Source organism: Bradyrhizobium sp. AUGA SZCCT0283, assembly GCF_018130385.1.
GTDB lineage: Bacteria > Pseudomonadota > Alphaproteobacteria > Rhizobiales > Xanthobacteraceae > Bradyrhizobium.
Genome location: NZ_JAFCLU010000015.1, coordinates 1 through 108758 on the forward strand (window position 1 = coordinate 1; position 108758 = coordinate 108758).

The window sequence follows — 108758 nt, forward strand, 5'->3', positions numbered from 1 at the left end:
GACAAAGCCCGCGCCAAACTCGGCCGTGCTTATCCAGCCACCGCCAAAGACTCAAAATCACTGTGATGAACCACTAGTGCATCACAGCAGCAGTTATGGATTGCGCCAAATCATGGTTGGGAACAAGCAACAGCTTTCCTCGTAAGCGGCCGAGGACCGCGCTCGCGAGGGCCGGACCGTGGCATAGCCTTGATCCGGATCAATCAAGCCAGTCCACGGCTGAGACAGTCTTGCCAACCTGGAGGTGGCCAATGCAGCTTCGCTCAAGTGCCTTTTCCGACGGCTCAGCGGTCCCGCGCCGTTTCACCTGCGATGGAGAGGACCTCTCCCCACCCTTTGATTGGGAAGCCGCGCCTTCGACGACCCGCAGTTTCGCCTTCCTTTGTGACGATCCGGATGCCCCCGCAGGCAAATGGCACCATTGGGCCGCTTACGACATTGATGCTGACCAAACAGAGCTTGCCGAAGGTGCCGGCCGTGACAGCCGCATGGCGCGATTCAAGCAGGCCATCAACGACTTTCGCCGCGTCGGCTACGGCGGTCCCTGCCCGCCCCGCGGTCATGGACGTCACCGTTATCACTTTCGTTTGCTGGCCCTTTCCGTCGACCACCTGTCGCTCGGCGCCAAACCCTCCTGCCGCGAGGTCGAGCGAGAAGCACGCAGACATGTTGTCGCTGAAGCAACCCTCGTCGGGATCTATCAGCGATAGACTGTGGCGTTCAGCTTCTCGCGTCATCCCGGTTGAGCGAGGTGGTGAGCATCTGACCGGTGCGGAGCTCTGTTAGCACAATGAAGTAACGCAAAAAGCGAGGACAATCTGATGCGACATATCATGGTGGCCACTGACGGATCCAGCGGGGCGGATCGCGCGGTTGACGTGGCGGCGGAGATCGCCAGAGCGTCATCGGGCGATCTGTTGATCGTAACAGTTGCGGATAGCCAGGCATTTGAGGAAGCGCAGCAATTGGTGCGAACCGAGGGTAGCGTTGGCGACGTGCTGGAAGCATTGACGACACAGACGCTGAAGGCGGCCGAGGCGCGCGCCCGCCACCTTGGCGTATCCCAGACCACATTGCGGGTAGGCTGGGGTGACGTCACCCGATCATTGATCGATATCGCCAAGGACGGCCCGGTCGATATGATCGTCGTTGGCCGGCGCGGTCGCGGCCAGTTGGCGGGGCTGTTGCTTGGCAGCGTCTCCCAGAAGCTTGTCAGCCTGGCTCCCTGTGCCGTCGTCGTCGTCCCCTGAATGCAAAACCCGCAGGTTGGCGGTACCTTTCGAGCTTCCGGACCGACCCTAGCCCTTGACGCAAATCAGCGGCCGCAGGCGCGCCACACTTCGGGCGAGCCCTGCATGCTCGGCCGCGGCCACGACCGCACCGACGTCCTTATAGGCACCGGGGGCTTCCTCGGCCACGCCGCGTGTCGACGGCGACCGGATCAGGATCCCCTGTGAGGCGAGATCATCGACGATCTTGCGGCCGCTCCATTGCTTGAGCGCGGCGTGGCGGGAAAGCGCCCGGCCCGCTCCATGACACGCCGAAGAGAACGCCTTCGCCTCGCTCGTCGCTTCGCCGGCCAGAACGTATGAGCCCGTGCCCATGCTGCCACCAATAAGTACCGGCTGGCCGACCGGACGCAGGGCCGCGGGCAGGCTCTCATGTTCAGGGCCAAAGGCCCGGGTTGCGCCCTTGCGATGAACGAACAGATCACGCCGCTTTCCGTCCGCGAGATGACGCTCGACCTTGCACGTGTTGTGCGAGACATCGAACAATAGGCGCAGTTGCTTATCCGGAAAGAAATGCGCGAAGACGCGGCGGACGTAGTGGCCGAGAATCTCGCGATTGGCGAGCGCGCAATTGATCGCCGCCCGCATCGCGCCGAGGTAGCGTTGACCGACTTCCGAATTGATCGGCGCGCAGGCAAGCTCGCGGTCGGGAAGATCAATACCGGCCTCCTTCGCGGTCACGACCATCTCTTTCAGAAACTCGGTTCCGATCTGATGGCCGAGGCCGCGCGAGCCGCAGTGAACGGTCACGACAACGCCGTCCTGTACGAGCCCGAAGGTATCTGCGACCACCCTATCAAAAATCTCGGCTACCGCCTGGACCTCGAGATAGTGATTACCCGAGCCAAGCGTTCCCATTTCCCGGCGCTGGCGTTCCTTGGCGCGGTCCGACACGAAATCCGGCCGGGCGCCAGCCATCCGCCCTTGTTCCTCGATCCGTTCAAGGTCGCGCATTTCTCCCCAGCCGCGCGCAACTGCCCAATGGGCGCCCCTCGCGAGCATCGCCTCCATCTCAGCCGCCTCCAGCGTGATCGCGCTTTCGCTGCCCACGCCGGCCGGGATCTGATGAAACAGTGAATCGGCGAGCTGCTTCTGTACGGGAAGGATGTCGGCGACTGACAGCCCCGTCAGCATCGTACGTACGCCACACGATATATCGAAGCCGACGCCGCCGGCGGAGATCACGCCACCGCGATCCGGATCGAACGCCGCCACGCCGCCAATCGGGAATCCATAACCCCAATGTGCGTCCGGCATGACATAGGAGGCCTGCACGATCCCGGGCAACCTCGCGACGTTCGCCGCCTGCTCGAGAACCTTGTCATCCATGTCCTGGATCAGGTTTTCGTCGGCGTAGATGATCACCGGGACGCGCATCGTTCCCGACGGCTCGACGCGCCACGTCGTGCCATCGACACGGGTAAATCGAGCAGGGTCCATTGCAGACCTCCATCATACATCGACAATGCAGGCGGCCGACCATCTACCGTCAGTGTCCTTGGCGACCCTCAGCGCGGTATAGGTCGCGCCCTTGGGTTCACAGGCTGGAGCATGCCGTTCGACGTCGACCGGCTCGCCCCACAGTGTTCCTTCAAGGCGGTCATTCTCAATTCGGACCAGAAAGCGTCCAAACAGCATATTGCGAACGGCCATTTCGTAGATGATGGCATTGAGCCATTCGACGAACAGTAGTTCGAGGTCCGGCGCTTGGCATTTTAGCCGAACGGCAATTTTCGGATTCACTTCCGCCTGCGTGACGACCGCCATCAGGGCACAAGCTGCCTGCTCGAACGCTTCGGCAGGTGTCGCGCCCCACCCCCGCAGTCCGACGTCAGCATCATGCGGAAAATGTTCCCATTTCCTCCTCTGCTCAGTTGGCAAGGCGGAACTCATGGTCATTCAGCCAAACGCCTCTATCCCAGCCGCAAAGCGCGGCTGCAATGAAAGCAACAAATGAGCGGCATCACTTGATCTCGCGCAAACACCCCGGCCGCCTCGGGCGGAAAGATTACAAATAATTCGGGAGATACCTATGGCAGCTCTTCAGGATCTCAGCGTGGCCGTGTCTGAGACAGAGGCTTGGGTCGATGACGTCATGCGCCGTCTCGGCTGGCATGACCGCGAGCGGGTCTATATGGTTCTGCTGGCGACCCTGCATGGGTTGCGTGACAGCCTTCCGCAAGATGAGGCGATATACATCGGAGCGCAGCTGCCGCCATTGTTGCGCGGGCTCTATTACGAGGGATGGCATCCAGGCGCCCATCTGGCAGCGAAGAGCAGAAGCGCCTTCCTTGATCGGATTCACGATAGCGTCCATCGCGACCTCGCCATCGATGTGGAGGATGCCGCCCGGGCGGTGTTTGCCGCACTCGCGGCGCGTTTGCCCGCTGGCGAACTTGAGGACGCCAAGGCCGCCACGCCAAAGCCGCTTCACAATCTTTGGCCAAGCTGATCTGGCCATGAGCGCAACACCGCGATCATCAACCGATCCTCGGCCAACGCGATCCGTAAGGCTGTTCCTCTGCGGCGACGTCATGACGGGACGAGGCATTGATCAGGTGCTGCCGCATCCCTGCGACCCCACGCTGCACGAAAACTACCTCGCTTCGGCAAAGGATTATGTCGGTTTGGCCGAGCAAGCGAATGGCCCAATTCCCCGAAACGCCGAGCCTTCGTACGTTTGGGGCGCCGCGCTCGATGAACTGAGCCGGATGCAGCCGGACGCCCGTATCATCAACCTGGAAACGGCCATTACCCGTAGCGATGACTACGCCCGAAAGGGCATCAATTATCGCATGAGTCCCGAGAATGCCGACTGCCTCTCCGCCGCAGGGATTGACTGCTGTGTGCTTGCCAACAATCACGTCCTCGATTGGGGACGGAGCGGCCTGTTGCAGACGTTAACGACGCTGGAACATCTGAAGATCAAGGCTGCCGGCGCAGGTCTGAATGCCTTCGAGGCCGCGGCACCGGCGGTGCTCGACCTTGCCGGCAAGCCGCGGGTACTTGTCTTTTCCTTCGGCGATGTGACGAGCGGCATTCCCCGCAGTTGGGCCGCCGCAACGGATATTCCCGGTGTCAACCTCCTGACGCAACTCTCCGAGGCGGTCGCGCAACGCGCCGCGGAATACATTGTCAGCATCAAGCAACCGGGCGATCTGGCCGTCGTCTCCGTTCATTGGGGTTCGAACTGGGGCTACGAAATCCCCGAAGAGCAACAGCGCTTCGCACGCACGCTCATCGATCGGGCGAATGTGTCGATCATTCATGGCCATTCATCGCATCATGCCAAGGCCGTCGAGGTCTACCATAAGCGGCTCATTCTTTATGGCTGCGGCGATTTCTTCAATGATTATGAAGGAATCCGCGGATACGAAGAGTATCGCAGCGATCTGGCGCTTATGTATTTCGCGGATATCGAACCGACGACCGGAGATCTTGCCGCGTTCGAGATCATCCCTCTTCAAATCAGGAAGTTCCGGCTCGAGCCCCCATCGAGGCAGGACATCGAATGGATGCACCAGACGCTCCAGCGGGAATGCCTGCAGTTCAAAACCGGCATTGTACTCGATCCGGGCGGCCGGCTTGGCCTTTCCCATCCGATGTCCAATCGACCTAACACCTGATGTCTCTCGCGAGTTCGTCTCCTTCGATACAGTCCGTGCCTGGCACGGTGGCAGAGCAGCCTCGCTTCGCCGAAGCATTCTGCTGCGGGATGGCGTCGCCGTCGGCCAACTTGATCCAGGTCAAAGGCCTTCGTCGATTCCGGCGCTTGAATGATTTTCTGCTGTGTGGAGGCAAGATTGGCGAAATACGGCAGTGAACCGTTTACGGGCGGGGATCTGCTCATGTGATGAACCAGTCTGCTGATGAAGCATAGCGGAAGGGCCCGCAGCCATCCTGTCCGAGCACCCCGGAGGAGACTTCGGTTCGACGGATGGGAGGCGCGGGCCCTGCGCTTCGTAAAATCCGAGCGCTTGCCTGCTCGCTTCGAACCCAAGCTTTCGAACCAAGCAAACGAGCGACAACAGGGACGGAGGGTATCCGCATGGAACCTTTTTCCGTACATATCGATCCCAAGCAGATTGTTCGCTGGGTCATTGCCGAGCATCGGATCGCTCCCTCGTCTCTGAAGACCGTCGCACGCCGCACAACCGAGGAACGCCAAATCCCGGCTCGCCCAGAACTTCATCTGGGCGATGAGGAGCGCGAGGACCTCCGCGAAATCGCCACCGTTGCGACCCTGGAGATCGCTCCCGCCCATCCGTCCGATGGCTGGCTGATGACCATTGTCGTTGAAGACGAGATCGGTCCGCGCGGGCCTGGTAGAGGCACGATGGTGGAGAATGACCAGCCAATCGACCTTGAAACCTTCAACAGCCAATTCATTCGCCCGGAGCGGGGAATGGCGACAGTCGTCGCCAAGACAGACGATGCCGCGGCCACGGCCCGTCTATCCGCCCTGCTCGCTTCGATCGAGAGCGACCGGCACGGCCCCGGCGTTGTCAAGCAAGAGCAGGCAAAATGAACGAAACCTTCGTACTGGCTTCGTGGTTTGGATCTGAGTATGCGGCAGAGGCCGTCGTGAGGAATTAATCGAATGGGCGCTTCAAAAACTCTCGTGGTTTTCTATTCGCGGTCGGGAACGACGCGCAGGATCGCTCAGGCTCTGTCCGAGGCCCTCCAATGCGACCTTGAAGAAATCGCCGAGCCCAAACCCCGGACCGGTTTTCTCGGTTACATGCGGTCGATTCTGGAGGCGAGGCTGAAGCGTCCTTCCACAATCACACCGAGACAGCACGACGTCTCCTCGTATGACCTGGTTGTCGTCGGCACTCCAGTTTGGGCCTGGTCGTTAAGCTCCCCGGTTCGGGCGTACCTGATGTCGACTGCGAGGCAACTGCCAGAGGTCGCATTCTTCTGCACCCTCGGAGGCAAGGGTAGTGAAAGCGCCTTTGCGCAGATGACGGCCATTGTCGGCAAGCAGCCTCGCGCCGTTTGTGCAATTACAGAACGGGAAGCATTGTCGGGACGCCATTTCGGCCGGCTTTCGGCGTTCGTGAAGGCGATCGAGAACGATCGTCCGAGCAAAAGCACAGTAAGCCGCTAATTGACCGAAGTTGAGAGGCGACAATGTTCATCGGCGTTCCAAAGGAAATCAAGACCGACGAATACCGTGTCAGCCTCACTCCAGAGACGGTCAAGGCGCTGAGCGCCAGGGGAAATCGGGTCGCGGTCGAGACCATGGCGGGCGCTGGCGCCGGCATCACCGACGAGGAATACATTGCCGCCGGCGCCGAGATCATCGCGGATGCAGATCAGATATTTCAGCGCGCCGAACTGATCGTGAAGGTCAAGGAACCGCTGGCATCCGAACGGAAGCGCCTGCGACCCGGCCAGATCCTCTTCACCTATCTGCACCTGGCGCCAGATGCCCAACAGAGCCAAGATCTGATGGCATCCGGCGTAACAGCCCTCGCCTACGAAACCGTCACCGACGCCGCGCGAAAGCTTCCCTTGCTGGCCCCGATGTCGCGGGTTGCCGGCAGCATGGCGCCTCAGGTTGCCGCCCATTTCCTGCAACGTCCCCAAGGGGGCCGCGGCATCCTGCTCGGCCGCATCGAGGGCCTGCCAGCTGCTGAAGTCGTGATTCTCGGTGGCGGCGTTGTCGGAAGCAGCGCGGCCGAGATGGCGATCGGCATGGGCGCCAATGTGAGTGTCGCTGTGCACAGTGCCGAGACGATGCGCCACGTGTCGCAGCTCTTTGGCAAGCGTATCCGTCTGGTTACGGCCGATGCCGGCGAGGTCGAAGATCTCTGCACCGCCGCAGACGTGGTGATCGGCGCCGCCCTCGTCGCGGGTGGCACGGCGCCCAAGCTCATTTCGGGGCGCACCGTCGCGGCCATGAAGCCCGGCTCCGTCATCGTCGATGTTTCGATCGACCAGGGTGGCTGCGCCGAAACTTCGCGCCCGACGACGCACTCACAGCCGACCTTTGTGGTTGACGGCGTCGTGCATTACTGCGTGGCAAACATGCCCGGCGCGGTGCCGCGAACATCGACATTCGCGCTCGACAATGCGACGCGGCCGTTCGTTCTGGCCCTGGCGGACAAGGGATTCCCGCGAGCATTGATCGACGACCCGCATTTGCGCAATGGACTCAATGTTCACGACGGCAAGATCACTTGCCGCGCCGTGGCCGACGCCTTGCGGCTACCCTTCACCGCCGCGATCGACGTCCTGAAATGAGAACCAGCGCGCCGGTGCGCCCCGGAGCTTGATGCACGTCAAGGCCGGCGCCACCATTTAGCCTGAAATGCGCTGCGGATCAGGAGCATCACGTGGACGCCGGCATTACAAAGACCGTGGTTCGGCCGCTGACGGCCAAACAACTCTATCGTCCCACCGACCTGTCGGGCCTGACGTTCTCAACCACGGCAGAGTTACAGCCGATCGACGGGCTTGTCGGTCAGGCCCGCGCGGTCGAAGCGATCCGATTTGGAACACGGGTGGCCAAGACCGGTTTCAACCTCTTTGTGATCGGTCCCAACGGCGCCCGCATGCAGGATGCCGTCAAGACCATGCTGGCTGCGGAGGCGGCGGGAAAGCCCGGCCCTTCCGACTGGGTCTATGTCAATAATTTCGCCGATCCGGCCAAGCCGATCGCCATCGAACTGCCGGCGGGCCGCGCACGCAATTTTCACGACGCGATGAACAAGCTGATCGACGATCTTAAATCGGCTCTGCCCGCGGTGTTCCAAGGTGAGGATTATCAGCGGCGCCAAGCCGCCATCGACGAATCATTCCAGAAGCGGCAAGGTGAGGCCTTTTCCGCGCTGCACGACAAGGCCGCCGAAAAGGATATCGCCATCTTGAGGACGCCACTCGGCTTTGCGCTGGCGCCGACCAAAAATGGCGAGGTCGTCTCGCCCGATGAATTCAGCAAGTGGCCTGAAGCCAAGCGACGCGAAGTACAGGCTGCCATCAAGGAGCTGGAGAAGGAGCTTGAGCATATTGTTCGGCAAATCCCGCGGTGGGAGACAGAACGGCGCGATGAAGCGCGTCAACTCGGCCGCGACACGGCGAAATACGCGGTCGACCAGTTGATCGAGGACACCAAGGACGCCTTCAAGGACATTTCGAGGGTGGTGCAACATATCGAGACGATTCGCGCCGACCTGATTGAAAACTTCGGCATGTTCGTCATCAAGCACGAGGATGACGGCAACGAGGTGCGCGATATCAGAACTGGCGGTCCGTTGGATCGCTATGAAGTCAACGTCCTCGTCACTCAGGACATCGACAGGTCTGTTCCGATGATCGAGGAGCTACATCCTGCGCTTGGCAACCTGATCGGCCGCATCGAGTATGTCGCCTTGCACGGCGCGCTATTGACGAACTTTCGCCTTATCAAGGCCGGCGCAATTCATCGCGCCAACGGCGGGTACCTGTTGCTCGACGCCAGGAGTGTGCTGCTGGAGCCGTTCAGCTGGGCGGCGCTCAAGCGGACGCTGCGGCGGGGCGAAATCGCGATCGAAGATATTGGCCGATTTCTCGGCCTGACCAGCACGGTATCACTGGAGCCCGATCCAATCCCGCTCAAGTTGAAAGTCATCCTGTTCGGCGATCGAATGCTGTATTTTCTGCTCGCTGCTCTCGATCCCGAAATGGCAGAGCATTTCAAGGTTCTTGCCGATTTCGAAAACGACCTCCCCCGAACGCCCGAGAACGAGGCCATCCTCGCGCGGCTGCTGGCGACCCTCGTGCAGCGCGAGGGCTTGAACGCCCTGGATCGCGATGCGGTGGCCCTCGTGCTCGAACATGCCGCCCGCTCGGCTGAACATGCCAGCAAGCTCTCGTTGGCCGTCGAACAGCTGCGTGAAATTTTGATCGAGGCGGACTTTTTTGCCCGCGAAGAAAAGCGCAGCGTGATCTCGCGCGCCGATGTAGATAACACCCTGAACGCCCGCATCCGGCGCGCCGCCCGCCTCCGAGACCGGACGCAGGAAGCCATCCTCGACAAGGTGGCGCTGATCGACACCGCAGGAACGCATGTCGGACAGATCAATGGCCTGAGTGTCACCGAGCTCGGTGGATTTTCATTCGGGCGCCCCACCCGCATCACTTGTCAGGTGAGACCAGGCAGCGGCAAAGTCGTCGATATCGAGCGCGAAGTCGAACTCGGCGGCCCGCTCCACTCGAAGGGCGTCCTGATTCTTTCCGGGTTCCTGGCAGGGCAATACGCGCTCGATACTCCGATGTCGCTGTTCGCCAGTCTGGTGTTCGAACAATCCTATGGCGGCGTCGAGGGGGACAGCGCGTCGTCTGCCGAACTCTATGCGCTGCTGTCGGCGCTCGCGGACGTGCCGTTGCGGCAGGACCTCGCGGTGACCGGATCGGTGAACCAGCACGGCGAAATTCAGGCGATTGGCGGCGTCAACGAGAAGATCGAGGGCTTCTTCGACATTTGCGAGAAGCGCGGGCTGACCGGAACGCAAGGCGTGCTGATCCCGCAGGCGAACGTCCAACATCTGATGCTGCGCAAAGACGTGCTCGATGCCTGCGCAGCCGGCCGCTTTGCGGTCTACCCGATCGCCACCCTCAATGAAGGGATAGCGCTGCTGACCGGGCTTGCCGCTGGCGTGCGCGGTTCAGACAGGTCTTATCCGCTTGACAGCGTCAATCGGCGAGTTGAAGACCGGCTGCGGGCCTTCGCCAGCATCCGAAGGAATTTCGCCAACCAGAGCAACAGCGGCGGAGCACCCGCCAACTAGCCATGCCGAAGGAACCTCACAGCTTCAAGCGGCTCGTGCTGGGACTTCAACCCGGCGCACACGACCGCACAATGCGGCTGGCCGTCGAACTTGCCGATCTGCTTCATCTCGATCTGCTTGGGCTGTTCCTTCAAGACAGCGGCCTGTACGACCTCGCCAGCATCCCCTTTTCGCGTGAGTTCAGGCCGCTCGGCGGCGGTTGGCACGCGATCGATCCGGAACGGTTGTCGCGCGATTTCGAGCTTGCCGCACGCAGCATCGAACGCAAGTTCATGGATGCGGCGAAACGCCTCCCCACCGGATCCCAGTTCGAGGTCGCGCGGGGTTCGATTGCGCAAACTTTCGCATCGGTCTCGCGAATCGACGACATCGTCATGATCGCCGAGCCCGGAAGCCCCGCCGAGCGGGCCACCCAGCAATTCTCTTGGCTGGTCGAGGGCGCTTTCCGGTCGGCGGCCGCCGTCATGCTCGTGCCGCCGCATATCGCGCGAACCAAGGGCCCCGTTGTCGCGATTGCGGCATCGTCCGGCGACCCTAGCATTCTCGGGGCTGCGGCTATCGCCTTCGCGGCGAAGGAAGAGCTGATCATCATCGAAACCGACGGCCTCGATGCCGATGATCCGCGCATCCGCAGGCTTGCCGACGACACCGGCCTTGTCATCAAACGGATGGCCGCCCCCAACGTCCGACTGGCCGATCCGGCGGCCTGCGCTCAGGCCTTCCGCCAGATCGCGGAGCGGTTGGTTGTCGTGACCCGCGGCGCCCTGGCCGAAGGAACGGCCTCGGCGATTACAGCCGCGCGACGAGTCCCCGTGCTGGTCGTCGAGCCGCCGGGAATGGCGGCAGATGAATCGACGCGGCCAACGGGCCGCTAAACACCGTTCGGCCCCCTTGGAAGTTCCGGAGCCGTGCCGAACGGGAGCGACGCAAGCGGTCTGTAGCCGGCTTCGCCCGGAGCTGGCGATTGCAAAAGCTCGATCGAACCAATGCGTTGCGTCAGCGCGAGCTCCCGATCGATCGGACATTTCCGCGCGATGGTGCGGCCATTTGCGCGAAGCCTGGCTAGCGTGACATGCGGCCGAAACGGTCGCTCATCCGTTTGCTCAAATGCAACAAGCAGCGAGGCGCGCAGTTGCGCCAAGTCCGGTCCGGCCGCGCATTCCACCCACAGAAACCGCGGGCGTCTCGGGTCCGGACCATATCCGACATGACGAAATTCCAGCACGAATTCGCCGAACCTGCCGGCGACGCCGCGAAGCTTCCCGACCGCACCTGGTATCGAAACCTCGTTCCACGGCGGTACCAGCGTGAGATGAATGTCGGCGGGAGCGATCAGGCGGACTGGAAATCGCTCCAGTTCGAGCGCCATCCTCGCGAGCCCGTCGGCGATCCCGGGCGCAATCTTGAGCGCGACGAAAACGCGCGCCCGCGGCGAACTGCCTGAGCCTGCAGTCGGGTCTTCCGATTGGTCCGATCCGCTTTCCGATACCTTTGGCACGCCAGCGCAATCTCCCGCTGGTGAGGACCGATCGCCCAGTCTCACTGGCTGAATCAACAACGGTACAATTCACCGCAACGGGAGAGATTAAGCGCTACCGGGGCAGTTGCGCGATTGATCTTGATCAAAACAACTGATGCCCAGTCTGCTCACCTGGCTGGCAACGGGCAGCTCGTCCCAGTATGCGCAGACCGAGGAGGTACCGATGGTAAAGGCCGATCCTGGCGCGACAGCATCTGCCACCCCTGACGATATCAAGGGCGCCTTGGGCGATCTCGATGAGACTCAGGTTCTGGCAATCATGTCGCTGCGACCGACGATGGCGGACATCGAACAAGCATCGGTATGGCTTGACGGCGATCCGGACGTGTTCGGCGCCGGCATGGCCGTAAAAGGCGTGGCCTCGGAAATTGTCGCAATCCTTACGGAGAATGAAGACGAGGAGCCACCGCGTACGGGATGATGGTGCGCGCGAGAGCCCGTCGAAGCCCGCTTGACGCACATCAAACCGAGCCCGATCCGCCACGAGTAGACTGCGTCTCTCAGACGAGAGGCAGCAGATATAGATCGATCCTGTCATCTGAAACGAGCGGAGGGCGTTATGAACACATCAGGCGTCGCCGGACTTGATCACACCGTTCAGGAAACCAATGTTTGGCTCAAGGCAGTTGCTGAGCAGTTGCATTTTGAGGATCGCCACCACGCTTACATAGCGCTGCGGGCCGTGTTGCATGCGTTACGCGACCGGTTGCCACCCGAGGTCGCCGTGCACTTCGGCGCTCAGCTTCCGACCCTGGTGCGCGGCGTCTACTATGAAGGCTGGCATATGGCCGGAAAGCCGACCAAAGATCGTAGCGTCCAGGAATTTGCCGACCACGTTTTGCAAGCATTGCCGCCACGATTTCCGATGGATCCGTTGACTGTGGCCCGCGGCGTGTTCGAGACCCTCTGGGAGAAGCTCGATCCGGGCGAGTTTGCAAAGCTGATGGACCACCTGCCCGCTTCCCTCAGAACTTTGCGGCCCTAATCATGCAAGCAAAGCTGAGTTCAATTCCTGCGCAGCACCGAGGCAAACGGCAATGATCTTGGTCAAGCGACACCGTGGGAGCGGTGGATATGCATGGTTGCTCCATGAATAACGGGATGCACCTTGTGTCTGACAGGCAATCCCCACCCGCCACCGCCCGTGAAATGGCGAGTCGGCAGCGCGAAATCTCCGTTTCAGAATTCTTTCTCAAGAATCGACATCTACTCGGCTTCGATACCCCCGCCAAGGCATTGGTCACCGCCGTCAAAGAGGCGGTCGACAACGCTCTCGATGCCTGTGAGGAAGCGGGAATACTCCCCCACATCAGCGTAGAGGTGAGCGACCGCAACGGCAAATCGCGGGTAATCGTGGAGGATAACGGCCCGGGAATCGTCGAAGGCCAGATCTCCCGTATTTTCGGCAAGCTGCTTTACGGTTCGAAATTCCACAAGCTCAGCCAGTCGCGCGGACAACAGGGCATGGGGATCTCGGCCGCGGGCATGTACGGACAGCTCACCGTCGGCAAGCCGCTGCACATCGTCAGCCGCGTCAAGGGCGAGAAGCTTGCCTCGGAAATGTATGTCTCGATCGATACCGCCAGGAACCAGCCGGACATCCACCGGAAAAAGCGGCTGAAGTGGGACCGTCCTCACGGCACGCGCGTCGAGATGGAGATGGAGGGCCACTATCAGAAGGGGCCGCATTCAGTCGAGGTCTATCTGAAGCAAGCCGCCATAGCCAATCCGCACCTCACCATCACCTATAAGGACCCGCACGGCGAGGAGCTGCATTTCACCCGCAGCACCAGGGAGCTCCCACCCCGACCGGTCGAGATAAAGCCCCATCCCTACGGCATCGAGCTCGGCCGGCTGATCCAGATGTTGAACAACACCAAAAGCCGCACCTTGCTGCGGTTTCTGGTCGACGAGTTTTCCTGCGTCGGGACCAAGACGGCGCTCAAGGTCATTGAACTCGCCGGCGCACATTCCGACAGGAAACTAAGCGACCGCTCGCATCCGAAGCACATCGCCCACGTGCAGGCGGCGGCGCTGCACAAGGCCCTTCAAAAAACCCGCATCCAGGCACCGCGGACCGACTGCATCGTCCCGATCGGCGAGAAGCAACTGTTGGACGGGCTGCACAAGGAGCTGGAAGCCGACTTCTTCACCGTCACCACCCGGCCAGCCGCCGCCTACCGGGGCAACCCGTTCCAGGTCGAAGTTGCCATCGCCTATGGCCGCCCCGGCGGGGCCGGCGTTGAAGTCGACGCAAGCGGCCACATGCGCAAGAAGGAAACGCCTGAAACGCGTGCTGCTGAACACCTGATAGCGCAGAAGGACGAGCCCGTTCGCCTGCTGCGGTTTGCGAACCGGGTACCGCTGCTCTACCAGCAGGCCAGCTGTGCGATCACCAAGGCCGTCACCCAGACGAACTGGCGTGGCTACGGCCTGCACCAATCGAAAGGCGCCTTACCGGTCGCCTCGATGGCGATCCTGGTTCACGTCGCATCCGTCTGGGTACCCTACACTTCCGAGTCCAAGGAGGCCATCGAGCCCTATCCGGAAATCCTCAAGGAGATCAAATTGGGACTGCAAGAATGCGCACGCAAGCTCGCGCATTACCTGCGCCACGAGACGCAACTTCACCAGGAATATGACAGGCGGGCATACATTGAGAAATACCTGCCACATATCGGCGTCGCGCTGCAGGACATCCTCTCTCTCAGCGATAGTGAACGCGACTCTACCATGACGAAGCTCGACGACGTGCTCCACAAGAGCCGCACCATGCAAAGGCCCGAGCCATGAAAATGAGCAGCTCCGACGCCACGCTCAGCGATCTGGATGACAAGACCATCACGCTGATTGAATCGATTGCCGGACAGGTCCGCGCCAACATCGAAAGCGGAAAGCTGCCGGACATCAAGCTGCCGGTCCGCAGTCTTGACAATGTCACATATGATGAAGCGAAGGGCTATTTCGAACTCGGCGACGCCCGCAAGGTGCGCTCGCTGACGGTAAGCACCGCGCGGTCATTCGCGCAGACCCTGCGCTTGATGGCAACCTCACGGGCGATGGTCGAGCATGACGACTTCGCCACCAAGCGTGAAGTCTATTACATCAGCAAGAACTGGGGAGATTGCCGCTTCGACGAACAGGCCGAATCGGACGCCATCATGGACGACATAGAGGCTATGGCGTCGATGCAGGGGCTGTCACGAGAGCAGCTGCGCTTCTACCCGGAATCCCACGGCGGCTCGGTCGCGGGTCGACTGACCATCGTCGACAGAAATCCCGCGACGGGAGAAGCCATCGAGATCGACTGCACCAACCTAGGGAGTGGTGCCTACAGCATCCCGCGCTCGGTCGAACATCTGACCTTCCGCACCGACGCACGGTTCATCCTCGCGATTGAAACCGGCGGCATGTTTCAGCGCCTCAATAATCACCGGTTCTGGGAGACGGCGCGATGCATCATCGTCGAAATGGGCGGGGTCCCGACCCGCGCCACACGGCGCTTCGTTCGCCTGCTTTCCGACAAGCAGAACCTGCCGGTCTACTGCTTTGTCGATTGCGACCCTTACGGATTTACCAATATTTACCGCACGCTCAAGGTCGGCTCCGGCAATGCGGCTCACATAAACCGTTTCCTGTGCGTGCCGCAGGCACGCTTCCTCGGCGTCACACCCCAAGACATTGTCGACTTTGGACTTGAGGACGCGACCCACAAGCTTGAAGCGACTGATATCAAGCGCGCTCAAGACGCACTCCAGAATGATCCATTCATCAAGGCTCATCCCCAGTGGATCGCCGCGATCAAGCAATTGCTCCAAATGGGCGTTCGCGCCGAGCAGCAGGCGCTGGCCAAATGGGGCCTCAATTACGTTATCGACGATTATCTGCCAAGGAAGCTTGCCAACGTGAACGGCTTCCTGCCATAGCCTCGTTCTACTGGTACAGGGATCTGATCAGGGCGGCAGGACAGGGATGAAAGCGGACTTCTCAGAACAAGCCTTTCAGTGCGTGCTGCTTGCGGACATCGGCGGGACCAACGCGCGCTTTGCGGTTCTGGCCGATGGAATGGTGCGCGAGATCGCCCGTATGGCTGTCAGCGACTACCACAGCTTTCCCGCAGTTCTCAGCGCGTATCTGGGAAAACTGCCGGCAGCGGGCTCGATCCGGTCCGCGATCCTTGCAGTTCCCGGCGCGATACGAAACGGCCGCTGTGAGCTCACCAACAATCCCTGGGTGATCGATGCCGCAGATTTGCGCGCTGCCTACGGATTTTCCACTGTGCGTCTGCTTAATGATTTCGAAGCGGTGGCATGGTCCCTGCCCCGTCTGTCCGGCGACAAGCTCCTGCAGATTGGCGGGCAACAAGCCGTCGAAGGAGCGCCTCTCGTAGCGCTCGGCCCCGGCACTGGTCTCGGAATGGCGACCAATATACCGCATGGACACGACCACCTCGTGCTTTCAAGCGAAGGCGGCCATTCGACCATGGCTGGCAACTCGGAGCGGGAGGACGCCGTCATCGCCTACTTGCGGCAACGATTCGGACATGTTTCGTCAGAGCGCGTTCTTTCCGGGAGTGGGCTGGAGAACCTTCACGAGGCTCTTGCGGTCCTGGACGGCATTGTCTTGCCAAAGCGCCGCGCCGCCGAGATCACCCGGGATGGCGTTGAAGGCACTTGCGCGACGAGCCGCGCCGCGATCGAAATGTTTTGCGCGATGCTCGGGACTGTCGCCGGCAATCTCGCACTGACGCTCGGGGCGAAGGGCGGCATATATATCGCCGGCGGCATTCTTCGCCACATGCCCGATTATTTTGCCAGATCGCAGTTCCGCGCGCGCTTTGAAGACAAGGGGCGGAGTCGCAAGTATCTCGAGCCAATACCGGCCTACCTTGTTCTGGACGAAGACGTCGCATTCATAGGCCTCCGCCACCTGGCGGAGGTCGAAGGCATTGGCTGAAACCCCACCGGCACCGATCGCTCGCAAACAACAGCCCCCCGGCTTCCCCCGAACGAGCAGCGGCCAGGTTCGTAATTAATTGATCTCGCTCAACTTGGAAGCGGCAGCGAGGCTCATAAAGAGCCACATTCTGGGATTCCGGAGGCGCAAGATGGCCAAATCCCCATCTCTCCCCAACCTGTCGATCTCGCCGGAAAAAGCGTATTTCATCGTCGCCAAAGCTCGCCAATTCGACGCCAAGGACGGCGTCACCGACCCGGAATCTGGCTCCAATGCGAGCGATGACGGCATGCGTTCAGTGCTGGAGGACCGACAGGATGATCCGGTTCGCGCCGAACTGACAAGCTTTATCCATGATTTGAACGAGGACGAGCAGATCGATCTTGTCGCCCTCACTTGGCTCGGCCGCGGCGACGGAGATATCGAGAATTGGGACGAACTTCGCGCTGAAGCCGCACGTGCACATAACAAGCGAACGGCCGCCTATCTGCTGGGAATGCCCTTGCTGGCCGATCATCTGGAAGAAGCGCTCTCGAAATTCGGCCACTCATCGGAAGACGTCGAATCCGACCTATTCTGACAGGCAAACCCTCCGTTGCTTGGTTGGGGAAACCATGCCCTATCGCACTAATGCCGACCTTCCCGCATCGGTCCGCGACCACCTTCCGGCGCATGCGCAGGACATTTATCGTGCGGCGTTCAACCATGCCTTCGCAGCCCATGCTGGAGACATCAGGCAGGAAGAGATCGCCCACCGCACCGCCTGGGCAGCTGTCAAGCGATCCTACATCAAGGATGGCGATCGCTGGGTGCCGATAGAATGAGAATGGATGCTCCCCTTGCAGCCGTTCACGGGATCAATATCAGGCAATCGAGGCCGATTTCCTGGCCGGAAAGCGCTTGAGAGTAGCTATGACTTCCTCATCGCTAACCTGCCGGAAATCACGGTAAAAATAACCGATGGCTCCAAATAGTTCCGGCGTCTCCAGGCAGATCAAGTCATCGACTTCCCGGCGCAATTTCGCGACCGTGTCGGGTGGGGCGACGGGAACGGCGAGCACCAATTCCTTCGGCTTCCGGTTGCGGATCGCCTGCAAAGCTGCTCTTGTCGTCGCACCGGTTGCGATGCCGTCGTCAATGACGATGACTATCCGACCCGTGATCTCTGCCCGGGGACGCTTTCCTATATACAGTTTGCGCCGTCGTTCGATCTCCGCAAGCTCGCTTGCACACGCTGTCTCGAATTCATCGGCTGTTGTGCCTGAAAGCTCAATCACCTCTTCATTGCGGACAATGATCGGCGCGGCGCCATCCACCACCGCTCCCATCGCCAGTTCCGGCTGGGTCGGCACTCCGATCTTGCGAACAAGGATCAAGTCGAGGGGCGCGTCGAGCGCCGCTGCAACTTCCGCCGCGACCGGAACCCCGCCGCGCGGCAACGCGAGAACGATAGCGCTGCGTCCTTTATATTCTGCGAGTGCTTTGGCCAACCTGCGGCCAGCGTCCGATCTATCCTGAAACGTCATCATTGTCGTGAATCCCGATTGGCGTTTGCGGGTTGATTTCTCCCGGTGACAAGGTGCCGTTTGAACCATCCGGCGGCGAGTTCAATGACAGCTTCCAGTGCGCCGGGTTCCGGGAATAGATGGGTAGCGCCGGGCACTATTTCGATGCTCTTTTCACCTCCGAGACGTTCCAGGGCCCATTGGTTGAGTTCGATCACCCCGAAATCGGCCCCGCCCACGATCAACAGCGTTGGCGCTTTGACTTGCGGCACGATGTCGCCGGCAAGATCCGGGCGTCCACCACGCGAGACCACAGCGCCGATGCGGTCACCGTGCGAACTTGCCGCAACAAGTGCGGCGGCCGCGCCTGTGCTCGCTCCAAACAGTCCGAGCGGTAAACTGCCAACATCGGGTTGCTCGACGATCCAACTCACCGCATGAATCAGGCGGCGGCCAAGAAGCTTGATGTCGAAGACATTCCTCGGGTCGTTCTCCTCTTCGGGCATCAAGAGATCAAACAGCAGAGTTGCGATCCTTCGATCGTTGAGGGCTTCCGCGACCCGGATATTCCTTGGGCTTAATCGGCTAGAGCCACTGCCATGCGCGAAAATAACCAGTGCTCGGGCTCCACCCGGACGTCTCAACGTGCCGGCTAGGCCAAGCGGAGGGATCACCACTTCCCGTGAGACGATGGCGGAGCTGCCCTCGTCCCTACCGACACGGCCAAGCGCGAGATCATCCTGTTGTTTCATGACCGCTTACTCCACTGCCCGCAAATCATTACCCCTTGACCAACGCGGACCTTGATCAGCATCAAACATGACCGGAGGAACTCGGCCATTCTTCATCAATGGCGCCTCAATCTCTGCCGCAGGCTGACGGATCTGTTTGTGACCCAGGTGCACTTACTCTCGGCGAAAAGGTCCGGTTCCTCAGCCATTCAGCGACGCATTCATGCGCCCCCGAACGGGTGGTCGCGCGTGAAACCCATATGTCCTGGGTCTTCATGGCAGGCGAACGCGTTTACAAGCTGAAGAAACCTGTTCGCTTTGCCTATCTCGATTTTTCAACGCTGGATCGGCGCGCCGCTGCCTGTCGGGCAGAGTATCTGCTGAACCGGCGTCTTGCTCCGGATGTCTATCTGGGCGTGGTTCCACTTACGCTTTCGACGTCCGGCCTCGCGATCTCGGGCGACGGCCCTGTCGTCGATTGGCTTGTGGTCATGCGGCGGCTTGAAGAGAACGAGACGCTTGAAGCTGCTTTGCACGGAGGCTGGCTGCAGCCCTTGCAGATTGATCGGCTCTCGGCGACGCTCGGTGCGTTCTACGCGCACGCGCCTCGCGTCCCCCTTAGTCCCGAGCACTATGTTATCGGATGGCAAAGGGCCTTGGCTGACAATTGCCGCGTCCTGTTCAACCGTCGCCTCGGCCTTCCTCATGGTACTGTGGAGCGGATCGCACAGGTGCAGCGCCAATTTGCCGCCAGGCGCTCCGCCCTGTTGCTTGGGAGGATTCGCGCGCGGCGTTTTGTCGACGCACATGGGGACCTGCGCCCCGAACATATTTGGCTCCGCAAATCCGTCACGATCATCGACTGTCTGGAATTCGATCCAAAGCTGCGGGCGCTCGACCCTCTCGATGAAATCGCCTTCCTGCATCTGGAATGCGAACGCCTCGGCGGCCTCTGGGCGGCCGAGCGGATCAGGCGGCATCTGGCGCACGCCTTGGATGACGACCCCTCCAGCGGGCTTTTCCTGTTCTATCGGAGCCATCGTGCGATGCTGCGCGCGCGCTTGGCGATCGCTCATCTACTCGATGTAAATCCTCGCACGCCCGAGAAATGGCCCCGCCTGGCCCGCGTCTATCTCGTCCTCGCCGCAGCCGATGCGGCGCGTCTCGAACGAGTTCTCGGGAGCCGCTGGAAGCTCGGGCAAGCCACCAGAAAGAGCGGCAAGTACTGAACTCGCAGTACCCGCTCTCAACGCACTTCAAAAAACCAGGAGATCGGTAAGCGCCTTGTCTTCATGCAGCCGACGGATGGTCTCCGCCAGTAACGGCGCGGCCGGTACGATATCGAGCTTGTCGCGCACCGGACCAGCCGGCAGTCGAAATGCCGGAACGGAGTCGGTGGCAATGACGCGGTCGATGGCCGGATCAGCAAGTGCCGTCTCGGCCCCTGGCATGAATAATCCGTGTGCAACGCAGGCCAGAACGCGTCGGGCGCCACGGGCTCGCGCAGCCCGCGCCGCCCGCACCAGCGTGCCGCCTGTGCTAATCAGATCGTCGACGATAATGCAGGTGGCCCCGCCAACTTCGCCTACGAACAGGTCGCCCGAAACAACCCCGGCACTACGGTGCTTTTCGGCAAAAGCCTTGCCGATCCGACGGCCCATGACCTTTTCCAATGCTTCCCGCAGCAGGTCCGCTCGCTTGCCACCTCCCAAATCCGGCGAGATGACGCAAAGAGGTTCGTCACCGGTTGCCTTGATCTGACCGATCAGCAATGGCGCAGCTGTCAGCGCCACGGCACGGCAGCGAAATGCGTTCTCAAAGGCGGCCTCGTTGTGTACCTCGAGCGTAACCACGGCGTCGCAGCCAGACGCTTCGAAAAGTGCGGCGACGTAACGCGTCGTCACCGGATCGTTCGGCTTGGTACGGCGGTCTTTACGCGCATAACAGAGATACGGCGCAACAGCGGTGACACGCCGGGCGCCGGCGTCTTTCAGAGCACCGATAAAGAACAGCAACCGGCAAAGCTTGTCGTTAGCGCTTTGGTCGGGGCCGCCATGAAGGCTATGGATCACGTAGACGTCGGCGCCGCCGACGGGATCAAGTGGCCTCGCCTTGTGCTCGCCATCTTCGAAATCCCGCTCTTCATGGGCGCTGAGAGGGTGCGCAAGCAGTCTGCTGACGTCACGGCCGAGACTGTCGGTGCCCTTCAACGCAAAGAGCCGGAGACGGCTGCTCACGACTGGTCCGACAGCGGTAGGCAACCATATATGATTTTCTGTCACGGCGCGCCCTTCCTAAAATGATAAGCGCGATCAAATTATCGCCCGAAGGCCGCTTTTCGCGGGGGCAGTGCGTACTAGACCATCAAAACGGATGCAATTTTTGACTTGGGTCAACAAACCGGACTGCGCATGCTGCGACTCGGCGAGCGGGTACCCGGCGCAACCACCGTCGTGAATTTTGCCTCAATGTGACGTGGGCAGGCCGCAAATTTTGAATTCTTTTGTTTGATAGAGATCAAAGAGGCCGCCTGCATGGGGAATAGCTTCTAACGTCGGCAATCTCAAAGGAGTATTTGTCATGGCGGAACCTGCCATCAAGTTACCCATCAAGACCGAAACGACTTCGGCGCCGCAACTCACCAAAGCCTCGGACTGGCAACCCTTCGAAGCGTTGCGCAATCAGGTCGACCGGCTGTTTCATGACTTCCAGACCGGATTCCTGCGGGCCCCCTCGTACCGTTCGCTCCTGGATATCGAGCCGTTCTGGCGCCGTGACTTCGGCCTCGACGTCACACCGGCCATCGATATCGTCGAGAAAGACAAAGCTTTCGAAGTGACGGCCGAGCTGCCGGGTCTCGATGTCAAGAACATCGACCTTCAGCTGTCCGACAATGTGCTGACGATCAAGGGCGAAAAGCAGGAAGAAAAGGAAGAGAAGGCCAAGGACCGCTACGTATCCGAACGTCGCTATGGTTCCTTCCGCCGCTCGCTGCAGGTACCTGCCAGTGTCGACGCCGACAGGATCGAAGCCAGCTTCAAGAGCGGCATTCTGACCGTGACCCTGCCGAAATCGCCAGAAGCGCAGAAAAAGCAGAAAACGATCCCCGTAAGCGTGAAGTAACCGAACTGCTGGCTTCGCGGCTTCACGCTCTATCGGTGGGACCGCGTTGCCGGATTTGCACGCTCAATTTATAGGACGGCTCCTGGGAGAAGCGGCGAATGGCACATAAGCAGATTCTGTTTCATTCAGCCGCCCGCGAAAAAATTCTGCGGGGGGCAACGCTTCTTGCCGATGCGGTGCGCGTCACGCTGGGACCGAAGTCGAAATCAGTCCTGATTCAAAAGAGCTGGGGCGCGCCGATCGTCTGTAATGACGGGGTGACGATCGCCAAGGAGTTCGATCTCAAGGATCCCGAAGAAAACCTCGGTGCCCAGGTGCTTCGCCAGGCCGCAGAAAGAACCGGGGACGTTGTCGGCGACGGCACCAGCACCTCAACCATCCTCGCCCATGCAATCCTCGCCGACGGCGTGCGTAACGTCGTGGCCGGCGCCAGCGCGATTGATCTCAAGCGCGGGCTGGACCGGGCGGCGCGGGTTGCGATCGCGGCGCTGCATACCATGTCCCGCCCGGTAAAGACCAAAGCGGAGAAGGCGCAGGTCGCAACTATTTCGGCTCACAATGATGCTTCGATAGGCGCCCTGGTCGCCGACGCGATCGAAAAGGTCGGCGGCGACGGCGTGATTTCGGTCGAAGAATCCAAGACCACGGAGACCACGCTGGACGTCGTCGAGGGCATGAAATTCGACCGTGGCTTCATATCGCCCTACTTCGTCACCGACGCAGAGCGCATGGAATCCGTGCTGGAAGATCCATTTGTGCTGCTTTGTGACCACAAAATCGGGGCGTTGCGCGACCTGATCCCGGTGCTCGAGCAAGTCGCCAAGTCGGGCCGTTCATTACTGATCATTGCGGAGGATATCGAAGGGGAAGCACTTGCGACCCTCATCGTCAACCAGCTTCGGGGAGTCCTGAAGGGCTGCGCGGTCAAGGCCCCCGGCTTCGGAGATCGGCGCAAGGCAATGCTGGAAGACATTGCGATATTGACCGGCGCACAGGTGATCTCTGAAGAAGTCGGATTGAAGCTCGAGAGCGTCACGTTGCAGCAGCTCGGGCGTGCCGCCCGCGTGGTCGCGGACAAGGAGAATACGACGCTGATAGGCAGCGGCGGCGATCGCGCGCGTATCGACGGCCGGATACAGCAAATCCGGCGCGAAATTGAAAAGACGACCAGCGATTATGATCGTGAGAAACTGGAGGAGCGGCTGGCAAAGCTCGCTGGCGGTGTTGCGGTGATCCGCGTCGGAGCTCCAACCGAGGCAGAGATGAAGGCAAAGAAGGAGGCGCTGGATGACGCCATCAGTTCCACCAAGGCCGCGGTGGCCGAGGGAATTGTGCCGGGCGGTGGACTTGCGCTGCTGAGATGTATCGAAGCAGTCGTTCGTGAGGAAAACGTCTGCGAAGGTGACGAGAAGACCGGCATTCAGATACTGAAGCGAGCACTCGAGGCGCCGGCGCGGCAGATCGCGGAGAATTCCGCCGTAGACGGCGGCGTGGTCGTTGCGCGAATGCTTGCGAGCCAGGGCAATTTTGGGTTCGATGCCGCGCGCAAGGAATATGTCGATCTGGTCGAGGCCGGCATCGTCGATCCTGCGAAGGTGGTCCGTACCGCATTGGAAAACGCGGTCTCGGTTGCCAGCGTGCTGCTGCTCACCGAAGCAACGATGACGGAAATTCCGGAGACGAAGCGAGAACGGCCGGCCGAGCCGGAGATGGCAATGTGACCTGCGTAAGCACGCAGGTCCAGAGCGGTCGTCGTCATCAGGCAGCAGCGTTAAGAGCACTGCTCGTTCCGCAGCTCGGAATCTCTCAGTCTTCGAACAGCGGCGGGTCCGGCCTGTCACTGCGCTCGATTTGTTCGATCGACTCGTCGTGCTCTGCGGGGATCTCGCGTTCGACGTCGACCTGTTCCTTTTCGATCAGGCCCGTGGCTTCGTCGGTCTGTTCAGAGGGAGGGGTGCGCCTTTTCCGTGGAGGCGATGCTGATTCCGAGATATTCCGTCGATCTGAGTATAGCATGTGCCCTCGCAACTCGTTGCCTCAGTGGGACATCAGGCAACAGATCGGGCTCGAGGTCAGCAGATCGCGGGTCATCCCGCCAAAGACCCATTCGTTGAGCCGGCTATGACCGTAAGCGCCTGTGACCAGCAGATCGGCCCCTTCGTCTTCGGCCAGCCCGATGATCTGATCCGCACCAGAGCCGTGCGCCTGGATCTCGACCCGAGATTCGGCCTTTATCCTGTGCTGCGCCAGATAGCGGACGACGTCAGCGAGATGATGGCGCGCGATATCCATCTCATCCTTCCCACAAATTTCCATGACGGTGACGCGCTTCGCCTCGTGGAGAAACGGCAACGCGTCCTGGACAGCACGTCGCGCCTCCCGCGTATCTTTCCATCCAATCAAGACGTGGTCGGCGGCAAGGGATTTCACTGCCGCCGGCACTACCAGAAACGGACGTCCCGCTCCCAGAATAGCGGCTCCGGCATCGACGTTTCGGTAAATATCGCCTCCGGCTTTGCTTTTTTCGACCAGGATCAAATCGGCACAGCGCGCTTCGCTGATCAGAGTCTGGGTCGGAAACTCGATTGCCGATCGCCACTCGGTTTTCCGACCGGCACCGGCGGCAGCTCCGAATTTGCTTCCAGCCTCCGCAAGTGCGGCCTTCATCTTCGCGATATCGAATTCCGTCGCGTTGTCGACGATCACGACACCTTCGGCGACGAAGGGCGGGATAATCGCAAGGGCGGACAAGCCGATCAGCTTGGCTGAGAATTTATCAGCCAGACCCGCCGCGACGCCAATCAGTTGCTTGGAAACGTGGTCGGCGTTGACGTAGACCAGCAGCGTTGCATAGGACATGGCGGCTCCTCATTTCATAGTATGCCGCTATTACGACCACGCCTTGGCGCAGGTCCTTTTGACCCAAATCAAACCTTATGTCGCCTTGAATTGCGGTGGCGCGCCGAAAGGCGCACGCAACCACCCTTCAGATATCTCCCACAAGGTGATTTTCAATTTCTCCGACTGGAAGTTTCGTCAGGTCCTTGTTTATCTCGGCAACAAGGCATGCCTTCACATCGGAATGGAATGCGTTCCGCAGATCAGCAAGCGTTCTTGGTGGAGCCACCACGATGAGAGCCTTCGCCTTGGTTGTCCGAACCATATGTTCCATGGCCGCGGCGACCCTTTGCGCGAAGCGGTGCTCTTCGATGTCATGCCAATCGGTCGGTTCGACAGCGCTTCGGCGGCCTCCTGGTCCGGCCTCGCTCAGGTGCCCTGGCCGGTCGCTGCCCTGCTCATGAGTCGGCGGATTTTCCTCCTCAAAGACCTTCTCGATCCTGAGATTCGGAGATATCGCGTCGCCATCATTTCGCAGGAACAAGGCCTTCCGGCCATCGCCGACAAACACCAATGCATTGTGCGGAATTTTGAGGTTGTTCTTCATGTCGTCCTCCTGGCAGTTTTGCTACATCGCATCTGCCTACTCGCCTCCAGCCCACACGTCGAACGGATATGTGATACCCACACCATTGCAGCACAACCGAAACGAGGGCGGCGGCCGTGATGGCGACTGCGATCTTTTGTCTTCGCGATGGTTGATCAGGCGTGATGTCCTTCTCTCCGGTAGGCCGAGGTCTACACTTGGAGTGACCCGGTAGGCGCAGAGGCAAACGTCACAATCTTCTAATCGGCTTCAGACGCCTTAACTTGCTCTGGATCAATTTGCATTTTCTGACCATCGTCTATGCATGGGCGTCGTAGCGCGTTCCTTGAATTGTGGATCACGGAGGTTCTCCTGAGCCAATCTGTTCCACTCCGACTACCCAGTTTACGGTTGAAGCCAACATCGGTAACTTCCTGTCGGATCGATGTGACGGAGAAACGCAATGCCGCCGAAGGATCCCATCAACTGGATGCTTTCCGATGCCATCGATACGCTCGCCCGGGCGGAGCGCTTGCACCAGCAATTCCTGAATCTTCAGCCGTTGGCCGGAACCCGCGAGCCATGCTGGGAGCCTCCCATCGACGTGCTGGAGACGGAGCGGGAGATACTCATCTTCATCGCCCTGCCGGGGGTCGACCCCAACGAGGTCGAAGCGATACTCGACAAGGGAGTGCTCGTGGTGAGGGGTCGCCGCGCGTTGCCTGCGGAACTCCGGGACGCGCGCATCCTCCGCCTCGAACTGCCGCAAGGCCGGTTCGAGCGTCGCATTGCCCTACCGTCGGGACGCTACGCCATAAGCCGCTTCGCCGCGAACGGTTGCGTCGGCTTGCGGCTCGCCAAGTCCAGCTGAGGAGACGGCCATGTCACCGGACAATGAAGCACCCGCATCGGGTCCCGCTCCTGCCTCGTCGCCTGATCTATCGATTCAGATTCCGGGCGACGCTCTCATTATTGTGCCGGTGCGCAATACTGTCCTGTTTCCAGGCGTGGTCATCCCCATCACCATAGGGCGGCCGAAATCGATCGCTGCGGCGCAACAGGCAGTGCGCGAACAGCGGCAGATCGGCATTCTGCTCCAACGCGATGCCGAGTTGAGTGAACCCGGACCTGACGATTTGTACCGCGTCGGCACCATCGCCAATATCGTGCGCTACATCACCGGGCCCGATGACAGTCATCATGTCATCTGTCAGGGCGTGCAGCGCATGCGGGTGCTCGACTACCTTCCAGGCGCTCCGTTTCTGGCAGCGCGCGTTCTTCACATACCCGAGCCCTCGACCAGTTCGCCGGAGATAGAGGCCCGCTTTTTGAACTTGCAGCGGCAGGCGATTGAAGCTGCAGAACTGCTTCCGCAGGCTCCGCAGGAATTGATCTCCGTACTACAAGGCACCACTTCTCCCTCAAACCTGGCCGACCTTGCAACGTCCTACATGGACATCAAGCCGCAGGAGAAGCAGGAAATCCTGGAGACGATCGATCTCGCGCTCCGCATGGATAAAGTTTCGCGCCATCTGGCCGAGCGTATCGAGGTGCTTCGGCTCAGCCATGAGATCGGACAGCAGACAAAGGCGACTTTCGACGAGCGCCAGCGGGAAGCGATCCTTCGCGAGCAGATGGCGACTATTCAGCGCCAACTTGGGGAGGGCGACGGCAAGGCGCAGGAGGTGGCCGAGCTGAACGAGGCCATCGCCAAGGCCGGCATGCCGCCCGAAGCGGAAAGCCAGGCGCGAAAGGAAGTCCGCCGCTATGAGCGCATGCCGGAGGCGGCTGCCGAGGCTGGCATGGTCCGAAGCTATCTCGACTGGCTGATTGAGCTGCCCTGGAGCCTGCCGGAGGAGAAACCGATCGACATTGCCGAGGCAAGGCGAATCCTCGATGAGGATCATTATGGTCTTGAGAAGATCAAGAGCCGGATCATCGAATATCTGGCCGTCCGAAAGCTGGCGCCGCAGGGCAAGGCGCCTATTCTCTGTTTCGTCGGTCCGCCCGGTGTCGGCAAGACGTCGTTGGGACAATCCATTGCGCGCGCGATGGGGCGACCGTTCGTGCGGGTCAGCCTGGGTGGCGTCCATGACGAGGCGGAAATCCGCGGCCACCGGCGCACTTACATCGGCGCCCTGCCCGGCAATATCATACAAGCGATCAAGAAGGCGGGCTCGCGCAATTGCGTGATGATGCTCGACGAGATCGACAAGATGGGGCGCGGAATTCAGGGCGATCCCTCTGCCGCGATGCTTGAGGTGCTCGATCCCGAGCAGAACGCGACCTTCCGCGACAATTATCTCGGCGTCCCCTTCGATCTCTCGCGCGTCGTGTTCGTGGCCACCGCCAATATGCTCGATACCGTCCCCGGCCCGCTATTGGATCGGATGGAGATCATCAGTCTCGCCGGATATACCGAAGATGAGAAGCTGGAAATCGCCCGGCGCTATTTGGTCCGGCGCCAGCTCGAAGCCAATGGACTGAAGGCGGAACAGGCTGAGATAGATGCGGATGCCCTGCGGCTCATCATCAGGAGCTATACCCGCGAGGCAGGCGTGCGTAACCTGGAGCGAGAGATTGGCAAGGCGTTCCGCAACGTGGCCGTCCAGATCGCGGAAGGCAGCACAAAGCGGGTTTGTCTCGCCGCGAAAGATATCGCATCTCTTCTTGGCCAACCCCGGTTCGAAAACGAGATCGCCATGCGCACCAGTATCCCCGGCGTGGCGACGGGGCTCGCCTGGACGCCAGTCGGCGGCGATATCCTCTTTATCGAAGCCTCCCGCACGCCCGGAAAGGGAGCGCTGATCCTGACCGGTCAGCTCGGCGAGGTGATGCGCGAGAGCGCGCAGGCTGCCCTGACCCTGGTGAAGAGCCGCGCATCTCAACTCGGTATCGATCCCTCGGTGTTCGAGAAGAGCGACATCCACGTCCATGTCCCGGCCGGCGCCACGCCGAAAGACGGGCCGAGCGCGGGTGTCGCGATGTTTACCGCCCTCGCCTCGCTGCTTACGGATCGCACCGTGAGAAGCGACACTGCCATGACCGGCGAGATTTCGCTGCGGGGCCTGGTGCTGCCGGTCGGCGGCATCAAGGAAAAGGTCGTCGCCGCCGCTGCTGCGGGTTTGACCCGCGTCATGCTGCCGGCACGCAATCGGCGGGACTTTGACGAGATACCGCAGGGAGCCCGCGACAGACTGGACTTCGTCTGGCTGGAGCGGGTGGATGACGCGATCGCCGCGGTCCTGGAGGGAACATCCAGCACCGCTACCGCCGCCGCGGAATGAGACGCACCTCAAGCACGATCCGACGGTTGAACCAGGGCTATCGGAGCGACGGTGGAGCGTTTCCTCTCTGCCGCAAAGCTCATCGACATGTACGTCGTGAAGCAAAACCCGGAAAGAACGGCGAAGATCTCGATCGCGAAGTCACTCGATACAACGGAATTCCTCACGTACTTTCGCTAGGAAGGAAATTGTCTTGTCCAACCCAAAAGACTTTCACACTCCGCAATCGTCCTACACAAGACAAGATCTGCTCAAATCGAGCGAAGGCGGCTATTTCGGCCCGGGCAATGCCCAGTTGCCGGCCCCGCCCATGCTGATGATCGACCGTATCACCGAGATCAGCCTGGACGGCGGCGAATTCGGCAAGGGCCGTGTAGTTGCTGAGCTGGATATCGCGCCGAGCCTGTGGTTTTTCGACTGTCACTTTCTCGGCGATCCCGTGATGCCGGGATGTCTGGGTCTGGACGCCATGTGGCAAATCATCGGCTATTGGCTTGGCTGGTCGGGCTCACCGGGCAAGGGCCGCGCCGTTGGCGTCGGCGAGGTCAAGTTCCGGGGAGACATAAAACCAGACATCAAGGGCGTGCGCTACGAGGTCAATATGCGCCAGGTCAGGCGCGGCAAACTGGCTGTTGGAATTGCTGACGGCAGCGTGTTTGCCGACGGCGCATGCGTATATCTCGCCAAGGATATGAGGGTCGGAATGATAGCGTCCGCGATCTGAGATGCGGTAGCCTGCCCCGCGCAGTGCTGCGTCAACATGGGAACGCTGCGAACGAACAGCGCCGATCTTCATCGACCGTGACCCGACCCTCGCAAACGAGCGCCGTCGGAAGACAAGCGGCATACCGATCAGGAACAAATCCAGATGATCGCAACCGCAATCGGAACACCCAAACCAAGTGCGCCGAAGATCGCCGGGACGAACTCGGAAAGCAGACTCGTGTGGTGTCGTGCGCCAGATGACGACATGACGTTACTCCTTGGAGCCCCGCGAGCCTCTGCCCGCCCCCAAGATGAACGATCAATCGCGCCTTCGGACTAACGCCCGTGGCGACTCTATAGAGGAGCAATGCTGGGGCGTTATGGTTAACAAGTGGTTAATCGGCATAAAGAGAAGTTTGCAGACCGCGCCTTGAATACGCGCCGCTTGATTGTGAATCGCGCGCCGGCGGTGCACACGTTGTTTCGGCCAAAGTTCCGGAAGAGCGCCCCGCCGGCATCGTCGACCGCTCCCCCGTCTCGCCCGGCCGCCCGTCAAGGAATGGCGCCTACCTCCGGTGCCAGTCCTTTTCAGCGGCGCGCGCCGATCAGAACGAGCAGCCATACGCCGTGAGTGAGGCCTTCGTCGCATCCAAGGTCTGCTTGCAGGTTGCTTCCATGGTCGCCTTCGCCGACGGATTCTTGGCCAGGTCGACCCACGCCTTGCGCGTCTGGTCGATCTGCGTCTTGTACATCGCGCGCTGTGCCTCGGGGACCTTGGAGACGACGCAGGCATCGTATTTGGTCAGGAAGTCGTCACAGGCGGCGATACCCGTGCTCTGCGCGTGAGCCGTGGTGACGCCCGCGAGCAAGGCGATGCCCGCCGCGAGTGACAGCACCTGTCGGCGGTTCGCGCTCGAACCTGCCGCGGCCTTCGATGTTGCTTGACGCATGACTCTCATTCCTCTGTAACAACTGAATAATTCGGATCGCCGGCAAGCGCCCGGCGTCGCCCGTATCTCCCCGATCGAGTCGCAAAGCGTCGCGCGCCGACAACCGGTCGGCGTTGCGGACGTTGAGCAGTTCGAGCGTTGAGCAGTTCGAGGCGAGACCGGGCACCATCGTGCCGGCAACGAATAAGTGTTCCGTCAATTTGGCGAGATTATGGGTGACGGCGTGGTGACATTGCGACGGCCGCCGCTGGATCGGCGACAGGCTGTTGCTGATCCTGATCTCGTCCAGCGATAACTGATGCACACAGCTCGGGCTGGACTGCCCCGATCCGGGATCGTCCAGCGCCGCCGCTTTACGCGGCTGAGGTATCGATCGAACGGCGTATCACCCGCCGCACCTCCGCATTGGACAGGAACAAATCGTGGTTGATGACGCCCCAGCCTGCGTCGGACGCGTCGATGACGCGCACTCCGAGCCGCTCGATGGCGGCCTTCTCGGCGGCGCCGACCCGTGTCATCCCGCCGGCTATTCGCGCCGACAGCGCCAGCGCGCGGTCGTTCGTCGCGGCGACGACGGTGATCTTGCGGCCGAGCGGACCGATGCGGACAACCGCCGACGAGAACACGTCCATGTCGATATCAGGCGAGGCGAACACCACTGCCCCGATCTTGTCCGCAGTGCTGTCACCGGATCGCGCGTAGAGTTGGCGCAGGCTTTCGAGCGTCAGCATGGTGCCCATGCTGTGCGCAACGATGTGAACCCGGCCGGCGCCGGGAGTAGTGACGACGGATTGGAGCACGCGTTCGAAGTCATCGCGGGACCACATCGCGCTCTCGCGATCGTAGGCGTAATCGAACAGCCCCGCCTTGGACGGCCAGGAGAAGACCATCGTCTGGCCGCGGAATTTGATGCCATCGGCGAGATGCGCGGCATCGAGCACCGCCGTCTCGAATGTCTGTTTGAAACCGTGGACGTAGATCAGGACGTCGCCTCCGCCGCCACCCTGCGCGAGAAGATCGCTGACCTCTCCCGACACCGGCTCGACCGCATCGAGACGCCAGTCGCCAATACCGGCTGCAGCGAGCGAGAAGCGGCTCTCGTCGGGCGGCACCAGCTTCGCCCGGGCGACGGTCATCCTTGTCGCGCGCTCCGGCCCGAACCAGGGTTTCGTTCGCCCGCCGTTCACCGGCTTGCGCGTGGTTGTGACGAGCAATGTCGGTTCTGCGGTAAGCGACGAAGCATCGTAACGCGCGCCCGTCGCGCCCAGACTGGCGCAACCGCCGAGCGCAAGCACGCTGGCGGAAGACACAATCCCGCGCAGCAACGCGCGGCGGGACGCAAGAGTCTCATTTTGCAGTAGATGTTGGACGATCACACCGGACCTTTGGGAATACGGCCTTCGCAGAGCGCGCGCCCGCAGGTCTCCTGAACTAGCATGGCGAGAAGAGGGCAGACGATGACAATCGATTGTTCCAGTTCCGTCGCGATTCCGTGATCCCGGGCTGGCGCTACGAAACCATTTTTGCCTGCCGCGAAGCGCTCCGGAAACAAACAGCGGCTACGGTGGCGCCAATCGGAACAAACGGGGTGAGATCATGTTGATATCAGTGCTCAACCTCTTCTACCACGAGTTTCTCAAGCGTGCCCTTTCCGGCATGATAATACAGGGAGGAAAGCTATGACCGAGGTCGTGACGGCATTCCTCGTCTTCGTCAGCATCGGCGTGTTCCTGGCTCACGCATTTGACGCGTATCGCCTGCGTTAGATCGGCGCCACAACACAGACACGATTACGCCGCGAGATCAGTCGGCGTCTTGATGCCCACTTGGCGGCCCTCTCCAATCGGGCCGCATCCTTGCCGGCGATGAATACGTCGCGATCCGGGAATTTTCCAAACACGTCCGCAGGCTGACCGAAATTCGTGGCGAGCACATCCTTGGGATTTGCCGCGATTCATTGCGACAGGTCGATGGTCTCGCAAATGCCGGCATTGTACCCGATCAGGATGCGCGCAGTTCCACCTTGCCCTCGACGACGTACTGCCACTCGTCGGCGTTCGGATGCCAGTGCAGTTCGCGCATCGCGCCGGGCTCAAGCCGCATCGAGACGCCGGCGATCCCCTTGGAGATCGGCAGTTGTGCGACGGTTGCCTCCTTGCCGTAACTGTTGCCGATGACCTTGCCGTCCGATTTCTCCAGCGCGAATTTGAAGGTCGGCAGATCCTTGCCCGCGAGCGTTGGGTTTGTTCATGAAACTCGGATCGCCACCGGCGGCCGGCTGGGCTCCGCCCAGCGCTGCCAGCGAGGCAATGCCTGCGGCGGCCAGAAACTCCCGGCGTTGCGGATCGGACATGATGCTCTGGCGGATGGGGTGTGCCGGCTATGAGCCGCCGCGTCCCGAGGCAACCGGGACGCCAAGCAAGGTCCGGCCACCCCCCGGGCCGTCGCGGGCTCAATTGAATGGCCATTAAATCAACAGGTTAGACAGACACTCGGGGATGGTGCTAGAGAACGCAGGCGCGCAGCGGGATTTCGATTCCGAGGATCGGGAGTTCTGGTCTCTCCGGGCGCGCTCGTTCGGCTCACGGCTATTCGGACATTTCGACATGAGAAAGATCATCCTGACGCTGGCGATCCTGTATCCGGCGGCGACGCTGGCTCAGGGGGCAGCCCCTGCCAATCCTCCGACCATCGGCGGCAAACCGCTGGTTGTGGTCGGGTCGAAGAAGCCGGCGGCGGGCAAGAAGGAAAAAGAAAAACCGTTGTCGGTCGCTCAGAAGTTGCATGCCTGCCAGGACATCGACGATGCGACCAAGGAACGCCTGAATTGCTACGACGCCATTTATGCGCCGCAGCCCAAGCCAAAGGCGCCGGCGGCGAAGGGCGTCAATGACTGCCGCTTCCTCAAGGAGGAAGACGAACGGCTGACCTGCTACAACGGTTTTGCGGATAAGGTTCCGAAGCTGCCGCGCTAACTAGATCAGGCGGCGCACCTTACCAGGTGCTGTTCCAGTTCGGGCCGCCGAAAAATCCGAAATGCGACTGCTGCGCGACCCGCATTTGCGGCTGGGCGATCTGCATCGGCGGCGCCGGGCGGCTCTTGGCGATCTTGCGCTTGCGCTGAACCTGAGGCTCGGGCTTCTTCGCCTCGGCCGGGACGTACTGGGCAAAGGTCTCCCGCACACGGGCCTGGGCGGCGGCATCGACCGAGGCCACGGCAGGCGCGGATGGCGCAACGACCGGGGCCGTCACTTGGGCCGTCATGGCCGCCGGCGGAACAATGGTCGGAAGGCTGGTGTCGTAAACCACCCGCTCCGGCAGCTTCTGGTCGGAGCGAATGCGCACCACCGTCTTGTTGACCGAAGGAGCGGCCTGGCTGGCCACGATGGTCTGTTGCGGGACGAGCGCATCGATCGCCAACAACAGCGCGAGCAGCACTCCGCCGACAAAAAGGAAATAACGCGCTACGGGCATCGGTCTCGCTCCCCCCGCGCGAGCATCGCACGGTTCAATCACCCAACGGGCGATATAGCAATTAGTTCCTGGTCAACCGGCAAGGTTCAAAGACGCAGGTCACATTTTCGGGGGCGGAACGCGAGTTCGGCCGCACAAGGTTAAATTCGGCTGGCCGTCACTACTGAACATTTCGCCTTATTTGCGTTGACGTTGACGAACCCGACCAGCATGCCGGCGTAGCGCTTCCGGCTCTTCATGTTCACGGTATCGGGAATGATACGCCTGCGGTCGGTCAGATGGCTGCCGTCCCGGCGGGCAAAGGTGCAGGCGATTTCGATATCCCTCACCGCGTAGTCATTGGCGTTGCGGAGCGTGAAGGTGACCACCGCTTTCGAGCCGAGCCCGCCCCTTCGCCACGACTGCGAGACAATTTTCAGGCCGTCGAGCGGCGACTGGGCGGGCGCTACCGTTTCCGGCGGCGCGATGTCGAGAGGCGCGGCAGCGGCCGATGCCGGATTGGCGTCGGGGGAAACAGCTGATGGCGCCGGGCTCGACAGGGTCGCCTGGACCCCGGCCGTGTCGTCGTTGCGGGATGCATCTTGCGTGACGCGGGTAGCTTCAGGCGACGTCGCGGTGGAATGGCTCTCGGCGTCGCTTGCTTGCGGGAGCATCAACCATATGGCGCAGCCGGCGATGGCGATGGCCGGAAGCACGGCGCGCCGTGCTTTGGACTTTCCGAACGACCACCCGGCGATTCTCATAGCCGCGCCCTCACCCGGCAGCGCCGGCGTTTGCCGTGCCGCGCATGAAAAAAGCCCTACGAGCGTTTCCCGTACGGCTTCTGTCACGACCGCCGCTCTACGGATCTCGCCGCTCCTCAACAATCACCCAGAGCAGAAATGGTTTCATGCCACCTCGACAATATTGCGGCGGCGGCGCGACCGGGATGGAATTGCGGATGCGCGGCGGCTACATTGGCCGCGCCGCAACCGGCCTTGAGCGCCGCAACAACAATAATGGGGAGACCAAAATGCCGACCGTCAATTGGGCAGTTACTTGGGATCACGTCCATCTGCGCAGCCCCGATCCCGAAGCAACCGCGGCCTGGCTGGAAGACATTCTGGGCGGCGAGATCGTCCGTGGCCCGGGGCGGATCGACGTCAAGCTCGGCGGCGCCAATGTGTTCATTGCGCCGGTCACCGCCGGCGACGGCGTCAACAGCCCGCCCGTGACGCCCTATCAGGGTCTCGACCATTTCGGCCTGACCGTGAAAGACATCGATGCGGTCGCCGCCGAGATCAAGGCCAAGGGCGTCGAGTTCACGAAGGAGCCGACCACCATCCGGCCCGGCGTTCGCATCTGCTTCATCCGCGGGCCGCAGGGCATTTCGATCGAGCTTCTGGAGCGCGACAAGAAATACGCCTGACTCCACTTTCGCGGAGTATGGCGATCGATCTGGTGCGGTGCTCGCGCGCTAGGTCATGCTGCCCGGCATGAAGCAGCGGATGCTCAATCCTTGATAACCACGGATCGGCCAGACCATGGTTCGGCCGACGCGATTCGGTTCGGTGATCACGGCGTCGTCGGGCACGTCATGCCACTCGCCGTCGATGCGAACGCGGTAATGCCCGTTGCCGGACTCCCAATCAACATCGCTCAGCGCATATCCGTCCGCGTCGGAACAGCACGGTCCCTTCCCGCTTCTGAGACTGTCGAACCACTGCTTCATCGGCGAGTTGGCATAGCGGCCGTCGGGATCGCGGGCCACGCCGGGAGCGGAGGCCAGCGGCAACATCAACAGCAGCCCGCCAACGATCAGCGGCTTTTTCCAGCGGCGCGCGCGATGACGGCCGGTGGTTTCATGGTTGCTGTTTTCAGCGTGTGGGCGCGGCGCGTGGCCGCCGGAATTCATCCAGTTGGTCACCTGTTTCTCTTGCTCCAGCACCCGCCGGCCGGTGCCAAACCAAGCCATGCATTTCACGGGCCAACTTGGTTCGGTCCACCGTCCGTTATCCTCGTGTCACCCCGGGGTGGTACGATTCGCATTTGCTTCCTGTGCGGGAATAGGCAGGCAACCTGACGCGTTGACGGTGCGTGCCACGCTTTGGCATAAATCCTTGACCGGCTTCCGTGGGCGCGGCGGCCGGCATCTGGGACGTCATGAAGAACGGGCTCTATTCGATCCACGTCACCCTGCTGGATGGGCGCATCGGCAAGGGCAGCGGCGTCATTCTGTTCCGGGATGGCCAGATTCTCGGCGGCGACGCCTATCTGTTTTATACCGGCAGCTACACCGTGAAGGGCGATACCTTCAAAGGCGAGGTCCTGGTGCAGCGCCACACCACCCCGCGCGACAATGACAATCCGCTGTTCGGCGGACCCAATCCGGTCGGCATCGGCGTATCCGGAACCTTCACCGACACCCGCGGCAGCATGAATGGAACCGCGCTCGTCGGCAAAGCCAGCCAAATCTTCGGCGCCACGCTGCACAAACTGGCGGACGTGAACTAGCCGACGGCGCGGAAGCAAGCCGCCACGCAGAATCACTTCGCCTCGTCATCAGGCGGTTCTGCGCGGGGCAGCCGTTGCGACGTCACCGGTGTTGGGCGTGCCGGTTGGCTCGATCAGCAAGAGATGGACTTCGTCTCTCGCGACGGGGCGATGTTCGACGCCTTTCGGCACCACGTACATCTGTCCCGGCCCGAGCGTGACCGTTCGATCGCGAAGCTGAATGTCCAGCTTGCCCTTCAGGACCAGAAAGAAATCGTCCGTGTCATCATGATGGTGCCAGACAAATTCGCCTTTCACCTTCACCACCATGACATCGCAACCGTTGAATTGCGTCACGGTGCGGGGCGACCAGTGCTCGGAGAACGTCGACAGTTTCTCCGTCAGATCGATACCGTCGGTCATCGATGGCTCCACTATTCCGCCGCCTGTTCCAGCGGCGCGATGCGCGGCAGGATCATCTGGATTCGCGTGCCGCCGCCCGGCTGCGAATCGAGATCAAGCCGGCCGCCGAGCCGTGTCGTCACGATGCTGTAGACGATGTGCAGCCCGAGCCCGGTGCCGCCCTGGTCGCGACGCGTGGTGAAGAACGGATCGAAGGCGCGGCGGCGGACGTCGAGGCTCATGCCGATGCCGTTATCCGAAAAGATGATCTCGACATTGTCCTTGCCGGACTCCCGCACCTGGATATCGACCGTGCCGGGCTTGCCGTCCGGGAACGCATGCGCCACCGAATTGAGGAACAGGTTGGTGAGCACCTGTCCGTAGGGACCGGGGTAGCTGTTCATCATCAGATTGGGCTGGCACTCGACATTGAGAGTCAGATTGTGTTTGCGCAGGCCGGGCCGCAGGCTCATCACCACCTGCTCGGTGAGATCGCCGAGGTCGAAAGATCGCTGGTCGGAATAGTTGCGGTCGGCGGCGACCTGCTTGAACGACTGGATCAGCTCGGCGGCGCGGTTGAGGTTGGCCACCAGCTGCGACGACGCATCGCGGCTGGTCTCGAGGAAATCATTCAGGCTGGAGCGCCGCAGTTCGCCGCGGGCGACCTCGGCTGCAAAGTTCGACGTCTTGCGCTCCAGCGCCGACGCAACCGTCAGGCTGATGCCGACGGGGTTGTTAACCTCGTGGGCCACGCCCGCCACCAGCCGTCCCAGGGCGGCGAGCTTTTCAGCTTCGATCAGCGAATTCTGCGTCTCCCGCAGATTGCGCAACGCGCCCTCCGCCGCGTCCTTGGCCTTGCGCATCTCGGATTCGACGCGCTTGCGCTCGCCGATGTCGAGCGCAACGGTCACGATGTTCTCGATCTCGCCGGCCGTATCCAGAATCGGCAGCTTGTTGACCAGCCATTGCCGCATATGGCCGGACGCATCCTTGTATTCCTCCTCGTAGAAGCCGAGTTCCTTGCCGACCGCCAGCACCCGCTTGTCGGGTTCGTCGGTCTTTTCGGCGCCGTAGCGCGACATCAGCTCGGCGGTGGTGCGGCCAATCGCATCCCCCGGCTCGACCCCGAAAATGCCGGCCATATAGCGGTTCATCAAGACGTAGCGGAGCTCCTTGTCCTTGACGTTGATGACCGCGGGCACGGTGTCGATCACCATTTGCAGCAAGCGGCGGCCTTCGGCGATCGCATCTTCGGCGCGCTTCTGGTCGGTAATGTCGCGCACCGTTCCCTCGTAGCGGACGATGACGCCGGCCTCGTTGTGCACGGCGCTCGCGCTGTCGGAGAGCCACAGCACCGAGCCGCTGCGCGTGCGAACCTGGTACTCATACTCACGGATCATGCCGTCGCGCTGCATCAGCCGCTCGTATTCCGCCCGCGCCTCGGGATGGACATAGACCGTATCCGCGATGTCGCCGATGCCGTTGATCAGGTCCTGCGGCGTGGCATAGCCCATCATCCGCGCCAGCGCCGGGTTGGCGTTGAGCAGCGCGCCGCCGGGCGTCGTGACGTAAATTCCGTCGACCGAGGACTCGAACAGCTTGCGGTAACTTTCCTCGGCAAGCCGCTGTTCGGCGAGCGCGCGCACCGCCGCCTCGCGCGCCGTGTCGGCGTCGACCAGCGTTTGGCGAAACACCTCGGCCGCGCGGGCAATGTCGCCGATCTCGTTATCCACGTCGGTCGCCGGGATCGAGGCGCTCTTTTCACCACGGGCCACCGCGCGAATCGAGTTTGCGATCGCGGCAAGCGGACGCACGGTGCGGCGAACCACCAGCAGCGAAGCAAAGAGCCCGATCAGGACACCGGCGGTGCCAAGCACGATGCTCTGCCACTTGGCTTCGGTCAGCGTACGGGCGAAATCGCGGGAGAGAACGCGCCCCCGCCGCTCGCTGACGTCACGCAACAATTCCGTCACGCGCTGGATCAGGCGGCCCTCCGCGCCCAGCACTTCCCTGTCTATGTCGGAGATCTGCCGTTCGCGGATCGATATGTTGACGATCGCCAGCGCATAATCGTCGACGACGGCGCGCAGATTCGGATCCGCGATCGTCATCGAGCGCATGCTTTCCGCGGCTTGTTCTGCAGCCGAGGGGTTATGCGCCAGCAGTGCCGAGGCGATGCGGCTCTGGGTCTGCAACAGGGCCATCGCCATCTGGGGATCGGACGCTTCGGCGATCGCAGTATCGAATTTTTCGCGCAAAGGCGGCAACGTGACGATCATTTCGGCGCGGCGGTTGATCAGCGCGGAAATGCGCTCGATTCCGCTGCGGTAGGTCGACAGGCGCTCGGATACGCCGTCGATCATATCCTGCTGCTCGGGAGCGAGTTCCAGCCGCGTCTTCTTCAGGACCTCGCTGAGCGTAGTCGCGGCTTCGCCGACCTGGAGCGACTGGCTGCCAGGGTCCGTGACGAAATCCCGCGCTGCGAGCCGCAATTCGTTCATCCGGCGGTCGATGTCCTCGGCCAGATCGCCGACGCTCTGCAGCCGTTGCAGCTCGGCAAAGGTCGAATCGATGTGGCGGATGGCGATGACGCTGGCGGTCGAGGTGATGATGATCACCGCCAGCACCAGCATGAAACTGCCGAATGTCAGTTGGCCGATCGAAAGCGAGAACGATCGCGGCGGCGGCGAATTCGGCGGCGTTTCAGCGGTCATGTTGGTCGGGGCCGGGCTCCTGTCGGGCGCAATATACGATGTATTTCGGGCCATGGGGAACATGCCGGCCGGTGGTTAATGGCGGTATATAAGCCGGATTCCTCGGCCCCGAACGGATCGCCGGCGGCGTGGGCCGCTTCCGTCAGGGAGGCGCCCTCACCGCTGGCGCAAATCGCCGCGCCCATCCGGTTCCAGATGCGGTAACGCCGCAACGGCACCCCCGTCTCCGCCAGCGACAGGCCAGCCCGCGCCGCCAAGGCCGTCAGCCGGTGGGCCCGCCGGCATCCTCGCCGAGGTCACAAGGCGCACCAATCGCCGGCTGCTCACCATCGTCGATATCATGGCCGGAACCGAGCGCGGTGCGCTGCTGGTCCGCGAGCGTTTCGAGCGCGACGGCAGATCAGCCGAACTGGAGCGCTTGCTGGTGTACACCGTGCACGACGGACTGCTTTCCGAATGCTGGGTCTACGACCAGGACCAGACGCTGGTCGATGCCTTCCGGACGTGAAGCCGGTTCAGACAGCCTCCCCGATCGGCCTCGCCTTCCGCGCCGGAATCGTCATCGCGGCGACACCGACGACGACACAGGCGAGCCCGATCCAGGCGGTAGAACTCAACTGCTCGCCGAGGAAAACCACGCCCACCGCGACGCCGATCGGCACGCGCAGATAGGCCTGCGCCGTGGTGCCGACCGATCCCAAGGTCCGGATCAGGCGGAAATAGATCACGAAGGCGAGCGCTGTGGAGAACACCGCGAGCGCGAGCAGCGCCAGCATCGAACCGGTCGACGGCAGCAGCGTCCACGGCCGCTCCAGTACCAGGCTCACGGGAACCAGGAGCGCCGCGCCGCACAGCAACGACCCCGCCGCGGGCACCATCGGATCGAGATCCCTAAAACCCCGGCCGAGGATGGCCGCACCTGCGTAGCAGATGGCGGCAAGCACCATCGCGATCTGAGCCGTCAGTTCCTCGCCAAAACCGGACAGCGCCTGCACCCCGACGATCAGGCAGATGCCGGCCATCCCGGCGACGACGCCGAGCAACTTCCGTGACATCACCGCCTCATGGCGCGTGATGGCGAGCGTCAGGAAAAACGTGAATATCGGCGCCGTGGAGTTGAGGATGGTTGCCACCCCCGCATCCAGCGCCTGCGCGCCCCAGGCGACCATCGTCCACGGGATGACGCTGTTGAGGCAGGCCTGGAACAGGAAGCGTCGCCAGGTCGCGGCATCAACGGGCATTGTCACGCCGCGCCAGCGCATGATGGCCAGCAGCAGCAATCCGGCAATCAGCGTGCGGCACGCGATCAGGGTGATCGGCGGGATGGTCGCGACCCCGACCCGGATGAAGGTGTAGGACGCCCCCCAGAACGTCGCGAGCGCGAGCAGCAGCGCCAGTTCGGTCGCCATGCTGATACGCTGAGGATGAGTATCGCCCATGTCCGTATTTCCCGGTCTCGATCAATGCCGGGACGGACATTACAGCCGGATGCCCCTCGATACTTCGTTGTGCGCCGAAGTGTGGATGCAACTTTCGCCCCGGCCGGGCCTTCCGGCGACCGACGCGTCAGCCGACCGAGCCGACCTCGAACACCTCACCGTCATAGCCGGCCTCGAGGGGAATCCGGAGCTGGCGGCCGCCATTGTTTTTGGTCATCACCGGCGTCACGGTGACGACGGATTTGCCTCTGGAGTCGTCGAGCGCCGCGTTCACGCTCGCCTGCTTGCCGAGCTTGATCAGGTTGCGCGTGGTCGGGAATGGCAGCTTGAAGCGACCGGTCTCGCCGCCTTCGAGCGCCTCGCGCGGCGACACCCAGATCGAATCGGTGGATTCCTTGCCGTCATGGGCGCCGACCTGTTCGGGCGGCGCGGCGGCGAGGAAGAACCAGGTGTCGAACCGCTTGGGCATGCCCTCCGGCGTGATCCAGTGCGCATAGGGCACGAGTTCGTCGAGCGCCAGCACCATGCCGTTATCGATCAGCACCTTGAGGAAGCTGATCTTGCTGTCGCAGAGGTCGGCGCGATGCGCCGCCTCGATCTCGCTGGCGCGCTTGGCATCGACCAGCGTTTTCGATCCCTTCGGCCGCGCCAGCAGGATACCGCTCTCCTCGAAGGTTTCGCGGATCGCAGCGATACGGAAACTGAGCGTGGCCTCGTCCAGCCCCTCACCGCCCGAATAGAGTTCGGGCATCGCGATGATCTCCTTGTCGCCCTTGTCGACACTGCCGCCGGGAAACACCAGCGCGCCGGAATTGAAGTCGATCTCATAATGGCGAACCATCATGAAGACCTCGATCTCCTTAGCGTCAGGGCTGTCGCGCAGCAGCAGGATGGTGGATGCGGGACGCGGGGCGACGGCTTCGGCCATAACAGTTTACTCCTCGGGACCTCATCCTGAGGAGCGGCCCTTGGGCCGCGTCTCGAAGGATGATTGGAATAAGCGGGGCCTCATGGTTCGAGACGGCGCTTCGCGCCTCCTCACCATGAGGGACTTCTAGCCTGCCGCGCTGGATTGCGGTTGCAGATTGGCGCGGCGGTCGACGCGCGCCACCCGCGACAGCAAATACTCGACTTCGGCCTTTGCGGTTGCCGTGATCGTCGCGCCGGGCTTGCGCTGCGCGCTGGACGAAATGATGCCGCGCTTCTGCAGCACGTATTTGCGCACCGACAGGCCCGCGCCGGGCTGCTGCTCGTAGCGGATCAGCGGCAGATGCGCGTCGAACAGATCGTGCGCAGCGTCGCGCTTGCCGGCCTTCGACAGTTTGACGACGTCGATCAATAGTTCAGGGAATGCGTAGCCGGTCATGGCACCGTCAGCGCCGCGCTCCATTTCGAAATCGAGGAACAGCCCGCCATTGCCCACGAGAATGGACAGCGGCTGCAGCGAGCCGTCCTTCTGGAAGTTGCGCAGCGTGGTGATCTTTTCCAGGCCCGGCCAGTCCTCATGCTTGAGCATCACGCAGGACGGCGAGTCCATCACGATCTTGCGGATCACGGCGGGCGTAAAGATCACGTTGAGCGTCAACGGATAATCCTGCAGCACCCAGGGAATCTCGTCGCCGATCGCTTCCTGCGCCTGCTTGAAATAGCCCGTGATCTGGTCGTCGGTGCGCAGATGCGGCGGCGGCGCGATCATCACGCCGGCGGCGCCTGCATCCATCGACGCCTTCGCCAGCGACCGCATCGAGGCAAAACCCGGCGCCGAGACGCCGACAATAATCTGCATGTTCTTGGCGCGCTTGACGAAGCGGATCGCGACCTGCTCGGCCTCGGCGGCGTCGAGCTTCGGCGCCTCGCCCAAAATGCCGAGCACAGTGACGCCATCACAGCCGACTTCGGCGTAGAAATCGGTCAGCCGGTCGATTGATTTCTCGTCGATGCGGCCGTCATCGTGAAACGGGGTCGGCGCGATCGCAAAAGTGCCTGCGGCCTGGGCGGTGAGATTTGTCATCGAGTGCCTCTATCCCTTTCGTCATTCCACAATGCGCAATTGCGCATTGGGGTTCGATGCTACGCATCGCTCCTGCGATGACATTTACTTGAATCGCCGCGCCGACTTCTTGATATCCTCCTCGGAGAAGAAGATTTCCTTGGCGTGGGTAACGATATCCTCAGCCTTCCACCCCGTAAACGGCGGCGTCCAGCCTTCCATTTCCATCATCCGCATCTCCCGCACGCCGCGCGGGCCAGAGACGCCGAGCACCTTGCCGGTCTGGTCGCCCGACAAGTCGCTCACCATGTATAGCACGGCCGGCGCGATGCCGTCCGGCCCCAGCGCCGCGCCGGGGTTTTCCTTATAGCGCGGCAGGTCAGCGGTCATGCGGGTCAGCGCGCCCGGCGCCAGCGTCCATATCCGGATATTGTACTTGCGGCCCTCGATCGCCAGCACGTTCGACAGTCCCCAGATACCACCCTTGGCGGCGCCATAATTGGTCTGGCCGAAATTGCCGATCAGGCCCGAGGTCGAGGACGTGTTGACGATGACGCCGCCGCCGTTTTCGCGCATCCATTTGAACACCGGCTGGGTGCAGCAGAAGGTGCCTTTGAGATGCACCCTGATCACCTTGTCCCAGTTGGCTTCCTTGGCCTTGGCAAACGTCTCGTCGAGCAGGATGCCGGCATTGTTGACCAGGATATCGGCGCGGCCGAAATTCCTGATGGCGTCCTCGAACACCGACTGACCGCCGGCCATGGTCGAGATGTCGGAGCCATTGGCGACCGCGCGGCCGCCCTCTTCCTTGATCGCATTGACCACCTTCTGCGCCATCGACACGTCGGCGCCTGAACCGTCGCGCGGCCCGCCGAGGTCGTTGACCACGACCGCCGCGCCCTCGCGCGCGAACAGCTTTGCGTAGGCCTCACCGAGCCCGCCGCCCGCACCGGTAATGATCGCGACCTTGCCGTCGAGTAATCCCATGGTGTTTTTCTCCCTCTTATTAGTTGCCGTCATTCCGGGACTCGAAGCGAACCCGGAATCTCGAGATTCTCAGGTGCGCAATTGCGCACCATAGTTCGATACTCCGCATCGCCCCGGAATGACGGTGGTATTAACCCAGCACCGTCTTGCCGCTCTTGATGACCGTGACGCCCCTCGCCTTCACCTTGGCTTCGAACGAGACGACGTTGCCGTCCTTCCACAATTCCATCGTCACGGTCTCACCGGGGAAGACCGGCGATGAAAACCGCGCGACGTGCTGTCTGAAGGCGGACGGATCGTAGTCGGCGTAGGTCTGCAGCACGCCGCGGCAGGTGATGCCGTAGGTGCACATGCCGTGCAGGATCGGCCGCGGAAAGCCGGCCTTCCTGGCGAACTCGGGATCGGAGTGCAGCGGATTGCGATCGCCACAGAGGCGATAGACCAGCGCCTGGTCCGGCCGCGTGGTGATGTCGATGATCTTGTCGGGCGTCCGGCTCGGCACCTTGTGCGGCTCGGGCTGGCCTTCGGACGGTCCGCCAAAGCCGCCATCGCCGCGCGCAAAACGCGAGGCCACCAGCGTGGCGAGCTTCTCGCCGTTCTCGTCCTTCAGCACGGTCTGGTGCCGGATAACCGCGCCCTTGTCCTTGCCCTTGTCGAAGACGTCGAGCACGGTCGAGTCGGCGGTGATCTTGGCCGCACTCGGCAGCGGCTTGTGGAAGGTGATGTCGCGCTCGCCGTCGACCACCATCACGCGGTTCAGATTCATCTCGCCGGGGCCTGCACCCCACGCGGCCACCGAGGCGAAGGTCGGTACGACCTTGAGGGGACGCGGGATCAAGGTGCCCTCGTTGACGTAGGCCAGTTCGTTCTCGTCCATCGGATCGGCGCCCATGCCGATCCCGTAGGCGTAGAGCATCACTTCGCGGTCGGTATAGGCGTATTTCTGGCCGAGATTTTTCAGGGCCATGAGCTGTTCGTAATTGATCGGCATGTACTAGTTCCTCTCCCGAACTTTCTTCTTCAGCGGCGCCAATTGCAGCGCCCTCTCCACTTGTGGGAGAGGGCTACGCTGGCAGCGCCTCAAACTCGTTTGGGTGAGGGGTTGGCCCTCCAGACACATCTCTCTCGTGGAGAGAACCCCTCATCCGGCGCTTCGCGCCACCTTCTCCCAGACGGGGAGAAGGGAAAGACTCTAGGCCGCCGTGAAAAACGGCAATGGTGCGCCGTCGGTCGGCTTGAACACCACCTTCACCTTCTGGCCGATCTTCAGGCTCGTTAGATCGCAATCGACGATGTTGGTCTGCAGCGACGGGCCTTCCTTCAGCGTGACATAGGCGATCGCGTATGGCCCGGTCGGCGATTTGCGCATCAGGCTGTAGGTGTAGATCGTGGCCTCGCCGGAAGCCTCCTCCCACTCCGTCTTGTCGGAGAAGCAGAACGGGCAGATCGAGCGCGGGAAGTAGTGCGGCTCGCCGCAGGCGGTGCAGCGCTTGATCATGAACTTGCCGGCCTTGGCCGCTTCCCAGAACTGCGCGGTCTCGGGATTGGTCACCGGCGCCGGATATTTTTTCGATTCAGCCATCACACGCGCTCCAGAATGCAGGTTGAGGCGGCGTGACGCACGCCGAGAAGTCCGCCGGTGCCGTGGGCGATCGCGAGATCGCAGTTCGGCACCTGCACCTTCGGATGGGCTTCGCCGCGCAATTGGCGGACCGCCTCGAGGATTTTGGTCATGCCGCCGCGATTGACGGGGTGGTTGCTGCAAAGACCGCCGCCATCGGTGTTGAACGGCAGCTTGCCGACGCCCGAGATGAGATTGCCGTCGGAGACGAACTTGCCGCCCTCGCCCTTCTTGCAGAAGCCGAGGTCTTCGAGCTGCATCAGCACGGTGATGGTGAAGCTGTCATAGATCGAGGCGTACTTGATATCTTTCGGGGTAATACCCGCCTCCTCGAAGGCGCGCGGGCCGGACCAGACGCCGGCGGAATAAGTGAGGTCGATATCCTTGCCGCCGCGCGGGCCCTTCATCGCCTCGCCATGGCCGATCAGCCGCACCAGCGGCTTCTTCAGGCTTTTGGCGATTTCCGCCGTGGTCACGATCATCGCGCCGCCGCCGTCGGTGACGACGCAGCAATCCATCCGGTGCAGCGGGTCCGAGATCATCGGCGAGTTGATGACATCCTCGACGGTAACGACATCCTTCAGCATCGCGTGCGGGTTGTACTGGGCGTGATGGGAGGCCGCGACCTTGATCCAGGCGAGTTGTTCGCTGGTGGTGCCATAGTCGTGCATATGGCGCATGGCACACATGCCGTAGGCATTGTGGGTGGTCGCCCCATAGGCCGCCTCGAAATCGGCTTCCGCACCGGCGGCGCGCGCTGGCATCGGCCCGGTGCGCGGCTTGCCGGCCAGCGTGACCAGCGCGATCGAGCATTTGCCCGCCGCGATCGCCTCCGCCGCGTGGCCGAGATGGATCAAATAGGAACAGCCGCCGGTCTCGGTGGAATCCATATGGCGAACCTTCAACCCGAGGTAATCGACCATCGGCCAGAGGCCGCCGGGGGCGTCACCGGCGCAGAAATAGCCGTCGATGTCGGCTTTGGTGAGCCCGGCATCTTCGATCGCGCCCTTGGCGACCTCGGCGTGCAACTGCGCGGTTGATTTGTCGGGTGCGTGCCGGGTGGGATGCTCGTAGATCCCGGCAATGTAGGCTTTGCCCTTGATGGTCAAATGGTTCTCCGTTGGCGTTTCTTCTTCCAGGTTTTTTTCTGGCCTGTCGCCGCCCCCTTGGCAAGCGCCGAAATATTCCGCAGGGCGAGACGGTAGCGACTGGACTCAACTCGGGATGATTATCGGCGGAAATCGTATCAGGCCGGGGATGCGGATATGCCAGCGCGTTCTCGCGGCGCGGCGCGCCCGAGTTGTACTGACCGCTTGCCCCCTCCAGAATGAGAGGGCGCAGGGAAGACCGGGTGCGCGCTGCACCCGCGGTCTCGTGTGCAATGTGCACAAAGAAGTGCGCACACGAGCATACAGGTCCAGCGGAGAGCATCCGGCCTTCCCTGCGCAATGGTTTGACGGCTTATGGCGCGCTCTCCCCGGAGACGAATTCCTCTTGCCTCCGTCGCTGCCGGATTGACGGCTCAACGAACCCGGTTGGATTCGAACAGCCTCCGCCAGCTTGACACCAGCCACGGGTGCCAGAACCACACGCTTTTGCCGTACGCAATAACGCCGCTCGTCCTGCGCGGATCAATCGCTCACAGCCCCAAGACAAAGCTTAAGGCCGCCCTGCAATGCCTCGCGCGCGCGGGCGCCTCGCGTCCACCGCTCCCCGCACTCCACGTATCGTGACGACGCGTACGCCCCTCTTCGATGAGGCGGGATGGCGCGAAGATGGAGCTGATTTGGGGGAAATGAGAAGCGATATATTTTTACCGCGCAATCTGGACGACCCAAATCACGTTGAAATGTCTGGCGAAATTCGTTTCTGGACGCAAAGTATTTTCACCGCTTCTTGGTCTGCTGTCAGCGCAGTCACGCACCCAAACGCTCGTTGATTTGCCCGATGGGCGACAGGCGAGAGCAAGGCAGATACCTTTTCATGGCAAACCCGAACAAAAGCATTTCCCGAAAAGGGAGATGAAGAGCAGAAAGTCAGCGAGTGAGACGCGGGGCGAGCGTATAATTCCAGCGTGGACAGATGTCATCCTCGGACAGTGCGAGTCCCCTCAATTGTGCTTCCGTTACCTTGCGACCATTTCGGTAAATTTGCTCGTCGCGATAGGCTTCAACCTTTAGACCGGCGGTTGTTGTCGTCCCCCTGATGAAAGCGAGCATCACATCGAGATTGCGAAGAGGCTGGCCTGCCCAGTTCAGGCTGATATGGCTGAACAGCCGGTATTCGATGGGGTTCCATTTGGAACAAGCTGGCGGGTAATGACACAGGGTTACACTCAACCCGAATGCGTCACATATCTTCTCTTGTAGATCCATTTTCCAGGTTCGAAGGTTGTATCCGTTGCCTCCGCCTCCGTCGGCAAGAATTAGCAACCGGTCGGCAGGTGTATAGGCAGACCGGCCATGATGCTTCCACCAGTTCACTAAACAGTTCACGGCGAACTCGGCTGTGTTTCCAGACGTTCCAACAGTTACGTACCCAACATTCTTAGCGACATCGTAAATCCCAAACGGTACCGCTATGCATTTCGCATAACTGGCGAAGAAAGAGTCTTCGACCTCAATAGGCTGCCTGCGCCAGCTTTTCCCCTCTGGCCGGTAGTTTCCGATTAGCTCTTTCTTTTTTGTGTCGATGCTTATGACGGGAAGCCCTTCGCCAAGGAACTTGGCTTTAAGCAAAGCGATGTGTTTGAACTGCCTATCGCGGTCGGGGTGCTCTGCTCCTGCTTGCCTTCTCTTGGCAGCTTGCAAAGAATATCCCATTTTGTGAAGCAACCGCGCGACGGTACGATAGCAAACTGGATGGCCTTGCTCTGCGAGACGCTTACTGAGATTTCGGGTGCTGCTACGCACCCATCTTTGAAGGTTCATTGGATCACCGGCGGTTTCCTCTGAAAGCATTTGCTGAAGAACGCGCTCTATGTCAGGATCGCTTACTTCAGTCAGTTTTCTGCCGGAGCCAAGGGCTCTGCTCCGTATCAGACTTCCAGCCTGCGCAGCTTCGGTGAGTCTCATTTGGCATCTCTGCGCCGATATCGTCGAGGCCGCGATACCGGTTACACTGGCCAGCAGGAGACAGCCGCCAGGACCGATCACCAAGGTCTCTGCCGCGGCCCAACAAGCCTGCTGCCGTCGGTCTAAGTAGGGACTGAGTACTCGCCATCTTTTGAGAATGTCGGAGTGATTTGTCACGATCGCTCCTCCCCTTTCCAGTTGGCGGATTGCTGCTGTCTGGCTGGCGGGAAATTCCACGTGCATTGTTCACCGCCTGAGCGTCGTAGAGCGGGCAAAGCGACTTGTCCGCCGTAACTCAACGAGCGAAGGCAGAAGCGCGCCCAACATTCCGGACAGCGACCGTCGAGAGATGGTGCGCACGGCGCTTTGCGCCTTTGCCCACCCTACGGTGCCCTACTCCGCCGCGATCTGCCGCGGCGCGGGTGGCGGGTTGGCTAGATCGGCGGTGAGTTGGGCGTGGCGGGCCTTGGCGTCCTGCACCGCCTTTTCCTTCACCGGGCCGTAGCCGCGGATGCGGTCGGGCAGTGACAGGATTTCGACGGCGATGTCGTGCGTGACCGGCGACAGCAGGCCGAGCACGGTGGCGACGTCCTTTTCGTAAGCCACGATCAGATCGCGTTCGAGCTTGCGGTCGGCGCTGCGGCCGAAGATGTCGAACGGCGTGCCGCGCAGGAAGCGCAGTTTCGCCAAGGTCCGGAACACCGGCATCATCCAGGCGCCGAACGCGCGCTTCTTCGGCCGTCCGAGTGCATCCTTGCCGCCGCCGAGGATCGGAGGTGCCAGGTTGAAGTTGAACTTGAAGTCGCCTTCGAACTGATCGCGGAGCTGCTTTTCGAAACGGCCGTCGGTGAACAGCCGCGCGACTTCGTATTCGTCCTTATACGCAAGCAGCTTTGCGTAGTTGATCGCAACCGCCCGCGGCAACGCGTCGCCATAGCCGCCATCGGTAGCCGCATCGCGCACGCGCTTCACGAGGCCCCGATAGCGCTCGGCGAGCGCGGCATTTTGGTAGTCGGTGAGGTGCGCGCTGCGATGGGCGATGATCTCGTCCAGCGACATCGCATCCAAGGTCTTCGGCGCAACAACCTCGTCCTGGCCCTTCATCATCGCCTCGAGCCGCGCCGGATCGGCGGCGGCGAGACGGCCGAGCTGGAAGGCCTGCGTGTTCATCTTGATCGAAACGCCGTTGACCTCGATCGCCTGCAGTATGGCCTTCGCCGACAGCGGCAGCAGGCCCTTCTGATAGGCGTAGCCCAGCATCATGATGTTGGTGGCAATGGAATCGCCGAGCAACGCTTCGGCCGGCTTGGTGAAATCGAAGAAGGAAGAATCCTTGCGCAGCTCGGTCTCCAGCACCGAGTTAAGCTTTCGGCTCTGGAAATTGAAGTCGCGGTTGAGGATGAAATCCGCGGTCGGGATGACGTGGCTGTTGATGATGCCCACCGTGCGGGTGGACTCGCACAGCGTCACCATATCCTTCGATACCGCCACGACTTCATCGGCTGCGAGCACAAGGTCCGCCGTGCCGGTGACGATGCGCGAACAGGTGACGTCGGCGGTGTGCTCGGAGAGCCGGACATGGCTGAGCACCGCACCACCTTTTTGCGCGAGGCCGGACATGTCGAGGATCATGCTGGCCTTGCCTTCGATGTGCGCGGCCATGCCGAGCAGCGCACCGATCGTGAGCACGCCGGTGCCGCCGACGCCGCCGACCGCGATGTTGTAGGGCCGCGCCAGCGAGGGGAATGAGGCCGGCTCCGGCAGATCGCCGATATCGCCGAGGCTTGTGTCACCAAGGCTGGCCGGCGCGCGGCGGCGCGGCTTGCCGCCATCGATGGTGACGAAGGACGGGCAAAAACCCTTGATGCAGGAATAGTCCTTGTTGCAGGTCGACTGGTTGATGGTGCGCTTGCGGCCCATCTCGGTTTCCAAGGGCTCGACCGAAATGCAGTTCGACTGCACCGAGCAATCGCCGCAGCCTTCGCACACCGCCGGATTGATCATGACGCGGCGCGCCGGGTCTTCCATCAGGCCACGCTTGCGGCGGCGGCGCTTTTCGGCGGCGCAGGTCTGCACGAACACGATCGCCGAGGTGCCCTTCAGCGTGCGGCAGGTCCTCTGGACCGCGTCGAGGTCGTCGCGATGCGCGGTCTTGACACCGGGCGCAATCTCGGACGCCGGATAGGCGCCGGGATTTTCAGAGACGAGATAGATATTGCGGATGCCTTCGGCGTGAAGCTGGAAGGTGATCTGTTGCGGCGACAATTCGCCGTCGACATGCTGGCCGCCGGTCATCGCGGTCGCGTCGTTGTAGAGGATCTTGTAGGTGATGTTGGCGCCGGAGGCGATCGCCTGGCGGATCGCGAGGCTGCCGGAGTGGAAGTAGGTGCCGTCGCCGAGATTGGCGAATACGTGCTCTTCCTTGGTGAAGGGGGCGACGCCGACCCACGGCACACCCTCGCCTCCCATGTGGGTGTAGGTCTCGGTCGAGCGGTCCATCCACAGCGCCATGAAGTGACAGCCGATGCCGGCAAAGGCGCGGCTGCCCTCGGGCACCTTGGTCGAGGTGTTGTGCGGACAGCCGGAGCAGAAATACGGGGTGCGGGTGACGGGTGCGACCGCCTGCATCTGGGTCGCCTGCCGGCCATTGAACCAGTCGGCCTTGGCGCGCAGCATCGCGGCGATTTCGGGATTGAGATTAAGTCGAAGCAGCCGCTCGGTCAGCGAGCTTGCCAGCGAGGCGACGGAAAGCTCGGCGGCAAAGGTCAGGAAGCGCTTGTCGTGATCGTCCATCTTGCCGACGATGCGCGGGCGGACGTCGTCGCGCCAGTTGAACAACTCCTGCTTGACTTGATTTTCGACGATCTCGCGGCGCTCCTCGACGATGAAGATCTCTTCGAGGCCGACGGCGAAGTTGCGCACGCCTTCCGGCTCCAGCGGCCAGGGCATGCCGATCTTGTAAAGCCGCAAGCCGATCTTGGCGGCGACCTCCTCGGTAATCCCGAGCTCGCGCAGCGCCTGGCGGATGTCCTCATAGCTCTTGCCTGACGCCATGATGCCATAGCGGGCGTTCGGCGAATCCATGGTGACGCGGTTGATCTTGTTGGCGCGGGCAAAGGCGATCGCCGCATAGCCCTTGTAGTCCTGCAGGCGCAAATCCTGCGCATAGCGATCGTCGGGCCAGCGCAGGTTGAGGCCGCCCGGAGGCATCTCGAAATCGGTCGGGATCGCGAACGGCGTCATCTCGTCGGTGAGATCGATCTCGGCGGTTGTCTCCACCGTCTCGGTGATCACCTTCATGCCGACCCAGCAGCCGGAATAGCGCGACATCGCGATACCCAGCAGGCCCATCTCGATCATTTCATGGATGCTGGAGGGATAGAGGTAAGGCATCAACGCGGAGATGAAGGCGTGGTCCGACTGATGCGGGACGGTCGAAGACTTTGCGCCGTGGTCGTCGCCTGCAAGGACGAGCACGCCGCCATTTTTGGCTGAGCCCGCGGTATTGCCGTGCCTGAAGACGTCGCCGCAGCGGTCGACGCCGGGACCCTTGCCGTACCAGATGCCGACCACGCCATCATATTTGGCGCCGGGCGAGAGGTTGAGCTGCTGCGAGCCCCAGATCGCGGTCGCCGCGAGGTCCTCGTTCACGCCGGGCTGGAACTTGATGTTGTATTGTTCGAGGTGTTTTCGCGCTGCGAAGAGCTGCTGGTCATAACCGCCCAAGGGAGACCCGCGATAGCCGGAAATGAAGCCTGCGGTGTTCAGCCCTGCAGCGCGGTCGCGGCGGATCTGCGCCATCGGCAGGCGGACCAGCGCCTGGATGCCGGTCAGGAAGATGTGCCCCGTACCCTGGGTGTATTTCTGATCGAGACTGATCGGACCCTGGTTGATTCCCATTGCACCCTCTTGAGCCTTGACCGGGATGACTGTTTTTTAGCTAGTCATCTGAGCTTGTTAGAACCAGTCTATGTCGGATTTTCTTGCCCACGCACTACAAATCTCGCCCCCGAAGCCGCGCTTTCAAAGATCGCAACTTCGTGCCGGGAATAACGGCGCCGCTTTTCGGTTTGTGTCGTCCGGGAGCCTCGGCGCGAAACGGCATGACATCCCTCCTCTGTCCGCTTTCGCGCTATAACGCCCCAGGAGGCCAGATGGTGCAGGGACCACGCCGGACAAAGCGGACGATTCTCGCTCGCGTGCTTTTGTGCACTGCGTTCGCGGTCGGCGAAGTCTTCGCGGTCAGCGAAGTCTTCGCGGTCAGCGAAGGCCATGCCCAGTCCAAGGTCGAGCCGACCGTCCAACCGACCGCCGAAGACATCGCGCGCGGCAAGGCGCTGGCCGACGCCGGCGACTGCGCAAGCTGCCATACCGCCGATCCCGCAAAACCGTTCGCCGGGGGCAAGCGGATCGATACCCCGTTCGGCGGCATCTATTCGCCCAATCTGACGCCGGACCGCGAGACCGGCTTGGGTGCGTGGAGCGATGACGAGTTCTACCGCGCGTTACGGTTCGGCGTTGCCCGCGACGGCTCGCGCTATTACCCGGCCTTCCCCTATCCGAACTTCACCAGGCTGACGCGCCAGGACATTTTTGCCATTCGCGCCTATCTGGCGACGCTGACACCGATGAGCCATGCGCCGCGTGCGCCCGAACTGCGCTGGCCGTTCAATTATCGTGTCGTGATGCGCGGCTGGAACTGGCTGTTCTTCAAGCCCGGCATTCTGATGCCGGACCAGCAGAAGAGCGCGGAGTGGAATCGCGGCCGCTATCTGGTCGAGGGCGTCGCGCATTGCGGCGCCTGCCATACGCCGAAGAACATGTTTGGCGCCGACAGACGGGGCCAGGCTTACGGTGGCGGGCGGGTCGCGGGCATGTTCGCGCCGCGGCTGGACGGCGCTGAGCGCGGCGGCCTGAAATCCTGGAGCGTGGAAGACATCACCGAATATCTGCAGAGCGGCCGCAACGCCAGGAGCCATGCCGGCGAATTGATGTCGGAGGTCGTGGTCAATTCGACCTCTGTCATGAGCGATGGGGATGTCAGAGCCATCGCGGTTTATTTGAAAGACCTGCCGGCCGGCGCGCCGGAGCCGAAGGTCACCCCGCCACAACCTTCGCAAATGGCCGCGGGCGAAAAGCTCTACAATGGCGCCTGCATCGCCTGCCACGAAGCCGACGGCTCAGGCGCGCCGCGGATCTACCCGCCGCTGCCCGGCAACGCCAACCTGCAATCCGCCGACGCCTCGAGCACGCTGCGCATCATCCTCGACGGTGCGCAGACCTTAACGACGCCGCGCGCGCCCAACAAGGGATCGATGCCGGCCTACGCCGCGAAGATGACCGACCAGGAGATTGCCGACGTGACGAACTACATCCGCAATGCCTGGGGCAATGCGGCGCCGCTGGTGACGGCAGATCAGGTCGCAAAGGCGCGGCGAGCGAAGTAGCAAACCCTCATGGTGCGGAGCGCGGACGCACGTCTCCGGACGATGCTTCGTATCGCCGGGAGAACCATGAGGCCACAGGCGGGCCTACATCTTTCGAGACGCGCTGCGCGCTCCTCAGGATGAGGATTAGTGGTACTGCGCGCAGCTTACCGCTCGCCGTTGAACACGAATTTCGGCATTTCCCATTTGTAGCGGATCGCCAGCAGGCGCAGCGTGAGACCCAGCGCAAATGTCAGCGCGGTCCATAGCTGGTCATTGAGGTTGAGCCCGAACGCGGTGGCATAGAACAGTCCGGTCACGACGGAGACGCTGGCGTAGAGTTCGGCGCGAAACAGCAGCGGCACATCGTTGCAGAGAATGTCGCGCAGCACGCCACCGGCGCAGCCGGTGATCATGCCCGCCACGATCACGATCGGCAGCGAGGCGTTCATCTGCCAGGCGACATCGCAGCCGGCCATGGTGAAGACCACGAGCCCGATCGCATCCAGCACCAGAAACGCCGTGTTGAGCCGGTGCACATGCCGCGCGACCAGGATGGTGACGAAGGCCGCGACCGCCGTCAGCGCGAGATAGGACGGGTTCTGCACCCAGACCAGCGGATAGTGCCCGAGCAACACGTCACGGATGGTGCCGCCGCCGAGCGCCGTAATACAGCCGAGCATGCATACGCCGGCCCAGTCCATGCTGCGGCGGCCCGCCGCGAGCGCGGCGGTCATCGCCTGCGCGGTCAGCGCCACATAGGACAGCAAATGCAGCACGGTATCGCTCGGTGGCAGGCTCCACATGGGCAACCTCACATTGGGAACCCGGGGAATCACCGGTTCCAACATCACGGGGTTGCAACATTGGCGCGGAACATCCGCTCACGCCAACCATTGTCTTGCCGGTTAACCGCGGGATGCTAACGGAGGAACCTATTCATGGCATACCAACCCAATCCGAACGATCCCTACCGCGCCGGCCTGAGCGATGAAGAAATCCGCCACCAGGCCCGCCTCAACAGTCTGGACAATGAGTTGCAGGCCGATTCCCCGCTCGCCGAAGGCTCTCCCAGCGGCGCCAAGGTCGCCATGTTCGCCGTTGCCATCGCGGTGGTGCTGGGCGCCCTGTTCTATGGCCTCAACAATACGACCGTGAACCAGGCAGGCACCTCGCCGGCCAACCAGACCGCACAGACGCAGCCGGCCAACCCCGCGGCGCCTCCGGGCATGCGTGACGTAACGCCCCGCAGCAACAACCAGCCGGGCACGACCACGGGTGCGGCACGGCCGCCGGCCACATCTCCGGCTCCGAGCACGGACATGAACAAGGCGACCACGCCGCCGGCCGACAACGCGCCGGCCAGCAAGCAGTAACAATCATCATCTGAAACGACGCGCAGCGGGCCGATCGGCCCGCTGCTTTTTTGTGGCCGAATAATTTGTGGCTAGCCAAACATCTTGTTGAGTTCGCCGCCGGGATAGCCGTTGGCGAATTCGGTGAACGTGCCCTGCTCCGCCATCTCCTTCGATGCCCTCATGAAGCCGGCCCACGCCATCCGAGCCAGCGCGCCGCCGACGCTGACGCGGCGGACGCCGAGATCGCCTGCAATCTTCAGCGACGGGCCGGATGCGCCGACCAGCAGATTGACGGGTTTTGGCGCGACCGCCTTCACGACCGCCGAAATCTCTTCAGGCGCAGCGATGCCGGGCGCATAGAGGCAATCGGCGCCGGCTTCGGCATAGGCGGTGAGCCGGTCGATCACGAGCTTCAGATCCTTCTGCCCGCGCAGGAACGCCTCGCAGCGGCCGGTGAGCATGACGCCGCTATTGTCGGCATCGATCGCCTTGCGCGCCGCCCTGATGCGGTCGATGGCGAGCGCGCGATCGAACAGCGGATTTGCGTTGTCGCCGGTAAAATCCTCGATCGAAAGGCCGGCAACGCCGGTCTTCACGGCGCGCGCGACATTGACGCCGACCTTGTCCGGCTCGTGGGCAAAGCCGTCCTCGAAGTCGGCATTGACGGGGATGTCGACCGCCGCGCAGATCGCGGCCAGATGATCGCAGACGTCGTCGACGGTAACGCGGTTGTCGGCCTTGCCAAGCGTCCAGGCAAAGCCCGCGCTGGTGGAAGCCAGCGCCTTGAAGCCGAGATGCTGCAAGGCTACCGCGCTGCCGACATCGAAGGGATTGGGGATGATGAAGCATCCGCTCTCGTGCAATTTCCTGAATGCGGCGCGCTTGTCAGCAGGTGTCAGCATGGGTCGCTCCCCTCAATATTTGTTGGCGCCGCGTAGATAGGAATGCAACGCCCGTTCTGCCAGACGCCTCACGCCACGACCTTGCGCAGGAACGTCCGCTCCTCGGCGAGGATGAACCTGTTCTCCTCGGCGAAATTGAAATTGGCCATGCCTTCGCTGTCCGCCCGCAGCCGCTCCCGGTAGCTTTCATAGTCCGCCAGACTCTCGAACGAGATCAGCGCAAAGGCGATGTTGTTGGTGCCCTCATGCGGCATCCAGTAACCGAGCAGGTCGCCGCCGCATTTCGGGATGATGGTGAGCCAGTTCTTGGAATATTGCTCGAACAGAGCGCGCTTGAACGGATCGAGCTGGTAGCGGATGAAAACGGTGATGGTCATGGCGGGGCTCCGGTCGTTGTAACCATCATTGCGAGGAGCGAAGCGACGAAGCAATCCATTCCTCCGCTTGTGGCGGGATGGATTGCTTCGCTTCGCTCGCAATGACGGAGCTGATTTCTGAGAGCAGAGCATACCCGCTTGATCGACGTCGATGCTTCGGCTATCATCGAACTATGAAAGCAGGCCCCGACATCGCCATGGTCGCCTCACTCGTCGGCGATCCCGCGCGCTCCAACATGCTGACCGCGCTGATGACCGGCCGCGCGCTGACCGCGAGCGAGCTGGCGCACCAGGCCGGCATCACGCCGCAGACCGCGAGTTCGCATCTGGCGAAACTCGAAGCCGGCGGCCTGATCGAGCCGGAAAAACAGGGCCGTCACCGCTACTACCGTCTCACCGGCCCCGACGTCGCCCATGTGCTCGAAGGCCTTGCGGGCCTGGCGGAGCGCGCCGGCCACACCCGCGTGCGCACGGGACCGAAGGAGCCGGCGCTGCGCCGGGCGCGGATCTGCTACGACCATCTGGCCGGCGATCTCGGCGTGCAGATGCTCGACAGCCTACGCACGCAGCGGCTGGTCCGGCAAACAAAACAGGCGATCGAACTCACCGGCGAAGGCAAGCGCTTCATGGCTGAGGCGCTGCAGATCGACACGGAGGCGCTGGCGCATCCGCGAAGGCCGGTCTGCAAGGCCTGCCTCGACTGGAGCGAACGGCGGCACCACCTCGCCGGCACACTCGGCGCCGCGGTGATGAGCCGCTTCACCGAATTGAACTGGGCGGCGCGCGATCCCGCGCCGGGCAGCCGCGTTGTCAACTTCACCCGCACCGGCGAAAAACGCTTCGCGGCGCTGTTCGGCAACGTGCCGGAGTAACGCCCGCGTTTTGAACTTTTCAGGCGCGCGCGCAGACCAAGCGACATCTGCGCTTCGCCGGGAAATCCGTGAGCCGTCCGCTTCAAATCATTGCCGCCGCGCTGCTGTTCGCGTGCTACGCCCTGCCCGTCCGCGCAGAAGCTCCGCCAAAATTCGGCGACCACACGGTGAAGGTCTACACCGGCAAGCGCGCAAAACCGCGCCTCGACCACGAGTTCTGGCGCGATCGCAGCGAAACCTACCGTGGGGCGATGGAAGACAACAAGGTGAACGCCGGCGGGCGCTACATCGTCGTCATCCTGCCCTGTGGTTCGGAATGCCAGGCACCGACATTCCTCGACGTCCGCTCGGGACGGATCACCCAGTTCTTCACCGTCTCCAGCTGGGGCGAAGTGCCTGATGATTTCGAGCCCGTGATCAGCCGGGCCGACAGCCGCCTCATCATGTTTCGCGGCAAGCGCAACGAGCAAGGCATCAACGGCAACCATTATTACCTGATCGACGACCGCGGCCAGTTGAAGCATCTCCACACGACGGACACCGGCGGCGATTTCAAAGCCGCGCTGAAGGCCGAATGATACGGCCCGATCTCTGCAACAAATGAAGCTGCGCGGCCTTCACGACGCCTGGCGTCGGCATCATTACGCCCCTGCCATCTCGTCTTTCTGGAAGTACCGGCCAGGGACAGCGAACTGGTGCTCGGATTTTGGCCCTGGCTAGGCCCACGACAAATCACGACATTCATGTTCCATTCAGCTGTTCGTGACTAGGTTCCGAACCGTGCCGCCTTGCGGCCGAGAACGGGAGAAAGCATGAAGTACCTTTTCGCAGCAGTTTTGGCCCTGGGCACCGTTGCCAGCTTCAGCGCGGCGGAAGCCGCGGGCGGATGCGGCCCCGGCTGGCATCGTGGCCCCTATGGTGGTTGCCAGCCCAATCGCCGGGCCGTTGTGGTTCGTCCAGCCCCTATCGTCGTGGCCCCTCCGGTCGTCGTGGTGCGGCCCGGCCGCGTGTGTCCTTACGGCACCGTGTGGCGCTATGGACGCTGCCGCGCTTACTGATATTTCCAATGCACGACAAATATTTCCAATGCACGACAAAGCCCCGCTCGCGCGGGGCTTTTTTTATTCCAAACAATCTCTGGCGACGCCTCACCAGTAACGACGGCGCCAGTAGCGGCGGCGCCAACGACGGCGGCGATGCCAGCCCCAATGCCTGCGACGCCAACGGTGGCGGCGCCAACCCCAGTGCCGGCGACGCCAGCCCCAGTGCCGGCGGCCCCAGCCGCGATGACGGCCGCGGCCCCAGCGCACTTCTTCCGGCGTGAGGCGATCGACCTCCTCGCCCGAAGTGACGGCGGGTTGGGCATCAGGATTGACGGGCAGTTTGGCGTCGTCGGCGAGCGGCGCCGGCATCAGCGGCGCGGCCTGCGCGCTCGCTGCAAGCGCGATACCGCCCGCGGCAAATCCAAAGGCGAGTTTCAGAAAGTGGCGGCGTTCCATCACATCTCCTCCTCCGTCTGCTGGGTGCGAGAAAGAGAGTTTCGAGGTGCCGAGATGAACGCGCGGTGAATTGAGCGTTCAGGTTTGCTGCCAATCGAGTCGATCCAGAATTTTTTCGCGTGCTGTTGCGCGCAGCGGAACATTTATCGCTGCTGCGGTATTTTTGCATCGCGCGTGCGTGACGGGCGGCGCGGCCTGCATCTCAAGCCGTGACCAACTCCTCGGCAAGCACCAGCACATCCCGCGTCCGCGTCACATCCGGCCAGTCGCGGTTGAAATCGGCGACCAGGCGCTTCAGCTCCGGTCCCTCGATCGCGCGATCGAGCGCGGTTTTGTCAGGGAATTGATACATCGCCTGGTGCAGCGAGGGTTCGGTGACGCTCCAATAGCGCCATGCCTTCACGGCCCCGAACGATTTCATGGCATCCGGCAGATGTTCGCGCGAATACCAGGTGTCGAACGCCTGACGTTTGGCGGGATCGGACACGGTGGCGCGGACGACGAAGACGGCTGCGGGCATCGGATTTCCTCCTGAGCATTGTTTTTGTTCGGCGCATGGTACCGGTTGCCTGCCACACGCAACTGTCACATGCTCCGTGATATCAAGACCGCGCGCAACGCGTTATCCGAGGTGCCACCCATGCCCATCCGCCATCGCTCCGCCCTTGCCGCAGCCCTCTGGCTGTTGGCAACGGCCGTTCCCGCCCTTGCCGACGACATCATGTTGCCGCGCGAGCCGCAGATCGGGCCGCGGCCGTTTTATCTGGTCGACAAGATGAAGGACGGGCCGCTGAAGCAACAGCTCAGCCAATGCACCGGGCCGTTTCGCAAGACCGACTTTTCCATTGGCCATCGCGGCGCGGCACTCGAATTCCCCGAACATACCCGCGAATCCTATGTGGCGGCCGCCCGCATGGGCGCCGGCATCATCGAATGCGACGTGACCTTTACCAAAGACCGCGAACTGGTCTGCCGGCACTCGCAATGCGACCTGCACACCACGACCAACATTTTGACGGTGCCGGAGCTTGCCGCAAAATGCTCGCAGGCCTTCAGCCCCGCCGACCCGGCAACCGGCAAGAAGGCGTCGGCAAAATGCTGCACCAGCGATATTACGCTCGCCGAATTCCGGCGGCTTTCCGCCAAGATGGATGGCTTCAATGCCGATGCGAAGACGCCGGAAGAATACCAGAACGGCACGCCGCGCTGGCGCACCGATCTCTATGCCAATTCCGGCACGCTGATGACGCATGACGAGAGCATCGCGCTGATCAAGAGCCTGGGCGCCAAATTCACGCCGGAGCTGAAGGCGCCCGAAGTCGCGATGCCGTTCGGCGGCGACTACAGCCAGGAGAAATACGCTTCGCAAATGCTGGACGCCTACAAGAAAGCCGGCATTCCCCCGGGCGATGTGTTCGCCCAGAGTTTCAATCTCGCCGACGTCCTCTATTGGGTGAAGACCGAGCCGGAGTTTGCCAGGCAGGCGGTCTATCTCGAAGAGCGCTACGAGAAGCAGGGTCTCGATCCCGGCAAGCCCGAAACCTGGAAACCTTCGATGGCAGAATTGAAGGCGCAAGGCATAGCCATCCTCGGACCGCCGATCTGGACCATGCTGACGCTGAACGACAAGCGCGAGATCGTGCCGTCCGAATACGCCAAGGCCGCGAAGGCCGCCGGCCTCGACCTGATCGGCTGGTCGCTGGAGCGCGACGGCCCGCTGCACAAGGGCGGCGGCTTCTATCACAAATCGATCAAATCAGCGGTTGATCGCGACGGCGATACGCTGACGGTGCTGGACGTGCTCGCCAAACAGGTTGGCGTGCGCGGCATGTTCTCGGACTGGCCGGCGACGACGACGTTTTATGCGAGCTGCACGGGGATGAAGTGAGGGGCTTCGCAGGCAGACGGAAGCAGGATCTCAGTTCTCACGCAGTTTGCGTGCGGCTTGGGCTGCAGGTCTGCTGACGCTCGAAGCCAGCCAAACGTCCAATTTTGGGTAGGCCGTCAAGTCCAGCTTCAACCGCGTGAGAACATAGAGCACACACGCAACCATAAAGTCGGCCATGTCCCACTGTTCGCCGCCGAAGAACGCGGTTTTCACGAGTTGCTGCTCAAGAATGGCAAGCTTGGTCCGCAGCGTGCGTTCAGCCTCATCAGCCAGGCTCGCGCTCCGCTGCTCCGGCGGAAAGTAGACCCGGTTCCGAAACAGCGTGATCATGGCCGGTTCAATGTCGTTCGCGACAAAGAACGTCCATTGGAGAACTCGGCCCCGGCCTTGCGGGGTCGATGGGTAGAGCGAGTTCTTATACTTCTCCGCGAGGTAGAGGTTGATCGCTGCCGATTCCCACATCACGAATCCATCGTCGTCAATACTCGGCACGCGCCCATTTGGATTGAGCGCGATGTACCAGGATTCCTTGCATTGAGCATTCGGCGGATCGAACGTTACCGGAATATGTTCGTAAGGAATTCCGAGCTCGTTTGCCAGCCAGATCACTCGAAACGCGCGGGAGTGAGGCGCTCCATAGATCCTGAGCATAACTTCCCCCTGTGGCCGCTGTGTTCTGGGCTTCAAGCCAACGATGGACATTGCCGCGCCCCGTCAAACGCAACCGCACGCTCCCCTCACTCCGCACCCGAAGTCCAAATTTCCAGGTTTGCCTGGCACGTCGCGCGGCGTCGGCTGAGTGTATCAGTTGGTTCTTGCCAGCTTGTACGTGCCCTTCTTGTGGCCAACGACCTGACTAATCCCTTCGAAATTGCTCTTTAGCGGCTCGACGGTAATGACGAGTTCGGCCTGGAGGCCTTCGAATTTTCCGGTCCCGCCAATTATCTTGCACTTGTTGGGTTGCCCCGGCAGGAAATCGCATTGCTCGAATGTTTGATCGCCATCCTTATCGACATAAGTACAGAACCCGTGGAGTTCGGCGGTCTTCGCCGACGCATCTCTGAGCCGGCTAAACTGGCAGCGCCCACCCATGTTATTGAGCACTGGATTTCCCTCGTCGTTCGTTGCCGTCATGGCCTGGTTCAGCAGGTCGAACTCTCTACCGCCGCCAACCGGCATCGGCTTGGGAGGCGGGATTGGCGTCGCAGTAAATGTGACGGAGACCGGTCCTTCCGGCGGCACGCTCTGAGCCTGAACACTGGTAGCCGTCAGAAGGAAAACGATCGAAGACAATCCGACAAGTGTGTGAGAAATTGCCATCGCTCTCTCCTTTGATTGCGCAGAGAACCAATTGCAACCGAGCAAGCTATGCCTCGCGGAACACGTGAGCAAGGACAAAGACTTTCAGCATTGATCAACAAGTGTTGCAGCGCGGCTGCCCAGCTCAAGAAGCGCCAGAAGAGCTAGCCATTTCGTCAGCCGGCCCGAAATTCTCCGGCGAACATAGCTTCGGCTTTGGCCGCGCGTGCCTACACGAGGCGCGCATGTCAAATCAATTTCATTGGTGCATCACCAACCACCCGGAGATCGATCCTGCTGATCAGATCCGAACGGAGCGCCTCGGCGGCGCTGATGGCGTCCGTCGTCTGCCGCAACGTACTGACGTTCGATCCGAGCGACACGATGCCGCCCAGCACCGCGGCGATCGACCCGAGGGCGGCGACCTGACTGGAGCCGAACAGGCCGAGCAGCATGACCAGCAGCAATGCGACGCCGCCGACGATGGCCGCCTTGGAAACCAGAATGACCTTCCGGCATCGCTCCGAGACTTCGGCAAGCTCCTCGAGCCGCTCCTCGATGAGTGAAATCTCGTCGCTCGGGTCGTCTTCAGCCGTCAGATTCAAGATCGAGCACCAATGGGTCAGTTTCGCAAGATGGGTTAGCGCAGTGTAACCCACCGGAGTCTCGACCCGCGAGGGCCTGGCGGTGGGTTATGCGGAGTTTATCATCGGGCGCGCATTCGCGCGACCCGTTGGCTAACGCACTCTGTACTGCGCAACGCCAGTCATCTGGGCGTTTCCACCTCTCCTCAAGCAGGCTGGCTCCTAATTTCGTGAACGCGTGAAGGGCACAAAGCGCACGAGAGCGACGGCGCGCGTCGTCGTCTTGTCAGGGGCGATTTTTTCCACGACCGTGAGCTGCTGCGTGGTGTAAGCGGACCCCACCGGCATGACGAGCCGGCCACCCACTTTGAGCTGCTCAATCAGCGGCGGCGGTACCTCCCCGAGCGCGGCGGTCACGACGATGGCGTCAAAAGGACCGCATTCGGGCCAGCCAGCATAGCCGTCGCCCAGCCTGACGCTCACATTGTCATACGCGAGGTCTCTGAGTGCTTTCGCGGCAGTCTCGGCCAAGGCCGGAATAATCTCGATGGTGCAGACCTTCCGCGCCAGGTGCGCAAGGATGGCGGCCTGATAGCCCGAACCCGTGCCGACTTCGAGCACGACATGATCGGGCGCGACCCCGGCCAACTCTGTCATCAAGGCCACGATGAACGGCTGCGATATGGTCTGGCCGCGGCCGATCGAAACCGGCATGTCCGCATATGCGATGGAGCAAGACCGCTCAGGGATGAACAGATGGCGTTTCGTTCGCCCCATGGCCTCAAGAACTCTCTCCGAGATGCCCTGCTGTCCCACAACACCGGCGCCGGAACGGGCGTAGGCCCTGATGGTTTCGACCATGGCGGCGCGCTCGCCGGCGCATTCAGCATCCTGTGCGGCGGCTTCCCGCGCGAAGGTAACCATGGACAGCACGAGTGGCAGCAAGATCTTCATGACCATGCGCTCGGCTATAAAAAATCGAAAGCATCGTCCGCTATGCCGGATGGAAGTATACGATGCTATCACCTCGATGGAACAGGTTGTCTAGTTAACTTGGGCAGAGTGGACATGCTCTGCCCTCTTCCAAGTGCCGGTTTGTCCCCTCTCCCCGCAAGAAAGTGAACACAGCCATCGGGGGACGGCGGTGCTTATGAAAACTACTGTTGTCGGGGCTGCAACTGCACTGGCGCACGCGCTTGCGCCCTGGCTTGCGTCGGCGGAAGCGTTGACACGGGCTTACGTGCAGGATTGGCAACCGGCCGCGGCGGATTGGCTGATGTCGCCCTTGATGCCGCCGTTGATGTCGCCGCAGATGTCGCCGCAGATGTCCTGGGCCGCAGGTTCTGCTCGGAGGCGCTGGAGATCACGCGCGCGATTTGTTCCTGGCTCGCCCTGAGCTGCTCGGCGGTCCTGGCATTTTCGCGGGCCAGTTCATCCCGGCTGGCCTTTAGCTGCTCGATCTCCTGCTGCACGTTTGCGAGATCGCGCGCCATCGTTTGGAGCGACTGTGTCACCTCGGGTGGGATCGCGACGGCTACCGCCTCTTGCGGCACGGTCTGAGCCGGAGATGATAATTGCGAAACTGCTGCATCCGCCGCGGCCACTTGCACGGCAGGCAGGCTCTGCTGGGCGGCGAGTTCCGGTGTTGCCGACGGCGTCGACGAAGCCAGTTGCGGTGCCCACCGGGAGATCATCGGCCTGACCGTCTCGCCATAGGACTGCCAGGCGAAAGCAGCGGTACAGATGCCCGCTGTCAGCAGCAGGCCGATCAAGCCGCGTAGTGCCGGCCTGCCTCGCGATGGCCGACGAAGCCTGTTCGCGGGCTTCTTCTCCAGCCTGGAAATCTGTTCATTGAACCGTGCGAGTTCTTCATCCGCGCGAACGATCTGCTCATAAGCATGCGCGAGCCGCTCATCGGCGCGCGCGACCAGCTCGATCTCTTGCGTGGACAGTGCGGGATTAACGTGTGGATCAGTTTGCCTGGTGTTCGCCGGGGAATCCATGGGTGCCCTCCTCCCAGTTTGCCGTCAACTGAACGGGCGATCGTCGGATTGTAGACACTCCCTACCGCCGTTTTGACCAAAGCAAGGCTGGAGGATGGAAAGTATAGGGCTGATTTTGGGCATAGCGCTTCCGGCATCGCCTGGGAGAAGACTGGACCCGCAACACCTGGAAGCGAGTCGCCCTGGTTCTGACGACGGCTCAGTTGGCCTTGCGGCTCAGGAAGACCGGGATGTCTAAAACCTTTTCCTCGACCGGGTTGCGTACGGGAGCGGCGCGGCCGAACGGATCGAGGCGCTGCGGCGCCGCCGGCCGCGCATGTTCCGCGATCGGCCTTGCCGGTCGCGCCGTCGGGAGGAGCGATGGCGGACGCGCGAATTGCGGCGGCGCTACACTATGCTCGATCCGCTCAGTGATGCGGCGCCTGTCGTTGCTGAGCCGGCCGGCGAGGTCCGTCAGTGAGCTTTCCGCCGGCGGCCTCTCGCGCGTCGAGCCGAGATTATCGATGCCGGTCGCCACGACCGAGACGCGGACGACGCCTTCGAGGCTTGCATCGAAGGTCGCGCCGACGATGATGTTGGCGTCCGGATCGGCCTCGTCGCGGATGCGGGTCGCAGCCTCGTCGACCTCGAACAGCGTCAGGTCCCTGCCGCCGGTGATGGAGACGATCAGGCCGCTGGCGCGCTTGATCGAGGGATCCTCGATCAATGGATTGGAAATCGCAGCAATGGCGGCGTTGAGCACACGCTTGTCGCCGGAAGCCTCGCCCCTGCCCATCATGGCCTTGCCCTTCTCGCGCATGACCGAGAGAACGTCGGCAAAATCGAGATTGATCAAACCTTCCTTGACGATGAGGTCGCTGATGCAGGCCACGCCCGAATAAAGCACCTGATCGGCCATGGCGAAGGCATCGGCGAAGGTGGTCTTCTCGTTGGCGACCCGGAACAGGTTCTGGTTCGGGATGATCAAGAGGGTGTCCACCTCCTTCAGCAGTTCCGCGATGCCGGCTTCGGCATAGCGCATGCGGCGCTGGCCCTCGAACTGGAACGGCTTGGTGACGACACCGATGGTGAGAATGCCGAGTTCACGCGCGGTCCTGGCGATAATGGGTGCTGCGCCCGTGCCGGTGCCGCCGCCCATGCCGGCGGTAACGAACACCATGTGCGCGCCGGCCAGTTGATCGCGGACCGCCTCGATGGCCTCTTCCGCTGCCGCGCGCCCAACGTCCGGCTGCGCGCCGGCGCCAAGGCCGCCGGTCACCTGCCTGCCCATCTGGATGACGCGTTTGGCCTTCGAACTGGTGAGCGCCTGTGCATCGGTATTGGCGACGATGAAGTCGACGCCTTCGAGCCCCGCCTCGATCATGTTGTTGACGGCATTGCCGCCGGCGCCGCCGACCCCGCACACAATAATGCGCGCCTTCAACTCGTGGATATCGGTCATGCCAGTCATCGTTGCCCCACGATTGCTCCGCCAGGCGGCGGAAAGAGAAGACAGAGATAGCTACCCACGTGCAGCCTTGCGGTCTGATTCCACCAGGGTCGCGGCGAGCTGTCCCAGCCGGCGTTCCGTCTGGTCGATCGAGCTATCAGTGCGGGCACGGATCCGCAGGACTGCCACCTCCCCCTCAAGCCGCGCCGCCGCCTCCCTGGCGGCCGTGGCCTCGGCAGTCGCCTGCAGCAGTTCGGCCATCAGGCGATCGGCGCGCTCGCGTTCGTGCTCGAAATCGGCGCGGTGGCCGGCTACGCTTGCTTCAAGCTGCGCGATCTCCACGTGCAATGCCGCGACCATTGTCGTCCACTGAGCGACGTCGCCTGCCTGGCGACGCGCCGACGGCTGGGGCGTATGCCTTATTTCAGCGAGATCGACGCTCACCAGGGCCTTGCCATCCTCCGACAGCGAGCGCGGCAAGCGGAGCCGCCTGGCAAGCGAACGGGCGGCCACTGGCGAAATGTTCAGGCGGGCGCCGAGGGCGTGATAGGTCAGAATTTCAACGGACATCGGCTGTTCTCCTCGAACGAACCGGCGGTAATCCGCTAGTGATCACAGGCAATGATCAGAGGCTAGGCCGGCATGGTTAACAGATGGTTAACGGGCGGGCCGAAGGCCGCCGATTGGACCGCGCCGCGGCAGCGTTGACCGTCTGGCTCCGCTCTCCGGGAAGGCGATTAAGCGCGTCGAAAGCTGGCGCGGGATCAACAGGTTGCGGTATATTTTTTAAGATTGCGGCTGAGGGCGCGATGGCCATGGACGACGAACAGCTCGCTGACCTGCACAGATTCCTTGCCGAGTATCATCGAAGGCTTGCCAAGGACGCCGTGCTCGACGTCGTGCAACAATATCACTCCGACCTCGCGCAGCGGCTCGCGGATGAAGCCGCGCTGATCCCAAGGCGAACGGCAATCGCGCAGCGCCTGCGCGACGGCGAGCAACGCATAAGGGACGATGAGGAGTGAACGGCATCGGCGGTCGCAGGCGGAAGCCGTTAGCCTCGTAGGATGGGTGGAGCGAAGCGATACCCATCAGCTAGATGCATGAACCGGAAAAGTGGGCACCGGTTTTCCCTCGCGACAAACGCGGAACGCGTTTGCGCGGAGATCACGCTCAAACAAGAAGATGACCGCCGACCATGATTCAACTTAGTTGAAGCATGCTCTAGGCATGCGGGCAATGATGGGTATCGCTTCGCTCCACCCATCCTACACGCTACTGCGGTGACAAGAAACTTGTCACTGATGTCGGAACGCGCGCCCTTCATCCGTCCTTTGCTTTGAACCAGGACATGGAGATGCCGAATGGCCGACTTGACGCTGACCACCTTCGATTGGGTTCCCGAGACGCCGCGGGGCTATGTGCGCGACCTGCGTGTGCGTTGGGCGCTGGCAGACGGTAAGGCGGGTCAGGCGCAGCCGTAACCCATCACAAGAAGATGGCAGGGTACGCTTTGCTCACTCGGCCTGCGCGCTGCGATGCGGACAAACCGGACATGAGGAGTCTCACGATGACCATCACCATTACTGCCTTTGAGCGGTCACCCGATGGCGGCAGGGGACTGGCGCGTGATACGCGCGTTCGCTGGGCGCTCGAAGAAGCGGGCCAGCCCTACGAGGTTCGCCTTGTTTCGTTTCGTGCGATGAAGGAGCCTGCGCATCTGGCGCTTCATCCTTTCGGCCAGATTCCGACCTACGAGGAAGGCGATCTCGCCCTGTTCGAGACAGGGTCGATCGTGTTCCACATCGCCGAGCGCCATGCGGGCCTGCTGCCTGATGATGCCGATGCGCGGGCGCGCGCGATCACATGGATGTTTGCCGCGCTCAACACGGTGGAGCCGCCGATCCTTGAACTCGCAACCGCCAGGGTTCTGGAGGGCGACAAGCCCTGGAGCAAGGAGCGCCTGCCTCTGGTCGAGGATCGTGTCCGCGACCGGTTGAAGCAACTTTCCGCTCGCCTTGCCGGCGCCGACTGGCTCGATGGCGGGTTCAGCGCGGGCGACCTGATGATGGTGTCGGTGCTGCTCAGGTTGAAACCATCGGGCATCCTGGACGGATATCCGAACCTTGCCGCCTATGTCGCCCGCGGCGAAGCGCGGCCCGCCTACAAGCGGGCTTTCGACGCTCAATTGGCGGTTAACACCGGCAAGCCACCGACCGGCTGATTGAGGTCCGTCCCGGACCCGAAGTCGTCATCCGAGTTTTTCGTTCAGCCCGTAGGGCGGGCCATTAGTGTCCGAATTTAATGCGTGTCGGCGTGCAGACACATGCGGGAACCCTTGCCGCAGATCGTCGGCCCAGAGCCATCACATTTTCGCGCGGCTCATTTTGCGCCCGGCTGCGGCAAACCGATTTGGCCGCTCCGCGTTATTTTCGGTTCGTTCAACGCCACAGGAGAACGCCATGGCTGCGAAAGTAAAACCGATCCCGAAAGGGTTTCACACCGTGACACCTTACCTCATCGTCGAGGGCGCGAAAAAGACGATCAGCTTTATGGAACAGGCGCTGGGCGCCCAGCATGACCATGAGCCGACCTTGCGGCCGGACGGCACGGTAATGCACGCGACGCTTAGAATCGGAGATTCGATGGTGATGATCTCCGACGCCTCCGAGCACGCCAAGGCCATGCCCGTCATGCTGTATCTCTACGTGCCCGACGTCGATGCCGCCTATCAGCGGGCGCTCAAGGCCGGCGCCACCTCGGTCATGGAGCCAGCGGATCAATTCTATGGCGATCGCAGCGGCGGCGTGAAGGATGCCGCCGGCAACAGCTGGTTCTTCGGCACCCACATCGAAGACGTGTCACCGGCGGAACTGAAGAAGCGCGCGGAGGAAGCCTTTAAGAAGCAGAAGGCAGCTTAGCGCACCGAGTTACGGCAGAGTGAGGCTCAGATTCGTAGGGTGGGTTAGCGCAGCGTAACCCACCGAAGTCTCGACATGCGGTCGGTTCGGCCGGTGGGTTACGCCTTCGGCTAACCCACCCTACGAAGCTTACAACGGCAAATTGTCGTGCTTCTTCGCCGGCATCTCGACCTTCTTGTCTTTCAGCATCGCCAATGCCCGCGCGATCCGCTTCCTTGTCGAATGCGGCATGATGACGTCGTCGATGTAGCCGCGCTCCGCGGCTATGAACGGCGATAAAAACCGGTCTTCGTATTCCTTGGTGCGCTTGGCGATCGCATCGGGATCGTTCATGTCGCTGCGGAAGATGATTTCCACCGCGCCCTTGGCGCCCATCACCGCGATCTGCGCGGTCGGCCAAGCGTAGTTCATGTCGGCACCGATTTCCTTGGACGCCATGACGTCGAAGGCGCCGCCATAGGCTTTGCGGGTGATGACGGTGACGAGCGGCACCGTGCATTGCGAGTAGGCGAACAGCAGTTTCGCGCCGTGCTTGATCAGGCCGCCATATTCCTGGGCGGTGCCCGGCAGGAAACCCGGCACGTCGACAAAGGTCACGATCGGGATGTTGAAGGCGTCGCAGAAGCGGACGAAGCGCGCGGCTTTCCGGGAAGCATCGGAGTCGAGCACGCCCGCCAGCACCATCGGCTGGTTGGCGACGAAGCCAACCGTGCGGCCGGCGATGCGGCCGAAGCCGGTGACGATGTTTCGGGCAAAGGTTTCCGAGATTTCGAAGAAGTCGCCCTCGTCCACGACCTTGCTGATCAGCTCCTTCATGTCATAGGGCTTGTTCGGATTGTCGGGAATCAGCGTATCGAGCGACATGTCCACGCGCTCGATGTCGTCAAAGCTCGGCCATTCCGGCACGCCGTCGGTGTTGTTGGACGGCAGGAAGTCGATCAGCCGGCGCATCTGCAAGAGCGTCTCGACGTCGTTCTCGAAGGCGCCATCCGCGATCGAGGAGCGCGTCGCGTGCACCGAGGCGCCGCCGAGTTCTTCGGCCGTGACCACCTCGTTGGTGACGGTCTTCACCACGTCGGGGCCGGTGACGAACATGTAAGAGGTGTTCTTCACCATGAAGATGAAGTCGGTCATGGCGGGCGAATAGACGTCGCCGCCGGCGCACGGGCCCATGATGACGGAGATCTGCGGGATCACGCCCGAGGCGATGACGTTGCGGCGGAACACGTAGGAATAGCCCGCGAGCGCCGCCACGCCCTCCTGGATGCGCGCGCCGCCGGCGTCATAGAGGCCGATGATCGGCGCCCTCGCCTTCATCGCCATGTCCTGCAGTTTGGTGATCTTCAGCGCATGGGTCTCGGACAGCGAGCCGCCGAACACGGTGAAATCCTTGGCGAAGACAAACGTCTTGCGGCCGTTGACCGTGCCCCAGCCGGTGACGACGCCGTCGCCCGGCACTTTTGACTTCTCCATGCCGAATTCGGTCGAACGGTGCTCGACGAACATGTCGAATTCCTCGAACGAGCCCTTGTCGAGCAGCAGCTCGATGCGCTCCCGCGCGGTCAATTTTCCGCGGGCGTGCTGCGCCTCGATGCGCTTTTCGCCGCCGCCGAGCTTGGCGCCGGCGCGCCGTTCTTCGAGGGTGTCCAGGATATCCTTCATGCTGCTTCCGCCCGTCTGTAGGTCGATTTAAGGGCCTTCTAACACGGCATTTTCCGATCCGGAAACGCCCCTTCCGGCCTCTGGTACCGCCATCCGGCACGCCCTATATGCCCTTCCTGATCAGGGGAACGGAATGACCGATACTACAAGCGCCGAGGCGTCGGGCGCCGTTACCGGAGGCCCGCGAATGGTGCTCCGGCTGGAAGGATTAGCGCTCTTTATCGGTATGACGCTGCTTTATTATATCTGGGACGGCGACTGGCGGGTTTACGCCCTGCTGTTCTTCGTGCCCGACCTCAGCTTTGCGGCCTACCTGTCGGGACCGCGTTTCGGCGCGCTCGTCTACAACGCCGTGCACAGCTATCTGGCGCCCGTCGCGATGATGACCGGCGGATTCGCCACCGCCTCGCCGCTTATTCTCTCGATCGCCATGATCTGGCTGGCCCATATCGGCTTCGACCGCGCACTCGGCTACGGCCTGAAATACGCCAGCGGTTTTGGCTTCACCCATCTGGGGCGGATCGGGAAGCCGTCGACCAAGGGTTAGGCCGGCGGTACGCTTGGGGTGAGCTGAACGCAGCGTCGCGCGATCGTCTACCGCTTCTCCTGTAACGTTCGCGCCAATTGCGCGTGCGGGCGGTCGACGTTGAAAAAGAGCGTTACGGTTTGGTCTGAATCTGGCAACTTGACCTCGAACCGGTCGAAGGCGGATCCCCCATGGTTCACCCGTGCCTGCTTGACCGGCGTCAGCGACGCGGTCTCCAACACACTGTACTCTTCGTCGACTGCGATGACGACCAAGGCGGTATCCGGGCTCTTTCCGTCGCCCGACTTGAGCACGGAACTGAACAGCCCCAGGAACATCGCATACTCCCGCCGCGCCTCCTCCTCGTTACCCGCCTTCTTCAGGCAGAAGGCCGCAATCTTGTGGGCTTCCATGTGGACGAAGTTGACCTCAAACACCTCCTTCGCGTGCGCCATCGCTGATGGGCAATCGCCGGCGTCGTAGGCCTTCTTCAGCTTGCTCAGGATCTCGACGACGCCGTAAGGCGCGTATTTTGAGCTGGCGGCATAAGCAAGACGAAACGCCGTGTAGTCGATCTCGATCTTGCCCGCGACGTAGTCGTCGTAGGACGGCTCGGCCGCGCGCGCGTTACCCGACGGCAGGGCCAGTCCGACCAGGAGCAAGACGACGCCTGCGGCCCGTGAAATGATGGCCATGCGTTTCCTCCAAGCTGTATCGATACTCCCCGGTTTCCGGGGCTCCCGCAAGGCGTGACGCACCGGCGCATTGCCGGCGCAAATTGACAGCCTACCCCCTGCTTGATCTAGTTGCGGCCATAAATAAAACACTGGGGGAAACGGATGCTGACGAATTGGCGCGTGGCGGCTGCGGCCGCGGTTTTCTGCACGGGATTGTTGGTCACCTGCATCGAAACATCAGCGCAATCGATGCCGAAAGACGTCGCCGCGCGCACCGAAATCTACGCGATCCCGTCGCTGACGATTTCCGACCAGCAATTCCTCACCGGCGACGCCAACGGCAAGCAGGTCACCGTCGCCGGCGAATTCCGCATCGCGCAAGGAAGCGGAAAACTTCCCGTCGTGGTGCTGATGCATGGGTCGAGCGGCGTCGGAGCCGGCATGGATCCGTGGGTGCGCCATTTCAATGCGATGGGGATTTCGACCTTCGTCATCGACGGCTTCAGCGGCCGCGGGCTGACGGCGGTCGGCCCCAACCAGGCCCTGCTCGGCCGGCTCAATTTCATCGTCGACATCTACCGCTCGCTGGAAATCCTCGCCAAGCACCCGCGCGTCGACCCTGATCGCATCGTGCTGATGGGATTTTCGCGCGGCGGACAGGCCACGCTCTACGCCAGCCTCGAACGCTTCCACAAGCTGTGGAACAAGTCCGGCGCGCAGTTCGCCGCCTACATTCCGTTCTATCCGGATTGCTCGACCAGCTATGCCAGCGACGCCGAGACCGTGGCGCGTCCGATCCGGATCTTTCATGGCACGCCCGACGACTACAACCCCGTCGCAACTTGCAAGGCCTATCTCGCCCGCCTGCAGGAAGCCAGGCGCGATGCGGTGCTGACGGAATATCCGGATTCCGCACATGGCTTCGATGCCGGCCTGCTCGGCCTCAGCACGGTCAACGTTTCGACCAATGCCCAGTCGGCGCGGAATTGCCGCCTTAGGGAAGGCGAAGCCGGCGTGTTGATGAACGACGATACGAAGGCCCCCTTCACCTACAAGGACGCCTGCATCGCGCTCAATCCGCATGTCGGCGGCAATCCGGCGACCGCGCAGGAAGCGCGCAAGGCGGTGAGCGAATTCCTGCAGGCGTTGCTCAAGCTGGGGTAGCGGCGGCAACGGAACCCGCCGCACGAGCCGGGCGGCGGTGGAACCGATGAACCCGCAGGCGATTCCGGCGTTGATGGCCATACCGAAATGGAGGCCATCAAGATGCCTGGATCCAATCTCACACGGACGGCGCTGCTGCTCGCATCGCTATCGCTGGCCGGCGGCGCGGCGCTGGCCGCACCTGCCTCGCCTTTCATCGCCATGGCGGGCACATGGTCGGGTGGCGGCGTGCTCAGCACCACCGACGGCCAGCAGGAGCAATTGCGCTGCCGCGCGGCGTACGACGTCGACGGCGCCGGCGACCAGCTTCGGCTCAATCTGACATGCGCGAGCGCGAGCTACAAATTCGATCTCGCAAGCGAGGTTGAATACCGCGGCGGCGCGATCAGGGGTTCATGGACCGAAGCAAGCCGCAACGCTTCCGGTACCCTTTCCGGGCGCGCCGCCGGCGATCACGTCGAGGCCGCAGCAAGAGGCGACAGCTTCTCGGCCAACCTGTCGCTAACGACGCGCGGCGGCCGCCAGATGGTGTCCATCCAGCCTCAGGGCACCAACGTTACGTCCGTTTCGTTGGCGCTGAACCGGCGTTAGCGGGATCGGCAAGGCGACGCTGCGCCACGATCCGGCGCACGGCGATCCAGTCTACGGCAGCCGTTTGCCCGGCATATGCTTGCCGTTCTGATGCAGCGTCAGCGACGGCGCCACGCCGCCTTCGGGCCGGTCGAAGCTGACCTGGGCGTTGACCACGCGATAGAAAAACTCGGTCTCGCTCTCGGCATAGACTTCGAACTCAGCCTGCGCCGTCGCCTGAATGTACAGGCGCCCGCCATCGGGGCGTACCGTCAGGATAAAGGTCGGCGATATTTCGTAGCGGCCGGCATAGGTTGCGAGCACCGCCGGATCGACCGCCACCTCGCGGCGAAGTTTTGGGGGCGGGTATGCCGCGTTCACCAGATGTGTTCCCAGCAAGGTATTGGGGCCATAGTCGGCGGCATTGGAGAGGAGAATGCAGTTTCGCCGCGTCTTTGTCGAATAGCCGATGAACGTGGCATAGCCGGCGGTGCCGCCATCCTTCCAGACCAGTTCGTCGCCGAACCGCGAAGCGACAAACCAGCCCGAAGCCACATCGCGCTGATCGGCCCTTGGACGGCGCTCGGCAAGCGCCAACTTCTGCGCGGCGGCCACAGGCCCATCCTTGGGCTCCAGGCACATCTGGAGAAACTTGAGCAGGTCGTTCGCCGTCGAACGAAGCGCGCCGGCGCCGGCGAGCACCGAAAAATCCCAGTTCGCGACGGGGGCAAGACCCATGTTGTGGCCGCGCGCCAGACGCTGCTGCATCGAACTGGAAAGCGTGATGCGCGTGTCGTCCATTCCGAGCGGCGCGCAAATCCGCGAGACGACGAGTTCCTCATAGCTCCTGCCGGCGCGCAGCTCGAGGATATGACCGAGCAGGCCGAAGCCCAGATTGGCATATTCGTAATGCTTGCCCGGCTTGAAGCCGAGCTTGTGGTTCGACAGGTAGTCGTAGAGCCGCTCGGCCGTGTAATCCACGTAGGGATTCTTCGGATCCTTCGGCGCGAAATTGGACGGCATCCGCGGCAGGCCCGATGTGTAGGTCGCAAGATCAAGCAGGGTAATCGGCGCGCCTTCGAACTCGGGCATCCTGACGCTGCCAGGCAAGAACTTGGCCGCGGGATCGTCCGGCGCCACCTCGCCCCGCAGCACCATGTCGGCAAACAACAGCGCCGTGAACACCTTGGTGATCGAGCCGATCTCGAAAACCGTGTCACCATCGAGCGGGCGATTGTTCGCCGAATCGGCTTGCCCATAGGCCGTGACGCTGCGCCTGTCACTGTCGAGGAAAGCCGCAACGACGCCCAGCGTTTCACGCCCGACATCCACCCTCTCCTTGAGGATGGCGGCAACATCCTGCTCCGGTGAGGTCTGGGCCCAGCCCCAGGCTGGCCGAAGCGAAAGCGCCAAGCCTCCCAGCAATACCGAGCGACGATGCGGCATGCACAGCCCCGTGGTGGTCAGGGCATGCTAGTGCAACTCGCTCCCGCGCACCAGCCAGCCCGGCGCGGATCCGTCGATCAAATCGCCACGATGTCGGCGAGGCACTGCTGCACCACCGTCATGCGTGCGGCGATGTGGCTTTGCTCCTTGCAGTCCATGTTCATGGCGAACACCGTCTGCTGGCTGCCCTTCTCGGCCCAGCCGACCATCCAGCCCAGTGACGGCTTGCCCGCTTCCGCGCCCAGAAGGCCGCTCTTGGTGCGGATGGTGGCGTCGCCGACCTTCGTCACGGTGAGGATGTCGCGGGTCAATTCCTGGCTGCGCTTGGAGACCGGCAGCACGCCGCGGCGCAGCCGGTCGAGGAAATCGATCTGCTGGATGGGATCGATCCGCAGGTTTCCGGTCAGCCAGAACTGGTCGATGCCGCCGCCGATGTCGCGGTTGCCGTAGTCGAACAGGTCGACATATTTCTGCATCCGCTCCTGCCCGATGCGCCGGGCGATTTCCTGATAGACCGGCACCGCGGACACCGCGATCGCCGAGCGCAGCGTGTGGTCCTTGTTCCAGGGCTCGATGCTGCGCGTCACCCCGTCCCACTTGAAGACGTCCTTGTCGGGGTCCTCGACCACGCCGGTCTCCAGCGCAATGACCGAATTCGGAATCTTGAAGGTCGAGGCCGGCAGCCTGCCCTCGCCCGAGCGCACCTTGTCGCTGGCGATGATGAGGTAGTCGTCCACCTTGTAGCCAACGAAGGTGCCTGTCGTGCCGAGGTCGAAAAACCGCTTGGCCAGATCGTCGCGAAACTCGCTGCGCTGATAGGAGACATTGGCGAAACTGCGGTTGGGAAGAATGCTCGCGGCTGTGAGAAGACCGAGCGCATGGCGGCGATTGATCACGGTGGTATCCGAACTGGTTGAGGGAATGCCGAGACGATGCAGATGGCATCGTGGTAAAACAATGACAAGGGGAAGAGTGACTACCGAATCCGGCCCGACAGCCGCAGCACGAAGATCAGCACTTCGGCGACCGCCTTGTAGAGTTCCGGCGGAATTTCGTCGCCGATCTCGACATGGGACAAGGCGCCCGCCAGCACCTCGTTCTCCTCGATCGGGATGTCATGTTCCCGGGCGAGTTCGACGATCCTGGCGCCGATGACGCCCTTGCCCTTGGCGACGACCCGCGGCGCGCCGGTCTTGTCATAGTGCAGCGCGACCGCAAGCTTGCTCCTGGTATCGACGCTCATAGCGCACGGTCCAGAAAATGGCCGGCACGGGCGGCAGGCTCGGCCTGTGTCGGTGAGCCGTCGCGGATCACGATATCGCCGGGCTGAAGCTCGGCCCGGCTGAGCGCCTGGCTCAGTTGCGACGCGCCGGCGCGCAATTGCTCTGCCGTCGCCGGCCGTTCCGCCCAGATCCGCACCGAGGTCTTCTCGCCGGTGAGCGATACCAGCGCGTGAACCGGACCGGCCGGCTCGACGTCGAGCGAAAATCGCGCCCGCCACACCCGCTTGGCGGCCTCGACTTCCTGCTCGGCGCCATCGCGGGAAATCTCGAATTGCGCCATCGCCGTGCCCTGCGGCGTCGCAAAGGGAATTTCGAAATTCCAGCGCGGCACCGTCATGTCGGCCTTCGGCGCCGAAGTGTCGATACGGTCCGGCAAGGATGCCACTTGCAGCAGGGTCTGCCGCGCAATGGCGGCATCGGTGTCGTCGAGCAGGTGATGCGCGGTCGCCTCGAGCGGCGCATGCGGCGCGATGGTGGGCTGTGCGATGGGCTGGGCGGCCGGCAGCGCGCCGCGGATCGGCGGCGGCGGCGTGTTGGTGTGGAAGGTCACGTCCGCGCCGCGAACGTCTTTCGGCGTGGCGGCTGCGCGCAACGGGTTGCCAAGCTCCTGCAGCGCTTCCTGCAGCAGGTTCAAGGTCGCACCGGCCGAAGGTCCGGCGTCGAGCGCAGCCGCAAGCGGACTGCGAACGGCCTGGCCGGCCGGTGCGAGGTTGTCGGCGGTCGGCAGCCGTGCCTGCGGCAGCAGGATTTCCTGGACATCGAGATTGGGAGACGAAGACGGCGCAAGGTTCGGGGCGGTGGCCTGTGGCGGCGCAGCTTGCTGTGCCCCGGCCGGGGCCGCCGGGGTCGCAACCGTTGAATTGACGCCGAGCGCCGATTGCAGCGTCTGGCGAAGCACGATCAACGCGGCCTTGAGATCGGGAACGCCGCTCGGGGGGACTGAGCCTGCCGCGAGCGACGCCTCGAGGAAGATTCCGGACTTCTGGAACGCCGTCTTGATGTCGCCGCCGCCGAGGTTTTGATCGAGGCTGGTCTGTTGCGCCAGCACCTGCGCGATCGCCGCCTGCAATTTCGGCGGCAGGTTGCTGGCGGAAACCGCAGCACCAAGATTGGCAAACAGCGGCGCCAGGCTGTCCTGCTCGGTGACCGCGGCTTGCGCGGCCGCGGAGACGGCTGTGCGCTCCAGCGGCGTCAGCACGTTCTTCGGTGACACGATGGCCGGCCGACTGGCTGCCGCATCGGCCAGTGCATCGGGCGACAAAGTAACGGCGTCGGCTGCTGACCCGGCGGCATCGCCGCCCTGCCCGACCATGGCGAGGCGGATGCCATCTTTGGTCTGCATGACCGCAAGCTGCAGGTTCTGGCCCTGCTGCAACGGAATTTCCGTGGCCACGTCGATCGAGAGGCTGGCGATCGCAATCCGCACCAGATCGGCGGACAGCACTTTCAGGACCTGCGCGTTGACCACGCTCCCCGGCTGCAGCACGAGCTCGGGCGCAATGCCGCCAGCCTCTTGGGCTGATAGCACCGGGAGAACGGGATTGATTGAGATCGCCATGTCTGAGGTCTCGGCCAGGCTAGAGGCTAACCCGGCGGCGTAAACCTCTCGTTAACCCGACGGCGGAGGCTCAGGCCTTCAGGGCGTCCAGAATGGTCACTGCGGCGCGAAAATCGATGAACCTGGCCGCGCGGCGGGCCGCGACCTCCTCGTCGACGCCCCATTTCTCGACGTTCCAGTCATCGTCGACATGGGCGGCCGCCCACACATCATCGGAGTCCATCGCGCCGCGGAACAGCGCTAGCGCCAGCAACGCCGAGCCTGTCAGCGTCGTCACCACATGCAGCGCCGCCACCGACCATGGATCGGCCGGAAACACGCCACGGGCGGCCTTGATCGCCTGCTCCGGCTGCGCGACGTGCACGATGCCCTCGGACAGGATGAAATGGGCGCCGAGTTCGTTCGCGGCCCAGGACAGCACCGGATCCCAATGCGCGGCTTCGCGGGCGACCAGCGCCTCGGGATGGCCAGCGCGATAGAACAGCAGATCCGAGCCGAGGTATTTTGCGACATCCTCGGCCACCGCATCGACGCGGTCGGTGACCTCGGCGACGCTGTTGGCAAAGCGCGTCAACGGCATGGTCAGGGGATCGATGGTCTCACCTTGCGCATTCCATTCCTCGGCGATCGCTTCCGCAATGGCGCTGGCCGGCGCGACGACCTGGCGGCGGGAAGGCGTCCGGATCGGTTTGCCGTCGAGCGTGACTGCAAACCCGCCATCGGCTGGCGCGATGCCGGCCTCCTTGTAGAACCGCTTGCGCTGGGGAGTGCGCGTAGCGCGTCGCACCGCCTCCTCCGGATCGAGCGGCGAATGTCCGGCGACTTCATCGAAGAGTTCACGCATAGGGTTTCCGACAGTCGGTGATTATCCAATTCCGACAGTACGATATCGATGGGTGCAAATAAAGCCGATGAGGACGTTAGGCCAACAGGCTGCGATGCTGGTTCTGCTGGCCGGCCTGGCCATTTCGCCCGCGCATGCCGGTTCCGCTCGCCTCGAACTGACGGAGAGAGGCAAGGATGTAGGATGGGTAGAGCGAAGCGAAACCCATCGCGGTCATGAATGCGATGATGGGTATCGCTTCGCTCCACCCATCCTACGAACTCTAGCTCACGGCTTCTGGTAGACCACCTTGCCGGCGCGGATCGTGTAGGCGACCTTGGCGAGGTTGGTGACGGCAGCCGTGGGATCACCGTCGAGCACCACGATATCGGCGTCAAACCCCTTCTCGACCCGGCCCTTCGTCGCGGCCTTGAAATATTGCGCGGGGTTGGTCGTCAGCGACGCCAGGATCTGGCGTTCCGACAGCGCGCGGTGCATCAGCTCGTATTCGAGCGTGGTGTCGTAATAGGTGGTGAAGCCGACATCGGTGCCGAACAGGACCGGACCGCCATTGTCGGAGAACGCCTTGACCTGGTTGACGGTCGTAGCAACGAGGCGCGCAGCGATATCGGGTGCGACCGGAAGCTTTGCAAACAGCGACAGCGTCGGAACCAGGGCAATGCCCTGCTGCTCGAACCGCGCGAGCTGCTCGGGCGAATAGACCGGTTCACCGGCGACCGTGTGAGCCATGATGTCGACGCCGGCCGCGATCACGGCCTCCACGCCCGCCATGTTTTGCGGATGGGCGAACACCGGCTTGCCCGCGGCATGCGCCACATCGACGGCCGCCTTGGCGATGGCTGGATCCATGTTCACGACCGGCTTGCCGGAGCCCTTGAAGGAGCCGGTGAACAGCTTCATGCCGTCGAGACCAAAGCCCATATAGGTACGCGCCAGTTGCGCGGCGTCGTCCGTCGTGGCGGCCTCGGGCAGTTTCATCTCGGCGGGGAGATAGGCGGGATGGCCGTCCCTGGGGAAGATGCTGCCGGCCAAATGGATAGCCGGGCCCGGCACCTCGCCGGAATCGACGCGCCGGCGCAACGGCATGGTATTGCGCGCGTCGGAGCCAAGGTCCCATACGGTGGTGAAACCCCACCGTGTCAACATCGCCTGCATGTGCTCGGCCATCGGTGCGGCGGGTGCCGAGCCGGCATTGCTCCATACCTCTTGCGTGAAGTGGACGTGGCTGTTCCAGAAGCCGGCAACGACGGTCTTTCCGGTGCAGTCAATGACCCGCGCATCGGACGGAATCTGCACGCCGCTGCGGCTGCCGATCGTGGCAATGACGCCGTTGGCCGTGACGACGACCGCATCGTCGAGCGGCGTGGCGTCAGGCGACACGTAGACCTTGCCGCCCACGAGGGCGAGGGTCTGCGCGTTGGCCGCTGCACCGATGCCGGCGGCCGCCGCAAGCAGGCCATGGAAAAGCGCGGCGCGAAGCAGATTGCCAATCATGTGGAGTCCTCAACTGGATGACACGGCCGAACCATACGCAAGGCCTGTGCTTCCGGTTTGACAGTTGTTGCGCAACCGGCGCCACCAGATCGGCCGTTATTCCTCCGGCGCGTTCTCGATCGGATCGAACCGGTCGTGTTCAAGCCCGAGCAGATTCCAGGATTGCAGCATGTGCGGCGGCAGCGGCGCGCTGACATCGATCACGCCGCCGCGCGGATGCGGGATCACGATCCGCCGCGCCAGCAGATGCAGCCGGTTTTGCAGGCCGCCTGGCAGCTCCCAGTTCTCCTTGTTGAAATATTTGGGATCGCCGACGATGGCGTGGTCGATATGCGCCATATGGGCGCGCAATTGATGGGTTCGTCCGGTGACCGGCTTCAGCGATACCCAGGCGAGCTTCTGCGCCGAGGTTTCGACCACGGCATAATAAGTCACCGCGTGGCTCGCGCCCTCGTCGCCGTGTTTTGCCACCCGCATGATGCTGTCGTCCTCGCTTTCCTCCTTGGCAAGGTAGGTTGAGATGCGGCCCTGCTTCGGCTTCGGCACACCGGCCACCAGCGCCCAGTAGATTTTTCGCGCCGAGCGATGGCGGAACGAGCCGGTCAGGGCGGTGGCGGCAAAGCGGGTTTTTGCGATCAAGAGACAGCCCGACGTTTCCCGGTCCAGCCGGTGCACCAGCCGCGGCTTCTGCCCCTTGGCGTCGCGCATCACTTCCAGCATGTCGTCGACATTTCGCGTGATGCCGGAGCCGCCCTGCACGGCAAGGCCCGCGGGCTTGTTCAACACCATGACATCGGCGTCCTCATAGAGGATCATGTCCTTGATGGCCTGCAGCGTCTTGGTCGCGGCTTCCGAGAGCTTTCCCGCGACCTTCGGCGTATCGAGCTTGAGCGGCGGAATACGAACGCTCTGGCCTTCCTCCAGCCGGTCCTTGCTGTCGGCGCGCTTGCCGTTGACGCGCAACTCGCCCTTCCGGACGATGCGCTGGATGTGGGAGAACGACAGGCCGGGAAAGCGCGCCTCGAGGAAGCGATCGACACGCATGTTGTTCTCGTCGGCGGTGACGACGACGGTCTGAACCTTGGTCGGGAGCGGCGGCGGCTCGGCGACGATCTTCTCGGGCTCGGGAACGAACGGCGCCGGCTTCGCCGCGCGGGGCGCAGCAGAACGCGCCGGTGGCTTGCCGCCCGGACGAAACGACTGCGGCCGCTCGGCGGGCGAACCTCGATAGGGCCGCGCGCCCTTGGGGCGATCGCCCGCCGGGCGGAGAGGTTTTTTGACGCGACGGCTCATGGTGGTTGCGGCTCCGGAGTTAAGCCGTTGGGTAGCGCAAATGCCGCGAATCGTCACGGTGAAATCAGTACAAATCCGCCCGGGGATCGGCCATGTTGGGCCGAACGAGCAAGAAAGGCGGGGCAGTTTAGCCAATTCCGCAATCCCATCGGAGAATTCGTCATGCCAGACAACGAGCCGGCAGCACCGCGAGGCCTTCCGCCGCATCTGCAATTGATCCAGATGGGCCGGGCCTTCATCGTGTCGAGAATCGTTTACGTCGCGGCGAAGCTTGGGCTGGCCGATCAACTCGCATCCGGACCGAAGAGCGCTGCGGAGCTTGCCGGGCCCATGCAGGTGCATGCTCCTTCCTTGCACCGGCTGATGCGTACGCTGGCGAGCCTGGGCGTTCTAACCGAGCGAACGGAACAGCGTTTTGCCCTGACCGATCTGGGTGAGGCGCTGAAGACCGGCGCACCGGGCTCGGCAAGATCAACCGTGATCTATTCAGGCAGCCCTGCGGCCCAGAGTGGCTGGGATCATTTGGGCTACTCCGTTGAGACGGGCAAACCCGGCTTTGAGAAAGCGCAAGGCGTACCCGTCTTCGACTACCTCGCACAACATCCCGAGGAAGCATCGCTGTTCAGCGAGATGATGGTCGGTCTCCATAATCAGGAACCTCCAGCCGTCGCGGCTGCTTACGATTTTTCAGTCTTCAAGACCATTGTCGACGTCGGCGGGGCGACCGGCAACATGCTGGCCACCGTCCTTGCCCGTCACGCGGGACCGCACGGCATATTGTTCGACCGGCCGCATGTCGTGAAGGACGCACCGGCTTTACTCAAAGCCAAAGGCGTAAGCGATCGGGTGACGATCGAGCCCGGGGATTTCTTCCAGAATGTCCCCACCGGAGCGGATGCGTACATCCTTTCGCACATCATCCATGACTGGGATGAGGATCGGTGCCAGACGATCCTCGGCCATGTCCGCAACGCGATGAACCCGGCCGGTCGTCTGCTGCTCGTCGAGATGGTGCTGCCACCCGGCGACACGCCGCACCCCGGGAAGATGCTTGATATCACGATGCTCGTACAATTGGGCGGCCAGGAGCGTACCGAAGCCGAATACGCGTCCCTTCTGACCAAGGGTGGCTTCCGTCTGACGCGCGCGGTGTCAACCGCCTCAGCAGCGAGCATCGTTGAAGCCGTGGTGGCCTAGAGCATGGACGGCGGCGCTATTTCGGACCACGCGTCCGGGAAATGGTCCGAACACCGGCCAGACGCGCCTGAAAAAATAGCTGAAGCTACTTGCACTGCGCGACGCTTCTCACCGCGGTCAGGTCGCTGACGGAATTGTTCGACGGACGTTTTTTGGCGGCCTCCTCCGCTGCGGCGCAGGCCGCGACCGGGTCTCCGTTCTGGAATCTGGCCCAGGCGAGATTGGTCCAGGCATCACTGAAGTCCGGGGACTCCTTGACCGCCTGGTCCAGCACCTCCTGCGCATCGCGCGGCCGCTTCGCAATCAAGAGCATGCGGCCGTAGTCGGCCTTGAGCGCCTTCACCGGATTAGGTTGCTTAAGCGCAATCTTGAACAGTTCATCGGCGGCGTCGAAATCATTGAAGCGAGCTTGAGCAATCACCGCGAAGCCGTGGTAGACGGTGCTCTGTTCGGGTGAAATGAGAAACGCCTGATTAAACCGGAGCGCGGCTTCCCGTACCTTGCCGGCTTGTATCGCTATCCAGGCGCGCTTGGTTGTTTCCTCGAAGGCTTTTTCGCGAGAACCGGTGGCGCCGATGATGGCGCTGACAAACTTCTCATCCTCGGCCTTCTGCTCCGGACTCTTGACCGCAAATCCGAAGAACGGCTGCTCGTTGACTGGCGCCGTGTAGCTTCGCTTCGTCACCTGCACGCTCGGCGCTACCTCGACCGTCTCCGCGACTGCGGAAAGCGGCGACACCAGCACCATCACACATGCGATGGCTCGAATAGTCGGTCTGAGATAGATCCCGAAACTTCTCATTCGCGCTGACCTCGTTCCCTTCGCAACTTCGCCCAGTAATCCAGCCGCCTGCGGATTTCGCGCTCAAAGCCGCGGTCCGGCGGATCGTAGAAGGTTTGCCGCCCCAGCGCTTCCGGAAAGTAGTCCTGCCCGGAGAAGGCGTCCGGCGCGTCGTGGTCGTATTCGTAACCCGAACCATAACCTTCCGACTTCATCAGCTTGGTCGGCGAATTCAAAATATGCTTGGGCGGCAGCAGCGAACCGCGCTCTTTCGCCGTGCGCATTGCCGCGCCAAAGGCCTTGTAGGCGGCGTTCGATTTCGGCGCGGTGGCGAGATAGATCACGGCCTGCGCGATCGCAAGCTCGCCCTCGGGAGACCCAAGAAAATCGAAGGCATCCTTGGCGGCGTTGCAGATCACCAGCGCCTGCGGATCGGCAAGGCCGATGTCCTCGACCGCCATGCGCACCACCCGCCGCGCCAGGAACAGCGGATCCTCGCCGGCATCCAGCATGCGCGCGAGATAATACAGCGCCGCATCCGGATCGGAGCCGCGCACCGATTTATGCAGCGCCGAGATCAAATTGTAATGGCCGTCGGCGGATTTGTCGTAGATCGGCGCGCGGCGCTGCAGGATTTCCTGCAATTGCGCGGCATTGAAGATTTCGTCCTTGCGCGCGGCGCGCCAGACCTCTTCAGCCAGCGTCAACGCGGCGCGGCCGTCGCCGTCGGCCATCCGCGCCAGCACGGCGCGCGCTTCCGCATCGAGCGGCAGTTTTCGGCCCTCGACCTTCTCGGCATGCGCAAACAGTTTTTCGATCGCGGCGGCATCGAGCGAATGAAACACCAGCACCCGCGCCCGCGACAGCAACGCGGCGTTGAGTTCGAACGACGGGTTTTCGGTGGTGGCGCCGACCAGCACCACGGTGCCGTCTTCCATCACGGGCAGAAACGAATCCTGCTGCGCGCGGTTGAAACGATGCACCTCGTCGACGAACAGCAGCGTGCCCTTGCCCATCTCGCGCCGGGCGCGCGCGGCGTCGAACACTTTTTTCAGGTCGGCAACGCCGGAAAACACCGCCGAAATCTGCTCGAAATGCAGTTCGGTGGCATCCGCCAGCAGCCGCGCCACGGTGGTCTTGCCGGTGCCGGGCGGCCCCCAGAACACCAGCGAGCCCAGCGTGCGCGTCTCCAGCATGCGCGTCAGCGCGCCGTCGGGACCCAGGATATGATCCTGGCCGACGACATCGGCGAGCGTGCGCGGGCGCAGCCGGTCGGGCAGCGGATGCGGCGCGTCCTGCTCCATCCCTGCCGCAGCAAAGAGATTGGTCGCCTCGCGAGGTTGCTTCGGGCTCATCCGCCCAGCGTCACGTTGATCTGCTGGCCGCCGCGCACGACGACGATGCGCCAGAGCCTGGACCCCGCTTTCGAGGCCTTGTCGAGATCGCTGGTCTTGGCGATCTTCTGGTTATTGACCGCCAGGATGATATCGCCCTTCTGGAAGCCGACGCTGGCCGCGGTGCCGCCGTCGGCGAGGTCGATCACCACAACGCCCTCGGTCTGGGAATCCAGGTGCAGCTCGTCGGCAATCGCCGGCGAAATATTGGCGACCTTGGCGCCCTGGAACGGCGAGCGCGCGGTGAGTACGATTTCATCGCGGTTGGTATCGGGCGCGGTCTCCAGCGGCACCGTCAGCTTGACGGTCTTGCCGCTGCGCTGCACGTCGATCTGCGCGGCGCCGCCAAGCGGCCGGGTGGCGAAGCGGTAGTCGAACGCGTTGGGATCGTCGATCGTCTGCCCTTCGACCGCGACGATCAGGTCAGACGGTTTCAGACCGGCCCGCGCCGCCGGACTGTTCGGCGCGACATTGGCAATCAATGCGCCGTTCGGCAGTTTCAGTCCCAGCGTCTCCGCGATCTCGGGCGTAACCGCCTGGAGCTTGGCGCCAAGCCACGGCCGCTTGACCGCCTTGCCGCCGCTCTTGGCGGACGCCACGACCACGCGCACCATGTTGGCCGGGATCGCAAAGCCGATGCCCTGCGAGCCGCCGGAGCGCGAGAAGATCGCGGTGTTGATGCCGGCGAGCTTGCCGGTCATGTCGACCAGTGCGCCGCCGGAATTGCCGGGATTGATCGCGGCGTCGGTCTGGATGAAGAATTGGTAATCGGTGATGCCGACTTGCGTCCGCGCCAGCGCCGAGACGATGCCGTGGGTCACGGTCTGGCCGACGCCGAAGGGGTTGCCGATCGCGAGCACGACGTCGCCGACCAGCAGTTCATCGGAATTGGCGAAGTCGAGCGTCGCGAACTTCTCCCTGCCGTCCTTTACGCGCAGCACGGCCAGATCGGTGCGGCTGTCCTTGAGCACGATCTCGGCCTCGAACTCGCGCTTGTCGGAGAGCGAGATCTTGACCTGATCGGCGCCCTCGATGACGTGGTTATTGGTCACGACCAGCCCTGACGGATCCACCATGACGCCGGAGCCCAGCGAGCGCTGCATCTGCTCGGGCTGCTGGCCGGGCACGCCGAAGAAACGGCGGAAGATCGGGTCGTCCAAGAGCGGATTGCGGTTCTGCACGGTCTTGGCAGCATAGACGTTCACCACCGCCGGCTGCGCGCGCTGCACGATCGGCGCGTAGGACAGCCGCAGTTCGGCGCCCGACGACGGCACGCGCCGGTCCTGCGCCAGCGCAGGCGTTGCAACGACTGCCGCAACCAGCAGCAGGGCGAAGGAGCGGATCAAATTCATGCGAAATCCTGGAATTTGGCGCCACACATATAGTCGCGCAGCGGCAACGAGAGAAGATAACGTGGACACAATACCGGCCAGTCAGGCCGCGCGATCGGGCGTTTTGACGACGTCGGGCGCAGGCCCACAGGATAGCCGTTCCTGATGGCCCTCGCCCCACGCCCGCAACGTCTCGATCACGGGCCGCAGGCTCTCGCCAATGTCCGACAGCGTGTATTCGACCCGCGGCGGCACCTCGGCATAGACCTTGCGGATCACGAGCTTGTCGTCCTCGAGCGCCCGAAGCTGCTTGGTCAGCATGCGCTGGGTAATCCCGGGCATCCGCCGCCGCAACTCGCCGAACCGTTGGGTGCCGGCCTGCAGGTGGAACAGGATAACGCCCTTCCACTTGCCATCGATCAGGTCGAGCGTCGCTTCGACCGCGCAGCCGGGCCGCTGGGCAAAATTCCGCCGTTTCATAGGTGTTTTCCCAATAGTATCCAAACAGGGACTAGTTCCCTAAATTTACAGTACTTGCCAAGTGGATGCCAGCGCGACAGTTAGGCAGCCAACCGTTCAAACAAGGAGGAGACACGGACATGAAGGCCGTCGGATACCGAAAATCGCTCCCCATCGAGGACGCGAATGCCCTGATCGATTTCGAAACCGCCAAGCCGGAACCGAAGGGCCGCGACATCAGAGTCGCCGTCAACGCGATCTCGGCCAACCCGGTCGACTACAAGGTCCGCAAGCGCGCCGCCCCGCCCGAGGGCGAAACCAAAATCCTGGGCTATGACGCGGTCGGAATCGTCGATGCCATCGGTCCCGACGTGACCCTGTTCAAGGCGGGCGACGAGGTGTTTTACGCCGGCTCGATCCTGCGCCAGGGCACGAATGCGGAATTTCATCTGGTCGACGAGCGGATCGTCGGCAAGAAGCCGAAATCGCTGTCGTTCGCGCAGGCCGCAGCGCTGCCGCTGACCTCGATCACCGCCTGGGAATTGCTGTTCGATCGGCTCGGCGCCGTGCCGGGCAAGAGCGTCGATCCGCGTACCCTGCTGATCACCGGCGGCGCCGGCGGTGTCGGCTCGATCCTCATCCAGCTCGCGCGCCGCCTGACCGGCCTGACGGTGGTCGCCACCGCCACGCGGCCGGAGTCGCAAAAATGGTGCCTCGACCTCGGGGCACATGCCGTGATCGACCATTCCCAACCGATGAAGGAGCAGATCGAGAAGCTGAAAGTGCCGCCGGTGGCGCTGGTCGCGAGCCTCACCTTCACCGACCAGCATTACAAGGCGATCGCCGATTTCATCGCGCCGCAAGGCAAGTTCGGCCTGATCGATGATCCCCCGGAATTTACCGTCAGTGCCTTCAAGGGCAAGGCGGTCTCGATCCACTGGGAATCGATGTTCACGCGCTCGTCGTTCCAGACGGCTGACATGATCGCCCAGCATCACCTGCTCAACGACGTGGCAGACCTGATCGACAAGGGCGTCCTGCGCACCACCCTCGACCAGACCTTTGGCACCATCAACGCCGCCAATCTGAAACGCGCCCATGCACTTTTGGAAAGCGGCAAATCGCGCGGCAAGATCGTGCTGGAGGGGTGGTAGCGGAGGCCCAACAACAGGGTTGATCGGGAGGTCGATTCAAGGGACGCTGCTCCATCGATCCGGGACGGCTGTCGCCGAAAACCCCGGCGCGAATTGCCGGGGAACACGGAAGACAGGAGACCTGTTTCGACATGATACGGATGGTTTTGGCGGCCGCGATAGCGTCGGCCTGTGTGGTGGGCTGTGCTTCGATCGCAACGGCGCAAGGTGGCTACCCCGAAAAACCGCTGCAGTTGATCGTGCCCTTTCCAGCCGGCGGGGCCTCCGATGTCGTCGGACGCATCGTTGCCGGCGAGCTCGAGGCGCGTCTGGGCAAGCCCGTGATCGTGCTCAACCGCCCCGGCGGCGGTACGACGATCGCAGCGAAGGAAGCCGCCAACGCGGCGCCCGACGGCTACACCCTGTTCTCCAGCTCGAATTCGACCTTCACCCTGCAGAATGCGGTGAAGGAGAACGTACCGTACGACAGCGCCAGGGATTTCGAGCCGATCGGCCAGACCGGCACCCTGACCATGGTGCTGGTCACCCATCGCGACAATCCGATCAAGGACGTTGCTGCGCTGGTCGCGGCGGCCAAGGCCAATCCCGACAAGCTGTCGCTGGCGTCCTTTGGTGTCGCGACCATTTCGCATTTTGCCGGCGAGCTGTTCAAATCGAGCGCCGGCATCAAGATGGTTCACCTGCCCTACAAGGGCAGCGCGCCGGCGATGAACGACCTGATAGGCAAGCATATCGACTACCACGTCGACACCGTGATCGCGATCAGGCCGCTGCTCGAAGCCGGCACGGTTCGCCCGCTGGCGGTGTTCTCCGCCAAGCGTTCGCCGTTCCTTCCCGACGTGCCGACGCTCGCCGAACTCGGCTATCCCAATATCGACCTTGTCTCCTGGGGTACCGTGGTCGTGCCCAAGGGAGTCCCTCCGGCCATTCGCGACCGGCTGGCCTCGGTGCTGGAAGAGGCGATCGCAAGCCCTTCGGTGATCGAACGCTTTAAGAAGGTCGGGTACGAAGCCGCCTTCAAGCGCTATCCGGACTGGCCGGGCTTCATCGCCAGGGAAACCGCCGAGATGAAGGAACTGGCCCGCAAGGGCGGGATCAAGGAAGAGTGATCCCGACATGACCGAGCCGTGCGATCTGCCCGCGGTAACAGCCCGGGCGCTGATCGGCGAGCGCAAGCTTTCGCCGGTCGAACTTCTGGAAAGTTGCATCTACCGCATCGAGGCGATCGATCCCGTCGTCAATGCGGTCATTGCGCGCTCGTTCGAGTCCGCGCGCGCGACGGCGCAGGAGAGCGAAGCTGCCGTGATGCGCGGCGATGCGCTCGGGCCGCTGCACGGGCTTCCGCTCGGGGTCAAGGACCTGATCGACGCCAAGGGGCTGCCGACGAGTTTTGGCAGCGTGCTGTTCAAGGACAACATTGCGGCCGAGGACGAGGCGATCGTTGCGATGCTCAAGCGCGCCGGCGCGATCGTCGTCGGCAAGACCAACGTCCCCGAATGGGGCGCGGGCGGCAACACCCGCAACGCGCTTCATGGCGCCACCGGCAACCCGTTCGATCCCGAACGCTCCGCCGCCGGTTCATCCGGCGGATCGGCGGTAGCACTTGCCACCGGCATGGTGCCGCTGGCGACCGGTTCGGACACCGGAGGCTCGGTCAGGAACCCCGCCGCGTTTTGCGGTGTCGTCGGATTCCGCCCCTCGCCCGGGCTGATCGCCAGCAACAGCCGCAACATGGCCTGGCTGCAGATCTCGCAGCTTGGACCAATGGCGAGAAATGTATCGGACGCGTGCCTGATGCTTTCCTGCATGCTGGATCGCGACGCGCGCGATCCGCTGTCGGCCATCCTTCACGCCGGCGGAGCGCCCGTGCGCGAGTCCTACCGCAATCCGCCACGGACCGATCTCGCCAGCTTGCGGATCGCAGCGACATCCGATTTTGGATTTGCGCCGACCGAGCGCGCCATCGCCGAGACGTTCAGGAAGAAACTCGCGACATTTGGATCGGCCTTCCGCAGCCTCGAATGGACCCATCCGGATTGCAGCCACGCCGACGAGGTGTTCCGGATCTTGCGCGCCGTCGCATTTCTGGGCCGCCACCGCGAGCTTGCGGAGAAGTATCCGGACAAGGTGGGCCCCAACATTCGCGACAATGTCGCCGAGGGACTCGGGTATTCCGCCCTCGACGTGGCGCGCGCGCTTTCGCTGCAGACCGCGCTCTACCGGAGCTGGCAACAATTCTTCGGCGAGCATGATTTTGTCATTGCGCCGACGGTCACGATCAGCCCGCGGCCGTGGTCGGAGCTCTACCCGGCCACGATCGACGGCAAGCCAACCCAGAGTTATTTCCACTGGCTGGCGCTGGCCTATGCCGTGACCAATGTCGGGCATCCGGCGGTGGCGATACCGGCCGGCCGCGACGGCGCCGGATTGCCGTTCGGAATCCAGATCATCGGCCCGCGCGGCGGCGATGTCGCGACGCTTTCGGTCGCCCGCGAGATCGAGGCCCTGCTTGGCGCCAATCGGGAGACGGCCCGTCCCATCCCCGATCTCGCCTGGCTGCGCCGCCAGCCGCCGATGTCCTCCCGGCCAGGTTTTCTGGATTTCGACTGAGGCGATATTCGTCCGCGGTTATTGCTGGTTCCAGGCGGAACCAACAGCAAATTCATTGCCTTGTGCTGGCAACTGCTCCGAAGCCGCCTCTTGAACGCACGTTCATCAAAATTAAATCAACCGCAAATGCCGCTCGGAACCGGCGCTTACGCAACGAACTTCACTCGAATGTGTTTAGCGAGTGTCTTTAGGGAAAGGAGTACGTTCCATGAGGAAAGCACCTTTGGCCTTGGCCGCCGCAGCGACCCTCGGCCTCGCCACGATCGCGGCACCGGCACCTGCAGAGGCACGGTGGGGGCACGGGGGATGGGGGCCAGGCCTGGCCGGCGGACTTTTGGCGGGAGCGATAATCGGCGGCATCGCGTCAAGCGCCTACGCCTATGGTCCGGGTTACGGATATTATGGCGGCTACCCCGGCTATTATGGCGGATATTACGGCGGCTATGCGCCAGCCTACTATGGCGGATATTACGACGAGCCTTACTATCCCGTGGTTCGCTATCGCCGCGTCATACGCCCGGCATACGCCTACTATGGTGGTCCGCGGTTCTATGGTCCGCGGTTCTACCATCGCCGCCACTGGCATCATTGGTGATGCATCGAGTCGAAAGGGCCGCCAACAGGGCGGCCCTTTTTTGATGAACAACGCATCAGCCGATGGTTCAGTCGATTTCATGCACCACGGTGCGGGTGGCGGGATCGACCAGCATCACGCGATTGTTCGAATAGACATATCGATACTTCGTTACTGACGGGCCCCAATCCGAAGGCACCGCCTCGAGTTCGACATCGGTCGGCACCTTGGCGCCAACTACAATCCTTTCCTGTGTTTCCACCGGACGGATCTTGTGCTCGGTGACGTAGCTCTTGATCCGGGTGCGATATTCCGGCTCGATCCGGACTGTCGCGCCGGCGGCTCCGGTCGTCGTCTCGACGGTAGTGGTCTGAGCGTTAGCCATCGTCGCAACCAGCGACGCTGCCGCCGCAATCATGAATAGCTTCTTCATCTGGTTCCTCCTCAAACCGCATCAGCGCGGCTGCAGGAAAAACAGATTTTTCGCGCTCTTGTTCCGAGAAGAATTCAGCACCGCAGCGCGTTGAAGGCGCAACGATATCGCCTGACGCGACGCTTTCAGCGCGGGACTCCGATGCAAGCTCAAACCGGCGCCACGCCCTCAACGAAGATCAGCCGCCGATCCAGTGCAGTCCGCCGCAGTTTCAGCGCCTCCGCGTATTCCGGCGAGGCGTACCATTCGCGCAAACGTTCCATGGTGGGAAATTCGACGACGATGATGGTTTTCGGCGGCGGCACGCCTTCGATCAAGTTTGCAGCGCCGCCGCGCACCAGATAGCGGCCGCCATATTGCGCGATCGTTTTCGCGGCGATGGTGCGATAGGCCTCGAAGCCCGCCGCCTCGCGCATCTCGACTTCGGAAATGACATAGGCCGGCATCGGACACCTCACCACGACATCATCGAAGCGAGATATCGTGCGCGACCAGCCGGCGCGCAATCGCCGGCATCCGCCAAAAAAAAGCGGCGCCCAAGGGCGCCGCTGTGAAATTTTCGATCCGGAAAACTTACGCCGCTTCGGCGGACTTTTCCTGCACCGGGCCGGAATCCAGGCCCTTGGCATCGACGTCGCGGTCGACGAACTCGATCACCGCCATCGGCGCGTTGTCGCCGTAGCGGAAGCCGGCCTTGATGATGCGGGTGTAGCCGCCCTGGCGGTCCTTGTAGCGGGGCGCCAGCGTGTCGAACAGCTTCTTGACCTGATCCTTGTCCCGCATTTCCGAGATCGCCTGGCGGCGCATGGCGAGGCCACCCTTCTTGCCGAGGGTGACCAGCTTCTCGACGATCGGACGCAGCTCCTTGGCCTTCGGGAGCGTGGTGACGATCTGCTCGTGCTTGATCAGCGCCGCGCACATGTTGGCGAACATGGCTTTGCGATGCTCGGCGGTGCGGTTGAGCTTACGATGAACCTTGCCGTGACGCATTGAACTATTCCTTCTATTCGTCGCGACGGTTCGTCGGACTTGTTGCTCAGGTGGGCTGCCTGCGTTCGCCCTGGGTAGCGAGTAGCGAATGGTGAGTAGCGAGTAGGTTCTTCCCTATTCGCTATTCGCCAATCCCTATTCGCTCAGTAGTGATCCTCGAAGCGCTTGGCGAGCTCGTCGATGTTCTCCGGCGGCCAGCCCGGCACTTCCATGCCGAGATGCAGACCCATCTGGGCCAGCACTTCCTTGATCTCGTTCAGCGACTTGCGGCCGAAGTTCGGGGTACGGAGCATTTCCGCTTCCGACTTCTGCACGAGGTCGCCGATGTAGACGATGTTGTCGTTCTTCAGGCAGTTGGCCGAACGCACCGACAGTTCGAGCTCGTCGACCTTCTTGAGGAACGCCGGGTTGAAGGCGAGATCGGGGATGATCTCCTGCGCCACTTCCTTGCGCGGCTCTTCGAAGTTCACGAACACGTTGAGCTGATCCTGCAGGATGCGGGCGGCGTAGGCCACCGCGTCTTCCGGCGAGATCGCGCCGTTGGTCTCGATCGTCATGGTCAGCTTGTCGTAATCGAGGATCTGGCCCTCGCGGGTGTTCTCGACCTTGTAGGAGACCTTGCGCACGGGCGAGAACAGGCTGTCGACCGGGATCAGGCCGATCGGCGCGTCCTCGGGCCGGTTGCGCTCGGCGGCGACGTAGCCCTTGCCGGCGGCGACCGTGAACTCCATGCGGATTTCCGCGCCCTCGTCCAGCGTGCAGATCTGCAGGTCGGGATTGAGCACCACGACGTCGCCGACGGTCTGGATGTCGCCGGCGGTGACGACGCCCGGGCCGGACTTCTTCACGACCATGCGCTTGGGGCCTTCGCCCTGCATCTTGATCGAGATGTCCTTGATGTTGAGCACGATGTCGGTGACGTCCTCGCGAACGCCCGCGATCGAGGAGAACTCGTGCAGCACGCCGTCGATGTGCACCGACTGCACGGCGGCGCCCTGCAGCGACGACAGCAGGATGCGGCGCAGCGCGTTACCGAGCGTCTGGCCGAAGCCGCGCTCGAGCGGTTCGGCGACGACGGTGGCAAACCGGGTCGCATCGGTGCCCGGCGTTACCTGCAGCTTGTTCGGTCGAATGAGTTCTTGCCAATTTTTCTGGATCGTCACTTTGTCACCCCTTCGGGTCAATAGACCGGCCGGTCGATTTGCCTTCAAATCACCGGCGTTGGAGATCCGCGGATCTGTCCGCGGCAGTCAAAATTCCAAAACCAATCGCTAAGGCGGTGCGAGCCGCCCGCGACCAGATATCAGACGCGCCGGCGCTTGCGCGGACGGCAACCATTGTGCGGGATCGTCGTCACGTCGCGGATCGACGTCACGGTGAAGCCCGCCGCCTGCAGCGCTCGAAGCGCCGATTCACGGCCCGAACCGGGGCCCGCAACCTCCACTTCCAGCGTGCGCATGCCGTGTTCCTGCGCCTTCTTGGAAACGTCTTCGGCCGCGACCTGCGCGGCATAGGGGGTCGACTTGCGCGAGCCCTTGAAGCCCATCGTGCCGGCCGACGACCAGGCAATGGTGTTGCCCTGCGCATCGGTGATGGTGATGGTCGTGTTGTTGAACGACGAATTGACGTGCGCGATGCCCGAGGCGATGTTCTTGCGTTCGCGGCGGCGTACGCGGGTGGCTTCCTTGCCCATTACCTAAAACCTTCCTGTGATCTCAAACGCCGCCGTACTGCCAGCGGCTACACCTAAAAAGGCGAGTGGCGAACGGTGAACAGCGAATAGATCCTATTCGCCACTCCCTGTTCGCTATTCGCAAAATTACTTCTTCTTGCCGGCGATCGACTTGGCCGGGCCCTTGCGCGTGCGCGCGTTGGTGTGGGTGCGCTGGCCGCGCACCGGCAGGCCGCGGCGATGACGCAGGCCGCGATAGCAGCCGAGGTCCATCAGACGCTTGATGTTGATACCGGTCTCACGGCGAAGATCACCTTCAACGAGATAGTCGCGGTCGATCACTTCACGGATCTGCAGGACTTCCTGGTCGCTCAGCTGGCTGACGCGACGATCCAGGGGGATCTTGACCTTCTCGATGATCTCGGCCGCGTTCTTCTGGCCGATGCCATGAATGTACTGGAGCGCGATCAGGACGCGCTTGTTGGTCGGGATATTCACGCCGGCAATACGGGCCACGGACTTCTCTCCTGTCGCCGATCCCTCATGGAGCGGCCTTTAAGTTCTTGCTATCTCGGGCAGGTGTCCGCAAACGCGAACACGACGCCCTTCCCCTCATCTGCTTCGGGGCCCGGCATCGTCATAAAACTATCCGACTTGGATGCGGGGCTTATTAAAGGATTCAACTCGGTTTCGTCAACCGTCTCTACCGCTTAGCTCGCTTTTTCGTGACCTTTTTTGGCAGCCTTGCGGACGGTCTTTTTCGCAGCCTTTTTGGCCTTCCCGGTTCCCCGCCCCTTGGCCGGTGACCCGGCCTTCCGGCCTGCCTTCTTGCCCACCTTCTTAGCCCCCTTGGAAGCCGGTTTGGCGGCCTTGGGCGCCGTTTTGACGGCCTTCTTGCCGGTTTTGGCAACCTTTTTGCCCACCGGCCGGGCGGTCTTCCTGGCGGCTCCCCTGGCCTTCCGGGCCGGCACCGCAGCTCTGGGTTCCACTGCGCCGACGGCGGACAGGATCCGGTAGATCTCCCGGGTGACCTGCTCGATGGTCATCATCCCGTCGACCGTCGCCAGCTTCCGACGCTCGGAATAATAGTGGATCAGCGGCTCGGTCATCGAGCGGTAGCTCGCCAGCCGCTTCGACAGCACTTCCGGAGTGTCATCGATTCGCACTTCCTCGCCGCGCGCCCGCATCTCGGCGACGCGCGTCTCGACCCGGTCCAGAAGCGCGCTCTCGTTGACGCGCAGTTCGATCACGGCGTCGAGCCTGATGTGCTTCTTCTTCAGGAGCTCGTCGAGCGCTGCCGCCTGCGGCACCGTGCGGGGAAAGCCGTCGAGGATGAAACCGTTCTTCATGTCGGGCTGGTCGAGACGGTCGGAGATGATCCCGATCACGATCTCATCCGGCACCAGCGCACCGCTGGCCATGATGTCCTTGGCCTGCAGGCCGACCGGCGTTTCGGCTGCGACCGCCGCGCGCAGCATCTCGCCGGTCGAGAGCTGGACGATGCCGTACTTCTGAACCAGCCGCTGCGCCTGGGTCCCCTTGCCCGCGCCCGGCGGACCCAAAAGGATCAATCTCATGACTATTCGCCCCCCGGCTTGGTGAGCGAAACGCCGCGCACCCTCTTATTGAAATTCAGACCGCAGCGTTTCCGCGAGATCAGCGGCGGCGGCCCCTCAGCTTGGATTTCCTGATCAGCCCCTCATACTGATGGGCCAGCAAATAGCCCTGCACCTGCGCCACCGTATCCATGGTCACGCTGACGACGATCAGAAGCGAGGTTCCGCCGAAGTAGAACGGCACCGAAGCGTAGGAAATCAGGATTTCGGGAATCAGACAGACGATCGCCAGATAGACCGCGCCGAGCACGGTAATGCGCGACAGCACGTAATCGATATATTCGGCGGTGCGCTCGCCCGGGCGGATGCCGGGGATGAAGCCGCCATGCTTCTTCAGATTGTCGGCGGTCTCGGTCGGGTTGAACACGATCGCGGTGTAGAAGAAGGCGAAGAACACGATCAACGCCAGATAAAGGAACAGGAACAGCGGACGGCCGTGGCTGAGCTGGGTGTTGAGCCACTGGAACCATTCCGGACCCTTGCCGGCGTTGAAGTTCGCAACGGTGGCCGGCAGCAGCAGCAGCGACGAGGCGAAGATCGGCGGGATCACGCCCGAAGTGTTGAGCTTGAGCGGCAGATGCGAGGACTGGCCCTCGAACATCTTGTTGCCGACCTGGCGCTTCGGATACTGGATCAGCAGCCGGCGCTGCGCGCGCTCCATGAACACGATGAAGGCGATCACGGCGACCGCCATCACGATCACAACCAGGATCAGGCCGGTCGACAGCGCGCCCTGGCGTCCCAGTTCCAGCATGTTGGCGAGCGCCGACGGCAGCTCGGCGACGATGCCGGCCAGAATGATCAGCGAAATGCCGTTGCCGATGCCGCGCGAGGTGATCTGCTCGCCGAGCCACATCAGGAACATGGTGCCGCCGGTCAGCGTGATCGTTGTCGAGAGCAGGAAGAAGACGCCGGGCTCGGTGACGACGTTGCCGGCGCCCTGCAGGCCGACGGCGATGCCGTAGGACTGGAACGCGGCCAGGATCACCGTCAGATAGCGGGTATACTGGTTCAGCGTCTTGCGGCCGGCCTCGCCTTCCTTCTTCAGCGCCTCGAGCTGCGGCGAAACCGTGGTCAGGAGCTGGATGATGATCGACGCCGAAATGTACGGCATGATGTTCAGCGCGAAGATCGCCATGCGGTGGATGCCGCCGCCGGCGAACATGTTGAACATGCCGAGGATGCCGCCGGCTTGCGACTTGAACACCTGCTCCCAGATCGCGGGGTCGATGCCGGGCAGCGGGATATAGGTGCCAAGCCGATAAACGAGCAGCGCACCCAGCGTGAACCAGATGCGCTTCTTCAGTTCGTCGGCTTTCGCCAAGGCGCCGAAATTGAGGTTTGCCGCAAGTTGTTCTGCTGCTGAGACCATGTTCAGGCTTTCTCCCGCCGCCCCCCAAGCCGATGCCCCGGTCGGGGCCCTCGGCAGACGCCGGACATTATTTGGTGCTCGGCTTCGATAAGTCCATTGGTCTATCGTGCGGATCGCCCGCCAATGAGCGGGCGATGACGCAGATGTTACGCCGCCTCGCCTTCTTCCTTCTTGGCCGGGGCCAGAATCTTCACCGTGCCGCCGGCCTTCTCGACCGCAGCAATCGCGGATTTGGAGGCGCCATGCACCTCGATCGCGAGCTTGGCCTTGAGTTCGCCGCGGCCGAGCAGCCGCAGGCCGTCCTTGGCGCGACGGATCACGCCCGCCTTCACCAGCGATTCGACGGTGACGGTTTCCTTGGCGTCGACCAGCTTGGCGTCGATCGCCTCCTGCAGCCGGTCGAGATTGATCTCGGCGAAGTCGAGCCGGAAGATGTTGTTGAAGCCGCGCTTCGGCAGGCGGCGATGCAACGGCATCTGGCCGCCCTCGAAGCCCTTGATGCGCACGCCCGAACGCGCGGTCTGGCCCTTGCCGCCGCGGCCCGAAGTCTTGCCCTTGCCCGAACCGATGCCACGGCCGACGCGCATGCGCTTCTTGCGCGAGCCGGCGTTGTCGGCGATATCGCTGAGCTTCATCGTTGGTTTCCTTTATCCTTGGCGCATGATCTTGACCGAAAACCGGTACCCGCTTTTCGGGATCACGCTCCGATCTTACTTCTCGCCGACGACGCGGACGAGATGTTGAACCTTGGCGATCATGCCGCGAATCGCAGGCGTGTCCTGCAACTCGGTGACACGACCGATCTTGTTGAGCTTGAGGCCGATCAGCGTCGCACGCTGCGAGTGATGGCGGCGGATTGCGCTGCCGGTCTGCTCGACCTTGATCGTCTTTGCGGCCTTGGCCATCGTCTTAACTCCAAAGAGCGCTTGAGAATCGCGCCGGTTATTCGGCCACCACTTCGGCATCGCCGCCGACGCGGCGCGACTGCAGCGTGGACACCTTGATGTTGCGGCGCGCGGCCACCGAACGCGGCGAATCCTGATGCTTCAGCGCGTCAAACGTCGCGCGAACCATGTTGTAGGGATTCGACGAGCCGATCGACTTCGCCACCACGTCCTGGATGCCGAGCGTTTCGAACACCGCGCGCATCGGGCCGCCGGCGATGATGCCGGTACCGGCCGGAGCGGCGCGCAGGTAGACGCGGCCGGCGCCGTGGCGGCCGGCGATGTCGTGATGCAGCGTGCGGCCTTCGCGCAGCGCGACGCGGGTCAAATTGCGTTTGGCCGACTCGGTCGCCTTGCGGATCGCTTCGGGAACTTCGCGCGCCTTGCCGTGGCCGAAACCGACCCGGCCCTTCTGGTCGCCGATCACGACCAGCGCCGCAAAGCCGAAGCGCTTGCCGCCCTTGACGACCTTCGCCACGCGATTGATGTGGACGAGCTTGTCGACGAACTCGCTGTCGCGCTCCTCGCGATCCCTGCTCCGTTCGCGTCCGCCGCGTTCGCGTTCACCTGCCATGGTGTTTTCCAATCTTTAGGGGAGTAAAGCCCCTGTCCTCGTAATTATCCAAAACGGTTCGTTAGAAGCTGAGGCCGCTCTCGCGGGCCGCATCCGCGAGCGCCTTGACGCGCCCGTGGTAGAGATAGCCGCCGCGATCGAACACCACTTCCTTGACGCCGTTCTTCACGGCGCGCTCCGCCAGCAGCTTGCCGACGGCCTTGGCCGCATCGATGTTGGCGCCCGTATTGCCGCTCTCGCGCATGGTCTTTTCCAGCGACGAGGCGGAAGCCAGCGTTTCGCCCTTCAGGTCGTCGATGACCTGGGCGTAGATGTGCTTCGACGAACGGAACACCGACAGACGCGGACGTCCATTGGCGGACCGGCGCAGCGAGTTGCGCACGCGCTGCTTGCGCCGGGCATTCGTGACCTTGAGTGACATGACCGGCTCCGTTACTTCTTCTTGCCTTCCTTGCGGAAGATGAATTCGTTGGCGTACTTCACGCCCTTGCCCTTGTAGGGCTCCGGCGGGCGGTAGGCGCGGATTTCCGCGGCGACCTGGCCGACGCGCTGGGAATCGGTGCCCGTGATCGTGATCTCGGTCGGCTTCGGCACCACGATGGTGATGCCTTCCGGGATCGCGTAGACGACGTCGTGGCTGTAGCCGAGCGCGAGCTGCAGGTTCTTGCCCTGCAGCGCAGCACGGTAACCGACGCCGGTGATCTCGAGCTTCTTCTCGAAACCCTTGGTGACGCCCTCGACCAGATTGGCGACCTGCGCGCGCGCAGTGCCATACATCGCCTGCGCCCGGTTGGTTTCGATCCGGGGCGCGACCTTGACCGCGCCGTTCTCGAACTTCACTTCAACGTCGTCATGCACGACGAACTGAAGCTGGCCCTTCGGCCCCTTCATTTTGACGGTCTGCCCTTCGACGCTCGCCGTCACACCGGACGGGATCGGAACGGGCCGTTTGCCAACACGTGACATGGCTTCAATCCTTCCTCAGAACACCGTGAAGAGAATTTCGCCGCCCACATTCGCGTCGCGCGCGGCGTGGTCAGCCATGATTCCCTTCGGCGTCGACAATACCGAAATGCCGAGACCGTTATTCACGCGCGGCAGGTTCTTCACCGAGGCGTAAACCCGACGGCCCGGCTTGGAGACCCGCTCGATCTCGCGAATGACGGGCTCGCCGTCGAAATATTTCAGCTCGATCTCGAGCTCGCTGCGGCCCGAAGCATGTTCGACGCTGGCGTAGCCGCGGATGTAGCCCTCGGACTTCAGCACTTCGAGCACGCTGGCGCGCATCTTCGAGCCCGGGGTCGAGACCTTGGACTTCGAACGCATCTGCGCGTTGCGGATGCGGGTGATGAGATCGGAGATCGGATCGTGCGTTGACATCTTGACGACCCTCCTTACCAGCTCGACTTCACGAGCCCGGGAACCAGGCCCTTGGAGCCGAGTTCACGCAGCGCGATGCGGGAAAGCTTGTTCTTGCGGTAGATCGAGCGCGGACGGCCGGTCAGTTCGCAGCGGTTGCGGATCCGCGTCGCCGACGAATTGCGCGGCATCTGGGCGAGCTTCAGCGTCGCCGCGAACCGCTCTTCCATCGGCCTGCTCTTGTCGGCGATGATCGCCTTCAGCTTCGCACGCTGCGGGGCGGCGTTCTTCGTCATCCGCTTGCGCCGGTTGTTCTTCTCGATCGAACTCTTCTTTGCCATGCTTGGCTCCTGGGTTTCCGCGTTTGAGAGGCTTTAACTGCGTCTCACTGCCGGAACGGGAAATTGAATGCGGTCAACAAGGCACGCGCCTCGTCGTCGGTCTTCGCCGTGGTGCAGACCGTGATGTCCATGCCGCGGGCTTCCGAAACCTTGTCGAAATCGATTTCGGGGAAAATGATGTGCTCCTTGAGGCCGAGCGAGTAGTTGCCGCGGCCATCGAAGCTCTTCGGGTTGAGGCCGCGGAAGTCGCGCACGCGGGGCAGCGCCACGTTCACCAGGCGATCGATGAACTCGTACATCTTGGCCTTGCGCAGCGTGACCTTGCAGCCGATCGGCTGGTTCTCGCGCAGCTTGAAGGTCGCGATCGCAACCCGCGAATAGGTCACGATCGCCTTCTGGCCGGCGATCTGCGTCAGCTCGCCAGCCGCGGTCTCGGCCTTTTTGCGGTCGTTGACGGCATCGCCGACGCCCATGTTGAGCACGACCTTGTCCAGCCGCGGCACCTGCATGACGTTGGCATAGCCGAACTTTTCAGTCAGCTGGCCACGAATGCTCTTGTCATACTCCGCGCGCAGGCGCGGTGTGTAAGCGGTATCAGCCATCGATCTCTGCTCCCGAGCTCTTGGCAATGCGTACCTTCTTGCCATCAGCCTGAATCTTGAAGCCCACGCGGGTCGGCTTGCCGTCCTTGCCGACATAGGCGACGTTGGACAGGTGGATCGGCGACTCCTTGGAGATGATGCCGCCTTCCTGGGCCTGGGTCTGCTTCTGGTGACGCTTCACCATGTTGATGCCGCGCACCAGCGCCTTGTTTTCGGCGGGGCGGACCTCGAATACTTCGCCGGTGCGACCCTTGTCGCGGCCGCTCAGCACGATGACCTTGTCACCTTTCCGGATCTTGGCAGCCATCACAGCACCTCCGGCGCAAGCGAGATGATCTTCATGTGGTTCTTGGCGCGCAGCTCGCGCGGCACGGGCCCGAAGATACGGGTGCCGACCGGCTCCGACTGGTTGTTGATCAGCACGGCGGCGTTACGGTCGAAGCGGATGACCGAGCCGTCGGCGCGGCGGATGTCCTTGCGGACCCGCACCACGACGGCCTTCATCACATCGCCCTTCTTCACCTTGCCGCGCGGAATCGCTTCCTTGATCGACACGACGATAACGTCGCCCACGGTAGCATAGCGGCGCTTGGAGCCCCCAAGCACCTTGATACACATGACACGGCGTGCGCCTGAATTGTCGGCCACGTCGAGGTTGGTCTGCATCTGAATCATTGATGCACCTCGTCCTCTTTCTGATGCGCTCGAATTAGCGCCGAAAATTTTTCCTGATTATTCATCCGGCCGGGCCGAATGAATCTCAGGCGGTTTTCTTCTGCTCGCCCCGGACCACGGTCCAGCGCTTCAACTTGGAGATCGGCTTGCTCTCCTCGATCCACACCATGTCGCCCGGCTTGAACTCGTTGTTCTCGTCGTGCGCGTGGTAGTTCTTGGAGCGGCGGATCGTCTTCTTGTAGATCGGATGGGTGAAGCGGCGATCGACTCGCACAACCACCGTCTTGGCTTGCTTGTCGCTCACGACCACGCCCTGAAGGGTACGTTTCGGCATAATAAGGCCTCTTACTTCTTCTTCGCGCGCGTTTGCGCGGCGATGGTCTTGATGCGGGCGATATCGCGGCGGGCTTCGCGCAGCCGCGAGGTGTTCTCCAGCTGCCCGGTGGCGCGCTGGAAACGCAGGTTGAAACGTTCCTTCTTCAGATTGAGGACGGCGTCGTCCCTCTGGTCGTCGCTCATCGCGCGGATGTCTTCAACTTTCATCGGGGCCATGACGTTACTCCGCAATGCGCGCGACGAAGCGCGTCTTGATCGGCAGCTTGGCGGCGGCAAGCGAGAGCGCTTCCTTGGCGGTCTGCACCGTGACGCCGTCGATCTCGAAAATCACGCGGCCGGGCTTGACCCGCGCCACCCACAATTCCGGCGTACCCTTGCCGGAGCCCATGCGGACCTCGGCGGGCTTCTTCGACACCGGCAGGTCCGGAAACACGCGGATCCAGACGCGGCCGGCGCGCTTCATGTGACGGGTCAGCGCGCGGCGCGCGGCTTCGATCTGGCGGGCGGTGATGCGCTCGGGCGCCATCGCCTTCAGGCCGAATTGACCGAACGACAACGTCGCACCCGAAGTCGCAACGCCGTGGATACGGCCCTTATGCGCCTTCCGGAACTTCGTTTTCTTTGGTTGCATCATGGCTTTAAGCCCTCAAACCTTCTTCTGATGTCTCACGCAGCGTCGCGGCGCGGACGTGCGGTGTCGCCTTCGGCCATCTTCTTGTCCTGGGCCATCGGATCGTGCTCGAGGATCTCGCCCTTGAAGATCCAGACCTTGACGCCGCAGGTGCCGAACGTGGTGAACGCGGTCGCCACGCCGTAATCAATGTCGGCGCGCAGCGTGTGCAGCGGCACGCGGCCTTCGCGATACCATTCCATGCGCGCGATTTCGGCGCCGCCGAGACGGCCCGAGCAGTTGATACGGATGCCTTCGGCGCCGAGGCGCATCGCCGACTGCACCGCCCGCTTCATGGCGCGGCGGAACGCGACGCGGCGCTCGAGCTGCTGGGCGATCGATTCGGCGACCAGGGTGGCGTCGAGTTCGGGCTTGCGGATTTCGACGATGTTGATGACGACGTCGGAAGCCGTGATGTCGGCAACCCGCTTGCGCAGCTTGTCGATGTCGGCGCCCTTCTTGCCGATCACCACACCCGGACGCGCCGAATGGATCGTCACGCGGCACTTCTTGTGCGGACGCTCAATCACGATGCGGGCGACGGCCGCCTGCTTGAGCTCCTTGTGCAGGATCTCGCGGATCTTGACGTCCTCATGCAGCAGCTTGCCGTACTCGTTCTTGCCGGCGAACCAACGGGAATCCCACGTCCGGTTGATGCCGAGACGCAGTCCGATTGGATTGATCTTTTGACCCATCGTTTTCTCCCGCGCCGCTTTAAGCGCTTGCCTCGGCCTCGACCTGACGAACCACGATGGTCAGGTGCGAGAACGGTTTATACACACGCCCCGAACGGCCTCGGCCGCGCGGCGAAAAACGCTTCATGACGATGCCGTTGCCGACATGCGCCTCGGCGACGACGAGATCGTCGACTTCGAGGTCATGGTTGTTCTCGGCGTTCGCGATCGCCGATTCCAGGCACTTCTTGACGTCGACCGCGATCCGCTTGCGCGAAAACTGCAGGTCGGCGAGCGCAGCCGAAGCCTTCCGGCCGCGGATCAGCTGCGCGACAAGATTGAGCTTCTGCGGACTGACGCGCAGCATCCGGGCAATTGCCTTGGCCTCGTTGTCCGCGAGGCTACGTTCGCGCTTTGGTTTGCTCATCGTCTATTCCTCAAGCCTTCTTGGCTTTCTTGTCGCCAGAATGGCCATGGAAGGTACGGGTCGGCGAGAACTCGCCGAACTTGTGACCCACCATTTCCTCGTTGACCGAGACCGGCACGTGCTTCTGGCCGTTGTAGACGCCGAAAACCAGGCCGACGAACTGCGGCAGGATGGTCGAGCGGCGGCTCCAGATTTTGATGACGTCGTGACGGCCGGACGCGCGCGCAACATCTGCCTTCTTGAGCAGAGACGCTTCGACGAACGGGCCTTTCCAGACTGAACGTACCATGTCCGGCGTTCCTTACTTCTTCCGCTTGTGGCGGCTTAGGAGGATGAATCGATTGGTCGACTTGTTCGAACGGGTCTTCTTGCCCTTGGTCGGCTTGCCCCACGGGGTGACCGGGTGGCGGCCGCCCGAGGTGCGGCCTTCGCCGCCGCCGTGCGGATGGTCGATCGGGTTCATGACGACGCCGCGGTTATGCGGACGCCAGCCCAGCCAGCGGGTACGGCCGGCCTTGCCGATCGAGATGTTCATGTGATCGGGGTTCGACACCGCACCGATGGTGCCGCGGCAACGGCCGTGCACCAGGCGCTGCTCGCCCGAATTCAGGCGCAGAATGACGTAGTCCTGGTCGCGGCCGACGATCTGGGCATAGGTGCCGGCCGAGCGCGCGATCTGGCCGCCCTTCCCGATCTTCATCTCGATATTGTGGATGATGGTGCCGACCGGCATGTTGCCGAGCGGCATGACATTGCCGGGCTTGACGTCGACATAGTTGCCGGCAACCACGGTGTCGCCCGCAGCCAGACGCTGCGGCGCCAGGATGTAGGCCTGCTCGCCGTCCTGATACTTGATCAGCGCGATGAACGCGGTGCGGTTCGGATCATACTCCAGCCGCTCGACGACGGCGGGAACATCGACCTTGTTCCGCTTGAAGTCGACCAGGCGGTAGGACTTCTTGTGGCCGCCGCCGCGGAAACGAACGGTGATGCGACCGGTGTTGTTGCGGCCGCCATTGCCGAGCTTGCCCTCGGTCAGCGCCTTCACCGGCTTGCCCTTGTAGAGCGCCGAACGGTCGACCATCACCAGCTGGCGCTGGCCCGGCGTCGTCGGATTGTATGTTTTCAATGCCATCGCTGTGTCGCCTTATAGTCCGGTAGTGACGTCGATGCGGTGGCCCTCTTCGAGGGTCACGACAGCCCGCTTCACGTCCGACTGCGAACCGAAATTGCCGCGGAACACCTTGGTCTTGCCCTTGCGGACCAGCGTGTTCACGCGCTTCACCTTGACGTCGAACAGCTTTTCGACGGCTTCCTTGATTTGCGGCTTGGTCGCCTTGCTGGCGACCTTGAACACCACCTTGTTGTGCTCTGACGCTACCGTCGCCTTTTCGGTGACGACAGGAGCGACGATCACGTCGTAATGGCGCGGATCGATGTTCTTCATTTGAAGCGCGCCTCCAGCGCATCGACTGCCGCCTTCGTCAGCACGAGCTTCTGACGACGCAGAATGTCGTAGACGTTGATGCCCTGGATCGGCAGCACGTCGATATTCGGAATGTTGCGCGCAGCGGTGGCGAAACCGGCATGCACCTCGGCGCCGTCGATGATCAGCGCATTGGTCAGGCCGAGACCCGAGAAATGGCCGACCAGCGCCTTGGTCTTGGCGTCCTTGATCTGCGCATTGTCGATCACGATCAGGCCGCCGTCCTTGGCTTTCGCCGACAGGGCATGCTTGAGCGCCAGCGCGCGCACCTTCTTCGGCAGGTCGGTCGCGTGCGAGCGAACCACCGGACCGAACGCACGGCCACCGCCGCGGAACTGCGGCACGCGGGCCGAGCCGTGACGGGCGCCGCCGGTGCCCTTCTGCTTGTACATCTTCTTGCCGGTGCGCCAGACGTCGGCGCGGCCCTGCGTCTTGTGCGTCCCGGCCTGGCGCTTGTTGAGCTGCCATTGCACGCAACGCTGAATGATGTCGGCACGCGGCTCGAGACCGAAGATCGCGTCCGAGAGCTGGACCGAGCCAGCTTCCTTGCCTTCAAGGGTCGTGACTTTCAGTTCCATCTCACGCGCCCTCCTGCTCGGCCGGAGCCTGAGCCTGCTCACCGCCGGCGACCTTGAACTTGCCGGGCTTCGGAGCATCCTTCGGCAGCGGCTTCTTCACGGCGTCGCGCACCGAGATCCAGCCGCCCTTGGAGCCGGGAACGGCGCCTTCGACGAGGATCAGGCCGCGCTCGACGTCGGTCTGCACCACACGCAGATTGAGCGTGGTGATGCGGTCGACACCCATGTGACCGGGCATCTTCTTGTTCTTGAAGGTCTTGCCGGGATCCTGACGTCCACCGGTCGAACCGATCGAACGATGCGAAACCGACACACCGTGGGTGGCGCGCAGACCGCCGAAATTCCAGCGCTTCATGCCGCCGGCAAACCCCTTACCGACCGAGGTGCCGGTGACGTCGACGAACTGGCCGACCACGAAATGGTCCGCCTGAATCTCGGCGCCAACCGGGATCAGCGCGTCCTCGGACACGCGGAACTCGGTGACCTTCCGCTTGGGCTCAACCTTGGACACCGCAAACTGGCCGCGCTCTGCCTTCGGCAGATAGACGGTCTTGCGGGTACCCGAACCGAGCTGCAGCGCGACGTAACCGTTTTTCTCGGTCGTGCGGTGGCCCAGCACCTGGCAGTTGCCCAGCTTCAGCACGGTCACAGGGATATGTTCGCCGGTCTCCGTAAAGACCCGCGTCATCCCGACCTTTTGTGCGATCACTCCGGAGCGCATCGGCGTGCTTCCTGTTCTTTCTGTCCGCTAACTTCGGACGATCCTGAAATTTAGAGCTTGATCTCGACGTCGACACCGGCGGCCAGATCGAGCTTCATGAGAGCATCGACGGTCTGCGGGGTCGGGTCGACGATGTCGAGAAGGCGCTTGTGGGTGCGCATCTCGAACTGCTCGCGGCTCTTCTTGTCGACATGCGGAGAACGGTTAACGGTGAACTTCTCGATGCGGGTGGGCAGCGGGATAGGTCCGCGAACCTGGGCACCGGTACGTTTCGCCGTGTTCACGATCTCGCGGGTCGACGTATCGAGGATACGATGGTCGAACGCCTTGAGACGGATGCGAATATTTTGGCCGTTCATTGCCGTTTGTCTTTCTTTGTCGCTTAAGGGCGAGTGGTGAGTAGCGAATAGCGAATGGATCCAATCCACCCGCTACTCGCCATTCCCTACGCTTACTCGATGATGCTTGCGACGACGCCGGCACCGACGGTGCGGCCGCCTTCACGGATCGCGAAGCGCAGCTTTTCTTCCATCGCGATCGGCACGATCAGGTGCACTTCCATCGCAATGTTGTCGCCCGGCATCACCATTTCGGTGCCTTCGGGCAGATGCACGACGCCGGTCACGTCGGTGGTGCGGAAGTAGAACTGGGGCCGGTAGTTGGTGAAGAACGGGGTGTGACGACCGCCCTCCTCCTTGGTCAGGATGTAGGCCTCAGCCTTGAACTTGGTGTGCGGCTTGACCGAACCCGGCTTGCACAGCACCTGGCCACGCTCGACTTCCTCGCGCTTGGTACCGCGGAGCAGCGCACCGATGTTGTCGCCGGCCTGGCCCTGGTCGAGCAGCTTGCGGAACATTTCGACGCCAGTGACGATGGTCTTCTGGGTGTCGCGGAGACCGACGATTTCGATTTCCTCGCCGACCTTGATGATGCCGCGCTCGACGCGGCCGGTGACGACGGTGCCGCGACCCGAGATCGAGAACACGTCTTCCACCGGCATCAGGAACGGCTGGTCGACCGGACGCTCCGGCTGCGGAATGTAGCTGTCCACCGCCTTCATCAGTTCCAGGATCGCATCATGGCCGAGCTTGGGGTCCTTATTCTCCAGCGCTGCCAGCGCCGAACCCTTCACGATCGGGATGGTGTCGCCCGGGAATTCGTACTTCGACAGCAGTTCGCGGACTTCGAGTTCGACGAGTTCGAGCAGTTCCGGATCGTCGACCATGTCGCACTTGTTCAGGAACACCACCAGCGCGGGAACGCCGACCTGACGGGCGAGCAGGATGTGCTCGCGGGTCTGCGGCATCGGGCCGTCGGCCGCCGACACCACCAGGATCGCGCCGTCCATCTGCGCCGCACCGGTGATCATGTTCTTCACGTAGTCGGCGTGGCCCGGGCAGTCGACGTGAGCATAGTGCCGGTTCGCGGTCTCGTATTCGACGTGGGCGGTCGAGATCGTGATGCCGCGCGCCTTCTCTTCCGGCGCCTTGTCGATCTGGTCGTACGCCGTGAACGTCGCACCGCCGGTTTCAGCCAGCACCTTGGTGATCGCTGCGGTCAGCGAAGTCTTGCCATGGTCGACGTGACCGATGGTTCCGATGTTGCAGTGCGGTTTAGTACGTTCAAACTTTGCTTTGGCCATTTGACTCTCCGTTCAGTCGTTAGCTTTGAACCAACGACAATCAGGCAAACTTCTTCTGGACTTCTGCCGACACGTTCGCCGGCGCTTCAGCGTAGTGATCGAATTGCATCGTAAAGGTCGCGCGTCCCTGGCTCATCGAGCGCAGGTTATTCACGTACCCGAACATGTTCATGAGCGGCACCATCGCGTTGATGACGTTGGCGTTGCCGCGCATATCCTGACCCTGGATCTGGCCGCGCCGCGAATTCAGGTCGCCGATGACGGAACCGGTATAGTCTTCCGGGGTCACCACCTCGACCTTCATGATCGGCTCGAGCAGAACGGACTTGCCCTTCTGCAGCGCTTCGCGGAATGCCGCGCGCGATGCGATTTCGAAGGCCAGCGCCGAGGAGTCGACGTCGTGATACTTGCCGTCGACCAGCTGGACCTTGACGTCCACCACCGGGAAGCCGGCGACGACGCCCGAGCCCATCACGCTGTTGAGGCCCTTTTCGACGCCGGGGATGTATTCCTTCGGCACCGCGCCGCCGACGATCTTCGACTCGAACTCGTAGCCCTTGCCGGGCTCGTTCGGCTCGACGATGATCGACACTTCGGCGAACTGACCGGTACCA

At 62.5% G+C, this 108758-nt stretch carries 124 protein-coding genes and 1 pseudogene (1 of these 125 running past the window's edge); 44 read left to right on the forward strand and 81 right to left on the reverse strand.

The window, feature by feature from the left end; translation table 11 throughout:
• Positions 1-251 precede the first annotated feature (251 nt).
• Together JQ624_RS20625 and JQ624_RS20630 are read left to right on the forward strand one after the other, a co-directional pair.
• Positions 252-710 (forward strand): YbhB/YbcL family Raf kinase inhibitor-like protein, encoded by a 459-nt coding sequence (locus JQ624_RS20625; protein WP_212420753.1) that lies wholly within the window; start codon positions 252-254, stop codon positions 708-710.
• 111 nt (positions 711-821) lie between these two features.
• The gene (locus JQ624_RS20630; protein ID WP_212420754.1) at positions 822-1250 is read left to right on the forward strand and encodes a universal stress protein; all 429 of its coding nucleotides are present in this window, start codon (positions 822-824) and stop codon (positions 1248-1250) included.
• A 48-nt stretch (positions 1251-1298) separates the two neighbouring features.
• On the opposite strand, the gene JQ624_RS20635 is transcribed toward JQ624_RS20630, so the two are convergent.
• Positions 1299-2729 (reverse strand): RtcB family protein, encoded by a 1431-nt coding sequence (locus JQ624_RS20635; protein WP_212420755.1) that lies wholly within the window; start codon positions 2727-2729, stop codon positions 1299-1301.
• Positions 2730-2741: 12 nt separating this feature from the next.
• The gene (locus JQ624_RS20640; RefSeq protein WP_212420756.1) at positions 2742-3188 is read right to left on the reverse strand and encodes an archease; all 447 of its coding nucleotides are present in this window, start codon (positions 3186-3188) and stop codon (positions 2742-2744) included.
• 133 nt (positions 3189-3321) lie between these two features.
• On the opposite strand from JQ624_RS20640, the gene JQ624_RS20645 reads away from it, so the two are divergent.
• The 7 genes from JQ624_RS20645 to JQ624_RS20675 all read left to right on the forward strand — a co-directional run bounded on the left by JQ624_RS20645 (position 3322) and on the right by JQ624_RS20675 (position 10938).
• The gene (locus JQ624_RS20645) at positions 3322-3741 is read left to right on the forward strand and encodes a DUF2267 domain-containing protein (protein ID WP_212420757.1); all 420 of its coding nucleotides are present in this window, start codon (positions 3322-3324) and stop codon (positions 3739-3741) included.
• Between the two features lie 7 nt (positions 3742-3748).
• A complete protein-coding gene (locus JQ624_RS20650) occupies positions 3749-4915 on the forward strand; it encodes a CapA family protein (RefSeq protein ID WP_212420758.1) in 1167 nt (388 codons plus the stop codon).
• 422 nt (positions 4916-5337) lie between these two features.
• Positions 5338-5817, forward strand: coding sequence for a hypothetical protein (locus JQ624_RS20655; RefSeq protein WP_212420759.1), 480 nt, complete (start codon positions 5338-5340; stop codon positions 5815-5817).
• Positions 5818-5889: 72 nt separating this feature from the next.
• Entirely contained in the window at positions 5890-6399 is a 510-nt protein-coding gene (locus JQ624_RS20660; RefSeq protein WP_212420760.1) for a flavodoxin, read from the forward strand.
• A 23-nt stretch (positions 6400-6422) separates the two neighbouring features.
• On the forward strand, positions 6423-7538 hold the full coding sequence (gene ald, locus JQ624_RS20665; protein ID WP_212420761.1) for an alanine dehydrogenase: 1116 nt from the start codon (positions 6423-6425) through the stop codon (positions 7536-7538).
• Positions 7539-7630: 92 nt separating this feature from the next.
• On the forward strand, positions 7631-10063 hold the full coding sequence (locus JQ624_RS20670) for an AAA family ATPase (RefSeq protein ID WP_212420762.1): 2433 nt from the start codon (positions 7631-7633) through the stop codon (positions 10061-10063).
• 2 nt (positions 10064-10065) lie between these two features.
• A complete protein-coding gene (locus JQ624_RS20675; RefSeq protein WP_212420763.1) occupies positions 10066-10938 on the forward strand; it encodes a hypothetical protein in 873 nt (290 codons plus the stop codon).
• On the opposite strand, the gene JQ624_RS20680 is transcribed toward JQ624_RS20675, so the two are convergent.
• On the reverse strand, positions 10935-11561 hold the full coding sequence (locus tag JQ624_RS20680; protein ID WP_212420764.1) for a 2'-5' RNA ligase family protein: 627 nt from the start codon (positions 11559-11561) through the stop codon (positions 10935-10937). The two genes, JQ624_RS20675 and JQ624_RS20680, sit on opposite strands and share 4 nt — an antisense overlap.
• 205 nt (positions 11562-11766) lie before the next feature.
• Between JQ624_RS20680 and JQ624_RS20685 the strand changes: the two genes are divergently transcribed.
• The 7 genes from JQ624_RS20685 to JQ624_RS20715 all read left to right on the forward strand — a co-directional run bounded on the left by JQ624_RS20685 (position 11767) and on the right by JQ624_RS20715 (position 17383).
• Entirely contained in the window at positions 11767-12024 is a 258-nt protein-coding gene (locus JQ624_RS20685) for a hypothetical protein (protein ID WP_212420765.1), read from the forward strand.
• A gap of 138 nt (positions 12025-12162) precedes the next feature.
• Positions 12163-12588 carry a DUF2267 domain-containing protein gene (locus JQ624_RS20690; RefSeq protein ID WP_212420766.1) on the forward strand — a complete coding sequence of 142 codons (426 nt, stop codon included), beginning with the start codon at positions 12163-12165 and terminating at the stop codon, positions 12586-12588.
• 74 nt (positions 12589-12662) lie between these two features.
• Positions 12663-14396 carry a DNA topoisomerase VI subunit B gene (locus JQ624_RS20695; protein ID WP_212420767.1) on the forward strand — a complete coding sequence of 578 codons (1734 nt, stop codon included), beginning with the start codon at positions 12663-12665 and terminating at the stop codon, positions 14394-14396.
• Positions 14397-14398: 2 nt separating this feature from the next.
• The gene (locus JQ624_RS20700; protein WP_212420768.1) at positions 14399-15529 is read left to right on the forward strand and encodes a DNA topoisomerase IV subunit A; all 1131 of its coding nucleotides are present in this window, start codon (positions 14399-14401) and stop codon (positions 15527-15529) included.
• Positions 15530-15575: 46 nt separating this feature from the next.
• The gene (glk, locus tag JQ624_RS20705; RefSeq protein ID WP_212420769.1) at positions 15576-16559 is read left to right on the forward strand and encodes a glucokinase; all 984 of its coding nucleotides are present in this window, start codon (positions 15576-15578) and stop codon (positions 16557-16559) included.
• Positions 16560-16710: 151 nt separating this feature from the next.
• Complete coding sequence (locus tag JQ624_RS20710; protein WP_212420899.1) at positions 16711-17139, forward strand: DUF3775 domain-containing protein; 429 nt, start codon at positions 16711-16713, stop codon at positions 17137-17139.
• Positions 17140-17173: 34 nt separating this feature from the next.
• Positions 17174-17383 carry a ChaB family protein gene (locus JQ624_RS20715; RefSeq protein WP_212420770.1) on the forward strand — a complete coding sequence of 70 codons (210 nt, stop codon included), beginning with the start codon at positions 17174-17176 and terminating at the stop codon, positions 17381-17383.
• Positions 17384-17422: 39 nt separating this feature from the next.
• Here the strand turns inward: JQ624_RS20715 and JQ624_RS20720 are convergent, their stop codons facing one another.
• Complete coding sequence (locus JQ624_RS20720) at positions 17423-18085, reverse strand: phosphoribosyltransferase (protein ID WP_212420900.1); 663 nt, start codon at positions 18083-18085, stop codon at positions 17423-17425.
• Entirely contained in the window at positions 18085-18816 is a 732-nt protein-coding gene (locus JQ624_RS20725; protein WP_212420771.1) for a dienelactone hydrolase family protein, read from the reverse strand. Before JQ624_RS20725 ends, JQ624_RS20720 begins: the two co-directional genes overlap by 1 nt.
• A 239-nt stretch (positions 18817-19055) precedes the next feature.
• Between JQ624_RS20725 and JQ624_RS20730 the strand changes: the two genes are divergently transcribed.
• The gene (locus JQ624_RS20730; protein WP_212420772.1) at positions 19056-20024 is read left to right on the forward strand and encodes a hypothetical protein; all 969 of its coding nucleotides are present in this window, start codon (positions 19056-19058) and stop codon (positions 20022-20024) included.
• A gap of 27 nt (positions 20025-20051) precedes the next feature.
• Here the strand turns inward: JQ624_RS20730 and JQ624_RS20735 are convergent, their stop codons facing one another.
• Positions 20052-21032 (reverse strand): ribose-phosphate diphosphokinase, encoded by a 981-nt coding sequence (locus JQ624_RS20735; RefSeq protein ID WP_312014457.1) that lies wholly within the window; start codon positions 21030-21032, stop codon positions 20052-20054.
• 343 nt (positions 21033-21375) lie between these two features.
• On the opposite strand from JQ624_RS20735, the gene JQ624_RS20740 reads away from it, so the two are divergent.
• Entirely contained in the window at positions 21376-21918 is a 543-nt protein-coding gene (locus JQ624_RS20740) for an Hsp20/alpha crystallin family protein (RefSeq protein WP_212420773.1), read from the forward strand.
• Between the two features lie 98 nt (positions 21919-22016).
• Entirely contained in the window at positions 22017-23639 is a 1623-nt protein-coding gene (gene groL, locus JQ624_RS20745) for a chaperonin GroEL (RefSeq protein WP_212420774.1), read from the forward strand.
• Between the two features lie 316 nt (positions 23640-23955).
• Here the strand turns inward: groL and JQ624_RS20750 are convergent, their stop codons facing one another.
• Positions 23956-24624, reverse strand: coding sequence for a universal stress protein (locus tag JQ624_RS20750; RefSeq protein ID WP_312014458.1), 669 nt, complete (start codon positions 24622-24624; stop codon positions 23956-23958).
• A gap of 280 nt (positions 24625-24904) precedes the next feature.
• Complete coding sequence (locus JQ624_RS20755) at positions 24905-25363, reverse strand: host attachment protein (RefSeq protein WP_212420776.1); 459 nt, start codon at positions 25361-25363, stop codon at positions 24905-24907.
• A gap of 442 nt (positions 25364-25805) precedes the next feature.
• Between JQ624_RS20755 and JQ624_RS20760 the strand changes: the two genes are divergently transcribed.
• The 3 genes from JQ624_RS20760 (at position 25806) to fabA (ending at position 29353) form a co-directional block, all read left to right on the forward strand.
• Positions 25806-26213: an Hsp20/alpha crystallin family protein gene (locus JQ624_RS20760; protein ID WP_212420777.1), complete on the forward strand. Its 408-nt coding sequence runs from the start codon at positions 25806-25808 to the stop codon at positions 26211-26213.
• Positions 26214-26223: 10 nt separating this feature from the next.
• Positions 26224-28629 (forward strand): endopeptidase La, encoded by a 2406-nt coding sequence (gene lon, locus JQ624_RS20765; protein ID WP_212420778.1) that lies wholly within the window; start codon positions 26224-26226, stop codon positions 28627-28629.
• 193 nt (positions 28630-28822) lie between these two features.
• Entirely contained in the window at positions 28823-29353 is a 531-nt protein-coding gene (gene fabA, locus JQ624_RS20770; RefSeq protein WP_212420779.1) for a bifunctional 3-hydroxydecanoyl-ACP dehydratase/trans-2-decenoyl-ACP isomerase, read from the forward strand.
• A gap of 586 nt (positions 29354-29939) precedes the next feature.
• Here fabA and JQ624_RS20775 read toward each other — a convergent pair.
• The 3 genes from JQ624_RS20775 to JQ624_RS39340 form a co-directional block, all read right to left on the reverse strand.
• Complete coding sequence (locus tag JQ624_RS20775) at positions 29940-30284, reverse strand: hypothetical protein (protein ID WP_212420780.1); 345 nt, start codon at positions 30282-30284, stop codon at positions 29940-29942.
• A gap of 353 nt (positions 30285-30637) precedes the next feature.
• Positions 30638-31660 carry an alpha/beta hydrolase gene (locus JQ624_RS20780; RefSeq protein ID WP_212420781.1) on the reverse strand — a complete coding sequence of 341 codons (1023 nt, stop codon included), beginning with the start codon at positions 31658-31660 and terminating at the stop codon, positions 30638-30640.
• Positions 31661-32285: 625 nt separating this feature from the next.
• Positions 32286-32504 (reverse strand): cupin domain-containing protein, encoded by a 219-nt coding sequence (locus JQ624_RS39340; protein WP_212420902.1) that lies wholly within the window; start codon positions 32502-32504, stop codon positions 32286-32288.
• Positions 32505-32890: 386 nt separating this feature from the next.
• On the opposite strand from JQ624_RS39340, the gene JQ624_RS20790 reads away from it, so the two are divergent.
• Positions 32891-33259: a hypothetical protein gene (locus JQ624_RS20790; protein WP_212420782.1), complete on the forward strand. Its 369-nt coding sequence runs from the start codon at positions 32891-32893 to the stop codon at positions 33257-33259.
• A gap of 19 nt (positions 33260-33278) precedes the next feature.
• Here JQ624_RS20790 and JQ624_RS20795 read toward each other — a convergent pair whose 3' ends face one another.
• Together JQ624_RS20795 and JQ624_RS38645 are read right to left on the reverse strand one after the other, a co-directional pair.
• The gene (locus JQ624_RS20795) at positions 33279-33758 is read right to left on the reverse strand and encodes a hypothetical protein (RefSeq protein WP_212420783.1); all 480 of its coding nucleotides are present in this window, start codon (positions 33756-33758) and stop codon (positions 33279-33281) included.
• A 140-nt stretch (positions 33759-33898) separates the two neighbouring features.
• Positions 33899-34501 (reverse strand): hypothetical protein, encoded by a 603-nt coding sequence (locus tag JQ624_RS38645; RefSeq protein WP_249129961.1) that lies wholly within the window; start codon positions 34499-34501, stop codon positions 33899-33901.
• A 269-nt stretch (positions 34502-34770) separates the two neighbouring features.
• On the opposite strand from JQ624_RS38645, the gene JQ624_RS20805 reads away from it, so the two are divergent.
• Positions 34771-35166 carry a VOC family protein gene (locus tag JQ624_RS20805; protein ID WP_212420903.1) on the forward strand — a complete coding sequence of 132 codons (396 nt, stop codon included), beginning with the start codon at positions 34771-34773 and terminating at the stop codon, positions 35164-35166.
• A 48-nt stretch (positions 35167-35214) separates the two neighbouring features.
• Here the strand turns inward: JQ624_RS20805 and JQ624_RS20810 are convergent, their stop codons facing one another.
• The gene (locus JQ624_RS20810) at positions 35215-35664 is read right to left on the reverse strand and encodes a hypothetical protein (RefSeq protein WP_212420904.1); all 450 of its coding nucleotides are present in this window, start codon (positions 35662-35664) and stop codon (positions 35215-35217) included.
• A 236-nt stretch (positions 35665-35900) separates the two neighbouring features.
• Between JQ624_RS20810 and JQ624_RS20815 the strand changes: the two genes are divergently transcribed.
• Positions 35901-36251: a GrlR family regulatory protein gene (locus JQ624_RS20815; protein WP_212420905.1), complete on the forward strand. Its 351-nt coding sequence runs from the start codon at positions 35901-35903 to the stop codon at positions 36249-36251.
• Between the two features lie 48 nt (positions 36252-36299).
• Here JQ624_RS20815 and JQ624_RS20820 read toward each other — a convergent pair whose 3' ends face one another.
• Positions 36300-36653, reverse strand: a complete 354-nt coding sequence (locus tag JQ624_RS20820; RefSeq protein WP_212420784.1) for a cupin domain-containing protein — start codon at positions 36651-36653, stop codon at positions 36300-36302.
• 11 nt (positions 36654-36664) lie between these two features.
• A complete protein-coding gene (locus JQ624_RS20825) occupies positions 36665-39346 on the reverse strand; it encodes a PAS domain S-box protein (protein WP_212420906.1) in 2682 nt (893 codons plus the stop codon).
• Positions 39347-39686: 340 nt separating this feature from the next.
• Here JQ624_RS20825 and JQ624_RS20830 point away from each other — a divergent pair, with 340 nt between their 5' ends.
• A complete protein-coding gene (locus tag JQ624_RS20830; RefSeq protein WP_212420785.1) occupies positions 39687-39854 on the forward strand; it encodes a hypothetical protein in 168 nt (55 codons plus the stop codon).
• 7 nt (positions 39855-39861) lie between these two features.
• Here the strand turns inward: JQ624_RS20830 and JQ624_RS20835 are convergent, their stop codons facing one another.
• The 9 genes from JQ624_RS20835 to JQ624_RS20875 form a co-directional block, all read right to left on the reverse strand.
• Entirely contained in the window at positions 39862-40785 is a 924-nt protein-coding gene (locus JQ624_RS20835; RefSeq protein WP_212420786.1) for a DMT family transporter, read from the reverse strand.
• A 127-nt stretch (positions 40786-40912) separates the two neighbouring features.
• A complete protein-coding gene (locus JQ624_RS20840) occupies positions 40913-41713 on the reverse strand; it encodes an NUDIX hydrolase (protein ID WP_212420787.1) in 801 nt (266 codons plus the stop codon).
• Between the two features lie 126 nt (positions 41714-41839).
• A complete protein-coding gene (locus tag JQ624_RS20845; RefSeq protein ID WP_212420788.1) occupies positions 41840-42796 on the reverse strand; it encodes a dihydrodipicolinate synthase family protein in 957 nt (318 codons plus the stop codon).
• Between the two features lie 84 nt (positions 42797-42880).
• Entirely contained in the window at positions 42881-43762 is an 882-nt protein-coding gene (locus tag JQ624_RS20850; RefSeq protein ID WP_212420789.1) for an SDR family oxidoreductase, read from the reverse strand.
• A gap of 130 nt (positions 43763-43892) precedes the next feature.
• Positions 43893-44753, reverse strand: coding sequence for a MaoC/PaaZ C-terminal domain-containing protein (locus JQ624_RS20855; protein WP_212420790.1), 861 nt, complete (start codon positions 44751-44753; stop codon positions 43893-43895).
• Positions 44754-44954: 201 nt separating this feature from the next.
• Entirely contained in the window at positions 44955-45344 is a 390-nt protein-coding gene (locus JQ624_RS20860; protein WP_212420791.1) for a Zn-ribbon domain-containing OB-fold protein, read from the reverse strand.
• A complete protein-coding gene (locus tag JQ624_RS20865; protein ID WP_212420792.1) occupies positions 45344-46492 on the reverse strand; it encodes a thiolase domain-containing protein in 1149 nt (382 codons plus the stop codon). The genes JQ624_RS20860 and JQ624_RS20865 overlap by 1 nt, the downstream gene beginning before the upstream one ends.
• 927 nt (positions 46493-47419) lie before the next feature.
• Complete coding sequence (locus JQ624_RS20870; protein ID WP_212420793.1) at positions 47420-48700, reverse strand: ISAzo13 family transposase; 1281 nt, start codon at positions 48698-48700, stop codon at positions 47420-47422.
• A gap of 150 nt (positions 48701-48850) precedes the next feature.
• On the reverse strand, positions 48851-52357 hold the full coding sequence (locus JQ624_RS20875) for an indolepyruvate ferredoxin oxidoreductase family protein (RefSeq protein WP_212420794.1): 3507 nt from the start codon (positions 52355-52357) through the stop codon (positions 48851-48853).
• 254 nt (positions 52358-52611) lie between these two features.
• Here JQ624_RS20875 and JQ624_RS20880 point away from each other — a divergent pair, with 254 nt between their 5' ends.
• On the forward strand, positions 52612-53904 hold the full coding sequence (locus JQ624_RS20880; RefSeq protein ID WP_212420795.1) for a cytochrome c: 1293 nt from the start codon (positions 52612-52614) through the stop codon (positions 53902-53904).
• Positions 53905-54050: 146 nt separating this feature from the next.
• Here the strand turns inward: JQ624_RS20880 and JQ624_RS20885 are convergent, their stop codons facing one another.
• The gene (locus tag JQ624_RS20885) at positions 54051-54689 is read right to left on the reverse strand and encodes a trimeric intracellular cation channel family protein (RefSeq protein WP_212420796.1); all 639 of its coding nucleotides are present in this window, start codon (positions 54687-54689) and stop codon (positions 54051-54053) included.
• A gap of 135 nt (positions 54690-54824) precedes the next feature.
• Here JQ624_RS20885 and JQ624_RS20890 point away from each other — a divergent pair, with 135 nt between their 5' ends.
• Positions 54825-55259, forward strand: coding sequence for a hypothetical protein (locus JQ624_RS20890; RefSeq protein ID WP_212420797.1), 435 nt, complete (start codon positions 54825-54827; stop codon positions 55257-55259).
• Positions 55260-55330: 71 nt separating this feature from the next.
• Here JQ624_RS20890 and JQ624_RS20895 read toward each other — a convergent pair whose 3' ends face one another.
• A complete protein-coding gene (locus JQ624_RS20895) occupies positions 55331-56143 on the reverse strand; it encodes an oxaloacetate decarboxylase (protein WP_212420798.1) in 813 nt (270 codons plus the stop codon).
• Positions 56144-56211: 68 nt separating this feature from the next.
• Positions 56212-56520, reverse strand: coding sequence for an NIPSNAP family protein (locus JQ624_RS20900; protein ID WP_212420799.1), 309 nt, complete (start codon positions 56518-56520; stop codon positions 56212-56214).
• 173 nt (positions 56521-56693) lie between these two features.
• Here JQ624_RS20900 and JQ624_RS20905 point away from each other — a divergent pair, with 173 nt between their 5' ends.
• From JQ624_RS20905 to JQ624_RS39730, 3 genes are all read left to right on the forward strand, one after another.
• Entirely contained in the window at positions 56694-57392 is a 699-nt protein-coding gene (locus tag JQ624_RS20905; RefSeq protein ID WP_212420800.1) for a helix-turn-helix transcriptional regulator, read from the forward strand.
• Between the two features lie 68 nt (positions 57393-57460).
• The gene (locus tag JQ624_RS20910) at positions 57461-57970 is read left to right on the forward strand and encodes a hypothetical protein (protein WP_212420801.1); all 510 of its coding nucleotides are present in this window, start codon (positions 57461-57463) and stop codon (positions 57968-57970) included.
• Between the two features lie 234 nt (positions 57971-58204).
• Positions 58205-58450, forward strand: coding sequence for a GCG_CRPN prefix-to-repeats domain-containing protein (locus JQ624_RS39730; protein ID WP_409334353.1), 246 nt, complete (start codon positions 58205-58207; stop codon positions 58448-58450).
• Positions 58451-58540: 90 nt separating this feature from the next.
• On the opposite strand, the gene JQ624_RS20915 is transcribed toward JQ624_RS39730, so the two are convergent.
• Complete coding sequence (locus JQ624_RS20915; RefSeq protein WP_212420802.1) at positions 58541-58891, reverse strand: twin-arginine translocation signal domain-containing protein; 351 nt, start codon at positions 58889-58891, stop codon at positions 58541-58543.
• 202 nt (positions 58892-59093) lie between these two features.
• Positions 59094-59411, reverse strand: coding sequence for a hypothetical protein (locus JQ624_RS20920; protein WP_212420803.1), 318 nt, complete (start codon positions 59409-59411; stop codon positions 59094-59096).
• A 120-nt stretch (positions 59412-59531) separates the two neighbouring features.
• Between JQ624_RS20920 and JQ624_RS20925 the strand changes: the two genes are divergently transcribed.
• Positions 59532-60779, forward strand: a complete 1248-nt coding sequence (locus tag JQ624_RS20925; protein ID WP_212420804.1) for a glycerophosphodiester phosphodiesterase family protein — start codon at positions 59532-59534, stop codon at positions 60777-60779.
• 30 nt (positions 60780-60809) lie between these two features.
• On the opposite strand, the gene JQ624_RS20930 is transcribed toward JQ624_RS20925, so the two are convergent.
• The 7 genes from JQ624_RS20930 to JQ624_RS20960 form a co-directional block, all read right to left on the reverse strand.
• Positions 60810-61430, reverse strand: a complete 621-nt coding sequence (locus JQ624_RS20930; protein WP_212420805.1) for a glutathione S-transferase family protein — start codon at positions 61428-61430, stop codon at positions 60810-60812.
• 153 nt (positions 61431-61583) lie between these two features.
• Positions 61584-62099, reverse strand: a complete 516-nt coding sequence (locus JQ624_RS20935) for a hypothetical protein (protein ID WP_212420806.1) — start codon at positions 62097-62099, stop codon at positions 61584-61586.
• Positions 62100-62326: 227 nt separating this feature from the next.
• On the reverse strand, positions 62327-62677 hold the full coding sequence (locus JQ624_RS20940) for a hypothetical protein (RefSeq protein WP_212420907.1): 351 nt from the start codon (positions 62675-62677) through the stop codon (positions 62327-62329).
• Positions 62678-62884: 207 nt separating this feature from the next.
• A complete protein-coding gene (locus JQ624_RS20945) occupies positions 62885-63616 on the reverse strand; it encodes a protein-L-isoaspartate(D-aspartate) O-methyltransferase (RefSeq protein WP_212420807.1) in 732 nt (243 codons plus the stop codon).
• Between the two features lie 203 nt (positions 63617-63819).
• The gene (locus JQ624_RS20950) at positions 63820-64665 is read right to left on the reverse strand and encodes a hypothetical protein (protein ID WP_212420808.1); all 846 of its coding nucleotides are present in this window, start codon (positions 64663-64665) and stop codon (positions 63820-63822) included.
• Positions 64666-64864: 199 nt separating this feature from the next.
• Positions 64865-66106, reverse strand: coding sequence for a cell division protein FtsZ (gene ftsZ, locus JQ624_RS20955; RefSeq protein WP_249129963.1), 1242 nt, complete (start codon positions 66104-66106; stop codon positions 64865-64867).
• A gap of 60 nt (positions 66107-66166) precedes the next feature.
• Positions 66167-66664, reverse strand: a complete 498-nt coding sequence (locus tag JQ624_RS20960; protein WP_212420810.1) for a hypothetical protein — start codon at positions 66662-66664, stop codon at positions 66167-66169.
• Positions 66665-66903: 239 nt separating this feature from the next.
• On the opposite strand from JQ624_RS20960, the gene JQ624_RS20965 reads away from it, so the two are divergent.
• From JQ624_RS20965 to JQ624_RS20980, 4 genes and pseudogenes are all read left to right on the forward strand, one after another.
• A complete protein-coding gene (locus tag JQ624_RS20965; RefSeq protein WP_212420811.1) occupies positions 66904-67119 on the forward strand; it encodes a hypothetical protein in 216 nt (71 codons plus the stop codon).
• A 339-nt stretch (positions 67120-67458) separates the two neighbouring features.
• A pseudogene (locus JQ624_RS20970) lies at positions 67459-67551 on the forward strand (glutathione S-transferase family protein); the annotation flags it as partial.
• Between the two features lie 113 nt (positions 67552-67664).
• Positions 67665-68318: a glutathione S-transferase family protein gene (locus JQ624_RS20975; protein ID WP_212420812.1), complete on the forward strand. Its 654-nt coding sequence runs from the start codon at positions 67665-67667 to the stop codon at positions 68316-68318.
• 238 nt (positions 68319-68556) lie between these two features.
• Positions 68557-69015 (forward strand): glyoxalase/bleomycin resistance/extradiol dioxygenase family protein, encoded by a 459-nt coding sequence (locus tag JQ624_RS20980; protein ID WP_212420813.1) that lies wholly within the window; start codon positions 68557-68559, stop codon positions 69013-69015.
• Between the two features lie 129 nt (positions 69016-69144).
• On the opposite strand, the gene JQ624_RS20985 is transcribed toward JQ624_RS20980, so the two are convergent.
• Entirely contained in the window at positions 69145-70677 is a 1533-nt protein-coding gene (locus tag JQ624_RS20985; RefSeq protein ID WP_212420814.1) for an acyl-CoA carboxylase subunit beta, read from the reverse strand.
• Positions 70678-70810: 133 nt separating this feature from the next.
• Between JQ624_RS20985 and JQ624_RS20990 the strand changes: the two genes are divergently transcribed.
• Positions 70811-71224: a DUF4260 domain-containing protein gene (locus tag JQ624_RS20990; RefSeq protein ID WP_212420815.1), complete on the forward strand. Its 414-nt coding sequence runs from the start codon at positions 70811-70813 to the stop codon at positions 71222-71224.
• A gap of 47 nt (positions 71225-71271) precedes the next feature.
• Here JQ624_RS20990 and JQ624_RS20995 read toward each other — a convergent pair whose 3' ends face one another.
• Positions 71272-71898: a DUF4919 domain-containing protein gene (locus tag JQ624_RS20995; protein ID WP_212420816.1), complete on the reverse strand. Its 627-nt coding sequence runs from the start codon at positions 71896-71898 to the stop codon at positions 71272-71274.
• 144 nt (positions 71899-72042) lie between these two features.
• On the opposite strand from JQ624_RS20995, the gene JQ624_RS21000 reads away from it, so the two are divergent.
• Together JQ624_RS21000 and JQ624_RS21005 are read left to right on the forward strand one after the other, a co-directional pair.
• The gene (locus JQ624_RS21000; protein WP_212420817.1) at positions 72043-73044 is read left to right on the forward strand and encodes a dienelactone hydrolase family protein; all 1002 of its coding nucleotides are present in this window, start codon (positions 72043-72045) and stop codon (positions 73042-73044) included.
• Between the two features lie 102 nt (positions 73045-73146).
• Positions 73147-73635, forward strand: a complete 489-nt coding sequence (locus JQ624_RS21005) for a hypothetical protein (RefSeq protein WP_212420818.1) — start codon at positions 73147-73149, stop codon at positions 73633-73635.
• A 51-nt stretch (positions 73636-73686) separates the two neighbouring features.
• Here JQ624_RS21005 and JQ624_RS21010 read toward each other — a convergent pair whose 3' ends face one another.
• The 7 genes from JQ624_RS21010 to JQ624_RS21040 form a co-directional block, all read right to left on the reverse strand.
• Positions 73687-75060, reverse strand: coding sequence for a serine hydrolase (locus JQ624_RS21010; RefSeq protein WP_212420819.1), 1374 nt, complete (start codon positions 75058-75060; stop codon positions 73687-73689).
• A gap of 77 nt (positions 75061-75137) precedes the next feature.
• The gene (locus tag JQ624_RS21015; protein ID WP_212420820.1) at positions 75138-75956 is read right to left on the reverse strand and encodes a class D beta-lactamase; all 819 of its coding nucleotides are present in this window, start codon (positions 75954-75956) and stop codon (positions 75138-75140) included.
• An 80-nt stretch (positions 75957-76036) separates the two neighbouring features.
• Entirely contained in the window at positions 76037-76303 is a 267-nt protein-coding gene (locus JQ624_RS21020; protein ID WP_212420821.1) for an EscU/YscU/HrcU family type III secretion system export apparatus switch protein, read from the reverse strand.
• Positions 76300-77901 carry a flagellar hook-length control protein FliK gene (locus tag JQ624_RS21025; RefSeq protein ID WP_212420822.1) on the reverse strand — a complete coding sequence of 534 codons (1602 nt, stop codon included), beginning with the start codon at positions 77899-77901 and terminating at the stop codon, positions 76300-76302. The genes JQ624_RS21020 and JQ624_RS21025 overlap by 4 nt, the downstream gene beginning before the upstream one ends.
• A gap of 70 nt (positions 77902-77971) precedes the next feature.
• Positions 77972-78745: an ATP12 family chaperone protein gene (locus JQ624_RS21030; protein WP_212420823.1), complete on the reverse strand. Its 774-nt coding sequence runs from the start codon at positions 78743-78745 to the stop codon at positions 77972-77974.
• Positions 78746-79012: 267 nt separating this feature from the next.
• Positions 79013-80239 (reverse strand): amidohydrolase family protein, encoded by a 1227-nt coding sequence (locus JQ624_RS21035; RefSeq protein ID WP_212420824.1) that lies wholly within the window; start codon positions 80237-80239, stop codon positions 79013-79015.
• A 96-nt stretch (positions 80240-80335) separates the two neighbouring features.
• Positions 80336-81532, reverse strand: coding sequence for an RluA family pseudouridine synthase (locus JQ624_RS21040; RefSeq protein ID WP_212420825.1), 1197 nt, complete (start codon positions 81530-81532; stop codon positions 80336-80338).
• A gap of 162 nt (positions 81533-81694) precedes the next feature.
• Between JQ624_RS21040 and JQ624_RS21045 the strand changes: the two genes are divergently transcribed.
• Entirely contained in the window at positions 81695-82729 is a 1035-nt protein-coding gene (locus tag JQ624_RS21045) for a methyltransferase (protein WP_212420826.1), read from the forward strand.
• 85 nt (positions 82730-82814) lie between these two features.
• On the opposite strand, the gene JQ624_RS21050 is transcribed toward JQ624_RS21045, so the two are convergent.
• The 4 genes from JQ624_RS21050 to JQ624_RS21065 all read right to left on the reverse strand — a co-directional run bounded on the left by JQ624_RS21050 (position 82815) and on the right by JQ624_RS21065 (position 86715).
• The gene (locus tag JQ624_RS21050; protein WP_249129964.1) at positions 82815-83477 is read right to left on the reverse strand and encodes a tetratricopeptide repeat protein; all 663 of its coding nucleotides are present in this window, start codon (positions 83475-83477) and stop codon (positions 82815-82817) included.
• Positions 83478-83527: 50 nt separating this feature from the next.
• Complete coding sequence (locus JQ624_RS21055; protein ID WP_212420828.1) at positions 83528-84865, reverse strand: replication-associated recombination protein A; 1338 nt, start codon at positions 84863-84865, stop codon at positions 83528-83530.
• Complete coding sequence (locus JQ624_RS21060) at positions 84862-86256, reverse strand: DegQ family serine endoprotease (protein WP_212420829.1); 1395 nt, start codon at positions 86254-86256, stop codon at positions 84862-84864. The genes JQ624_RS21055 and JQ624_RS21060 overlap by 4 nt, the downstream gene beginning before the upstream one ends.
• 81 nt (positions 86257-86337) lie before the next feature.
• A complete protein-coding gene (locus JQ624_RS21065) occupies positions 86338-86715 on the reverse strand; it encodes a helix-turn-helix domain-containing protein (protein ID WP_212420830.1) in 378 nt (125 codons plus the stop codon).
• A 119-nt stretch (positions 86716-86834) separates the two neighbouring features.
• Here JQ624_RS21065 and JQ624_RS21070 point away from each other — a divergent pair, with 119 nt between their 5' ends.
• The 4 genes from JQ624_RS21070 to JQ624_RS21085 all read left to right on the forward strand — a co-directional run bounded on the left by JQ624_RS21070 (position 86835) and on the right by JQ624_RS21085 (position 91053).
• Positions 86835-87848 (forward strand): zinc-binding alcohol dehydrogenase family protein, encoded by a 1014-nt coding sequence (locus JQ624_RS21070; protein ID WP_212420831.1) that lies wholly within the window; start codon positions 86835-86837, stop codon positions 87846-87848.
• 131 nt (positions 87849-87979) lie between these two features.
• On the forward strand, positions 87980-88957 hold the full coding sequence (locus JQ624_RS21075; protein WP_249129965.1) for a tripartite tricarboxylate transporter substrate binding protein: 978 nt from the start codon (positions 87980-87982) through the stop codon (positions 88955-88957).
• 7 nt (positions 88958-88964) lie between these two features.
• Positions 88965-90458 carry an amidase gene (locus tag JQ624_RS21080; RefSeq protein ID WP_212420832.1) on the forward strand — a complete coding sequence of 498 codons (1494 nt, stop codon included), beginning with the start codon at positions 88965-88967 and terminating at the stop codon, positions 90456-90458.
• 208 nt (positions 90459-90666) lie between these two features.
• Positions 90667-91053 carry a hypothetical protein gene (locus JQ624_RS21085; protein WP_212420833.1) on the forward strand — a complete coding sequence of 129 codons (387 nt, stop codon included), beginning with the start codon at positions 90667-90669 and terminating at the stop codon, positions 91051-91053.
• 67 nt (positions 91054-91120) lie between these two features.
• Here the strand turns inward: JQ624_RS21085 and JQ624_RS21090 are convergent, their stop codons facing one another.
• From JQ624_RS21090 to fusA, 31 genes are all read right to left on the reverse strand, one after another.
• The gene (locus JQ624_RS21090; protein ID WP_212420834.1) at positions 91121-91465 is read right to left on the reverse strand and encodes a DUF1236 domain-containing protein; all 345 of its coding nucleotides are present in this window, start codon (positions 91463-91465) and stop codon (positions 91121-91123) included.
• A gap of 149 nt (positions 91466-91614) precedes the next feature.
• A complete protein-coding gene (locus tag JQ624_RS21095) occupies positions 91615-91911 on the reverse strand; it encodes a DUF1330 domain-containing protein (protein WP_212420835.1) in 297 nt (98 codons plus the stop codon).
• Positions 91912-92038: 127 nt separating this feature from the next.
• Positions 92039-92455 carry a 50S ribosomal protein L17 gene (gene rplQ / locus JQ624_RS21100; RefSeq protein WP_212420836.1) on the reverse strand — a complete coding sequence of 139 codons (417 nt, stop codon included), beginning with the start codon at positions 92453-92455 and terminating at the stop codon, positions 92039-92041.
• A gap of 143 nt (positions 92456-92598) precedes the next feature.
• Positions 92599-93639, reverse strand: a complete 1041-nt coding sequence (locus JQ624_RS21105) for a DNA-directed RNA polymerase subunit alpha (RefSeq protein ID WP_212420837.1) — start codon at positions 93637-93639, stop codon at positions 92599-92601.
• A gap of 119 nt (positions 93640-93758) precedes the next feature.
• Positions 93759-94148: a 30S ribosomal protein S11 gene (gene rpsK / locus JQ624_RS21110; RefSeq protein ID WP_006021048.1), complete on the reverse strand. Its 390-nt coding sequence runs from the start codon at positions 94146-94148 to the stop codon at positions 93759-93761.
• Positions 94149-94274: 126 nt separating this feature from the next.
• Complete coding sequence (rpsM, locus tag JQ624_RS21115) at positions 94275-94643, reverse strand: 30S ribosomal protein S13 (RefSeq protein ID WP_057849112.1); 369 nt, start codon at positions 94641-94643, stop codon at positions 94275-94277.
• A gap of 194 nt (positions 94644-94837) precedes the next feature.
• Positions 94838-95704, reverse strand: coding sequence for an adenylate kinase (locus JQ624_RS21120; RefSeq protein ID WP_212420838.1), 867 nt, complete (start codon positions 95702-95704; stop codon positions 94838-94840).
• A 79-nt stretch (positions 95705-95783) separates the two neighbouring features.
• Positions 95784-97115, reverse strand: coding sequence for a preprotein translocase subunit SecY (gene secY, locus JQ624_RS21125; protein WP_212420839.1), 1332 nt, complete (start codon positions 97113-97115; stop codon positions 95784-95786).
• A gap of 146 nt (positions 97116-97261) precedes the next feature.
• Positions 97262-97750, reverse strand: coding sequence for a 50S ribosomal protein L15 (gene rplO / locus JQ624_RS21130; protein ID WP_212420840.1), 489 nt, complete (start codon positions 97748-97750; stop codon positions 97262-97264).
• 75 nt (positions 97751-97825) lie between these two features.
• The gene (rpmD, locus tag JQ624_RS21135; protein WP_057849116.1) at positions 97826-98020 is read right to left on the reverse strand and encodes a 50S ribosomal protein L30; all 195 of its coding nucleotides are present in this window, start codon (positions 98018-98020) and stop codon (positions 97826-97828) included.
• A gap of 37 nt (positions 98021-98057) precedes the next feature.
• On the reverse strand, positions 98058-98633 hold the full coding sequence (gene rpsE, locus JQ624_RS21140; RefSeq protein WP_028349043.1) for a 30S ribosomal protein S5: 576 nt from the start codon (positions 98631-98633) through the stop codon (positions 98058-98060).
• 61 nt (positions 98634-98694) lie between these two features.
• Complete coding sequence (gene rplR / locus JQ624_RS21145) at positions 98695-99054, reverse strand: 50S ribosomal protein L18 (protein ID WP_212420841.1); 360 nt, start codon at positions 99052-99054, stop codon at positions 98695-98697.
• A gap of 11 nt (positions 99055-99065) precedes the next feature.
• Positions 99066-99599 carry a 50S ribosomal protein L6 gene (rplF, locus tag JQ624_RS21150; RefSeq protein WP_212420842.1) on the reverse strand — a complete coding sequence of 178 codons (534 nt, stop codon included), beginning with the start codon at positions 99597-99599 and terminating at the stop codon, positions 99066-99068.
• A 15-nt stretch (positions 99600-99614) separates the two neighbouring features.
• Positions 99615-100013, reverse strand: a complete 399-nt coding sequence (rpsH, locus tag JQ624_RS21155) for a 30S ribosomal protein S8 (RefSeq protein ID WP_057834252.1) — start codon at positions 100011-100013, stop codon at positions 99615-99617.
• Positions 100014-100027: 14 nt separating this feature from the next.
• Complete coding sequence (gene rpsN, locus JQ624_RS21160; RefSeq protein ID WP_212420843.1) at positions 100028-100333, reverse strand: 30S ribosomal protein S14; 306 nt, start codon at positions 100331-100333, stop codon at positions 100028-100030.
• A gap of 44 nt (positions 100334-100377) precedes the next feature.
• Positions 100378-100935, reverse strand: coding sequence for a 50S ribosomal protein L5 (rplE, locus tag JQ624_RS21165; RefSeq protein ID WP_212420844.1), 558 nt, complete (start codon positions 100933-100935; stop codon positions 100378-100380).
• Positions 100928-101242 carry a 50S ribosomal protein L24 gene (gene rplX, locus JQ624_RS21170; RefSeq protein ID WP_212420845.1) on the reverse strand — a complete coding sequence of 105 codons (315 nt, stop codon included), beginning with the start codon at positions 101240-101242 and terminating at the stop codon, positions 100928-100930. The genes rplE and rplX overlap by 8 nt, the downstream gene beginning before the upstream one ends.
• Positions 101242-101610: a 50S ribosomal protein L14 gene (rplN, locus tag JQ624_RS21175; RefSeq protein WP_011473865.1), complete on the reverse strand. Its 369-nt coding sequence runs from the start codon at positions 101608-101610 to the stop codon at positions 101242-101244. The genes rplX and rplN overlap by 1 nt, the downstream gene beginning before the upstream one ends.
• 85 nt (positions 101611-101695) lie before the next feature.
• Positions 101696-101944 carry a 30S ribosomal protein S17 gene (rpsQ, locus tag JQ624_RS21180; protein ID WP_009797129.1) on the reverse strand — a complete coding sequence of 83 codons (249 nt, stop codon included), beginning with the start codon at positions 101942-101944 and terminating at the stop codon, positions 101696-101698.
• An 11-nt stretch (positions 101945-101955) separates the two neighbouring features.
• The gene (rpmC, locus tag JQ624_RS21185) at positions 101956-102162 is read right to left on the reverse strand and encodes a 50S ribosomal protein L29 (protein ID WP_025588647.1); all 207 of its coding nucleotides are present in this window, start codon (positions 102160-102162) and stop codon (positions 101956-101958) included.
• Positions 102163-102166: 4 nt separating this feature from the next.
• Entirely contained in the window at positions 102167-102580 is a 414-nt protein-coding gene (rplP, locus tag JQ624_RS21190) for a 50S ribosomal protein L16 (protein ID WP_025588649.1), read from the reverse strand.
• A 32-nt stretch (positions 102581-102612) separates the two neighbouring features.
• Entirely contained in the window at positions 102613-103311 is a 699-nt protein-coding gene (rpsC, locus tag JQ624_RS21195) for a 30S ribosomal protein S3 (protein ID WP_025588651.1), read from the reverse strand.
• Between the two features lie 19 nt (positions 103312-103330).
• Positions 103331-103717 (reverse strand): 50S ribosomal protein L22, encoded by a 387-nt coding sequence (gene rplV, locus JQ624_RS21200; protein WP_212420846.1) that lies wholly within the window; start codon positions 103715-103717, stop codon positions 103331-103333.
• A gap of 10 nt (positions 103718-103727) precedes the next feature.
• Positions 103728-104006 (reverse strand): 30S ribosomal protein S19, encoded by a 279-nt coding sequence (gene rpsS, locus JQ624_RS21205; protein ID WP_212420847.1) that lies wholly within the window; start codon positions 104004-104006, stop codon positions 103728-103730.
• 12 nt (positions 104007-104018) lie between these two features.
• Positions 104019-104852: a 50S ribosomal protein L2 gene (gene rplB / locus JQ624_RS21210; RefSeq protein ID WP_212420848.1), complete on the reverse strand. Its 834-nt coding sequence runs from the start codon at positions 104850-104852 to the stop codon at positions 104019-104021.
• Positions 104853-104864: 12 nt separating this feature from the next.
• Positions 104865-105164: a 50S ribosomal protein L23 gene (locus JQ624_RS21215; protein WP_057849127.1), complete on the reverse strand. Its 300-nt coding sequence runs from the start codon at positions 105162-105164 to the stop codon at positions 104865-104867.
• Positions 105161-105781, reverse strand: a complete 621-nt coding sequence (gene rplD, locus JQ624_RS21220; protein ID WP_025588657.1) for a 50S ribosomal protein L4 — start codon at positions 105779-105781, stop codon at positions 105161-105163. Before rplD ends, JQ624_RS21215 begins: the two co-directional genes overlap by 4 nt.
• Position 105782: 1 nt before the next feature.
• Positions 105783-106502, reverse strand: coding sequence for a 50S ribosomal protein L3 (gene rplC, locus JQ624_RS21225; RefSeq protein ID WP_025588659.1), 720 nt, complete (start codon positions 106500-106502; stop codon positions 105783-105785).
• A 50-nt stretch (positions 106503-106552) separates the two neighbouring features.
• Positions 106553-106861, reverse strand: a complete 309-nt coding sequence (rpsJ, locus tag JQ624_RS21230; RefSeq protein ID WP_002712302.1) for a 30S ribosomal protein S10 — start codon at positions 106859-106861, stop codon at positions 106553-106555.
• A 92-nt stretch (positions 106862-106953) separates the two neighbouring features.
• The gene (gene tuf / locus JQ624_RS21235) at positions 106954-108144 is read right to left on the reverse strand and encodes an elongation factor Tu (RefSeq protein WP_025588679.1); all 1191 of its coding nucleotides are present in this window, start codon (positions 108142-108144) and stop codon (positions 106954-106956) included.
• A 40-nt stretch (positions 108145-108184) separates the two neighbouring features.
• A protein-coding gene (gene fusA, locus JQ624_RS21240) for an elongation factor G (protein ID WP_212420849.1) crosses the window boundary here: on the reverse strand, positions 108185-108758 show its final stretch. Its footprint extends 1499 nt past the window's final position; only the last 574 of its 2073 coding nucleotides appear in the window; the start codon falls outside the window, past its right edge; the stop codon is at positions 108185-108187.

Excerpts from the sequence above, each read along its gene's own strand:
- JQ624_RS20965 (WP_212420811.1), top strand. The coding sequence starts at position 66,904 with ATGGCCATGGACGACGAACAGCTCGCTGACCTGCACAGATTCCTTGCC.
- JQ624_RS21075 (WP_249129965.1), top strand. The coding sequence starts at position 87,980 with ATGATACGGATGGTTTTGGCGGCCGCGATAGCGTCGGCCTGTGTGGTG.
- rplO (WP_212420840.1), bottom strand. The coding sequence starts at position 97,750 with ATGAAGCTCAGCGATATCGCCGACAACGCCGGCTCGCGCAAGAAGCGC.
- rplD (WP_025588657.1), bottom strand. The coding sequence starts at position 105,781 with ATGGAACTGAAAGTCACGACCCTTGAAGGCAAGGAAGCTGGCTCGGTC.
- JQ624_RS20635 (WP_212420755.1), bottom strand. The coding sequence starts at position 2,729 with ATGGACCCTGCTCGATTTACCCGTGTCGATGGCACGACGTGGCGCGTC.
- JQ624_RS21025 (WP_212420822.1), bottom strand. The coding sequence starts at position 77,901 with ATGGCGATCTCAATCAATCCCGTTCTCCCGGTGCTATCAGCCCAAGAG.
- JQ624_RS20930 (WP_212420805.1), bottom strand. The coding sequence starts at position 61,430 with ATGCTCAGGATCTATGGAGCGCCTCACTCCCGCGCGTTTCGAGTGATC.
- JQ624_RS20885 (WP_212420796.1), bottom strand. The coding sequence starts at position 54,689 with ATGTGGAGCCTGCCACCGAGCGATACCGTGCTGCATTTGCTGTCCTAT.
- JQ624_RS20725 (WP_212420771.1), bottom strand. The coding sequence starts at position 18,816 with ATGAAACAACAGGATGATCTCGCGCTTGGCCGTGTCGGTAGGGACGAG.
- JQ624_RS20980 (WP_212420813.1), top strand. The coding sequence starts at position 68,557 with ATGGCTGCGAAAGTAAAACCGATCCCGAAAGGGTTTCACACCGTGACA.
- glk (WP_212420769.1), top strand. The coding sequence starts at position 15,576 with ATGAAAGCGGACTTCTCAGAACAAGCCTTTCAGTGCGTGCTGCTTGCG.
- JQ624_RS21090 (WP_212420834.1), bottom strand. The coding sequence starts at position 91,465 with ATGAAGAAGCTATTCATGATTGCGGCGGCAGCGTCGCTGGTTGCGACG.
- JQ624_RS20820 (WP_212420784.1), bottom strand. The coding sequence starts at position 36,653 with ATGACCGACGGTATCGATCTGACGGAGAAACTGTCGACGTTCTCCGAG.
- JQ624_RS20775 (WP_212420780.1), bottom strand. The coding sequence starts at position 30,284 with ATGCGTCAAGCAACATCGAAGGCCGCGGCAGGTTCGAGCGCGAACCGC.
- JQ624_RS21095 (WP_212420835.1), bottom strand. The coding sequence starts at position 91,911 with ATGCCGGCCTATGTCATTTCCGAAGTCGAGATGCGCGAGGCGGCGGGC.
- JQ624_RS20985 (WP_212420814.1), bottom strand. The coding sequence starts at position 70,677 with ATGAAGGATATCCTGGACACCCTCGAAGAACGGCGCGCCGGCGCCAAG.
- JQ624_RS20640 (WP_212420756.1), bottom strand. The coding sequence starts at position 3,188 with ATGACCATGAGTTCCGCCTTGCCAACTGAGCAGAGGAGGAAATGGGAA.
- secY (WP_212420839.1), bottom strand. The coding sequence starts at position 97,115 with ATGGTCTCAGCAGCAGAACAACTTGCGGCAAACCTCAATTTCGGCGCC.
- rpsS (WP_212420847.1), bottom strand. The coding sequence starts at position 104,006 with ATGGTACGTTCAGTCTGGAAAGGCCCGTTCGTCGAAGCGTCTCTGCTC.
- rplC (WP_025588659.1), bottom strand. The coding sequence starts at position 106,502 with ATGCGCTCCGGAGTGATCGCACAAAAGGTCGGGATGACGCGGGTCTTT.
- JQ624_RS20645 (WP_212420757.1), top strand. The coding sequence starts at position 3,322 with ATGGCAGCTCTTCAGGATCTCAGCGTGGCCGTGTCTGAGACAGAGGCT.
- JQ624_RS20715 (WP_212420770.1), top strand. The coding sequence starts at position 17,174 with ATGCCCTATCGCACTAATGCCGACCTTCCCGCATCGGTCCGCGACCAC.
- JQ624_RS21000 (WP_212420817.1), top strand. The coding sequence starts at position 72,043 with ATGCTGACGAATTGGCGCGTGGCGGCTGCGGCCGCGGTTTTCTGCACG.
- JQ624_RS20625 (WP_212420753.1), top strand. The coding sequence starts at position 252 with ATGCAGCTTCGCTCAAGTGCCTTTTCCGACGGCTCAGCGGTCCCGCGC.
- rplX (WP_212420845.1), bottom strand. The coding sequence starts at position 101,242 with ATGGCTGCCAAGATCCGGAAAGGTGACAAGGTCATCGTGCTGAGCGGC.
- JQ624_RS21065 (WP_212420830.1), bottom strand. The coding sequence starts at position 86,715 with ATGAAACGGCGGAATTTTGCCCAGCGGCCCGGCTGCGCGGTCGAAGCG.
- JQ624_RS21085 (WP_212420833.1), top strand. The coding sequence starts at position 90,667 with ATGAGGAAAGCACCTTTGGCCTTGGCCGCCGCAGCGACCCTCGGCCTC.
- JQ624_RS20815 (WP_212420905.1), top strand. The coding sequence starts at position 35,901 with ATGAAGAACGGGCTCTATTCGATCCACGTCACCCTGCTGGATGGGCGC.
- JQ624_RS39730 (WP_409334353.1), top strand. The coding sequence starts at position 58,205 with ATGAAGTACCTTTTCGCAGCAGTTTTGGCCCTGGGCACCGTTGCCAGC.
- JQ624_RS21215 (WP_057849127.1), bottom strand. The coding sequence starts at position 105,164 with ATGAAGAACATCGATCCGCGCCATTACGACGTGATCGTCGCTCCTGTC.
- rpsQ (WP_009797129.1), bottom strand. The coding sequence starts at position 101,944 with ATGCCGAAACGTACCCTTCAGGGCGTGGTCGTGAGCGACAAGCAAGCC.
- rplB (WP_212420848.1), bottom strand. The coding sequence starts at position 104,852 with ATGGCATTGAAAACATACAATCCGACGACGCCGGGCCAGCGCCAGCTG.
- JQ624_RS20850 (WP_212420789.1), bottom strand. The coding sequence starts at position 43,762 with ATGGGATTACTCGACGGCAAGGTCGCGATCATTACCGGTGCGGGCGGC.
- JQ624_RS20840 (WP_212420787.1), bottom strand. The coding sequence starts at position 41,713 with ATGGCCGAAGCCGTCGCCCCGCGTCCCGCATCCACCATCCTGCTGCTG.
- JQ624_RS20740 (WP_212420773.1), top strand. The coding sequence starts at position 21,376 with ATGGCGGAACCTGCCATCAAGTTACCCATCAAGACCGAAACGACTTCG.
- JQ624_RS20835 (WP_212420786.1), bottom strand. The coding sequence starts at position 40,785 with ATGGGCGATACTCATCCTCAGCGTATCAGCATGGCGACCGAACTGGCG.
- JQ624_RS20870 (WP_212420793.1), bottom strand. The coding sequence starts at position 48,700 with ATGCACGTGGAATTTCCCGCCAGCCAGACAGCAGCAATCCGCCAACTG.
- rpmD (WP_057849116.1), bottom strand. The coding sequence starts at position 98,020 with ATGGCCAAGGCCGCAAAGACGATCAAGGTCGAGCAGACCGGCAGCGCA.
- ald (WP_212420761.1), top strand. The coding sequence starts at position 6,423 with ATGTTCATCGGCGTTCCAAAGGAAATCAAGACCGACGAATACCGTGTC.
- JQ624_RS21040 (WP_212420825.1), bottom strand. The coding sequence starts at position 81,532 with ATGAGCCGTCGCGTCAAAAAACCTCTCCGCCCGGCGGGCGATCGCCCC.
- JQ624_RS20925 (WP_212420804.1), top strand. The coding sequence starts at position 59,532 with ATGCCCATCCGCCATCGCTCCGCCCTTGCCGCAGCCCTCTGGCTGTTG.
- JQ624_RS20805 (WP_212420903.1), top strand. The coding sequence starts at position 34,771 with ATGCCGACCGTCAATTGGGCAGTTACTTGGGATCACGTCCATCTGCGC.
- rplE (WP_212420844.1), bottom strand. The coding sequence starts at position 100,935 with ATGGCTGATACCGCTTACACACCGCGCCTGCGCGCGGAGTATGACAAG.
- JQ624_RS20675 (WP_212420763.1), top strand. The coding sequence starts at position 10,066 with ATGCCGAAGGAACCTCACAGCTTCAAGCGGCTCGTGCTGGGACTTCAA.
- JQ624_RS20825 (WP_212420906.1), bottom strand. The coding sequence starts at position 39,346 with ATGACCGCTGAAACGCCGCCGAATTCGCCGCCGCCGCGATCGTTCTCG.
- JQ624_RS20895 (WP_212420798.1), bottom strand. The coding sequence starts at position 56,143 with ATGCTGACACCTGCTGACAAGCGCGCCGCATTCAGGAAATTGCACGAG.
- JQ624_RS20880 (WP_212420795.1), top strand. The coding sequence starts at position 52,612 with ATGGTGCAGGGACCACGCCGGACAAAGCGGACGATTCTCGCTCGCGTG.
- JQ624_RS21005 (WP_212420818.1), top strand. The coding sequence starts at position 73,147 with ATGCCTGGATCCAATCTCACACGGACGGCGCTGCTGCTCGCATCGCTA.
- JQ624_RS20650 (WP_212420758.1), top strand. The coding sequence starts at position 3,749 with ATGAGCGCAACACCGCGATCATCAACCGATCCTCGGCCAACGCGATCC.
- JQ624_RS20945 (WP_212420807.1), bottom strand. The coding sequence starts at position 63,616 with ATGAAGATCTTGCTGCCACTCGTGCTGTCCATGGTTACCTTCGCGCGG.
- JQ624_RS21055 (WP_212420828.1), bottom strand. The coding sequence starts at position 84,865 with ATGAGCCCGAAGCAACCTCGCGAGGCGACCAATCTCTTTGCTGCGGCA.
- JQ624_RS21020 (WP_212420821.1), bottom strand. The coding sequence starts at position 76,303 with ATGAGCGTCGATACCAGGAGCAAGCTTGCGGTCGCGCTGCACTATGAC.
- JQ624_RS20855 (WP_212420790.1), bottom strand. The coding sequence starts at position 44,753 with ATGCCGATCAATTACGAACAGCTCATGGCCCTGAAAAATCTCGGCCAG.
- rplQ (WP_212420836.1), bottom strand. The coding sequence starts at position 92,455 with ATGCGTCACGGCAAGGTTCATCGTAAGCTCAACCGCACCGCCGAGCAT.
- JQ624_RS20830 (WP_212420785.1), top strand. The coding sequence starts at position 39,687 with ATGGCCGGAACCGAGCGCGGTGCGCTGCTGGTCCGCGAGCGTTTCGAG.
- rplN (WP_011473865.1), bottom strand. The coding sequence starts at position 101,610 with ATGATTCAGATGCAGACCAACCTCGACGTGGCCGACAATTCAGGCGCA.
- JQ624_RS21010 (WP_212420819.1), bottom strand. The coding sequence starts at position 75,060 with ATGCCGCATCGTCGCTCGGTATTGCTGGGAGGCTTGGCGCTTTCGCTT.
- rplR (WP_212420841.1), bottom strand. The coding sequence starts at position 99,054 with ATGTCACTCAAGGTCACGAATGCCCGGCGCAAGCAGCGCGTGCGCAAC.
- JQ624_RS21070 (WP_212420831.1), top strand. The coding sequence starts at position 86,835 with ATGAAGGCCGTCGGATACCGAAAATCGCTCCCCATCGAGGACGCGAAT.
- rpsE (WP_028349043.1), bottom strand. The coding sequence starts at position 98,633 with ATGGCAGGTGAACGCGAACGCGGCGGACGCGAACGGAGCAGGGATCGC.
- JQ624_RS21050 (WP_249129964.1), bottom strand. The coding sequence starts at position 83,477 with ATGGTGCTGGTGTCGCCGCTTTCCGCAGTCGCGGAGACGGTCGAGGTA.
- JQ624_RS20950 (WP_212420808.1), bottom strand. The coding sequence starts at position 64,665 with ATGGATTCCCCGGCGAACACCAGGCAAACTGATCCACACGTTAATCCC.
- JQ624_RS20900 (WP_212420799.1), bottom strand. The coding sequence starts at position 56,520 with ATGACCATCACCGTTTTCATCCGCTACCAGCTCGATCCGTTCAAGCGC.
- ftsZ (WP_249129963.1), bottom strand. The coding sequence starts at position 66,106 with ATGACCGATATCCACGAGTTGAAGGCGCGCATTATTGTGTGCGGGGTC.
- JQ624_RS20720 (WP_212420900.1), bottom strand. The coding sequence starts at position 18,085 with ATGACGTTTCAGGATAGATCGGACGCTGGCCGCAGGTTGGCCAAAGCA.
- rpsC (WP_025588651.1), bottom strand. The coding sequence starts at position 103,311 with ATGGGTCAAAAGATCAATCCAATCGGACTGCGTCTCGGCATCAACCGG.
- JQ624_RS20960 (WP_212420810.1), bottom strand. The coding sequence starts at position 66,664 with ATGTCCGTTGAAATTCTGACCTATCACGCCCTCGGCGCCCGCCTGAAC.
- JQ624_RS21045 (WP_212420826.1), top strand. The coding sequence starts at position 81,695 with ATGCCAGACAACGAGCCGGCAGCACCGCGAGGCCTTCCGCCGCATCTG.
- JQ624_RS20920 (WP_212420803.1), bottom strand. The coding sequence starts at position 59,411 with ATGCCCGCAGCCGTCTTCGTCGTCCGCGCCACCGTGTCCGATCCCGCC.
- JQ624_RS20685 (WP_212420765.1), top strand. The coding sequence starts at position 11,767 with ATGGTAAAGGCCGATCCTGGCGCGACAGCATCTGCCACCCCTGACGAT.
- JQ624_RS20875 (WP_212420794.1), bottom strand. The coding sequence starts at position 52,357 with ATGGGAATCAACCAGGGTCCGATCAGTCTCGATCAGAAATACACCCAG.
- JQ624_RS20760 (WP_212420777.1), top strand. The coding sequence starts at position 25,806 with ATGCCGCCGAAGGATCCCATCAACTGGATGCTTTCCGATGCCATCGAT.
- JQ624_RS20795 (WP_212420783.1), bottom strand. The coding sequence starts at position 33,758 with ATGCCCGTAGCGCGTTATTTCCTTTTTGTCGGCGGAGTGCTGCTCGCG.
- groL (WP_212420774.1), top strand. The coding sequence starts at position 22,017 with ATGGCACATAAGCAGATTCTGTTTCATTCAGCCGCCCGCGAAAAAATT.
- JQ624_RS20990 (WP_212420815.1), top strand. The coding sequence starts at position 70,811 with ATGACCGATACTACAAGCGCCGAGGCGTCGGGCGCCGTTACCGGAGGC.
- rpsJ (WP_002712302.1), bottom strand. The coding sequence starts at position 106,861 with ATGAACGGCCAAAATATTCGCATCCGTCTCAAGGCGTTCGACCATCGT.
- rpmC (WP_025588647.1), bottom strand. The coding sequence starts at position 102,162 with ATGGCCCCGATGAAAGTTGAAGACATCCGCGCGATGAGCGACGACCAG.
- rplV (WP_212420846.1), bottom strand. The coding sequence starts at position 103,717 with ATGAGCAAACCAAAGCGCGAACGTAGCCTCGCGGACAACGAGGCCAAG.
- JQ624_RS21030 (WP_212420823.1), bottom strand. The coding sequence starts at position 78,745 with ATGCGTGAACTCTTCGATGAAGTCGCCGGACATTCGCCGCTCGATCCG.
- rpsN (WP_212420843.1), bottom strand. The coding sequence starts at position 100,333 with ATGGCAAAGAAGAGTTCGATCGAGAAGAACAACCGGCGCAAGCGGATG.
- tuf (WP_025588679.1), bottom strand. The coding sequence starts at position 108,144 with ATGGCCAAAGCAAAGTTTGAACGTACTAAACCGCACTGCAACATCGGA.
- JQ624_RS20975 (WP_212420812.1), top strand. The coding sequence starts at position 67,665 with ATGACCATCACCATTACTGCCTTTGAGCGGTCACCCGATGGCGGCAGG.
- JQ624_RS20905 (WP_212420800.1), top strand. The coding sequence starts at position 56,694 with ATGAAAGCAGGCCCCGACATCGCCATGGTCGCCTCACTCGTCGGCGAT.
- JQ624_RS20690 (WP_212420766.1), top strand. The coding sequence starts at position 12,163 with ATGAACACATCAGGCGTCGCCGGACTTGATCACACCGTTCAGGAAACC.
- JQ624_RS20630 (WP_212420754.1), top strand. The coding sequence starts at position 822 with ATGCGACATATCATGGTGGCCACTGACGGATCCAGCGGGGCGGATCGC.
- JQ624_RS20730 (WP_212420772.1), top strand. The coding sequence starts at position 19,056 with ATGTCCTGGGTCTTCATGGCAGGCGAACGCGTTTACAAGCTGAAGAAA.
- JQ624_RS21120 (WP_212420838.1), bottom strand. The coding sequence starts at position 95,704 with ATGAGATTGATCCTTTTGGGTCCGCCGGGCGCGGGCAAGGGGACCCAG.
- JQ624_RS20710 (WP_212420899.1), top strand. The coding sequence starts at position 16,711 with ATGGCCAAATCCCCATCTCTCCCCAACCTGTCGATCTCGCCGGAAAAA.
- JQ624_RS20890 (WP_212420797.1), top strand. The coding sequence starts at position 54,825 with ATGGCATACCAACCCAATCCGAACGATCCCTACCGCGCCGGCCTGAGC.
- JQ624_RS20660 (WP_212420760.1), top strand. The coding sequence starts at position 5,890 with ATGGGCGCTTCAAAAACTCTCGTGGTTTTCTATTCGCGGTCGGGAACG.
- rpsH (WP_057834252.1), bottom strand. The coding sequence starts at position 100,013 with ATGTCAACGCACGATCCGATCTCCGATCTCATCACCCGCATCCGCAAC.
- JQ624_RS20790 (WP_212420782.1), top strand. The coding sequence starts at position 32,891 with ATGAGAAAGATCATCCTGACGCTGGCGATCCTGTATCCGGCGGCGACG.
- rplF (WP_212420842.1), bottom strand. The coding sequence starts at position 99,599 with ATGTCACGTGTTGGCAAACGGCCCGTTCCGATCCCGTCCGGTGTGACG.
- JQ624_RS20845 (WP_212420788.1), bottom strand. The coding sequence starts at position 42,796 with ATGACAAATCTCACCGCCCAGGCCGCAGGCACTTTTGCGATCGCGCCG.
- JQ624_RS20995 (WP_212420816.1), bottom strand. The coding sequence starts at position 71,898 with ATGGCCATCATTTCACGGGCCGCAGGCGTCGTCTTGCTCCTGGTCGGA.
- lon (WP_212420778.1), top strand. The coding sequence starts at position 26,224 with ATGTCACCGGACAATGAAGCACCCGCATCGGGTCCCGCTCCTGCCTCG.
- JQ624_RS21080 (WP_212420832.1), top strand. The coding sequence starts at position 88,965 with ATGACCGAGCCGTGCGATCTGCCCGCGGTAACAGCCCGGGCGCTGATC.
- JQ624_RS20935 (WP_212420806.1), bottom strand. The coding sequence starts at position 62,099 with ATGGCAATTTCTCACACACTTGTCGGATTGTCTTCGATCGTTTTCCTT.
- JQ624_RS20915 (WP_212420802.1), bottom strand. The coding sequence starts at position 58,891 with ATGGAACGCCGCCACTTTCTGAAACTCGCCTTTGGATTTGCCGCGGGC.
- rpsK (WP_006021048.1), bottom strand. The coding sequence starts at position 94,148 with ATGGGCAAGGAAGCCACCCGCGTACGCCGCCGCGAACGCAAGAACATC.
- JQ624_RS21035 (WP_212420824.1), bottom strand. The coding sequence starts at position 80,239 with ATGATTGGCAATCTGCTTCGCGCCGCGCTTTTCCATGGCCTGCTTGCG.
- JQ624_RS20655 (WP_212420759.1), top strand. The coding sequence starts at position 5,338 with ATGGAACCTTTTTCCGTACATATCGATCCCAAGCAGATTGTTCGCTGG.
- JQ624_RS38645 (WP_249129961.1), bottom strand. The coding sequence starts at position 34,501 with ATGAGAATCGCCGGGTGGTCGTTCGGAAAGTCCAAAGCACGGCGCGCC.
- rplP (WP_025588649.1), bottom strand. The coding sequence starts at position 102,580 with ATGATGCAACCAAAGAAAACGAAGTTCCGGAAGGCGCATAAGGGCCGT.
- JQ624_RS20860 (WP_212420791.1), bottom strand. The coding sequence starts at position 45,344 with ATGGCTGAATCGAAAAAATATCCGGCGCCGGTGACCAATCCCGAGACC.
- JQ624_RS21060 (WP_212420829.1), bottom strand. The coding sequence starts at position 86,256 with ATGAATTTGATCCGCTCCTTCGCCCTGCTGCTGGTTGCGGCAGTCGTT.
- JQ624_RS20755 (WP_212420776.1), bottom strand. The coding sequence starts at position 25,363 with ATGAAGAACAACCTCAAAATTCCGCACAATGCATTGGTGTTTGTCGGC.
- JQ624_RS20700 (WP_212420768.1), top strand. The coding sequence starts at position 14,399 with ATGAGCAGCTCCGACGCCACGCTCAGCGATCTGGATGACAAGACCATC.